This window comes from Chryseobacterium sp. MMS23-Vi53, from assembly GCF_047651245.1.
Taxonomy (GTDB): Bacteria; Bacteroidota; Bacteroidia; order Flavobacteriales; family Weeksellaceae; genus Chryseobacterium.
Genome location: NZ_CP180265.1, coordinates 1,670,686 through 1,786,028, shown reverse-complemented (window position 1 = coordinate 1,786,028; position 115,343 = coordinate 1,670,686). Strand labels below are relative to the sequence as shown.

The window sequence follows — 115,343 nt, the reverse complement described above, 5'->3', positions numbered from 1 at the left end:
GACAACAATTCTATTTTTCAGAGATTCTTTCTTTATAATATCTTCGACCTGTAATATATTTTGAGCATTGGCGACAGAAGTTCCGCCAAATTTTAAAACTTTCATTATGTTTTATTTTAAGTTATGAAAAAATGAAATTTTACTCTTCAGAAAAAAGAGTACACGATTGTGAATGATATGTGAAAATTTACCCCGTTATGGGGTAGTCGTAGTTGTTGTAGCAATGATAGAAACAAAATTTCCTTCCGAAATCGAGAAATTCGGGGTAGAAATATCAGATATGTTTCTTAAAAAATTCATTATTGCTGGGACAAATGTACAAATTATTTTGAAACCACAAAATTTTAGAAAAAATCTGAAAAAGAAAAAGCACTGCGAAAACAGTGCTTTTGGTTTATTTTATACTTTTTGAAAGATCAAGCATTGCCTCGATGGGCTTTAATGCTCTCAATCTTAAATCTTCATCGATAAGAATCTCAGGAAGTTCATATTTCATACATAAATATAACTTTTCCATGGTGTTACGCTTCATGTAGAAACATTCTGAACAATTGCAGCTTTCATCAAAAACCAAAGCCGGAATCAATTCTTTGTGAGGTGCACGTTTTTTCATTTCGTGCAAAATCCCTTCTTCCGTTGCAATAATAAATCTCTGACAATCATCTTTTTGAACATAATCCAATAATGCGGAAGTCGAACCGATAAAATGAGCCAATTTCAAAACAGATTCTTCACTTTCTGGGTGTGCGATTAATTTTGCATCCGGATTATCTGCCAATTGTTTCGCAATTCTCTCCATTGAAAATGCTTCATGAACAACACAGCTTCCGTCCCAAAGAATCATATCACGACCTGTTTTTTGAGAAAGATATCTTCCCAAGTTTTTATCTGGCGCGAAAATAATCGGTCTGTCTTTTGGTAAAGCTTCGATCACAGTTTCAGCATTTGAGCTTGTTACGATGATGTCACTTTCTGCTTTAGTTTCTGCATTACAGTTAATGTACGTTGCAACCAAAGCGTTCGGATGTTTCTCACGCATTTTTCTCAAACCTTCGCCTGAACAACCATCTGCCAAAGAGCATCCCGCCATTGTATCAGGAAGAACAACTTTTTTTGTCGGGTTCAGAATTTTCGCTGCTTCTGCCATGAAATGTACTCCGCAGAAAACAATCATGTCGGCATTCGTATCTTTTGCCTGTCTCGCCAATTGCAGGGAATCTCCCAGAAAATCGGCAATATCCTGAATTTCTCCAGGTTGGTAATAATGCGCTAAAATAACCGCATTTTTTTCTTCTTTCAATTTAAGAATTGCCTTTACAAGCTCTTCTCCTTGAGGAATTACCAAATCTTTAATATCCAAAAATCCTCTTACAGGAATCGCAGATTTAGCTTTTTCTAATGTTTCGGTACTCATATTAACCTCAATGTTTTAGAATTAGAAATTAGAAGTTAGAAATTAGAAATTAGAAATTTGACGTTATTTATTAGACCTCAAACTTCAATCATCCAGCTTCCATCCCTTTTAACTCCCAATAAAATTTTTTATTAAACTTTCTATTTCTTCTTTTGCAATATCTAAATCGGAATTAATCACGATTTTATCAAATTCATTCGCGTAAGACATTTCTTCTTCTGCCTTTGCTACGCGCGTTTTGATGGTTTCTGCATCATCTGTGTTTCTTGAAATCAATCTCCGTTCCAATTCTTCGATGGAAGGTGGTTCTATGAAAATTGATAAAGCCTGTTCTCCGAAATATTTTTTTAAGGAAATTCCGCCTTTTACATCAACATCAAAAATTACAACCTTTCCCTGGTTCCAGATTTTTTCTACTTCAGATTTCAACGTTCCGTAATACTTATCCGTATAAACCTCTTCAAATTCTACAAAAGCATCTTCCGAGATTTTCTGTCTGAATTCATCAGGTGTTAAAAAATGATAATCTACAGCATGAACTTCACTTCCCCTCGGCTGTCTCGTTGTACACGAAATAGAGAACTGCAATTCATTAAAAACTTCCAAAGAATGCTTTACTAACGTCGTTTTTCCGCTTCCAGACGGCGCTGAAAATATGATAACTTTATTCATTTTTTTTAGTTATGAATTATGAGTTATAAATTATGAGTTATTAAAATCGCGCAAAAAAGACAACTCATAACTCATCATTAATAACTTATAACTTTTACAAAACGTTTAACGTCTGTTCTTTAATTTTTTCCAAATCATCCTTCATCATTACGACCAGCTTCTGGATTTCTGCGTGGTTGGCTTTTGAACCTAAAGTATTGATTTCACGACCGATTTCCTGAGAAATAAACCCAAGTTTTTTTCCATTGAAATCTTCATTATCCATTACTTCTTTGTAATATTTTAAATGTTGTGCAAGTCTTACTTTTTCCTCAGAAATATCCAATTTCTCTGTGAAGTATGCCATTTCCTGATAAAAACGAGTTTCATCAACGTTTTCAAATTCTTTTAAAGATTTCTGGTAACGCTCTTTTACTGCAACAATTCTTTCTTCTTCAAAAGGAATAACCTCACCTAGATATTTATCAATATTCTGAATATTTCTTTCCAGTTCTTCGTGTAAAATTTTACCTTCCGTTTTTCTGAATTCTTTGAAACGATCAACCGCAGCATTTACGATTTTCGCCAAAGCTTCCCATTCACCTTCCGACAATTCGTCCGGTCTTGAAGTAATTGCATCCGGAAGTCTTACTGCCATTTTCAAATATTCGAAATCGGGACCGTCAGAAGCGATGTTTCGCAATTCATTGATGTAAGAATCAATTAAACTTTTATTAATTTTTACATCGTTCGTTTCCTCAAGATTCTCTATATTGATGTAGCAGTCTACTTTTCCACGGATGAGTCTATCGTTAAGAATTTTTCTTACTTCAAATTCTTTTTCTTTGTATCTCAAAGGAATTTTGATATTCAAATCAAAGCTCTTGCTGTTCAATGATTTAATATCTATAGTAATTTTTTTTCCTTCAAAAACGTCTTCGGCTCTACCAAAGCCTGTCATTGATAAAATCATAGTTTTTTATTGTCGTACAAAGATAAACATTTAAGTCTATGTATTAACTAAATTCCGTTTTTACCGTAAAAGAGACAAAAGATTTTCATTGTTTTTTTAGATACTCAAAAGTTAAAAAAAGTTTAATACTGCTTTTTTGAGCTTTTGAAAAACTAAATGTTTGCAAGATTTTCTTTTGTCTCTTTTGCGCTAAAAACAAAAAAATCAATTTTTCGTAAATTAGCGCTGTGAAAAAGAAAAACTTAATTTCTGTTGTAGGCCCTACCGGAATTGGAAAAACGAGATTGGCGATAGATTTGGCTAAATATTTCAATACGGAAATTATTTCCTGCGATTCTCGCCAGTTTTTTAATGAAATGAAAATTGGAACAGCTTCGCCTTCTGAAGAAGAATTGTCTGAAGCACCTCATCATTTTATCGGAAATCTTTCGGTTGAAGAATATTATTCCATTGGGCAATATGAAGAAGATGCTTTAAAAAAACTCAATGAACTTTTTGAAAATCATGATACCGTTATTTTGGTTGGTGGAAGTATGATGTATGAAAAAGCGGTAATTGAAGGTTTAAATGACTTACCGGAAGCTGATGAAGATAATCAGAAAAAATTAAATGAAATTTTCGAAAATGAAGGAATTAATAAACTTCAGGAAATTTTAAAAGAGCTCGACCCCGAATATTTTGCGGTGGTAGATTTTCACAATCACAGAAGGCTTTTGCGGGCGATTGATGTGATTTGGCAGACAAATAAAAAATATTCTGAATTAATTGCTGTTTCCCAAGATTCAAGAGATTTTAAAACCATTCGAATTGGAATTGAAGCGCCGAGAGAAGAGTTGTACGACCGAATCAATAGGAGAGTGGATATGATGATGGAGAAGGGTTTGTTGGAGGAAGCTAAAGGTTTAGAAAACTTTAAACATTTGACGGCTTTGAATACGGTCGGCTATGCCGAGTTATTCAAATATTTTGACGGTGAATGGGATTTGGATTTTGCTGTCTCTGAAATTAAGAAAAACAGCCGAAGATATGCAAAACGTCAATTAACCTGGTATCGAAAAGCGGATGATATTCATTATTTGCAATTGGGTTATTCGCAGGATGATTTTGATGGGTTGATTGGGTATATTAATGAACAGTTTCAAAAATAAATGTAACGCACACTTTGTCATTCCGTAGGAATCTCAACAATAATTTTAAAATTTTATAAATATTGCTTAGATTCCACGCTACACTGCGTTTCGCTCTGAATGACAAACTTTGTGGATAATTTTTTGTAGCATTTTTGTCATTCTGACGAAGGAAGAATCTCCACAAATAACTATAGATTCTTCACTCCATTTTGTTTCATTCAGAATGACAGAACGTAAAAGCATCGTTTAAAGATTTAATTCAAAAACAAAAAAAATGCGATCCCGAAAGACCGCATTCCATTAACAATATAATTTTAATTTACTACTTCCAACCGCCTCCTAACGCTCGGTACAAGTCTACAATACTGCTTAATCTCTGTCTTTTTACGGACGCCAAATTAAGCTCAGCCTGTAGAGAATTTCCCTGAGCTGTTATTACTTCTAAATAGTTTGCCATTCCGCCTTTGTAAAGCATTTCGGCACTTTTAATTCCGTCTTTTAAGGTTGCTACCTGTTCGGTTGCTTTTTGTTCCTGAACTTTTAAACTTTCGTTAGAAACCAAAGCATCAGAAACTTCACCCACAGCATTCAAAACAGATTGACGGAAAGCCAAAACGTTTTTCTCTCTTTGAATTTTAGCAACATTAAGATCCGTTTTCAATTGTCTTTTCTGGAAGATAGGTTGAGTCAAACCTCCTAAAACAGATCCGAACAACGAAGCCGGAATCTGAAACCAGTTATCAATTTTAAATGAATTTACTCCTCCGTTTGCCGTGATTTTCAATGAAGGATACATGTTTGCCTGAGCAATTCCCACCACTGAATTTGATTCCAATAAAACCAATTCCTGTTGACGAACATCCGGACGACGGCTCACCATCGCTGCTGGAAGTCCTGCGGAAATATCCTGTGGTAAAGATGTTTCAGACATTTCAATGGTTCTGGTGATTTTGCCTGGGTTTTCCCCAATCAAAATACTCAATGCATTTTCCTGAATGGCAATATTTTGTTCTAATTGAGTGATCAACAATTCTGTTGATTGCTTTTGAGCCGTCGCCTGCTGCACTCCCAAAGATGTTGTGTCACCGCTTTTCCATAATTTTTCTGTTAAAGAAAGAGTGTTTGTGCTTAATTCTAAATTGGAGTTGGCGATCTGCAATTGTTTGTCAAGCATCAATAAGTTGTAATACCCTTGAGCAATCGCTGCAACAACTTGTGTCTGAATCGCTTTTGTCGCTTCATAAGTCTGCAGATACTGCATTTTTGAAACTTCCTGCTGATTTTTAATTTTACCCCAAATATCGGCTTCCCAAGACAAATTAAACGCTGCATTGTAATCTTCTACATAGCTTTTTCCTAAAAACAGGTTCAAGCTTTGTCCGTTCATACTGTTTTTTGAAGGCTTTGAAATCTGTGCAGTCACTCCAAAACCAACATCAGGATATTGAAGATATTTTGCTTGTTTTAGTTTTTCCTGTGATGAAGCAACTTGTTTTAAAGCAATTTGTAAATCGTAGTTGTTTTTAATTCCTTTTTCAATCAATGTTTGTAACATCGGATCGCTGAAAAATTGTTTCCATTCCAAGTTTGCAACGCTTGCTGTATCAGCTGTTGCAGTATATTTAAACGTTTCGGGAAGATCAACTTCAGGTTCACTTAATGCCAGTTTGGGCACACAGGAAACCGAACCTATAGCGATTCCGAAAGCGATGATTATATTTTTTACTCTTTTCATAATTTAATTTTTAATTGAATACAAAACTTTGAGAGGTTTTGTTTGGGCAAAGTTGTCTTTAGTAGGAGAAATGCTTTGCTTTTTATATGATATAGTTTGAATAGTTTGCTTCTCTATTTTTTGTTTTGACCACAGATTTCACGGATTTTCACAGATGATTATTTTAAATCTTTGATTTGAAAAAACTTAAGTGTTCTTTTTATTTTCAAATCTTTAAACTTCAAATAACTTAAGTGTAAAGTCTTTTGTGACTTTTGTGGTTAAATAAAATCTCTCAAAGTTTGTAATTCATTTTTTATTAATGAGCCGCAGCTAAAAGTTCTTCTTCTAATTTTTGTCTTTGAAGTCTTTTCTTTCTTCTGCTTGGCATTTTTTCATGTAAATATTGGAAGATCACAAACATTACCGGAATAATGAAAATTCCAAATACAACTCCTGTCAACATTCCGCCAACAGTACTGAATCCGATGGAGTGGTTTCCTTTTGCAGAAGCTCCCTGCGTAAATACAAGCGGTAGCATACCGACAATAAACGCAAATGATGTCATTAAGATCGGTCTCAAACGTAATCTTGAAGCCTGAAGCGCAGATTCCAATAATGATCTCCCCGCATTTCTTCTTTGTACGGCAAATTCTACAATCAGAATCGCGTTTTTCGCTAGTAATCCGACGAGCATGATTAATCCAACCTGAACGTAAATATTATTATCAATTCCTGCCAATCCTGTGAAAGCAAACACCCCGAAAATACCTGTTGGAATCGTTAAAATAACTGCAAACGGAAGGATATAACTTTCATACTGAGCCGCCAACAAGAAGTATACAAACAAAATACTTAAACCAAAAATAAATGCTGTCTGTCCGCTTGTTTTGATCTCTTCACGAGTAATCCCCGTCCATTCGTATCCGAAACCTCTCGGTAATGATTTTTCTGCAACTTCTTCAACCGCTTTAATTGCGTCTCCGGTACTGTAACCAGGTTTTGGTGTTCCATTGATCGTAACGGCGTTGAATAGGTTATTTCTTGTCACTGTTTCAGGACCGAAAGCTCTTTTTAATGTTACTAATGTTTTTACAGGAACCATTTCGCCTGATTTATTTTTAACATAAATTCCTTCCAAAGAATTCGCGTCAGTTCTGTAAGGAATATCCGCTTGAGCCATTACTCTATAATATTTCCCGAACCTGTTGAAATCTGAAACGAAGCTACTTCCGTAATAAATCTGCATCGTCTGCATCAATTCTGTGATGGAAACTCCAAGCTGATTGGCTTTGTCATTATCGACTTCAATTGTAAATTGTGGGTTTCCGGCTGCATATGTTGTGAAAGCAAATGCAATTTCCGGACGTTTCATCAATTCCCCAATGAAGGCTTGAGTTGTTGTTCCTAAATTCTCCAAAGAACCGTTTGTTTTATCCTGAAGCATAAATTCAAACCCGGAAACGTTACCAAATCCCTGAACTGTCGGGAAGTTGAAGAAGAATGCGCTTGCATCTTTTACTTGTGAAACTTTACCTGTCAATCCTGCTGCAATTTGATCCGGATCGGTGATTTCACCACGTTGATCATGATCTTTTAATTTAATGAAGCCTGCAGAATACGGTGAAGCGTTTGCGTTACTAATGAAGTTCAAACCATCAGCAACCCACAGGTGATTTTTAGCTTTTTCACCGTTAATGATTTTATCAATTTGCTCAGTTGCTCTGTGTGTTCTATCTAATGAACTTCCCGGAGGAGTGTTCACTGCATACAAAATAAATCCTTGATCTTCTGTAGGAATAAATCCTGACGGTGCTTTTTTAATTAAGAAAACACTTGCAGCTGTAATTAATACTAATCCTCCGACTGCAACCCATTTATTTTTAATTAAAAATTTAAGACTGTAGATATATTTTTTAGTCATGTTATTAAAACTTGCATTGAAAGCATTGAAAAATCTTGCCCCAAAACCAGTTTTTTTACCATGTTCTCCGTGTTCACCCTGAGGATCATTTAAGAACATTGCACATAAAGCCGGACTTAATGTTAATGCATTAATCGCAGAAATCATAATTGCAATTGCCAATGTGAAGGCAAACTGTCTGTAGAAAACTCCCGCAGGACCTTGCATGAAACCTACCGGAATAAACACAGCGCACATCACCAATGTAATGGAAATAATTGCACCGGAAATTTCGCTCATTGAACTCATTGTTGCGTGTTCTACAGGCATTCCCGTATGTTCCATTTTGGAGTGAACGGCTTCTACTACAACGATTGCGTCATCCACAACAATACCAATAGCAAGTACCAAAGCGAACAATGTTAGCATGTTGATACTGAAGCCAAATAATTGTAAGAAGAAGAACGTACCAATAATAGCAACTGGAACTGCGATAGCAGGAATTAATGTAGATCTGAAATCCTGAAGGAAAATATATACTACAATAAATACCAGAATAAATGCAATGACTAATGTCTCAACAACCTGATGAATTGAAGCATCCAAAAAGTCTTTGGAATTATACATGATGATGGGTTCAACTCCTTTTGGAAGGGTAGTTTTAAATTGATCTACCTGTTTTTCAATCTCAGTTAAGATTTCGTTGGCATTAGATCCTGCGGTCTGCATAATCGCGAAACCAGAAACCGGTTTGCCGTCTACTCTGTTGGCTGCTGTATAAGTATACGAGCCGAATTCTACTCTAGCCACGTCTTTCAGTCTTAAGAAAGAACCGTCGCTATTGGCTTTAATGGCAATATTTTCGTAGTCTTCGTTTTTATTTAATTTACCTTTATACTTTAAAATATATTCGTAAGTTTCCTTACTTCCTTGTCCCAAACGTCCCGGAGCTGCCTCCAAGTTATGATCTTTTACGGCACTTAAAACTTCCTGTGGAGAAAGGTTGTTAGCTGCTAATCTGTCTGGTTTCAGCCAAAGTCTCATTGAATAATCTCTCGTTCCGAAAACCTGCGCCTGAGCAACCCCTGGAATACGCTGGATCTGTGGAATGATGTTGATCTTCAAATAGTTTTGTAAGAAAAGTTCGTCGTATTGCTTAGGATCATCACTTGTTAATCCCATGAACATAATCATACTGTTCTGAACTTTCTGCGTCGAAATTCCCGCCTGCACAACCTCCTGCGGAAGCTGGCTCATCGCTTTCGATACACGGTTCTGAACGTTTACGGCAGCATTATCAGGATCAGATCCCTGCTTGAAAAATACGCTCAGCGTCATAGTACCGTCATTACTTGAGTTGGAAGTCATGTAAGTCATGTTTTCCACACCATTCACCGCTTCTTCGATTGGGGTTGCAACCGAACGGGCTACAACTTCCGCATTCGCACCCGGATAGAAAGCCGTCACCTGAACGCTCGGTGGCGCAATATCCGGAAAGAGGGCGATTGGTAAATTAAAGAGGGACAATGCCCCCAATAATAAAAGTATTATGGATATGACCGTTGAAAGTACCGGTCTTTCTATAAATTGTTTTAACATAAGAAGTTTATTTTTTAATGTTGTTTAAACTTTTTAGCCTAAATTTTAAACAATTGACTCCCTGTTAGCTTTAATTAAAAAACTAATGATGAGGGTCACTTTAGATAAAAATCAAAAGATTTTCAAAAACTTATATGATCTTCATAAGAAGAATATCAGTTTAAATCTAATGTGACTATTGTGTTAAAAAAGATTGTGACTTTTGTTATTTTTAAAAAGTTTAAACAGTTCTTATAAAGGAGTTTACAAAGGTTTTGCTTTCAACAAACTATCAGAAGAAATAGCTTTTGGCTGAATAGCAACCCCGTCTTTCAACGCACCGATTCCTGTGAATACAATTTTATCTCCTACAGAAAGTCCTTCAGAAATGAAGTAATAGCTATCTGTTTTTCCAGAGATTTTTACAGGTTTTCCGGTTACTTTTTTGTCCTTTCCAACGACATAAACGTAAGTTTTATCCTGAATTTCGAAAGTAGATTCCTGTGGAATGACCAATGTTTTGTCGAATAACTGTGGCATACGAACTCTACCCGTATTTCCTGTTCTCAGAACTCCGTTTGCATTTGGGAATACCGCGCGAACACTGATTGCTCCGGTAGTTTTGTCGAATTGTCCGTCAACAATACTCATTTTTCCTTTTTCAGGATAAGTGCTGTTGTCTGCGATTACCAAATCTACCATAGGCATATTTTTCAGTTTTTCATTTAAAGTTGCTCCCGGATATTTATTTTGGAAGGCAATGAAATCCAATTCACTTAAAGAAAAGTATGCGTAAATTTCGCTGATATCAGATAATAAAGTCAATGGACTTGCATCTGTTCTTGAAATCAGGCTTCCTTTTTTGTAAGGAATTCTTCCGATGTATCCGCTTACAGGAGCTGTAATGGTTGTAAATCCTACATTTATTTTTGCGCTTCCAACCGATGCTTTTGCCTGTGAAGCGGCTGCCACTGCGGCTGCGTAATTTGCTTTTGCAGTTCTCAATTGTACGTCTGAAACTACTTTTGCTGCAACAAGAGGCTCTAATCTGTCTACCTCAACTTTTGCTTTTTGAATATTAGCGTTGGCAACCTGTAAATTGGCGCTTGCCATATTCATCTGCTCGCCGTAGCTTCTAGAATCTATTTTAAATAAAGGTTGTCCCGCTCTTACATAAGCGCCTTCTTCTACATAAATTTTATCTAAATATCCATCCACCTGAGATCTGATTTCTACATTGTTTTTTCCTTCCAAAGCTGTCGGAAATTCTTGGTAAACAGTAGCAGGAGAGGTGATTACGGTATAAACTGGTAACTCTGGAGCAGGTGGAGCAGCGTTTGATCCTTCTGCTGCTTTTGTGCAATTTTGTAAAAGGATAATACTTGCGATAAGTACGATGATCCTCGTTTTTCCAAATATTTTCATTTTGAGTTTAAATTTTTAATGAAGTGTTAAATTAAATAATGTCGTTTTTAAATTCGAATTCCGTTATATTTCCTAACAGTGTTAATGATTTGTTCAAAAAAAATTTCAGAATTCTTAATACTCGATTTTAGATCGGTGTTTTCATAATTGAAACTTGTTTTTTAATGTTGGTTTAAGTATGACTAAGATGAGATGTAAATTGTGTTATTTTTACTAACGGTGTTAATTGCTTTGGTAAAAAAAATTAATTTTTACGATTAACTTTCTAATCTTACATAAGATGATTTTTAATTTAAATTTTGTTTTAAGTGAATAATTTTCATTAATTCAGTGTTAATATTCCTAACGGTGTTAATTTTTAATTCAAAAAAAATTCTACAGAGACTTAATGAAAGCTGAAACAGTTTCGTCCAAAGTCGTTTTGTTCATTGTAGAAGGAATATCGTCATTACGCATCATCATGATCGAAATCAAGCCATGTACCGCTGAAAATAAGGCGTGAGACATGTGACAAGCATTTTCCGGTTTTGATCCGTTTTTCTTAATAATTTCATACGTGCAATCGTAAAGCATATCCTGAAACGACGAAAATTCTTCTTTCATCATCCCTTTTCCGCTACATTGCATTCCCAATCCGAACATCAATTGGTAATACTCTTTATTTTTGAATGCAAATTTCCAATAAGCATCCACAATAGCTTTCAATTGGTCTTCCGGATTGTCGTGTTCTCTCTGAGCTTTCAACAATTCGATATGTAAACAATGGAAACCATTCAACGAGATTTCGTATAAAATAGCTTCTTTGTTTTCAAAGTGATCGTAAACTACCGGTGCACTGTACTCAATAGCATCGGCAATTTTTCTCATGGAAAGTGAAGCCCACCCTTCGGTTTTTGCCAAAGAGAAAGCCGCGTCCAGAATGCTGGTGCGTATGTTTTCTTTTTCTCTTTGTCGACGTTCATGTAGACCCATGATTTTTAATTACTAACAGTGTTAGCAAAACTACAAACTTTTTAATATAACTTCCAAACAAATTTCAGAGTTTAACTTTTGGCGAAAGGTTTTTTGAAGACTTTTAAAATTTGCTGGATACTGAAATAATCGGGGATTGAAGACGTTTTATGTTATTGTTTTTTTAATTATTGTAAAAATTAATGAAGTTTATAGCCAAGCTCAATTAATAACTTCGATTCTCCTGTATCTATCTTCCTTGCTAGAATAATCAATAAAATATTTATCTTTGTGGCTAAAATAAAAAAGATATGAATACTCCCTCAAATATGATTGATTTGGGTACTAAAGCTCCTTTTTTTGAGCTTCCAAACCCATCAAAAAGCAATGAAATTCAGTCATTGGATGATCTGAAAGGAGAAAAAGGTACATTGGTGATCTTTATGTGCAACCATTGTCCGTTTGTTCTTCATGTAATTGATAAATTAAACGAATTATATGAAGATTATAATGAGAGAGGGATTGAATTTATTGCCATAAACTCAAATGACGTAGAAAAATATCCCGCAGATTCTCCGGAAAAAATGATCGAATTCCAAATTGAAAGGAAATTCGATTTTCCTTATTTATATGATGAAAGTCAGGCAATCGCTAAAGCGTATGATGCAGCCTGTACGCCGGATTTCTTTTTCTTTGATGAAAAATTAGACCTTATCTATAGAGGCCAAATGGACGACTCAAGACCTGGAAATCATAAAGATGTAACGGGTGAAGATTTAATTATAGCTTTTGAAAATCTTTTGTTGGGCGAGCCACAGGAGGAAATTCAGAGACCAAGTATGGGTTGCAATATTAAGTGGAAATAATTTGGTTGATTGTTGCTTGTCGTCCGTTGATGGCTTTGCAATTTGATAATATATAAAGCTGTTCTTTGGAGCGGCTTTTTTGTTTTCTCTCGCAGATTTAGCAGATTGCGCAGATTTTTATTCGCGATCATCTGTGAAATTTGTGTGATCTGCGGGAAATTTTAAACGTAAAGATTTATATAAATTTATGTTTGATTTTAGTAAAGCAAAGGCAAATAAATTTGCTACGCGAAGCGAACGTTTAGCTTCATCAAATCAACTTGTTGATTCAATCTTTGCTCCTTAGAATATATATAAAAAAGAGATAAATCTTTGCGTTTAAAAAAGATCTGCGTCATCTGCCAAATCCGCGAGAGGTTTAAAGCAATTAGTATTAGAGAAATGTCATGTTGAGCTTGTCGAAACATCTTACAAATATTTTAAAAACTCGCTTTCACTTTAACCTCATTCTCCACCTTCAGATCCACATTCACCTTATTCTGCGCAAAGTTCTTCATGAATTCCGAAGGTGTTTTCTCCGTATATTTTTTAAACATTCTGTTAAAATAAGTTACGTTATTAAAACCACAGCTATAACTGCATTCCGAAATACTTTTATCTTGCGCCATTAGCAAACAGGCCTTATTAATTCGGTATCGATTCACAAATTCTGTAAAGGTAATCTGAGTTGCTTTTTTGAAAAAATTGCAGAAAGCTGGTAGCGTTAAATTTGCCAGTTTTGCGACATCTTCAATATTAATTTCTTTATCATAATTGTGTTCAACGTAGGTAAAAATATTTTCTAAACGAGTTTTATTTTTTGAAATAATGGTGTAAGGCATGATTTCCTTATTCAGGAGCTCATAATCTTCACATTTTGAAAGTTCAAATAAAATTTCCAACAACAATAAATACCTTTTATAACCTTCAGATTCCAGCATCAATTTCAATTTCGGAAGCATGGCTTTCTTGATTTTATGATGAAAATGAATCCCATACTTTGATAATTCCAAGAGGTTTTTAATCGATCTGGCTTCCACTTCCTGTTGCGGAAATTGCAAAATTTCTTCTTTAAACTGAAGGACGATTTCTTCATGCGGATCAATAGAGTTCAACCCAAATCCGGAATGTGGAATGTTTGAACCGATCAACACCAAATCACCGTTCGTATAATTGCTTTTATGATAACCGACGTGTCGTGTTCCGCTCCCGGAAATCACACACACCAACTCAATTTCGGGATGGTAATGATATTCCCATTTGAATTCCGAAATAGGTGAATTGTTGTGAATCGTGCGAAAAGAGCTCTTTTCATCGGGGATTACTCTTTCAAATGTAACTTTCATTTAGTTAATCATATTTTGTTTCCTAAAATAATAATTATATTAATATAGTTCAAATATTCATTTATGATGTTAAATTAATGTTAAGTCAAATGCATTTATCTTAGCCCACAAGAAATTATATGAATGAAAAATTTCAACATTAAAGCAGTTTTATTTTTAAATTATTTTGTTTTTGCAATTCTTTTGAATTCTGTAGGAACAGTGATTTTACAAATGCAGCAAAACTTTGGGATCTCAAAACCTTCTGCAAGTGTTTTGGAAGGTTTTAAAGATCTTCCGATTGCCATTTGTTCATTCATTTTAGCATCATTTTTACCAAAGATCGGAATCAAAAATTCAATGTTGATCGCTTTGTTATTGGTAAGCTGTATGTGTTTTGTGATGCCTTTCGCTAATGATTTTTGGTTTTTTAAATTATTATTTACCATTGTCGGAATTTCTTTTGCTTTAATTAAAATTTCGGTCTTCACATCCATTGGATTGGTGACGAATACAGATAAAGAACATTCAAGTTTTATGGGTTATCTGGAAGGTTTTTTTATGATCGGCGTGTTAATGGGAAATGTTTTATTCAGCTTGTTCATAGACGACCACAATCCAAGATCGACCCATTGGCTGAATGTATACTGGGTTTTGGGAGGAATTTCAACCTTATCGTTTTTGTTCTTATTCTTCACAAAATTAGACGAACATGAAGCGAAAAGCGAGAAGACCGATTTGCTGGGTGATTTAAGAAACAGTGTAAGTTTGTTCGGTTACAGAAAGGTTTTATTCTTCTTATTATGCGCTTTCCTTTTTGTTTTGGTTGAACAAAGTTTTCAGACTTGGACACCCACTTTTTATAAAGAAATTTTAAAAGTTCCGACCTCGATGAGTATTCAGGCGGGAGCAGTTTTGGCGGGAGCTTTTGCGTTAGGAAGGTTTTTGTCGGGTTTTTTCTCGAAAAAATTCAGCTGGATTTATGTGGTTTCTTTTTGTGTGGTTGGTTTTGCCATAAGTATTTTATTGGTGCTTCCATTAACTCATGACATTAATATTGACGCCGGAACAACATGGTTGAATGCTCCATTGGTTGTGTATTTATTTCCATTGATGGGAGGTTTGTTAGCACCGATTTATCCAAGCATCAACTCGGTAATTTTAGCCTCAATTCCAAAATATTTGCATAGTGCGATGTCTGGTTTAATCGTGGTATTCTCTGCCATCGGAGGAACGATCGGATCGATTATTACAGGTTTTGTGTTTCAGGAATTTAGTGGACAACAGGCGTTTTACCTTTCATTAATTCCGCTTTCATTGTTGATTATTTCAGCAATTTTCATGAATAAATTAAAAATAAATCCTAAAAAATAAAAATGAACAAACAGCTATATATAAACGAAATTCAGATTCTTTTTGATGATGTTCAAAGATCAAAAGTTTTTGAGGATCAGAAGATGATGACAGATGCGGTTCCATTATTTCCAATTGCTGAAATTAATGCAAAATATGAAGCGGAAAAACAGTCGGAAAATTTTGATTTAAAGGAATTTGTGATGTCGAATTTTGACTTTTTAGGAGCAAAAGTTTCGATTCACAGGGAAGAACAATTGCCTATTGAAGAACATATCGAGAAACTTTGGGATGAATTGACAAGAACAGCTTATGAAGAAAAAGGGACATTGCTGAAACTTCCAAAACCTTACGTGGTTCCGGGAGGTCGTTTTAACGAATTTTTCTATTGGGACAGCTATTATATCATGCTTGGTTTGCAGGTTTCAGGAAGATTGGAAATGATGGAAAATATGATTGAAAACTGTTCTTATTTAATTCAGACAGTGGGATTTGTGCCGAACGCAAGTCGAACTCATTTTTTAAGCCGTTCGCAGCCTCCGTATTTTTCGTTGATGTTGGATTTGCTTTTTGAAGCCACGAAAGACGAAAATATCTACATCAAATATCATGATACTTTAGAAAAAGAATATGTTTTTTGGATGAATGGTGTTGAAAATTTGGAAATCGGGTCAAGCTCAGAAAGAGTGTTGAAAACCATTAACGGAGATCTATTAAACAGATATTACGATGCAGAAAACGAACCGCGTCCTGAAAGCTATTTGATTGATATTGAGGATGCAGAAAATGCTGGTGAAGAATTTTACAGAAACATAAGGGCTGCCTGCGAATCGGGTTGGGATTTTTCCAGCAGATGGTTTGCAGACGGTGAAAATATACAGACGATCGAAACTTTGAATTTGGCTGAAGTTGATCTGAACTGCCTTCTATGGCATTTGGAAAAAACACTGGCAAAATCTTCATCGCTTCAAAATATGTCTGAAAAAGAGAATTATTTCAAAGAAAGAGCAGCAGACCGAAGACAGATGATCGACAAATATTTCTGGGAAGAAAATTCCGGGATGTACAAAGATTATCACACACAAAAAAACACAACCACATCGTCTGAACATATTGCTGCTCTTTATCCTTTGTTTCTTGGATTGGCGAGTGAAGAACAGGCAAAATCCGTTGCGAAAAACATCGAAGAAAAATTCCTGTATCAAGGCGGATTGGTGACTACCACAAAGAAAACCGGACAACAATGGGATCTTCCGAATGCCTGGGCACCATATCAATGGCTTGGTTTTAAATCTATGAAAAATTACGGTTTTGATGATTTAGCGGAAAAAATTAAAAATAATTGGTGTGCGAATGTAGAAAGAGTTTACAAAAACACAGGAAAACTCATGGAAAAATACAACGCATTAGATATAGAAACTGTTGCCGGAGGTGGAGAATATCCAAATCAGGATGGTTTTGGTTGGACGAATGGCGTTTATCTTAAATTAAAAAAAGAATTAAAAAACAAAATTAAAACTAACTATAAAAAATTAAAGGCTATGAAAAAAAGATCGATTTTCTTACTTGCCGGAATTGCAACGCTTTATTTTAACAATACGTATGCACAGGAAACGACTCCGCAGGATTCCACAAGATCAGCATCTATCGAACAGGTCGTAATCACAGGGAACTCCAATCCTAAAAAGAAAATAGAATCCAGTACGGCGATTTCTACATTTACAGCAAAGGAAATTCAGAAGCAAAACCCGATCAGTGCGGCTGCTTTGTTGCAGAGAGTTCCCGGTTTTGCCGTAGAAACTTCGGGTGGTGAAGTGGGAAACAACCTTTTCGCAAGAGGTATTCCTTCTGCGGGAGCGTATGAATTTGTGCAGGTTCAGGAAGACGGACTTCCTGTTTTTGAAGACGGCGCTTTGCAGTTTGCGAATGCCGATAATTTCTTCCGTGTAGATAATTCTGTAAGCAGATTGGAGGCTTTGAGAGGAGGTTCGGGATCGATTTATGCCAACAATTCTCCGGGAGGTTTGATCAACTTTATTACTAAGGAAGGTGGAAATGATTTCCGTGGAACTGCAAAGCTGGAGACAAGTACTTATGGTTTAATGCGTACCGATGTCAACTTGGGTGGAGCTTTGGTTCAGGATAAATTATTCTTCAATGTCGGTGGTTTTTACAGAACGGATGACGGAATCAGAAAAACTGGTTTTAAAGCCAATAACGGTGGGCAAATCCGAATGAATCTGAAATATGTTTTCGACAAAGGTTATGCAAAAGTTTATTATAAAAAACTGGACGACAGAAACACGTTCTTCCTTCCGATTCCTTTGGTGCAAAATGGTAATGATTTGAAAGAATTTTCAGGATTTGATGCCAATTACGGAACATACAGCTACAGAACAATCAGTCAGTTGAATATTCCACAAGCTGGAGGAGGATTTTTTAATAGAAATTTAGAGGACGGAATTCATCCGAAAGTTGATGTTTTAGGTGCTGAATTCAAATATGATTTAGGAGGTAATTTCTCAGTTATTAATAAAATGAGATATACTAATATTAATATGAATTATACGGGAATTTTTCCGGCGGGAGGACCTCAAACGATGTCTGCTTTTGCACAGTCTGAAGGAATTGCAGGAAATACATATCAATATTCATTAGTGAGTAATGGAGCTATTGTGAATCCTGCTTATGTTCAGAAATTAGGGTTTTGGGCAATCGACAAGCAGATGAATAACTTTGTAAATGATCTACAATTCAATTATAAATTTGATAAAGGAAATGTAACGGCAGGTTTCTATAAATCTAATTGGAAGTCCCACCAATACTGGAACTGGAGCAATATTTTAACAACTGCAACAGACAGACCGGAACTTTTAAATTTGGTTGATACTTCATTAACGCCAACAAGTACAGGCTATTCTAAAACGTATAATGGGGTTACGGATATGTCTTTCCTAATTAGAGATTCCCAAGTCCAGGGTAGTTTGAATGATCTTTATTTGAATTTAGATTATAACATTACAGATAATTTAAGCTTCAATGGAGGAATTCGTTACAGTCGTGATTTTTACAAAGGGTATGGTGTAAATACTACAACTTCGAACCTTAATAATTCTGGATTAACGACAGATGGAACACATTCTTTCTTAACGACAACAGCAGATGACAATATGGCTGTGTTAGGAAATAAATACACTTACTGGAATTATAACGTAGACAGAGTTTCTTTTACAACGGCTTTGAATTATAAAATCAATAAAGAAAATGCGGTGTATGCCCGTTTTTCTAATGGTTTCAGATCGCCGAATGAGGAAGCGTATTACAATAATATGACGAATTTATCTGCAATAAAACCGGTGACAACAAATCAGTTGGAAGTTGGATATAAATATTATTCGAGAACGTTTGATGTAGCGGTAATTCCTTTCTATTCTACATTGAAAAACCTTTCATTTACAGACGTTTTCTCTGATGGAACTTCCGAAAATAAATTTGCCAACACGACAAACTTTGGGGTAGAATTGGAAGGATATGCAAGATTGTTCAATAATTTATTGGAAGTGACTTTCAACGGAACCATTCAAAATCCGAAGTATAAAGATTTCACAGGAAGAAATGCGGACGGAACAACATTTAATTATGATGACAATACGGTAAGAAGAATGCCAAAATTCTACTTTAATATTTCTCCAGCCGTGAATATCACGAAAGAATGGAGAGCTTATGTAAGCATGAATTATTACGGAAAACGTTTCCAGGATGAGAAAAATGCGCAGACTTTACCTTCGTTCTCAGAATTCGGAGCGGGAACTTCTTATCAGTTAGGAAAAATCCGTTTTGCAGTAGACGGTACGAATATTTTCAACACCATCGGAATTACAGAAGGCGATCCAAGAGCAGGATCTCCAACCGGAGACGGAATTATTATGGCAAGACCAATCATGGGTGCTGCTGTAAGAGCTTCGATTACATTAGACTTCTAATAGTAGTTTCTTCATAAATTGATAAAACCGTCAGAAAAAATTCTGACGGTTTTTTGTTTTAACAAATTATATCTTAGTTCTTCTCATTGCTTTCTTCAAATTTTCCAAATCATCATCTTCGAATTTTCTTGATCCAGATAAATTTAGTTCTTCTAGATTTTTAGGAAATAGGTTTGGATTCAAATCTGTTAAATCAGTATCACTAAGTCCTAAGCTTTTTAAGCTCTGCATTTGATTTAATGTTGAAGGTAATTTATTTAACTTACAATTTTCAACACGGAGTGTTTTTAAATTATCTAATTGACATATTGAATCTGGAATTGAATCTATATCATTTCCTCTAATCATCAAATATTTTAATGATTTTATATTTGTTATCCATTCCGGAAAAGTTTTGAATGGAAGATTTAAAAGCCAAATCTTATTTAATTTTTTTAAGCCTGCAATTTCTTTTGGAAGTTCAAAATCATCCAAATCATAAATGCTTGGATCGGCTTGAATTTCCAATACGTTTAAATTTATAAATTGTGAAAAGATGGCACCTTTATCCTTTAAATTATATTCAATAAATCTTAGGCTTAGTTTTTTACAATTCTTTGGATTTTGAATTGCTTCATTTAATGATGAAAATTTAGTTTTTTTAAAGAAATACATCTTTCTGGATAATTTTTTTACTTAAAAAACGGATTATACTCCCTCTCAAAACCGATTGTCGTTGGATTTCCATGACCAGAAAAAACCTGAGTTTTATCGTCAAGAATAAAAAGCTTGTTTTTAATTCCGTTGATTAATTGTTCATAATTTCCCTTGTAAAGATCGGTTCTCCCAATACTTCCTTCAAATAAAACATCACCCGAAATTATAAAATTTTGATTTTCATTATGATAAACCACACTTCCCGGAGAATGTCCCGGAACATGATAAATTTTAAATTTTTCTCCGTCAAGATCCAGTTCATCGCCTTCGGTGATGTAATTAATTTCAACATTAATATGATCTAGCTCGAAACCAAATCTCATTCCGCTTATTTGAAACATATCCAAAACTTCTTTGTCATCCTGATGCATCAAAACAGGGACTTTATACGTGTCAAAAGCCCACTGTAAGCCCAAAATGTGATCAATGTGAGCGTGTGTTAATAATATTTTCTGAATTTTTAATTCTTTTTCAGTAATGAAATTTTCAATAGCTTTGGTTTCCTGTGCGTTCATATTTCCAGGATCAATTAGCCATGCATTTTTATTTTCATTATAAAGGATATAAGTATTTTCGCTCGCAAAATTGAACACGAAACCTTGAATCTGAAGCATACTGAATATTTTTTATTGAAACAAAGGTAGGTACAAAAGTTTTAGTTTAAAACAGTTTAGTTTAATTTTCAGCGCAAAAGGATCAAAAGACATTTTAATTGTTAAAATAAAAATCTAAAGTCTTTCAAAAGCAAAAAGTCAAAGAATTTTTCAAAACTTATATGATCTTCATTTATAGTTTGATTATAGACTTAAAATAACTAAAGTGCTAATCTTTTGTAACTTTTATGGTTTAAAAACGATTTTTCTTTATCTTCGTCATAATGAAAACTTTGCGAATATTTTTACTTTCTTTGAGCGGTTTGGTTTTTGGACAGAACATCCAGAGTATCCAGCTGTTCAATCCTCAGACGAATGACGAAACTCCGGTTATTACTTTTAATCAACAATTGGTTTTAAGCTTTGATGACCTTACGAATTCAAGCGAGATTTACCGATATACTTTAAAACATTACAATAGAAACTGGGAAGACGATAATCTTTTCTTTACTGAATTTGCAAATGGAAGTTTGAATGGTTTGTTGGATAAATTTCAATATTCATTCAATACATTGCAACCTTATACACATTATACTTTAACGTTTCCGAACGAAAAAATTCAGCCGAAAATTTCAGGGAATTTTGAGCTGATTGTCTATAAAGATTCTGCTGAAAAACCACTTTTCAAAAGAAGATTTTATTTGGTGGAAGATGCGGCAACTTTGGCTGTTGGAGTTTCAAGATTTGCAGATGCAAGAAATCCGAATGCGAATCAAAGGATAGAAGTGAAAGCTGTTCCGAAAGGCGGTGATCTGTCATCAAACGTAAATTCCATGACGTTGAATGTGATGCAGAATAATAACCCGAATGTTACAGTTAATAATTTAAAACCAAGTACAACGCTTGGAAATCAATTGCTTTTCCAACAAATGTCTTTGGTTTTCCCTGGAAATAATGAGTTCTATTATTTCGATAATAAAAATATGAACATGGCTGCAGATATGGTTCGCGCGACCGAACAGATCGAAGGCGTGAATCAGACTTATCTTCATCCGGTTTGGGCATTTCCTCTGAATTATCAATATCAACCGGACGTAAACGGAGCTTGGTATTATAGAAGAAATGACTTAGGAAGAGAAAGAGATGCAACGAGGGAAGCAGATTATTCTTGGGTATATTTTTCCCTGGATTCTGAACCTGTGGATAAAGAAATTTATGTTTTAGGAGGTTTTAATAATTTTAAACCGAGCAAAGAAAATCAAATGCAATATGATGAGGCTTCTAAAAAATATGTTGCGAAAATTTTCCTTAAACAAGGTTTCTACAATTATATTTTAGCTACAAAAAATTCTGACGGTAGCCTGAATTTCGGTGAAGTAAACGGAAATTTCTGGCAGACAGATAATTTGTATCAGGCATTTTTATATTATGCTCCGTTCGGAAGAAATTATGATGGTTTGATGGGGTATGGCGAGTTTAGAACGCCGGTGAGATAGTTTTGGGTTTGAGGGTTTTAGTGTTGGAGAGTTTTTGTTTTATTTAAAAATTTCCATAAAGTTTGTCATTCAGTAGGAATCTAATCTTAGAATAAAAACAAGATAATTTTTTTTAATACACGATATCAAAGCTTCAAGCTTTTTAAAACCTTGAAGCTTTTAATTTTAGAAGTATTTTGATTTCTCCTGAGTTGAAGTTACAGCAACAAAAAACCTCACAGAAAAATCCGTAAGGTTCAATATAAAAATAGTCTGGAAGTGCTAAGTTATTTAATCTTAATCCATTAAATTTTAAAAATGGCTGTTACCAGCATATTCTCTTCATCCTCAAATATATAATGAATATTCACGGGAAAATTTTGCATAGCATTTACGGTAACTTCCTTATATTTTGTTTCATGGTTATGAGTATTTTGTAGGATTTCACCGATGGATTCTTTCAAATCCTCCAGAAAATCTATTCCTTTATTTTCTTGTTCCGCGTTGAATACCCGCATAAGAAGCCTTATGTCGTTTTTTGCAATGGAAGAGAGGAGAACGTTCATTTTATGCACAACTCTTTTTCAGCTCAGAAATATTTTCATAAAAATCTAGTTTTGTTGTCGGATTTTCTTCGTGAAACTGAATTCTGTACAAAATTTCATCCAGATGAAATTGTGAAATAACAGTTTCTTTTTTCACTTCAAAACTTTCTACCATTTTAGCAAATGCATCCAGAATTTCCGGACTGAAGTTTTCGATCTTTGTTTTTAAAATTTCGGCAGTTGCATTCATCATTTTAGATTTTAAGATTAATGATGTTCTTTTGATGGGGTAAAGGTAAGAAAAATATTTAAATTTTGTAATTTTATTTAAAAATAATAGGGGTGTATCTTAAAAAAACAATATTAAATCGATTTTTATTTGTTTTTAATGGGGGTAAATATAATTTTTTTAAAAATTAAAATAATTTATAAAAATTTTCAAAAACAATATAATTCAAATAGTTTTGAATTATATGTAGGACATAGTGAAAAATAATAATTCATAAAATGATGATTTAAATTAAATATTTTAATTTAAAATTAGTATTGATAGTATATTTTTCGTGATTAATCTTTTTTGTTTTAAAATTATTATTATGGTTTTTTTATTAATTTATAAATTCTATTAAATTTTTACTATTAAATTGTTTAATTTCATGTAAAATTTTAGTTAATTAATTTTAAAACCATTAAATATTTATTATGAAAAAGAGATTTATCCTAACATTAAGTGTTGCAGCGTGTTCTTTTGTTTTCGGACAAAATGCTCCATCGAAATTACTTCCGGCAAAAGACGGACTTCACAGTGAGTTTATGAGATTTGAAAAGGACAGACCCGCTTTTCAGGGAAATCCTGTTTTATTCGACGAGACTTCTCAAAGATTTTCGCAAGCACAAGGTCGCCAATTGGGAATTGAAAAAGATCAACTGGGCTTCGAAACGTATAGATTCCAACAGACGGTTAATAATATTCCTGTAGAATACGGTATGATGGCTGTCCAAACCAAAGATGGCAAAATTGTAGGACAATCTGGAAAATGGATTGTTAAAGTTCCAAAGAATATCGAAAAACAAGCTAATATCTCGGAAAGTATAGCTTTACAGAATGCTTTGGCTTTCATAGGTGCGCAAACTTACAAATGGCAAAATAAAGCAGAAGAAGATTTCATCAAAACTGAATCGAATGATTTCAGTGCAAGTTTTGCTCCGAAAGGTGAAGTTGTTTATTATTCAGATCCGACGGATGAGAAAATGAGTGATTTAAAATTAGCTTATAAATTTGATATTTATGCAGAACAACCTTTAAGCAGACAATACGTTTTCGTAGATGCCAAAGACGGGAAAATATTGGGAGTAGATGCAATCATTCATGATGTAAATGCTCCGGGAACGGCTGTCACAGGGTATAGCGGAACTAGAAGTATCGTTGCAGATTCTTATAACGGAAGCTACCGATTGAGAGAAACCGGAAGAAACGGAGGAACTGCCGTGCAGACATTTAACTTAAAAAAAGGAACCAATTATTCTTCAGCAGTAGATTTTACGGATACCGATAATACTTGGAACAACGTGAATACCAATAAAGATCAATACGCAACCGATGCACATTGGGGAGCAGAAATGACATTGGATTATTTATTTACAAAATTCGGAAGAAAGAGTATCGACAACAATCATTTTGCGATAAAGTCTTATGTGCATTATTCTACGAATTATTTTAATGCTTTCTGGGATGGTTCGAGAATGACGTACGGTGACGGAAGCGCATCGACAAATGGTGGAAAACCTTTAACAGCTCTTGATGTTTGCGGTCACGAAATCACTCACGGAATGACTTCCAAAACAGCAAATCTTGCTTACCAAAGAGAATCGGGTGCTTTAAATGAAGGTTTCTCCGATATTTTTGGAAACTCAATAGAAGTCTGGGCAAGACCAACACAGGCAAGCTGGAAACTGGGAGAAGATTTCAGCTACATCATCAGAGATATGGCTAATCCGAATGCATACGGTCAGCCTGATACTTACTTAGGAACATACTGGAAACCTACGACAACTTCCGGCTGTTCGAGCCCTACTCAATCCAACGATTATTGTGGCGTTCATACCAATTCGGGAGTTCTTAATTTCTGGTATTATTTATTAGTAACAGGAGGAACAGGAACGAATGATAAGGGATTTGCTTACAACGTTACAGGTATCGGTCTGGATAAAGCAGCGGCGATTGCTTACAGAACATTAACGACTTATCTTTCTTCTTCTTCAAATTACCTTAATGCAAGAACGTATTCGCTTCAAGCTGCTGCAGATCTTTACGGTTCAGGAAGCAACGAAGTTACTCAGGTTACCAACGCATGGAATGCTGTAGGAGTAGGAGGCGGAACTTCTGCTGCAGGAAAAGTAGATTCTGCTGCACTGTATACGATCAGTCCAAATCCGGCAACAGACAGATTTACAGTTTCATTCGACGGTAAAGCGGGTAATGGAGTAGTAGAATTGATGAGTTTAACGGGAAAAAGAGAAATTTCCGAGAAAATTAAAACAACAGACGGGGCAAACCGAGTGGAAATCCAATTACCATCCAACATGCTTCCGGGAATATATGTGGTTACTGTAAACGGACAAAAAGCAGGAAACTTAATCAAGAAATAATTCAAATTTAGAATAACCATTTAAAAAGCTAAGGCCACAGGAAATTTTCTTGTGGCCTTTTATTTTGTCTGAATTTTTTTCGGGAGCTATTTGATTACATCGAAAAGCAGTTTAATTTTCTATTTGAAGCTTTTTCCCGCTATCCACTATATCTTTTTTGTCACGGCTCCGCTTCGCTACGCCGCAACAAAAAAGGATGTCGTTTCTATCGGGGCTAGGAACTTGCGACTGTTTTAATAACACAGAATAATAATCAAAGTTTGTTATAAAAGTCGAAATGACAAGGGAGTATTAAAGAACTTAGCGGACTTAGTTAAGTGAAACACCTTTGTGAACTAAAAAAAGTATAGTGGTCAAAAAAAATCTTTGTGACCTTTGCGTTAAAATTCAAAAGTTTAAATAGTAGAAATAATTTAAAAAGATTCAAACGAAACATAGAATCAGAAGAAATAAAAGAGCAAACCATCCCAAAATACAAGTTCAAGCCGTCGGAACTTCCGACAGTGCAAACCCAAACCGATTCATACAATCGGAAGCTCCGACAAATAGAATTTAAATTGATTTTAGCTGTCGGAACTTCCGATGGAAAGAAATTAAATATGTTGAGACTTTCGGAATTTCCGACGATGCAAACCAATATTTAAGCAAAAAAAAACCTCCGTTTCCGAAGGTTACTATATTTTAAACTAAATAAAATTCATTGAGTTTTTCCTCACAAAGCGTTTTCACGACTTCGATCCATCGATCTTCATCATTAAGACAAGGAATATAATGGAAGTTTTCTCCACCGCCACTCATAAACTGATGCTTTCCTTCCACAGAAATTTCTTCCAATGTTTCCAGACAGTCTGAAACGAAGGCCGGACAAACAATCGCCAGATTTTTAATTCCTTTTTTACCGATACTTTCAAGAGTTTCGTCGGTATAAGGTTCCATCCATTTATCTTTTCCTAACCTAGATTGAAACGTAACCATCACTTTCTCTTTAGGTAATCCCAATTTTTTAATAACAGAATTGGTTACATCAAAACATTGATGGCGATAACAAAACTGATGACTCGGATTACTTTCTCTCGAACAGCAGTCGTTCAGATTACACGTATTGGTAGGATCGGTCTTGTAAATATGTCTTTCCGGAACTCCGTGATAAGAAAATTGTAGGGCATCAAAATTTTCAGGAAGTTTCTCTTTAATGCTTTCCGCCAAACAGTCAATATAAATATCTCTGTTGTAAAAAGGCTGTATATAATTGATTCTTACATCAGGAAATTTTTCTTTTCTTACTTCCTCCGCTTTTTCAATCACCGTTTCAGTTGTACTCATCGCATATTGCGGATACAATGGGAAAAGTACAATTTCCGAAACTCCTTTCTCAACCAGTTTTCTGATTCCTGTTTCAATGCTTGGTTCTGCATATCTCATCCCGATTTCTACCGGAACATCCACCAACTTCTGAAGTTTTTTCTGGATTTGTTCGGTAATAACAATTAATGGTGAACCTTGCTCCGTCCAAACCGTCTTGTAAGCTTCGGCAGACTTTGCAGGTCTTGTATTTAAAATAATTCCTCGAACCAATAATGCACGGAAGATCCATCGATAGTCGATCACCCTTTCATCCATCAGGAATTCATCCAAATATTCCTTTACATCTTTTACATCCGTAGATTTTGGCGAACCAAGGTTTACTAATAAAATTCCTTTCATAAAATATAAATAATGAGTAATTGTAATGAGTAATTTTTATTGCTTATTAATTATTACTAATTACTTATGTTTTTATCCGTTTACAGCTTCCACTCTTTCTACCAAATCCGGGACGAATTGTTTTAAGATATTTTCGATTCCGTTTTTCAAAGTAGCGGTAGAACTTGGGCAACCTGAACAAGCGCCCTGTAAAAGCATTCTTGCAGTTTTACTTTCCTGAACATATTCCATTAATGAAATTTTTCCGCCGTCGTTTTCCACTGCAGGAGCAACATATTCATTTAGGATATCAGAAATTTTCTGTTCATCGTCTGTGTAATCTCTGTTGATGATTTTTTCAACCGGATTTTCATGTTTCTGAGCTTCGATGTTTGAGATCTCACCTCCGTTTTGAAGATAATCTGCAATTAAAGCACGTACAGCAATCATTACCTCATGCCATTCTACAGAATTATCTCTGGTAACGGCAACAAAATTATCAGAAATAAAAACTTCCTTGGCAAAATCGAATTCCTTGAAAATAGCCTGAGCCATCGGAACACCTTCTGCTTCTTCTCTTGATTTTACTTCCACAAAACCTTCTATCAGCATTTTATTGGAAACAAACTTCATCACATTAGGATTAGGAGTCATTTCTGAATAAATCTGATACAGTTCTTTTTTCTTCTGAAGGTAAATTCTTGGGTTTGCCAATAGTTCGTCTTCAATTACATTTTTCAGGCTTTCAGCTACATGTTCCCACTCCATCGTATCTTGTTTGGCAACCGCCACAAAATTTGCAGTAATGAAAATTCTTTCCACAAAAGGATAATTGAAAAGTTCCTGTGCCAACGGAATTTCCGAAATATCTGAATCTCTATCCAACTCCAAAGATCCCGGAATAAGGTTGTAATCTGCAACAAATTTCATCACTTTCGGGTTTTCGGTTGGTTCTATAAGTATGGTACGCATTTTTTCGTTAAATTTGAGATACAAAAATACGTATTTAGAAATTAGAAGCTGGAAGTTAGAAGTTAGATTTTTGCTATCGGTATCATTTTAAAATTCTGAAGGATAAAATTTAATTTTCAAATCAGCTCATTATCAAAATATCAAATTAAAAATATGGCACTTATAAAAGAACTTTTAGGCAAAGCACCACAAATCGGGGAAAATACATTTCTTGCAGAAACAGCAACGATTATCGGAGATGTTACGATGGGAAAAGATTGCAGTATTTGGTACAATGCAGTGATTCGTGGAGATGTTCATTATATTAAAATGGGAGATAAAGTGAATGTTCAGGATAATGCAATGTTGCACTGTACTTACCAAAAACATCCTTTAAATATTGGGAATAATGTATCAATCGGTCACAATGCCATCGTTCACGGATGCACAATAAAAGATAACGTTTTGATCGGAATGGGATCTATCGTAATGGACGATTGCTTGGTTGAGGAAAATTCAATTGTAGGAGCAGGTTCTGTGGTAACGCAGGGAACTCACATAAAATCTGGGGAAGTATGGGGCGGAGTTCCGGCAAGAAAAATAAAAGATATCAATTCTCAATTATTAGAAGGCGAAGTGAACAGAATTGCAGATAATTATGTGAAATATTCTTCTTGGTATAAAGAAAATGTGAAGCATGTTGAAAGATAGTTTTTTAAGTTGATTTTATTAAATGAAATTTATATTAACGTTAATAGCATTTACACTGTTTAATTTTTTGAAATCTCAAGGTAATGATATTCGAGAATTTAATTTTAAGGAGTATGATTCTTTAATTAAGAAATCCTGTCCGATGGATTGTGAAATTAAAACTTATCATAACGCTGACTTTATATCATTTAAAAGAAAAGATTCTATCATTAATATGTCATATAATAAAGATGGCATTTCTAGAATGAATAAAACTTTTGGAAATTATCACGTTAATTATCAATTTTATCCGAATTTAAAAATTAAATCTAAGAACGAATATTTAATGGGAATTAGCCAAGTCGGTACAATGGAGGTTGGGGTTGAGAGAAATTATGATATAGAAGGAAAAATAATCAATGAAACTGATTGGGAAAAAGTTCCTTATGATACAGGTATTCCTGGACCTAAAATTAATGTCTGGAAAATTATAAAACAAGTAAAACAGGATTTTGATTTTGATATTCTGTTGGATGACTGTTTTTTTAGCATTCAGTATTATCAAGATGATTTAACAAAAAAAGTAAACTACAAAATCATTAAATTTATTAGTGATAATAATGAAAAATTAAAGTTGTTAGTTTACCATTATGATGGCGAATTTGGTAAATTTATTAATATTGAGAACTTAGAAAGTGAACTTCCTCCGGGTGGATTAGTTCATTATTAGAATTCACATTTCAATAATTCACAAAAAAATCTCTGTCCCAAAAGACAGAGATTTTTTAATAATCCTTAGTGAAAAAACTCCTGAGTGAGTTTTATATGTTTATGTTAATAATGTTTTTTATTTAAGAATTGACTAATTCTGCTTTTCCTTTCACACATTTAATGGAAGTTGGTGGATTGACCATCATACAATCCGACATGATGTTGTATTTTTGGTTGAAAGCCTTTACTTTTTCCGTATAATCATTGATTTTGGTTAAAATTGTTGCTTCCAATTTCTTTGGATAAGCAATATAAGATTGAGGCCCTCCACAAGCTTTTGCGCCCATTGGAGCAAACGCCCAGTCGTTGGCATTCTCACATTTTTCTTTGGAAATCTCTGTTTCTATTGATGCTTTTATTTTATCCAACTGAGCCTGATCGTATTTCTGACTGTTTTCATCTGCCGGTCTTTCTGAAATATCTATCGGTAAATTGGTATTGGCATTTTTTGTTGAGGAACAAGAAGCCATAAAAAGAACCGTGCATAAGGCTAAAACAGGGATTTTCATAAATAATTTTTCTCAAGTTATATTGTACTATTTTCAAAAGTTGTGCCAAGGTAAGGATTTTGAATTTCATTTTCCGTAATTTTGGCAACGATGAACAATCATTTTTTTGACTTAATAGAGCACACGAACCGAAGCGTATTTTTAACGGGAAAAGCAGGAACGGGAAAGACAACTTTTCTCAACGACTTTGTAAAACGCACCAGAAAAAAACACATTGTAGTCGCACCTACCGGGATTGCGGCGATCAATGCAGGTGGTGTTACCATTCACTCGATGTTTGGCCTTCCTTTGAGAACTTTTTTACCGACAACAGACAGAATCGACACCAGTCTGGCGAATAATATTGCCGACTTGATGCCTCATTTTAAATACAGAAAAGATAAGCTGAAGCTTCTTCGCGAAGTTGAAGTCATTATCATTGATGAGGTTTCTATGTTGAGATCTGATGTATTGGATATGATGGATTTTTCTTTGAGATTTATTCGAAGAAATAATCAACGTTTTGGAGGGGTGCAGATGTTGTTCATCGGAGATTTGTATCAGCTTCCGCCTGTGGTGAGAGATGAGCATATTTTAAGGATGTACTACGATTCTCCTTTCTTTTTTGACAGTCATGCGATCAAAGAAATTCCTTTAATTACAATTGAATTAACGAAAGTTTACCGTCAATCTGACGAAGAATTTTTAGCGATTTTAAATGCAATCCGTGACGGGGACGTTGCCAATATCGATTTTAATCATTTAAATGAAAGATTCGATCCTGATTTTAATGCAGGAGATGAGCCTTACGTTTATCTGTGTTCGCACAACAAAATGGCAGACGACATCAATCAGGAAAAGCTGGATGAAATAAAAGTTACGGCAACAACTTATGAAGCCAAACTTTTTGGAGAGTTTAAAGAAAATCAGTTTCCGAATGAGCAGTTTTTAGATTTAAAAATTGGAGCTCAGATTATGTTTATCCGAAACGATATTTCCGGAGAAAAGCGATATTTTAATGGAAAACTGGGCGAAATTTCTGCTTTAGACGAAAATGAAATTAAAGTCATTCTCGATGGAAGCGAAAGGGAAATCACTGTAAAAAGGGAAGTCTGGGAACAGAAAAAATATTTTCTCGATACCGAAAAAAATATTGCAGAAGAAGTTTTAGGAAGCTTTGAGCAGTTTCCAATTAAATTAGCTTGGGCGGTTACGATTCATAAAAGTCAGGGTTTGACGTTTGATAAAGTGATTATCGATGCAGGAAAGAGTTTCACGGCGGGGCAGGTTTATGTAGCGTTGTCACGCTGCCGAACGTTGGAAGGAATTGTTTTGAAATCGAAAATTACCCCTGATGTTATTTTTAAGGACAACAGAATTTTGAAATTTCAGGGAGATACTCATGCCAATGATAATGTTGAAGCGATTTTAAATAAAGAAAAATACGATTACAGCATCAGAAAAGTTCTTCGAACTGTTGATTCTCAATGGCTTTTGAAGGAAGTTGAAGACTGGAATAATCTTTCAATTGTTACGAAAAGTCTAGATCACCTTAAAACGAAACAATTATATAATCAGTTAAAACCTGAAATTGTAAACCTAGGAAAGATCTTCGAAAAATTAGAAAGGGTAATTTCTCAAAAGATTAATAATTTTATCGATCAGAAAGAAGAATGGTCGGAAATTGAAAGCAAAACGAAAGGAGCAGTTAATTTCTTTTTTACTGAAATCCGGGATAAAATTTTCAATCCACTGAAAGAATTTTATGCTGAAATAAAAGGTACAAAAGGTTTAAAACAATACAACGAAGATTTTCGTGTCTGGTTGGAAGACGTTGAAGAATATTTGAACAGTTTAAAGGAAATTCATTTATTGGAAACCAAACTTTTAGACGAAAAAAACGACAAGGAAATCACCATGAAAATTGCGAAAGTTCCGTCTCAGGTTCTGACTTTCCAATTATTCGAACAAGGAAAAACTATCGGTGAAATAGCCTTGGAAAGAGGTCTGGTAAAGGAAACGGTAATCGGACATTTGGCGAAATTTGCAGAACAGGGCTTACTGGATATCTCCAGAGTGGTAACTTCCGACAAAATAAAAGCTTTTGAAGATATTTTTTATAAAGATCCAAAAGAAACGCTTACGGAATGGAAAAATGTGTTGCCAAGTAATTTTGAATTTAATGAAATCAGGATTTTGATTAATCATTTTAATTATTTGAAGGAGAAAGCGAAATAAAAAATAGAAAAGGATTCAATTTAATTGAATCCTTTTTTTTTATGTTGAATGTTGCAATTTCAAGCTGAATAATGTCATTTCTTCAATTTTTCAAAGTCATACAGAGTAATTAGATCAATTTTATGACCCCAAATTTCGTTTGTTTTTGCATTGGGAAAAACTCCAGATATAGAAGTATTTTCAAATTCGTTTTTAAAATAATATTTTATATCTGCCTTATAATTTAATGGAACTTTTACATTACTTTTTAAAGATAAAAGAGATTTCCAATCTTTATCTTCTTTTCCTTCATTATAATAAGCTCCTGTAAAAAATATTTCAATAGTATTTTCTTTTATTTTCTTTGAAAAAAGATTTTTTTCTTTACTTAATGGATAATATTCTTTATATGGTTCTATATTTAAAACACGGTATTTGTATTTATTACCATTTTCTTTTAATTCTAAAGTTATTTTTGAGGCTAAAGGAAATGTGAAGATACCGTAATCTGTAGGGAATTTTGTGGGGATGTTAAGATTTTCCTGAGAAAATAATCTGCTCCAACAAAGTAGAATTGTAAATACAAACAGTATTTTTTTCATAGTTAATGTTTTAAATATAAAAAGTTGAATTAAATATACATAAAAAGTGGCAGTGGTAAAAGTAAAGTGAAATTCATGCAATTTCCAATAGTTTTTTTCTGAACTATACCATCAATCCTATCAATTACAAAAAGTAACTAATGCAATTTATTAGCCTTACATTTGTTTGGTTTTTTAAACCTAAAATTTAAAATATGAAAAATTTCGAAATATCGGTGTTGGATCTTGCGCCTGTAAAACAGGATAAGACCATTCACGATACATTTCAGGACAGTTTATCTTTAGCAAACCATACTGAAAATTTAGATTATAAAAGATTCTGGCTTGCCGAACATCACAATATGGAAAGCATTGCCAGTTCTGCAACATCGGTTCTGATCGGTTTTATCGCCAACGGAACAAAAAAAATCAGAGTAGGATCGGGCGGAATTATGCTTCCGAATCACAGCTCATTAGTCATTGCCGAACAATTCGGAACATTGGAATCTCTTTTCCCGGGAAGAATCGATCTTGGATTGGGAAGAGCTCCGGGAACAGATGGTTTAACAGCTCAGGCATTGGGTAGAAATCCGGCAATCATTAACGAACAATTTCCTAGACAAATCTTAGAATTGCAAAAATATTTCTCCAAAGAAAATTCAAATGCATTGGTTCGAGCAATTCCCGGAGAAGGATTGGATATTCCACTATATATTTTAGGTTCTAGTACAGACAGTGCTTGGTTGGCTGCGGAATTGGGACTTCCATATGCATTTGCAGGACATTTTGCTCCCGAACAAATGGAAATAGCATTCAATATTTACAGAGAACATTTTGAACCTTCAAAATATTTAGATAAACCTTATATTTTAGCTTGTGTCAACGGAATTGCTGCAGAAACTTCAGAAGAAGCTCACAAAATTTCTACGACTCTGTTTCAGGCTTTCATTAATATTGTTCGAAATGACAGAAAACCTTTTGCACCGCCGGTTGATGATATGGATACTATTTGGTCAGCAATGGAAAGATCGATGGTTTTACAGAAATTAAGATATACTTTTATCGGAGATCAAAGTGAAATTGCTGAAAAACTGAAAAGCTTTCAGGAGAAATTCAATGTGGACGAATTGATCATTAATTCTCATATCTACGACCATCAGAAAAGGCTGGAGTCTTACGAAATTATCAGAAAGGCAAAAGACTCTTTATTCACTGCTTAACAAACCATTTATATTAATTGGAAGATGCCTTTTTTTATGAGTATCTTTACGCAAATTTAAAAAGTAAAAATGTCTGATATTAAGTTAAATACTATTCCGGAGGCTATTGAAGACCTTAAAAATGGTAAAATAATCATAGTAGTAGATGATGAGGACAGAGAAAACGAAGGCGATTTTCTTTGTGCTGCCGAACTTACAACACCAGAAATCATCAATTTCATGGCGTATCACGGAAGAGGTCTTATTTGTATGCCACTTCCTGAAAAAAGATGCGACGAATTGGGGCTTGAAGTGATGGTGAGCCGAAGCAGCGATCCGAAAGAAACAGCTTTTACGGTATCGGTTGACCTTTTGGGGAACGGAACTTCTACTGGAATTTCTGCGAGTGACAGAGCGAAAACAATTTTAGCTTTGATGGATGAAAAATCTAAGCCTACAGATTTCATGAGACCAGGTCACATTTTCCCACTTCGTGCAAGAAAAGGTGGAGTTTTGAAAAGAGCAGGACATACGGAAGCTGCCATTGACTTGACTTGTTTAGCTGGTTTAAAAGAAGGTGGTGTAATCTGCGAAATTATGAATGAAGACGGATCGATGTCTCGTTTGCCGGATCTTTACGCTTTTGCTCAAAAACATGATATGAAAATTGTTTCTATCGAAGATCTGATTCATTATCAGCTTAAAAAAGGAAACCTAATCGAAAGAATAGAAGAGAGAAAAGTAAAAACAGCTTACGGAGAATTTGATTTCTTTGCTTTCAGAGAAACTTCTAATGATCAGATTCACTTTGCTTTAACGAAAGGATCTTGGACGGTTGACGAGCCTGTTTTAGTGAGAGTTCAGTCTTCTGATTCTTATTTTGATGTTTTAACAAGATTGAATAATGGTGAAAAACCTTTATTGGAGAAAGTGACAAGCATGGTAAATGAAGCTGGAAAAGGTGCAATTATTTTCATCAATAACGTTTCAAATTCTGAGAATACATTGAGAAAATTGCAGCAGTTCATTAATTATCAGGATGGGCAGCAACAGCATCCGACATTGGCATTCAACTACAGAGACTACGGAATCGGAACGCAGATTTTGAAAAATCTTGGAATTAATAAGTTTAAAGTAATCACTCAGAATCCAAACATTAAACCTCAAGTTGGTGGATACGATGTCGAGGTGACGGAGATGGTGCAACTATAAAATGTGAATGGTCAATTGTGAATTAACTTTGTTGTCAATTTTTTTTTGATACGTTTTTAAATTTATTTGCGAAGCAAAATTGACAATTCACAATTCAAATAAAAAAATGGCTTGATTTCTCAGGCCATTTTTATTTCGTCAAAATTTCTAAAACCATTTAGAAAATCTTTAATATTCATTCTTTTTTTTCCTTCCAATTGTAATTCTAAAGGAAAATATACACCGTCTTGTGTGTGGATCTTAAATTCATTTTTTGAAATCTCTAAGCTTCCTGCAGTTTTTCCGTGGCTTAAAATTTCAAATTTTCCACTGAATATTTTTAATCCTTTTTCGTCTTCTCCAATTTTTAAAGTGGTAAAAGCAGCCGGATAAGGTGACATTCCCAAAATAAACTGGTGAACTTCTTTTGAATTTTTTGTCCAGTCGATTCTTGTATCTTCTTTGAAAATTTTAAAAGCATTTTTTGGATGCTCAACGTGCGGTTGAGGTCTTTCAATAATTGAATTTTCTGCCAATCCATCTAATGTTTTTACGACTAATTTAGAACCCATTTCCATTAATCTGTCGTGAAGACTTCCTGCATTTTCATCTTCCAAAACGGGGATTTCTTCCTGAAGTAAAATATTTCCTTCATCAATTTTTTCATTGATAAAGAATGTTGTCGCACCCGATTTTTGTTCACCGTTAATCACTGCATAATTGATCGGAGCCGCACCTCTGTAATCAGGAAGCAGGGAAGCGTGAAGGTTGAAAGTTCCCATTTTTGGCATTTCAAACAAAACTTTTGGCATCATTCTGAAAGCTACAACAACAAAAACATCGGCATCGAGTTTTCTAAGCTCTTCTAAAAATTCAGGATTTCTCAATTTTTCAGGTTGAAAAACAGGAATATTATTTTCTACTGCAAAAACTTTTACAGGCGATTGATTGATTTTTTGTCCGCGTCCGCTCGCTTTATCCGCAACCGTTACAACGCCTACAACTTCGTGATGAGATTGATGAATGGCTTCCAAAGAAGTTTTTGCAAACTCCGGAGTTCCTAAAAATACAACTTTCAATGATTTCATGGTACAAAGATAAGGTCTTTGATTTATAAGTTATAAATTATGAGTTATGAATTATTTGCTTAAGCCAACATATAAGTCCTAAAATTCAACATTTTCACAGTTCCCGAATCAAGCAGGAAAATAAGATTTTCCAAAATATTTTCTTTTGAATGATAACTCAACTGAATGGAAAGTTCTTCGATTGTCGCAGGTCTTTTGCTTAATAAATTAATGATTTGATTTGAAATGTTTTTTCCGAAAATCGATTGTTTATTTCTTTCACAAACAGAACATTCTCCGCAGTTTTTAGAATTTTTTTCTCCAAAATAAGCGAGAATTAATTTCATTTTACAATATTGATTGTCTTCCACGAAAAATTTCATCTCTTCCCATTTTTGCATTTTATTTTTCTGAATATGCTCAAAAAGCTTCCAGTAAATGGAGCCATTCATTCTCTCGTCTCGTGGTTTTAGAAATTTAATGCTCGATAAAGCACCGTCAATATATTCAACATAGCCTTTTTGCTGAAGCTCTTTTAATCTTTCTTTTATTAATTCTATACTCACATTGATTTTAGAACTGATTTGTTGCTCACTAAACATCACTTTATGCGTTGTAATTCCAGAAATCGAACGAAGCATTAATTCTAAAAAGTAAGCATCTTTTTGAGGTAATTGATCGATTTCATCAGCTTCCATTAATAGTTGTAAAGATGAAAGACTTTTATATTCATTCAAATAAATAATTTCCTGATTGTGGAGAAAATTCAAAACATTTTTAATCTTTGCGTTCGACAGCTTTGTGAAATTCTGGATTCCGGTTGTATTTAATTGAAAAACTTTTTCAGGCAATTCAAATTCTGCAACTTGAAAAATAGAGTAGAGGTAGGAGATAATTTTTAAAAATTCGGCTTTATTCGGAATTTGATTCTTTAAAATTTGATCGAAATTTAAAATTTCCTGTTTATTCCAAAGTAAAAATGCAAAACTTTCATTTCCGTCTCTTCCCGACCTTCCGATTTCCTGATAATAATTTTCAATCGACGGAGCGGGCGAATAGTGGATCACAAAACGAACGTTGTCTTTGTCTATTCCCATTCCAAAAGCATTGGTTGAAATCAGGACGTTATTATTGCTTTTATTCCAAATGTTTTGTTTGGTGTTTTTTTCTTTTGTGGATAAACCAGCATGGAAAAAATCTACATTTTTCAATTGGTTTTTCTGTAAAAATTCGTTGAGTTGTTCGGCTTCTTTTCTAGTTCTTACATAAACAATTCCCGATTCATTAGTGAATTTTAAAATGTCAAAAACCTTTTGAAATTTATCAGAAACTTCTTCCGTGAAGATTTTAATATTGTCTCTTTTAAAACTTTTTTGAAAAACTTTTGGATCTTTTAATTCAAGCTTTAATTTAATTTCATCTAAAACTTTTGGAGTCGCCGTCGCCGTTAAAGCCAAGCATGGAATCTTTGGGTTATTTTTTCTGAAATCTTTGATATTTTGATAGCTTGGACGAAAATCCTGTCCCCATTCCGAAATACAATGCGCTTCGTCGACTGCAATAAAAGACAATGCAATTTCTTCTATATTCTGGATAAATTGTTTATTAGTCAATCTTTCCGGAGAGATATAAAGCATTTTGGTTAAACCTTCCTTACAACGATCATAAATGGTTTCTGCATCATATTCATCCAATTCAGAAGACAAATATTCAGCTTCGATTCCCCTTGATTTTAATTGATTTACCTGATCTTTCATTAAAGCTAAAAGTGGTGAAATAATAAGACAGGTTCCCTCCTTCAATAAAGCCGGAAGCTGGTAACAAAGTGATTTTCCTGCTCCCGTTGGGAGAAGAACAAGCGTGTCTTTTTCATTGATCACCGAATCGATAATTGCTTCCTGAGAATCTCTAAATTGATCATACCCCCAAAAATATTTCAGGGTGTTAAACTTTAGCTCTTGAAAATCTTGTTGAGAAATCATAGGGTAAAAGTAATGAAAGTATCAAAACAAAAAAAGTCACGCACTGCGTGACTTTAATATTATTAACAAATTAGTTTATTTTGCTTCAAAATATACTCTTCTGTTTGCTCTGTTTTTCCATTCCGGACACTTAGTAGCAGGGTCACACTCAGGATATTTAAGATCTTTTTCACCTCTACCTTCTGAGTTTAATTTACCAGACTGAACACCGTTTTTAATTAGATAATTTTTAACGTTGTTTGCTCTTCTTTCAGAAAGCTTTTGGTTGTAAGCATCAGATGCTCTTGTATCCGTAGCTCCGATTACAGTATATGTACCGTTTGAAGAGTTGATGTAATTTACAGCGTTGTTCAGGATTGGTGTATTAGAAGGTAAAATTCTGTCTGAGTTCAAATCGAATTCAATTCCTTCCAATTTCGTTTCAGTTTCTACTACCGGTCCAACAGGAGTCGTTGAAGTTGTAGGACAACCTTGGTTTTCTACCGGTCCTGGAACCGTTACACACTTATCGTAAAGATCGATAACTCCGTCAAGGTCAGTATCAAGAGCAACACCAGCACCGTCAACTCTTGCACCAGCAGGAGTATCAAGCTGTCTGTCCCAATCGTCACAAACACCATCGTTATCAAGGTCACCTTTTTTACAAACTTCAATATCTTGGTTTTTATTAGCCAATACATCTAGCTTGTAATAGATTTCTTGAAGTGGATCATGCCACATTAAGTGAGATTCGTGTTTTCCTAATTTCAAAGATACCCCTAAAGTAGCATTGAAGAAGTTATCAGAAACCTGCTCTTCTCTTTGGTTGATCGCACTATATTTTTGTCCTCCACCATCAAATTCATCATCGCCAGTTACAACGTACATCAATCTACCTTCGATGTCAATTCTTCGGTTTACTTTAAATTTAACACCGGCACCTGCCTGAGCAAACATAGATCCAAGTTGGAATGGCTTAATTTCAGTTACCATTCTTTGCCCCATTTCGTCTTTTTGATAAGCTCTGTACGCAATTGTACCGATACCAGCATATCCGTGCAATGCCCATCTGTAAGGAGAATGGTTATCAACTCTTCTTAGTAAGTTTGAGAAGTTGATGTCTCCTAATAATGAAATTGCATCATATTGAGTTCTAGCTCCTACTTGCTGATACGCTGAAGCATTTGTAGGCGCAGCATTTTTAGTATTAAACCAACCTTGTCTAGTTTCCCCTCTGTCATATTGTAAGTTAATACCAAAAGCATGAGTAATCGCTTTATCGATACTTACATATGCGGAATATCCGAAAAGGTTTTTACCGTTACCGTTCTTTATAGAAGTTAAATCTGCAGATTGAATCAATGGTACACCTGCACCAAAAGAGATTGCCCAATCATTGAATCTTTTCGATTTATTTGTAAACGGGGAAACATTTGCAGAGCCTGAAGAGAATGTATTTGGATATTCTCCATTTGAAACTACTGCAGTTGAGTCTTGCGCAAAAGCAACCGTAGGAACAGTAAGTGCTAATGCAACAATTGCTAAACTTAATTTCATAGTGTATTTTTTATTTAGTTAATTAAATGATTTATTTATTAGTCGGACAACCTTGATTTTCAACAGGTCCCGGAACAGTTACACACTTATCGTATAAGTCAATAACTCCGTCAAGATCCATATCTAATGCTACACCGGCACCGTCAACTCTTGCTCCTGCTGGAGTATCAAGCTGTCTGTCCCAATCATCGCAAACACCATCGTTATCATTATCTCCTTTTTCGCAAACAACAAGCTCTGTTGATGCATTTTCAAGAACGTTTGCTCTGTAATAAGCTTCTTGTAAAGGATCATGCCAAGCAAGGTGAGACATATGCTTACCTAGTTTGAACGATACTCCAAGGTTTACTGTCCATGCATTGTCAGATCTTCTTTTATCCAGCATATTGTATTTTGCATTTGCTGAACTTGGATTATAATCTGCAGGATCGGCCCAACCGCCACCGTCAAATTCATCATCCCCACTGATAATGTACATTGTTCTAAGCTCAAGATCTACAAGTCTTGAAACATTATATTTTAGACCCACACCAAACTGGTAATAAACAGAGTTGATGTCTAATTTTTGGTCAATAAATAAAGGAGCTCTCGCCGGAACGGTACTCCATCTGAATTGATCGTTGTCGTGTAATGAAGTGTTATAGTTCATTAAACCAATACCTCCATAACCATGCAATGCCCATCTATATGGAGAATGATTATCAACTCTTCTCATTAAATTTGAAAAGTTAATATCCCCCATCAAAGCAATTTGGTTATACTTTGTCTTAGCTTCTGCTACACCTGCAGCAACACCGGCTGCACCCTCTAGCTGAGCTTTTTGCGTTGTTTCACCTCTCTGATAAATAAGGCTGATTCCTACAGTGTGTGTGATTTGTTTATCCAAACTCACATATGAGTTGTACCCCCAGTTTACTTTTTTGTCTGTAATAGACTTAAGATCTGAATGTACCATAAACGCAGCACCACCACCAACTGAAATAGACCAGTCGTTGAATCTCCTAGCTTTGTTATTGAAAGGCTGAACATTGGCAGAACCCGATGAGAACGTATTCGGATATTGATTGTTAGAACTAACAGCAATACTGTCCTGTGCGTAAGTCGCAATAGGCAGAGTGGCCAATAATAATAAACCTAATTTCATACAATATGTTTTATGTTTTATTTTAATAGTTTATTTAATAATATTTGCGAAAACTCTCTTTCAAAAAGATGTTTTTTGTGAGGGATTTCTAATCTTTCTGAGACAAATTTTAATTCATTATACTTCACGATATCTATATCAATTATTCTATCTGAATAGCCTCCAGAAGCCTTAGAATCGCAAATTCTTCCCATTTCTATTTCAATACTTTTAACAAAATCAAGCAGTTGAATAGGTGAAAGATCTGTACATATTATCATTGCAATATTACAAAAAATATTGGAACTGGCAAATTCTACGGGGTCAGATGTCAAAAATTCACTTATTTGTAATATTTCTATTTTGCCTTCTTTTAACTTGTCTAAAGCGTTCTCTAAATTTTTTTTTGATCTCCAAGGTTACTTCCCAGTAACAAAACTACCTTATGCTGCGACATATTGGAAAAATGATTGATTTATGAAAAGTTTTTTTAAAAATGTACTGGCAAATATAGTGGCTATTGTCCTATTATGTGTCGTGTTTTTCTTCTTTTTTATCATAATGCTTGTGTTCAGCGCAATGGGCAGCGACAAGTCTGTGGTGGTAAAAAAGAATTCTATACTTACCATTAATTTAAAAACAAATATAATAGACAGCCCTACAGAAGAGCAGGGAAGTATCTTTAATATCAATGACCAAAATAAAAGTGTTTTAATTTATGATGCAATCGAAGCTATTAATAAAGCTAAAACAGATGATAATATTAAAGGTATAAGCATTGAAGCGGATGAGTTATCTGCGGGAATTACTCAGATCGATGATCTTAGAAATGCGATTCAGGATTTTAAGAAGAGTGGAAAATTTGTTTACGCTTATGGAAATACGGTTTCTCAGTCTTCTTATTATTTAGGATCAGTTGCAGATCAATATTATTTGAATCCGGCGGGAATGATCGAGCTGAAAGGTTTAGCAACGGAAGTCGCTTTCTTCAAAGATTTTGCAGATAAATACGGAATCGGAATTCAGGTGATTCGTCATGGGAAATTCAAATCTGCGGTTGAACCGTTTTTAAGAAACGATATTTCTCCGGAAAATAAAGAGCAGTTAAGCACATTATTAAATGACATCTGGAAAAATACTTCCAGTAGAATTGCAGTTTCAAGAAAAATGGATACTGCACAATTCAGAACGGTTGTTGATAGTTTATATGGAATGATTCCTGAGTTAGGATTAAAATATAAATTAGCAGATAAATTGATTCAGAAAACTGAATACGATCAATTAATCAAAACAAAATTAAGTTTAAAAGAAAACGAAAAAATCAATAAGATTTCTTTAGGAAAATATATCGATTCTTATTCTGACGATGATAAATCCGGAGATAAAGTTGCTGTTTTGTATGCATCAGGATCTATCAATGGAGGCGATAAATACAATGACATTCATTCTGAAAAATATATTAAATATATCAAAGATCTTCAGGAAAATGATAAAGTAAAAGCTGTTGTTTTTAGAATTAATTCTCCAGGAGGAAGTGCAAACGCGTCTGATGAGATCTTATTTGAACTTCAACAATTAAAAAAGAAAAAACCATTGATCGTTTCCTTCGGAGATTACGCCGCATCAGGAGGCTACTACATTGCGATGGCTGCGGATAAAATTTATTCAGAACCCAATACACTTACAGGATCGATCGGAGTTTTCGGAGTGATTCCTTATTATAAGGATATTGCAAATAAAAATGGAGTTCGTTCAGATATTGTTTCTACGAATGCGAATTCTCAGTATTATTCTGCTTTAAATGGCGTTACACCATACGGAGTAAGTTTAATTACAAGAAGTGTAGAAGGAACTTATAAAAGATTCGTACATTTCGTGACTCAAAACAGAAAACAGACTTTTGACCAGATCGATAACGTTGGTGGCGGAAGAGTCTGGAGCGGAACCAGAGCAAAACAAATCGGTTTGGTAGATGATTTGGGAACTTTGAATGATGCAGTGAAATTTGCAGCACAGAAAGCTGGTTTAAAATCTTACTCAGTTTCATCTTATCCAAAAAGAATGACTCCGTTTGAGCAGATTTTCCAAGATCTTAATGAAGATGATATCTCTGCGAGAGTCATTAAAAATAAAATTGGAAAGGCAAACTATGAAATCCTTGAGCAGGTTGTAGAAGAAAGAAAGCTACAGTCTGAAGTGAAAATGGAAATGCCATATCAGATAAAAATCAACTAAATTATATATTGTACAACGAAACGGCGGATTTGAATTTCAAATCCGCCGTTTTATTTTTATTTAAATTAAATTTTTTAGCTGCTCTTCTTAGTAGCCATTCCATAAATCCAGAGGATAATAAGTGCTCCTCCGATTGCTAAAATCCAGCTTCTTGGGTTCCAGAAAGAAGTTACATCACCCCAGTGTAGAATATAAACTCCGATAGCTCCTCCAACGAAAGCGCCTACAATTCCAAGGATAATGGTGATCAACCATCCACCTCCCTGAGTTCCAGGCATAATTAATTTTGCGATTGCTCCGGCAATAAGTCCGAATAAAATCCATGTTAAAATTCCCATAGTTTGCAAATTTTTTAAATTGTTAATATTTAATGAGTTTGTTTTTACTAATTTAGGGAAAACATGATTAAAATCATCTTTTCTTGAAGAACGAATCTACAAATTCCGTACCATTGAAAAGTTGCAGATCCTGCATTTTTTCTCCGACACCAATGTATTTTACCGGAATTTGGAACTGATCGGAAATACCAATTACAACACCCCCTTTCGCTGTTCCGTCAAGTTTTGTTACAGCCAAAGCGTTCACTTCCGTAGCTGCTGTAAATTGTTTTGCCTGTTCGAAAGCATTCTGACCTGTAGAACCATCAAGAACCAACAAAATCTCGTGAGGAGCATCAGGAATCACCTTTTGCATTACTCTTTTGATTTTCGAAAGCTCATTCATCAAATTAATTTTATTGTGAAGTCTTCCCGCTGTATCGATAATCACAACATCTGCATTTTGAGCAACCGCACTTTGTACCGTATCAAAAGCAACAGAAGCCGGATCAGAACCCATATCTTGTCTTACAATCGGAACTCCGACTCTTTCACTCCAAATTACTAATTGATCAACAGCAGCGGCTCTAAATGTATCTGCAGCACCCAAAACAACTTTCTTACCTTCAGATTTGAACTGATGAGCCAATTTTCCGATAGTAGTGGTTTTTCCGACTCCGTTTACCCCTACAACCATGATGACATAAGGTTTTTTAGAAGTGTCGATATTTCCTGTTCCTGCATGAGGATTTTCAAGTAAAAGACTTGAAATTTCTTCACGAAGAATTTTATCCAATTCATTTACACCGACAAATTTATCTCTTGCTACACGCTCTTCAATTTTTTCGATGATTTTAATGGTTGTGGATGCACCAACGTCGGAAGCAATAAGAATCTCCTCCAGATCATCCAGAACTTCATCATCTACTTTGCTTTTGCCGACTACGGCTTTCGTCATTTTTTCAAAGAAACCCTGACTGGATTTTTCCAATCCTTTATCTAAAGTTTCTTTTTCTTCTTTTTTAAAAATATTTTTAAACCAACTCATCTTATGAATTACGGAATTTTAATGTTTAAAATGATGGAAGCTGTAAGACGGAGGCGTGAAGTTTACAAACCTAGCTTCTAAGTCTGCTATGAACTTCCAGCATCCAGCTTCTGACTTCCAGCTAGATTAAAAGCAAAGATAACAAAAAAACTACCCAAAATCTGAGTAGTTTTTTTATATTGTAAATAAAGTAGGGATTATTTCTTCAAAAATCCGTCTACTTCGTCTGCATTCATTACTTTTTCTTCGAAAACGTAAGCTCCTGATTTAGAAGACTTCACCATTTTCACAACTTTGGTCATTTTTTTAGACCCGGTTTGTAGGGTTGCTACTACTTTCTTTGCCATGGTAAATTATATTTTATAAATTACTTGATTTCTTTGTGAAGGGTAGATCTCTTAAGAACTGGATTATACTTTTTAAGCTCTAATCTTTCTGTAGTGTTCTTTTTATTTTTAGTAGAAATGTATCTAGACATTCCTGGCATACCGCTTTCTTTGTGCTCTGTACATTCAAGGATTACTTGAACTCTATTTCCTTTTTTTGCCATGATTTAGTTCTTTTTAATCAATCCGTTTCTTGTAGCTCTTTCAATAGCTTCCTCGATTCCAATCTTGTTAATTACTCTCAATCCATGAGCTGATACTTTCAGTGTTACGTGCTTATCTTGCTCTGGAAGGTAAAATTTCTTCTCCAATAAGTTAATTTCAAAACGACGCTTCGTTTTGTTATTAGCGTGAGAAACGTTGTTACCAACCATTGCACGCTTTCCTGTTATTTGGCAAATTCTTGACATATCTCGATGTTCTTTATTTGTATAATATTTGAGGTTGCAAAATAACGAAGAATTTTTTAGATAGGCAAATCTTTTACAAAATTATTTATAAATAAATTAGTAATTATTGATCTTCATTTTTAGATAAAGGGTTTGAAAATGAAACTAGAAAAGAGGTGTAGGCTGTTTTGCTGATGCAAGTTTTATTTTACAAACGAAATCTATTTACAATTCTATTTAGGCTTTGATCTTATGTCTTCTTGATATCTCAAAAATTTAAATGCTACTCTTTCTTCATTTTATTTTGAACTCTTTTGATCAAAAAATAAAACAACAAAAACCCCAACGCAAAAATCGAAAATCTCGAAAGCAAATCTCCAGCTCTTGTATAAAAAGTCTGCTGATCGTAAAGATTTACTTTCGCAAATAATGTGGTTTTATCTCCATAAAAAGTATCTTCCAAAATCTCACCTTTTGCGTTAATGTGCGCGGAAATTCCACTATTTGCGGCACGAGCGATTTCTCTTCTGGTTTCAATAGCTCTTAATTTTGCGTACGATAAAAGCTGCTTATGCCCTTCCGTTACCCCCCACCAGGAATCGTTCGTCATGATGGCCAGGAAATTCGCTCCTTTTTTCACATAATCTCCTGTAAATTCACCATAAATACTTTCATAACAGATAATTGGAGCAATTTTTCCTTTATTGAAGGGATTCGAAAAAGCAACTCTTTCTTTATCAGTTCCCAAAGAAGCAACCGTTCCTCCCAAATTTAGCATGGCATCTCCTAAAAGAGGCTTTAAATAACTCATATAAGGGAAAATTTCGACACCGGGAACCAGCTTTCCTTTGTGATAAACTTCCACTTTCTGATTTGGAATAACCTGAACAGCCGAATTGAAATTTTCAACCCAAAGTTCTTGATTTAGCTGATAGGCTTCTTTGGGTAAATCTGTGTTATTTGTATAGAATTTATGCGAAGAAATTCCTGTTGTGAAAACAGAACCTGGATGTTTAGATAGAAATCCTTTAAGATTGTTTAAAATTAAACTCTTCTCAAAAGCCCTCTCCGAAATAGATCCTCTTCCCGGAAGTGCGGTTTCAGGAGCAATGTAATAATCTATTTTTCCTTTCGAATTTCTTTCTGCTAAACTTAAAAGATCATTCTCAATCGTCAAGCTGTCCTGTGAATATTTTTCAGCGTAAGGATCAAGATCGGGTTGAAGCATCAAGACATTTACCTGTCCGATTGGTTTTTCATTAAAATTATTAAACTTAACAAAAGAAATAACCATTGGTATCGCAATTAATCCTATTACAATAGAAGAATTTCTGATCAAATCGTTTCTTTTTCTTCCTGCTTCCCAAGTTCTTACGGTATAAAAAATCAAGATATTAATTACTAAAATCCAAAAACTTCCGCCTGTCGCTCCTAGTGTGTCATACCATTGAATAAGTTTCGGATATTCTGAAAAAGCGTTTCCAAGATTCAGCCACGGCCATGTGAATTCCCAATTCAAATGAAATTTCTCAAAACTCATCCAGATTGCAATGAAAAATCCAAGTCCCCAATACGTTCCCTGTGCATTTTTGTACCAGTGGTAAAATTGAAAAACCAAGGAATATAAAAGAGAATTAACCAAAACCGGAAAAGCAACTGCAAGTACAGAATTGCTTCCGTCGGGATTTTTAGCGCCGTATAACCAACCTGTCGTTACGATATTCCAAATGACAAAACATAAGTAGGAAAGTCCGAAAACCACCCAGCTTTTTCTTTTATAATTTGAAAATTTCGAAACACCATGCTCCATCATCAAAAGTGGAACTAGCGCAAAAAATATAAAAAACGGAACCCCGTAAGTTGGCCACGAAATGGACAATAGCATCGCTGAAATGAGCGTAAGTAAAACGTATTTCATTAAATTTATTTAACACACAAATTTAATGTTTTTGAAATGAATAAATTTGCAATTGATGTTAAAGAAATTTTATAAAATTATTATCGTTCCCTATACTTTATTTTTGCTGTATCTCATGTTCTTTGGGATGGGCAGAATTCAGTATGATGATAATTTACTGACGATTGAGCCCATTATTTCTACGATTAATTTTATCAAAGGAGCCGTTTCGATGCGGGATATCATAGTAATTGTTGTAGGAAATGTGGTGATGTTCATTCCATTCGGTTTTCTGGGTTGGATTTTTCCTAAATTTAATGATCTTAAAACCTTACTTTTTGCCTTTGTTTCTACAATTACGATCGTTGAAGCACTACAATATTTTACAAGAATGGGAATTTTTGAGTTGGATGATATTTTGATGAATACTTTGGGAGTGTTTCTTGGGTTTTTGCTTAGGAAATTTGCAGAGAAGCAGCTGGTAAATTGGGTTTAGGACTAATGTTTTAATGAGAGATGCTGAGCTTGTCGATGCATCTAATATAATTTTACCCGTTTAATTCCTTTGCACGTTTCTCTGCATTCAGAATTCCGTCTTTTAAAATATCTTTAAAATTATTTTCGTTAAAAGTTTTCAAAGCGGCTTCTGTTGTTCCGCCTTTTGAGGCAACGTCTTTAATTAATTCTTCTAAGCTTTTATCAGAATTATTAATCAAATGATAAGCTCCCAACATCGTTTGCTGAACGAAAAGTTTAGATAAGTTTTCATCAATTCCCATTTCCACTCCGGCTTTTATCATCGCGTCTACGATGTAATAAAAATAGGCTGGTCCGCTTCCGGAAAGTGCTGTTACGCCATCCAACAACTCTTCATTTTCCAAATAAACCGATCTTCCGGTGGAGTTTAATAATCTTTCAATATTAATTAGCTGACTGAAAGAAATTCCAGCTGCAGAAGTATATCCTGTGATTCCCATTCCGAGAAGAGTAGGAGAATTTGGCATAGCTCTTACAACCCAAGGATGATTTAATAATTTTTGAATTTTCTCGATTTTAATTCCCGCCATGATGGATAGAACCATTTGATTTTCCTGTAATTGAAATTTGAAATTTTCCGCAACGTGTTGGAAATCCTGTGGTTTTACGGCGATGATAATTAAATCTGCCTCCAATTGTTTTACATCATCAAAAGTTGAGATTTTCGACTTTGGAAATTCTTCTGAAATTTTGGAGAATTTGGATTCGTTTCTTGTAATTAAATGTAAATTTTCCGGTTTTATCAGATCATATTTTAAAAATGATTTTGAAAAAGATAAACCCATATTTCCGGCTCCGAGAATTGCGATTTTCATGTTTGTGTTGCTTTATATTATGAACCTTGTCAAAGTTCAAAACTTTGACAAGGTTAGGTTAAAGTACCTAAATTTATTAAAATTTTAAATAATATTCACTTCTCTCTCCAATTCAATCCCGAATTTTTCTTTTACGGAATTAATAATCTCCGTCGAAAAATCAAAAATTTCCTTTCCTGTAGCTTCTCCGGTTGCATTTATAATAACCAAAGACTGTAATTTATGGGAAGCGACATCTCCAATTTGTTTTCCTTTCCAGCCACATTGTTCGATCAGCCAACCAGCGGGAACTTTTACAAAATCTCCGTTTGGGTAACCCTGAATATTTTCAAATTTTTGTTGTAATTCTTCAAATTGAGTTAAAAGGATTGTTGGGTTTTTAAAGAAACTTCCTGCATTTCCAATCTGCTTTGGATCGGGTAGTTTGCTTTGTCTAATATTGATTACGGCTTTTGAAACATCCTGAATAGTCGGGTTTTCAATGCCTAAATTTTCCAATTCAGATTTTATCGCGCCATATTCTGTTTTGATGTGGTGATTTTGTCTTGTTAATTTAAAAATGACTTCTAGAATTACATATTTTCCTTTTCCTTCTTGTTTAAAAACAGAATCTCTGTAACCAAATTTACATTGTTCCAGATCGAAAGTTTCCAATTGAAGATTTTCCAGATTCAGAACGGTGCAATTCACAAAAATGTCTTTGATCTCTGTGCCGTAAGCTCCAATATTTTGCATTGGTGAAGTTCCCACATTTCCAGGAATTAATGATAGATTTTCCAATCCACCGTAATTTTTATCTAAGCAAAATTGTACAAATTCATGCCAGTTTTCTCCCGCTTTTGCAGTAACTAAAACATGATTTTCGCTAATAAGATCTTCATGAATTCCTTTTAGATTTAATTTAACAGCCAACCCATCGAAATCTTTTGTCAATAAAATATTGCTTCCGCCTCCCAAAAAAAGAAGTGGGAGATTGTGATCGGTTGAAAAGTTTAAAGCTTTTTTTAATTCTTCAATAGAATTTATTTCAGCAAAATATTTTGCTTTTGCTTCTACACCAAATGTATTATATGGTTTTAATGAAAAATTTTCGTGCATTGGTTTAATTGTATTCTGTTGGAAGAATGGCTTGAATTTGATCTTTTAATTTTTGGAGTTGCTTATAATAAACGGTATCAACGTATGAATTTACATAAGCGTGGTACTTTTTCTGAGTTCTGATCTGGAAGGTTTCGTCGAAACCATCTACAGATTGTTTGCTGGGCGAACTTTTAATTTTATCTAAAGTTTTTACATCGATTGTTGATGTCAATTTTTTCCAGACTTGAGGTTGGATTGCCGATTTCCATTCTTTGTGAGCTTTATTATTGGTAGCTCCCATTTCAAGATGAATAGAATCTTTTGTGACTTTTACAATTTTATAGTTTCCGAGTTCTCCACCAATATCAGAATAACTTATAGAAATAATGTCATTTGGATTTGAAGAAATATTTTCGGGTTTTTTGCTGTCACAGGAAAAAAATATCAGCAATAAAACGGATAGAGAGAAAATTTTCAAACTAAAATATTTTATTGCTGACATGTCTGTTTTTAATTTAAATTAAAGATTGAATTCTAATTTATATTTTTCAAGTGCATCTTTCAAAATTACGGCACTTCTTTTTAAATCCTCTTCTTTTAAAACGTAAGCGATTCTTACTTGTTTTTTACCCAGTTCAGGATTGCTGTAGAAACCTCCCGCTGGCGCAACCATAATGGTTTCATTATTGTTGGTATAGCTTTCAAGCAACCATTGTGCGAATTTTTCTGTATCGTCAACAGGAAGTTCCGCAACACAGTAGAAAGCTCCTTTTGGCTTCGGGCAGATAACACCCGGAATTGCATTTAAAGCATCAACCAAAACATTTCTTCTGTGTGTATATTCTTCTCTTACCGCTCTTATGTAAGCTCCGTCGTTTTGATGAGCAGCCGTTGCAGCGATTTGTCCCAACAAAACAGGGCTCAATCTTGCCTGTGCAAAAAGCATAGCTGCATCGTGGATTTTTTTAGAACGGGTAATCATACAACCGATTCTTACCCCACACATTGAGTAACGTTTTGATTCTGAATCAATGATGATGCAGTTTTCTGCCAATTCAGGAAAAGCAAGCATTGAAACTTGTTGCTTTCCATCGTAAACATATTCTCTGTAAACTTCGTCTGAAATAACAACGATATCATGTTTTAATGCAATTTCTGCAAGTTGTTGAAGTTCTTCACGAGTGTAAAGGTAACCAGTTGGATTTCCAGGGTTGCAAATAACAATTGCTCTGGTTTTTTCTGTAATTTTTTTCTCAAATTCTTCGATTGGAGGAAGGGCAAAACCAGTATCAATCGTCGATGGAACGGCAACAACATTTACATTGAAAGTGCTTGTAAATCCGTTGTAGTTTGCATAATATGGTTCAGGAATAATTACTTCATCGCCATCATCGCATAAAGTTGAGATGGCAAAATTTAGAGCTTCAGATCCTCCGTTTGTTACAATAAAGTTATCAGGCGTAAGATCTGTAAAATCTAAAGAATGATAATATTCTGTAAGTGCTTTTCTGTATTCGATATTGCCTTCAGAAAGAGCATATTCCAATACTTTTAAATCAATATTTTTTAAAGCATTAAGAGCCGTTTCCGGAGTTTCAATATCCGGTTGCCCGATATTTAGGTGATATACTTTTGTACCTTTTTGTTTTGCTTTAAGGGCAAAAGGAACTAGTTTTCTTACCGGCGATGGCGGCATGTGTTGTGCTCTGTTTGAAATATTCGGCATTGTATCAAAAATTTGTAGCACAAAAATAAGATTTAATTTCTCAATATTAAAATAAAGGTTGTATAGAACGGTTTTTTAATAGGATTTGATAATTCGTAATAATATTTTTTATATGTTATTGATTTTGTAGTTTTAAATTAATTATAGCTTTAATTATTTATTTCATTTTAATGTGAATAAATGTAAATATTTTTATAAATTTTAAAAATATTTTGAAATAATTTTATTAAAATGTTTTTTATATTGTTTTTTTTATAAATTTACAGCGACAATAACTAGTAAATATGAATTTAAAACTACTTTTTGGAGCTTGCAATGTTGCAGCTCTATTTTGTGCATCTACAATGATGGCGCAAAACTACCAACCAATTCCAATTTCATCGGGTTTTACAGCAGACGTAGTTGCTAATGGTGTTGGTTCTTCAGCGATTACAACCAGTTCTGATGTTGACGGAGTATCTTTCGCTTTCGTATCAAGGGATTTTCAGCTAAACTCTTCAAGTACGGCACTTACATACGGTTTACCTATTGATGGAACTGTGAATAGTGTAGTAACTTCTACGCCTGGACTTACGTATAAGCTGGCGAATTATAACTCCAACAACTCCCTAAAGCTGGCTAGCCAAAATGATACAGGAACGCTGGTGTTTGCAACGCCTACTCCTGCTTTTAAATTGTATATGCTTGCTACAAGTGGAAGTGGGGCTTCAACGGTTTCTGTGGTTGTGAATTTTACGGATAATACTTCTCAGACTTTTACCGGAGTAACTATTGCAGATTGGTATAATGCAACAGGTTTTGCAATCCAGGGATTCGGAAGAATCAACAGAACGAATGATACTTTAGAATCCGGAAGTGGAACAAATCCTAGGCTTTATCAAACTTTGCTGACGATTGATCCTGCAAATCAAACTAAGCCAATTCAGAGTGTAACTATTACAAAAACTTCTACAGCACAAGGTTACAGCAATATCTTCGCCATGTCTGCAGATGTGTATTCAGATTGTGCACCTCCTGTATTGAACGCGGTTGGAACGCTTACTGCAAATTCAGCAGCAGTTTCATGGACGGCGGCGGCGGGAACTTCGCCTTCAAGCTATGATATCTACTATAGCACTACAAACACAGCTCCTACGAGTGGATCTACTCCGAATATTACGGGACTTGCGGCAACTTCTACAACGATTCCGGGTTTAAATTCAAATACGACCTATTATTATTGGGTAAGATCTCATTGTAGTACGGCAACAAGCCAGAGTGCTTGGTCATTCTCAGGAACATTTAAAACTTTGTGTGGACCTATGACCACGATGTTTGAAGATTTCGAATCTTATGCATCAGGAAGCATTGTTCCGGATTGCTGGGCAAGAATTATCGATACAAACGGTTCTCAGACAATTTCTACAGCTACACCTGTGGCTTCAGGAACAAAACATATTTATCAATATAGTTCAACTACACAAAATCCTACCACGGTTGTTCTTCCGCAATTCAGTAATATTAATGCTGGAACGCATTGGTTGAGATTTAAAGCAAGAGTAAGCTCTGCAACAGGAACTTTAAATGTAGGATATGTAACAGATGCTGCAAACAGCTCAACTTTTGTTCCGTTACAAGCATTAAGTATTGCAAATACAGTGTATGCAACGGCGGGTAACGAATATTCTGTTATCGTTCCATCTTCTGTTCCTGCGAATGCAAGATTGGCTATCAGAAATACAGCGGATGCAAAATCTTACTACTATGATGATGTGTATTGGGAGCCAAAACCAACTTGTTTTGCACCATCTGCATTAACGTCATCAAATGTATTGGCAAATTCTGTGGATATTTCCTGGACTGCTCCATCTTCCACACCCGGAAATGGATACGAATATTATTATTCAACAACCAATACAGCTCCTACAGCAGCAACTGCAGCTTCAGGAACAAGCACTTCTACATCAACTACAGTAACTGGACTTGCTCCGGCAACTACTTATTATATGTGGATAAGATCTGCATGTAGCAGTTCTGATAAGAGTTCTTGGTGGGGATCTGTAACGTTCACAACAGCTTGTGCTACTTTAGCGGCTCCTTTTGCTCAGACATTTGATAATGGAACAGCACCTAACTGTTGGACAAATGTAAATCCTACAGCGACTACTACAAATGCAAACCTTCTGTGGAAATTCGCAGGAAATGCAGATTATGGTGCAAACCTGGCAAATAACGGAAGACCTGCAGGAAGTTATGCTTGGGTAGATGCAAGTTCTCCTTACAGTGGAGCAGGAGCAAATACAGTACAGTTGGTTACTCCATATGTAAATTTAGCAGGATTAACAGCGCCTTATATTTCATTCGATTGGTATAAAAATCATTCTACATCAACTTCAACAACAGTAAGTCCTACTACGTACGATAACAATAAACTTACAGTAGAAGTAAATGACGGTTCCGGTTGGGTAAATGTATGGTCGGATACTTCAAACTTGAATCAGTGGAGAACAGTAGGTGTTCCTTTGGCGGCTTCTTATGTAGGGGCAACCATTCAGGTGAGATTTACAGTTGATAAAAATGTAAATGGGAATGGTTATTTCTACGACGATTTATTATTAGATAATGTAGAAATTAAACAAAACCCAACAATCTTGGCGGCAAACGAAGTTTCAGCAACTAAAAATGCTATTAAGATCTATCCGAATCCATTCAGAGATGTATTGAATATTTCTGATGTTGAAAAAGTAAAATCAGTTGTAGTAAATGATATTTCTGGAAGAGTAGTGAAAACTATTGAAAATCCTGGTAAAGAATTGAATTTATCTGAACTGAATTCCGGAATGTATTTAGTAACAATTATCTTCAAAGATGGTTCAAGATCAACAATGAAGGCAATTAAAAAGTAAATAATTTTTAGATTTATAATTTCCAAAGACAGCTATACAATGTGTGGCTGTCTTTTTTGTTTAAAAATTAATAGTGTGGTACTTAGGCTTTCAATTAAAAAAAGAAAATATTAATAAAATATCATACTTTTGCTCAAAATTAATAGCCAATGAAAAAAATAACTCTACTTTTTACTATTTCTATATTTTGTTCTCAATTTTCTTTTGCTCAACGAATTGATAAAGAAACAATCAGTTTTCAATTATTAAAAGAACCGGTTTTTGCGACGGATATTCCGAACAGAAACTATACTTTGGTTGTAAATTCTCCTTACAACATTACAAAAGATGATGTTTTGAAACAATCAAAAGAAGATTATCAAAGACAGGTTGATAATTATCAGACTAATGTTGAAACTGCAAAAATCGAACATCAGGAAAGATTAAAAGATTACGAAGCAGAAGTAAAAAAGCTTCAGGAAAAATATAAACTGGAATCTGCAGAATACAGTAAGTTATCCGCAGTGGAAAAAATTGCAGCAACCAATGGAGCTCCTGTTTTAAGGCTGCCTTCAAGACCTGTTTTGAATATTCCTCCAATGCCGATTTACAGACAACCGGATTTAAGAGACGCTTTAATCGTAGATAACAAAATCCTTGCTTCACAAATGGATGTTGCCGGTTTTTCGAAAGGTGGAAATTATCTTGATCTTGTCGTTGAAATGGAAAGAACCAATTTTCAGGACAATCAGGGGAAAACATTTGCCAATCAGCCTGTAAGAATTATTGGAAAACAAAATGGGATTGTAAAGTTGGATAAAACTTATTTTTCAGACTTTTCTGAAGTTGCGAGTGTTCCAACGAATGAAATTAACCTAAGTTTCCAGGAAAAATTGTATTTACAAAGAACAATGGATCGTACAAGAAATATTATTAATGATAACTTCGGTTATCGTACAATAAATTCTACGGTTGCATTAGAAACTGTAAAAAATAAAGGAGATTACGATGATTTAGAAAAAGCGTACATCTACGTTACAACCAATCTAAAGAAACTTCAGGCAAAATCCGATTACGCTCCTAATAAAGTAGCGATGGAAAATATGCAGAAAGGAGTTGATATTTGGAAAAATGCTTTAACGAAGATAAATTACAACGACAAAAAAGCTCTTTACAACCAAAAAATCGGAGAATATCTTTATTTCAATTTAATAAGATTAAATATTGCACTGGGAAATTATTCTGAAGCAGAAAAATATTTAAATGAATTACAAGAGCATCTGGTAGATATTAAATTATCTTACGATGCCAATTTGGAATTAAAAAAACTAGAAGAAAAAATTTATAATAACTAAGAAAATATGATTAAACAAATTATTACTTCGGTACTCATTACGGCTTCGGTTTGTGCTTTTGCGCAGACAAAAGTTGTTGAAGGAACAAAATTTACGATCGATGATAATCTTGAAACTGATGAAAAACTGGTTTTAGCAGACGATTACAATTCTTATATGTTTAGCGCAATCAACATCGATGGATTGATGAGAAATGTTTTTCCTCACAAGAAATTATTGATGAGAAAGCTCGATCAGAATGGAAGTCTTCTCGATACGTATGTTCAGGATTATGCGAATAAAACGAATGGTGTTCTACATAATTATCTGGGGTCTCAGCAAATAGATGATGATAAATTAGTCGCTTTTACGGAAGAATACTTCGGAAAAGAAAACAGAAAAGAAGTTTTTCAACATGTTTTCAGCAAAAAAACTGGAGCTTTTGAAAAGAAAAGTATTGCAAAATATACAATAGAATCTACCAACAAATCTGGAACAACCTACGTTCTTTTCTCTGAAAATGGGAAATATGCAGCAGTTTTCAATGACAGATATGCGAGTAAAAAGACAGACAATATCAATGATGTATTGGTTTTAGATCTTAGAACTCTTACTCCGGTTTGGAATAAAGAAATTTCATTGAGCAGCGATTATGTTGAAAAATCTTTAACATTAACAAATTCTGGAAAGATTATTTTACTTCGTAAAGCAGCAGGTTGGAAAGAATCTTACAAATTGGAAATGGTTTCCAACACAGAAGATAAAGACCTTCCTTTTGACGACAAATATATTCCTGAAAAACTTTACGCAATCAGTAAAAATGATAATGATTATTTAGTGTCTTTCGGAAGAAAAAACCAGGCGGTTACTCTGGGCGGAAGTACTTTTGGAACAGTAATGTTTTATGATATTAAAACAGGAAAAGCTGTGATCAGCAATACAAATTTAGCCGGAGCAAAAGATATGAGCGACGTAAAAGTGATTAAAACAATAGTGAAAGGCGATGAGGTTTTAATGGCAATTCAGCAGGAAACTGTTTCAAGACCTTTACCGACTGCGATGAACCGTTTTCCGGATCCTGTTTACAAACTGGATGTTGGCGTTTTAATGAAATTCAATAAAGAAGGTGAGGTGAAGCAATTCGTTCCGCTTGGAAGCAATCCGATGGGAAGAAGAATCCAAGTGATCGAGTCGGGAGATAATTTGTATGTTTCGTCGTTCTATCCGAAAGGAGCGTTCGGAAATACAGGTTTTTCGATGAAAGCATTCGATTTCAGCGGATTGGCTGGAAGAGAATTGACAATGGATTATAAAGGAAGAAATTTCTTTCAGAATTATGGATTTACAGACGGGAATTTAATTCAGTTTGTTCCTGCAACCAACAAAATTTTATTCCTTCAAAAGAATGGAAAAGACTTACAAATGTTCAATGTGTACAATTTTGTAAAATAATTTTCATTGCATAATAACTAAAATCAGCTTTGCAACTTGTAAGGCTGATTTTTTTATGTGACAGGTTTAAATTGAATATTTCAATCAATTTTTGTTAATTTGAATAATTATTAAAGCTGACTAAAATGCAAATTCCATCAACTTCCGTAGTAGATTATATCTCCAAAATTCCTGAAGAAAGACAGGAGATTTTCAAAAAAATGTTTGATACGATTAATGACAACTTACCCACAGGCTTTTCACAGGGCACAAGCTACGGAATGATCGGTTGGGCGGTTCCTCTGGAGACTTACCCTGCAGGATATCACTGCACACCTGGCTCTCCGCTACCCTTTATTAGCATTGCTTCACAGAAAAATTTTATTGCGCTGTATCACATGGGAATGTATGCAAAACCGGAATTGCTGAACTGGTTTGTGGAAGAGTTTCCAAAATATTCCAAACGAAAGCTGGATATGGGAAAATCTTGCGTTCGATTCAAAAAAGTGGATGATATTCCGTTTGAATTATTGGCTGAATTGAGTAAAAAAATGAACGTTGAAGAATGGATTGATATTTATGAAACCAATTTTAAAAAGAAATAATTTTTTATTGAAATCTTTTGCGATCATTTTTCTCTTGAATCTGATTTTAAGTTGTAAAAATTCACATTTTTCAGGATTAGAGAATGGAGATCTGCTTTTCGTAACGGCAAAAGAAACCGGACTTTCGGGAGCTATCAATAATGTTACCCAGAAACAGAAAAATGCCTCTTTCGATCATATCGGGATTTTAGAAAAAGATAAGAATGGTCTTTTTGTGCTTCATGCTGCACCAAAAGGAGGTTCCCAAAAGCAAGGTTTAAAAGATTTTTTGAAAGATCAGGCAAATGATGGACAAAGAGTAATCGTTTATCGCTTGAAACCACAATATCAAAACACCATTCAAGGCGCAATTGAAAATGCAAATTCTATGTTAGGAAAACCTTACAATTTTAATTATATTTTGGATGAAAACTCATATTATTGTTCAGATTTTATAGAGAGAGCTTTCAGAAGTGACCATATTTTCAAACTAGAACCCATGACTTTCATCGATCCGAAAACGGGAAAGACAAATACTTTTTGGGAAGAATTTTATCAAAAGAAAAATTTAAAAGTTCCGGAAGGTGAGTTAGGTTGTAATCCAAATGGGTTGGCGGCTTCTGACAAATTAGAAAGAATAAAGGAGCTGAAATAATTTAACGAAAATATTCACATCAATAGAAGCGGGCTTTAGTCCGCTTTTTTATGTAATAATCAAATGGTTTTAACCAAAATTTAAACTTCAAAGAAAATATTTAGTTAAAATTAAAAATTATTACCCTACTAATTTGGTAGACTAATATTTTTTTATATTTTTGTCAAAGATTTAACGCAAAGAGCAATGAATATTAGTATTTAACCAAAAAAAGTTTTGTTATGATTACACCAAATCCAAACCTGCAGGTTTTACAAAGCAAAATAAACCTGCCAAAAAAAGAATTGATATTGGAAATAGAATTGAATGGGAAAATGAAATTCGAGCATTTGATGAATGCCATTTACAATCAGTTTGGAATATGTCATAAGGTGTTGTCGGCAAACGTTGAATACGTGGACGGAAGAAGTTTTGGCCCCGTTCAGCTATATATAAATGTAAATTCAGAGGATTTCGAACAACTGGAATTTTATCTGAATAAAAATAAACTTTTGAGTACCACTGTGGAATATACCTGCAGAAAATACTCTTAGGCGAGATTCATATAGTTTTAATTACAACAAACGACCGTTACATTTTTGTGACGGTCGTTTTTATTTATTTTTCGTTTAAAATTAAAATTAGAAGTCCTGAAGAGATGACTTAAAAAAGGGCAGGATATAATTCTGTCTAAATGTAATAAATGATTTTACATCATAAAAAACCACCCAAAAGGTGGTTTCAATATTTTAAAATAAGAATTAAATTCTTTCAATATCCGCTCCGATTGCCTTCAATCTTCCATCGATATTTTCATATCCTCTGTCGATTTGTTCGATATTGTGGATAATCGATTTTCCTTCTGCAGAAAGTGCTGCAATCAAAAGTGCATTTCCGGCTCTGATATCTGGGGAAACCATTGTTGTTCCTCTCAACGGTGCTTCCTGATTCAATCCGATAACTGTTGCTCTATGCGGATCACAAAGGATAATTTGAGCCCCCATGTCGATCAATTTATCTACGAAGAATAATCGTGATTCAAACATTTTTTGGTGAACTAATAAACTTCCTTTCGCCTGAGTTGCCACTACTAAAATAATAGATAATAAATCCGGTGTAAATCCTGGCCAAGGTGCATCAGAAATTGTCAGGATCGAACCATCAATAAACTTCTGAATTTTATAATTTTCCTGAGCCGGGATGAAAATATCATCATTACTCTGCTCAAGTTCAATACCTAATTTTCTGAATGTATTTGGAATAACTCCTAATTGATTCCAGTTTACATTTTTAATCGTAATTTCAGATTTTGTCATGGCAGCAAGACCAATCCAAGATCCGATTTCTACCATGTCCGGAAGCATTGTGTGCTCAGTTCCGTGAAGATGAGAAACACCTTCAATCGTCAATAAATTTGAACCGATCCCTGAAATATTGGCTCCCATTCTGTTCAACATCTTACAAAGTTGTTGAAGATATGGTTCACAAGCTGCGTTGTAAATTCTTGTTTTTCCTTTTGCTAAAGCTGCAGCCATTACGATGTTTGCTGTTCCGGTTACAGAAGCTTCTTCAAGTAAAATAAATTTACCGTTAAGCTCTTTGGCTTTTAAAGAATAGAAGAATTCTTCCTCATCATAATGAAATTCTGCACCCAATTCTACAAGCCCCTGAAAGTGAGTGTCTAATCTTCTTCTTCCGATTTTGTCACCTCCCGGAGTTGGCATGTATGCTTCACCGTATCTTGCCAACATGGGTCCCATCAACATGATAGAGCCTCTTAGTTTTGCTCCGTCTTTTTTAAACTCGTTAGATTTTATGTAATCAAAATTTACCTTGTCTGCTTTGAAAGTATAATCTCCATGTCCGTTCTTGGTTACTTTTACACCGAAGTCTCCAAGTATTTCAATTAATCGATTAACGTCGTGGATATCAGGAATATTTTTAATTCTAATTTCCTCATCAGTTAACAAAACGGCACAAAGAATTTGTAGAGCTTCATTTTTTGCTCCTTGTGGAGTGATTTCACCTTGCAGTCTTTTTCCTCCTCTTATTTGAAATGTTCCACTCATGTCTACTTTCTTTTATTATTATGATTGTTGTTGTTATTATTGTTGTGTCGTCTTTTGTTATTTTGGTTGTTTCGGTTGTTGTTCCTGTTGTTATTGTTATTATTTCGGTTGTTATTATTGGTGTTGTAATAGATCTTGCTTTTCTCAAGAGAATCTATTCCGGTAAGATCCAATCTGTTTTCCGAAAGTTCTTTCAGGTGACGGAAAATTACATCATCCGTTACGTGTTCCTTATTATATACATTGTAGGATTTCTTCATATTGTTGGCAATCACTTCGATCAAAGCTTCTTTTTCGTCGCCTTGTTCCAATTCAATTGCTTTTTCAATAAGCTGAAGAATACTTTTTCCGTAAAATTTAAAATCACCTTGAAGTTTAGGATATTCCATCCTTTTTGGTTTTTCTTCAAGTTCTTCTTTTGTAGGGAAAGGGTAGGGAGAGTCTACATCCAATTCATGATTGGCTAAAATATATAGATGATCCCAAAGTTTATGTTTATAATTTTCTTCGTCGCGTAGTTGTGGGTTTCTTTGACCCATAAAATCAATGATTGCCATTGCCATTTCGTTTCTTTCTTCTTTTGTAGAAAGCTCTTTGCAACGTTCAACCAACTGTTGTATTATTCTGCCATATTCCGGCAAATGAAGCTGAGTTTTTTGGGTATTGTATTCCATAGTCTGCAAATATATGCAATAATGGAAAAATTGTACCGAAAATCTTAAAAGTTTATAAATTTTTAATAGAAAATTTAATGATGAATTTTGAATGATTATTGTTAAAAGTGAAAATTATTTCACCTCGATTAGAATTTATTTCAATAAAAGTGTAATTTAGTTAATAGTTTAATAATTAAAACTTTCGATATGAAAAAAACACACTTCTTACTTTCTCTATTGGCTTTAGGGGTAATTAATTCCTGTCAGAACAATGATGAGATGATGACGGAAACATCAAAACAGCTAGAGATTCATAACAAAATAGTGAATGTTACCAACCACGACGGCCGACCTTTCAGCACAGGAACGTCTTCGAATATTAATTCTAAATTTGTTGCCGGACCTGGAGGAAGCGTTTTAATGCAAGGATTCTACTGGGATGTTCCTGACGGAGGAAATTGGTGGAATACGGTAAAAGGAAAAGTTACCGACTGGTCAAACGCGGGGATCGGCGCAATTTGGTTACCTCCGGCTTCAAAAGCTCAGAACGGAGCCTATTCAATGGGATATGACCCAACGGATTATTATGATTTTGGAAATTTTAATCAAAATGGAAGTGTTGAAACACGTTTTGGCTCAAGAGCAGAATTAGAAGCATTAATTACAAAGGCTCATACCGAAAATATGCAGGTTTACGCCGATATTGTTATCAATCACAACAGTGGTGGTCAATCGGAGGCAAATCCTTACACGGGAACCAATACCTGGACGAATTTCTCGGGGGTTGCTTCTGGAAAATTTCCGAGAAACTATAATGATTTTTACAAAAATGCTTACGGGAACAATGATGAAGGTGCCTTTGGAGGTTTTCCGGATCTATGTCATGCGAATCCCTACGTTCAGGACTGGCTTTGGGGAAGAGATGATTCTGTCGCAAAATATTATAAAAACGTCATGAAATTTGATGGTTGGAGGTTCGATTATGTAAAAGGTTTTGGACCGTGGGTTGTAAATACGTGGAATGCCAATGTTGGCGGATTTTCTGTTGGCGAATTGTGGGATTCTAATGTCAATACCTTAGAATGGTGGGCAAATAATGCAAACAGTTCCGTATTCGATTTTGCAGCGTATTATAAAATGGATGAAGCATTTGATAATGGAAATTTAAATGCACTAAATGACGACATGATGTGGAAAAGAAATCCTTACAAAGCCGTAACTTTTGTAGCCAATCATGACACCGACATCATTTATAATAAAATGTTGGCATACGCTTATATTTTAACGCATGAAGGTTATCCGACAATTTTTTACAGAGATTACGAAGAATGGCTGAACAAAGAAAGACTAAACAATTTGATTTGGATTCACAACAATAAAGCAACCGGCACAACTTCGATTTTGTACACTGATAATGATGAATATATCGCGAGAAGAAACGGCTACAACGGAAATCCAGGGTTGGTGGTTTATATCAATAATTCTTCAAGTTGGCAGGAAAGATGGATTCAGACGAATTGGGCAAATCAGCAGATTAAAGATTTTACAGGAAGCTCAAGTTGGTATCCGACAACTCAGGGAGATAAATGGGTGAAAATCCAATGCGCTCCGAATTCTTATTCTGTTTGGTCTTTGAATCAATAAATTAAACATATTTAAAAATATCAGCGCAATCAGCTTGATCAGCGAAAATAAAAAGACTGTTTCTTAATTGAAGCAGTCTTTTTATTTTTATAATATGTCATTTAGACGAAGGAGAATTTATTTAAGGCAAAATTAAAAGTAGATTGTTCACTCCACTTTGTTCCGTTCTGAATCACAAACGTTGACTATTTTCATTTAGTTATTCGTGAAAAAAATTAAACCTCAATAAATTTCTTTCTTTGATGAGGTGTTGGCAAATAACACTTTTGATTCGCCAGTTTCATTCTGTTTCTGGAAATCAAATCATACACTTTATTACTTACCGCAGGAAACATCAGTTTGCCAAACAGACTTCCCACTTTATAAATTCCGCCTAAAATATTTGCAATTTTAAGAACTGCCTGAGATTTTATCAAATAATATTGATGCGGTTTCCAAAGATACATTGTGTTAAAAACATTCGTTTCCAAACCTCTTTCGGATAAAAATTTTTGTCCGAAATCTGATTGAAGAGAAGCAAACATAAACTGATCTTTTTTGTCTCTTTCCAAAATCCATTGCACCCAGAAATTGCAGACCCCACAATCTCCGTCAAAGAATACAATATGTTTTTCCTGCCAATTCTCCTGCATGATTTTTTTGCTTTAAAATACCATTTTTCGTTCCGTTTCTTCTTTCTCTTTTTTGAAATAATCGATTAAAATTTTTCTTTGCTCTTCCGTCAGTTTTGCATCCTGATGTCCTACAAAATAAGATTCCAAAGGCATTTCTTTTTTTTCTAGCATTTCAGCACATTCGTCAAGTTTATGAACCTGTTGTTTCGGTAGATATGTTGCAAATGTAGAGAAATTTAAATGCTTTCTTCCTTCATTAATATGATTTTTTAGAAACCACGATGCCGGAGCAAAATTAGAATACCAAGGATATTTTGTTTCGTTGGAATGGCAATCATAGCAGGAAGTATTGATTAATTGGGCAACTTCAGGTTTTACATTTTTTATTTTCAGAAAATCCATTCCGGGAGTCGGCGCGGGGTTGGTTTTATCAATAGGAAAGAACTGAAGTATAATAAAGGCAACGAGAAGTACTACTAAGATTTTTTTCATATTTTAAATTTGATGTTTTCTGAATAGATAAAGTTAATTAAATTTTTGATAATTAAAAACTTTAAAATTTATGAAAATCTTAACACTGTGTTGAATTATTCTAAATATGTTTGTTGCAGTTTGATTTTCATTTAAATAAATGTAAAATTTTACTAACTTAATTGCATTATTGTGTTTTTTAACCATATGCTGTCAGTAAATCAACGATTTAAGATGTGTTATTGTTTTTAGCTATTGTAAAAATAATTTTGATAGATTGTATTTATTTTATAACTGTTGTAAGTTTGCCTTGTCCATGAACAGATGGAATTTTTGACTTTTAAAAAACGAACATAAAAAATTTAAACGATATGGAAAATAATTCAGGAGACATCAGTAAATGCCCGTTCCACAACGGAACATTGAAAAAAGAAAATGTTGCAGGTGGCGGAACTAAAAATCTAGATTGGTGGCCGGATCAGCTCAGGGTAGATATTCTTCGTCAGCACTCAAACCTTTCAAATCCGATGGATCAGGATTTCGATTACGCAGAAGCTTTCAAAAGTCTCGATATTGAAGCGGTAAAACAAGATCTTCATGCATTGATGACGGATTCTCAGGATTGGTGGCCTGCTGATTTTGGACATTATGGTCCGTTGTTTATTCGTATGGCTTGGCACAGCGCAGGAACGTATCGTGTAGGTGATGGTAGAGGAGGAGCAGGAGCGGGACAACAGCGTTTTGCACCATTAAACAGTTGGCCGGATAACGTAAGTTTGGATAAAGCAAGAAGATTGCTGTGGCCAATCAAACAAAAATATGGAAAGAAGATTTCTTGGGCAGATTTATTGATTTTGACTGGAAATATCGCCTTAGAATCAATGGGTTTCAAAACTTTTGGATTTGCAGGAGGAAGAGAAGATGTTTGGGAACCGGATCAGGATGTGTATTGGGGAACGGAAAAAACATGGTTAGGTGGAGATCTTCGTTACGCCCACGGTTCGGAGGGGGTTGTTGAAAACAGAGGTGTACTTCCTACAGATGATGATGCGGATGGAGACATCCACTCAAGAAATTTGGAAAAACCTTTGGCCGCGGTACAGATGGGATTAATTTACGTAAACCCTGAAGGACCGGACGGAAATCCCGACCCGATTGCAGCAGCAAAAGATATTCGTGACACGTTCGGAAGAATGGCTATGAATGATGAAGAAACCGTTGCTTTGATCGCGGGAGGTCATACTTTCGGTAAAACTCACGGTGCAGGACCTGCAGATCATGTAGGAAAAGAGCCTGAAGCAGCAGGAATTGAAGCGCAAGGTTTTGGATGGAACAGTACTTACAAATCAGGAAAAGGAGCTGATGCAATTTCTAGTGGTTTGGAAGTTACCTGGACAGAAACTCCAACAGAATGGAGTAATTATTTCTTTAAAAATTTATTTGAAAACGAATGGGAATTAACGAAAAGTCCTGCCGGAGCTCATCAATGGGTGGCTAAAAATGGACAAGAAATTATTCCTGACGCCTTTGATTCTACTAAAAAGCACAGACCGACCATGTTGACAACGGATTTGTCATTAAGATTTGATCCGATTTATGAAAAAATTTCAAGAAGATTTTACGAAAATCCTGAAGAATTTGCAGATGCATTTGCAAGAGCTTGGTACAAACTGACGCACAGAGATATGGGACCAAAAGCCCGTTATTTAGGGAATGATGTACCTTCTGAAGAATTAATTTGGCAAGATCCAATCCCTGAAGTAAATCACGAATTGATTGATAATAATGATATTGAATCTTTAAAATCTAAAATTTTAAATTCAGGATTAAATGTTTCTGAATTGGTTTCAACAGCTTGGGCATCGGCTTCAACGTTTAGAGGAAGTGATAAAAGAGGGGGTGCCAATGGATCGAGAATTCGTTTAGCTCCTCAAAGATATTGGGCTGTGAATAACCCTACTCAGTTACAAAAAGTATTATCTGTTCTGGAAAATATTCAGAATGATTTTAATAATTCTCAATCTGGAAATAAAAAAGTTTCATTGGCAGATTTAATTGTTTTGGCAGGAAGTGCAGGGGTTGAAAAAGCAGCAAAAGATGCCGGTCATGAAGTGAAAGTTGGTTTTGCACCAGGAAGAATGGATGCTTCACAAGAACAGACCGACGTAGAATCCATGGGATATTTGGAACCGGCAGCAGATGGATTTAGAAATTATTTAAAGAAAAAATATTCAGTTTCTACAGAATCTTTATTGATTGATAAAGCGCAATTATTAAATCTTACAGCTCCTGAATTAACAGTTTTAATTGGTGGAATGAGAGCTTTAAATACAAATTTCGACGGTTCAAATCATGGAATTTTCACGCAACGTCCGGGAGTTTTAACAAATGATTTCTTTGTTAATTTATTGGATATGAGTACTCAATGGAAGTCTATTTCTGAAAATAATGAATTGTACGAAGGAACAGACAGAAAAACGGGTGAGAAAAGATGGACGGCAACGCGTGCTGATCTTGTTTTCGGCTCAAATTCTGAATTGAGATCCATTGCTGAGGTTTATGCAAGTTCGGATGCTCAGGAAAAATTTGTAAAGGATTTTGTTTCTGCTTGGGTAAAAATAATGAATACAGACAGATTTGATTTGAAATAATTTAACATAATTTTAAATATTTAACATAAAAATTAAAGGCAACATTATAGTTGTCTTTTTTTTTATGCGATGTTTTGATTTTTTATCGTAAAAATTTGTGATTAATTAAAATTAAAATATACATTTGTCTCGAAAAAACAACAAACTTCAAAAAATGATTAAAAAATTATTTCCTGCCTTTTTATTGGTAGGCACTTTTACTTTTGCCCAAGTCGGCATTAATACAGCTAGTGCAAACGCTTCTTTACACGTAGTCGGAAATCCTACAGATACTACAAAGTATGATGGTATTATCGCTCCAAGAATTACAGGTGAGCAATTGAGAGCAAAAATTTATACTTCTGCACAAGATGGGGCATTAGTTTATGCTACTCTCGCAGATACAGCTCCGGCAGGACAAACAATCGACGTTGTTTCACCGGGATATTACTACTATAGTGGAAGTCTCGAAAAATGGGTAAAACTTATCACTTCAACAGATAAAAAAATCAGAACATTGAATAATGGAATTATTGCTAATGATGATTTTACGCTCCTTTTAAATGGTGATGTTTCTCTTCCTACTGCTACTATTTCAAATCAGGGTAAGATTTATAATTTAATTAATGACACAACAGGAACTGTAACGATCAATGGAACTTTCAGAATCAATGGAGGTAATTTCTCTAATTATGGACTAAATAACAGTAATATGGGAAGAGGAATTGTGGTGCAAAGTACAGGAACGGCTTGGTCTGTGATTTCGAGGTATTAAAATTTAAAATATTAATAAATAAAAAACCATCCTGAAAAAAGGATGGTTTTTTAGACCATGTTCCTAAAATCTTTTTTATAGCTACATCTGTCTTATTTACATATTTTAGTTATAAGATTATCTGAAAAGTCATCATTTTAAATCGAGTAAATATTATCTTATTTTTTTTCCATCATAGATAAGAACATTTGTCTGTGTTACTGTGGTAGTTGAATTTACACTGATAACACCTCCTGAATAAGAGAAAATTAAATCTGGTTGTGTTGGTGCATCAAAAGTAAGTGTATTTGTTCCTTCTCCATTAAGAGTAAAAGGCTCTGTAAGAGTGTCTCCAGAAGAGTTCCAATCTTGAGATACACGGAATCCATTTCTTGCAGTGAAACTTATTTGACCGTATAACATTGCCCTACTTCCGTTTCCAAAAGCTAAGTTTGTAGCAAATCTAAAAGAGACTACTGTATTATCATTAATTCCTGTAAAAATAGGAACCGAACCTCCTCCGATAGTTATAGGAAAACTTCCATCTAAATAATAGCTGTTTCCTAAACTTACTGGTGTAAATTGTTTTATCATTACTCCATTACTGTCTGCAAGGATAGGAGATAACGTTTGTTTATTTGCAAGAACAGTTGCATTAGATGTTTCCATATTTCTTGCTATAATAGGTGCAGTAGATGCATTGCCTATAATATCAATTTTTCCTGCAGGAACAGTTGTTCCAATTCCAACATTTCCTGTCGATAATATGGCAACATCATTATCTTGTTGTATTACTGTAGGAGTTCCTGTCAAAGGATTATCCTTAGCTCCATCTACGTTAAATACTCCTTGGGGGGTTGTTGTGTTAATTCCTACTTGTGCGTTATAGTATACACATGAAATTAGAGATAATAAGGTAATTTTCCTTTTCATTTTTATTAATTTATGTTATTTCCATAAAAAATCAATAATTTTATATGATTAGTAAATTTTCATATATTTATGACTTTTGCACGTGACAAGACAGATTTCTCTCTGTCAACAAGTTTTTTTTCGGAGTACTTAATTCTCAGATTTTGTTTTTCTCAGACTGGTTTTGTTTTCCTGCACTCTTAGTGGATAAAAAGTTTTTAAGACCGGTTGATATTTGGACGAGAAGTGCTGTAAACCTATATTTATGAGCTTTTATCGTATATCTATAATGCTAATAAAAATAGATGGCAGAAAAAAACTTGTTCCTACGAACGAAAGGCTTGGAAATTTTAATTCTGAAAAGCAAAACATATCATATAGTGGTGATTAATTTGTAAATAAGAGCAGAAACGAGCTAAAAAGTTCTTTAAGATTATTTTCAAGTAATTATTTTCTGTTTAAGATATAATTGTGTAAAAGTCTTTTTATTTGTGGAGTGCGACTATAAAATTGCAGAGAATCGTTAAAAGGATAATTATGTTCTTATATCAAAAGTAAAGAGGATATTGAAAGAAAAGTCTTCATTTATGGATAGTTTTATGAACCTTCCAAACTTTGAAATTATGTTCGGCAGACCATTTTACGGTATGGAAGAACTTAGAAAATACACTAAAAACAAATTTTTAGCGAACTAGTTGCGGGAAATAAAAACAGTAAATCATCTACTAAGAAAGTATAACCTAAATACCATAAAATTAGAGCTACGGGATTTGCTTGTGAGGAAGTTTCAAACTTTGATAGGGTGTGATAGGTAGGTTTGGGTTGGAAGTTTAGGGGGGATAAAAGGACAAAATCGGACTATATAAAAATCAAAATGATTGGCTTTACCTGGTTGCGGTAGAGCCAATCATTATATAATATATTTTAAAATAGTAAATTATTTCTTTTTATTTTTTTTCTTAAGTTCTAATTCAAGTCTTTCAATTTTTTGATTCAAGGCTCTTATAGCTTCTACCAGTATTGCATCATAATCTCCATATGCTGTTTGTAAATAACCTTTAGAATCTGTAGTTACCTTATCTGGAAAGATTTCTTTGATATTCTGAGCTATAAAGCCTATTTGTTTTTCTTTAGGTCGATTAATTCCTGTTTTATTATCATTCCAATAATAATAAACGCCTTTCATTCTTAAGAGTTTATCTAGAGCTTCATTACTTGGGATTTCTTGAATATCTTTTTTAAGTCTTGCATCAGAATTTGCTATCCATGAACCAGCAGTTGTTTTAGAAGCATTTCCTTCAATTTCTAAAATGTTTGTAGTTGGCACTCTGCCAATTCCAACTTTACCATCATTACTAATAGTCATTCTCTTAGCGTTAGATGTCATTCCATTACGTACAGTAAAAAATGCAAGTTCTGAGCCTTGTCCACTATTTGAAAAATTCTCTGTTGCTATGCTTGCTATTGTTGTATTTGTTTGAATAGTATTATCCTTAAATTTACTACCTGCTACACTTCCTGCAAAGGTAATAGCTCCTAAATATTCATCTTTTGTAACACCATAAATAGTTTCTCCTATTGCTGGAACTCTTATCTTTCTTAACGCAAGTGAAGGTGCGGATAATGTATTGCTAGATTCTCGTTCATTTACAATTCCATTATCATCTGTTGTGTGAATGTGAAGCTGAGCGTCTATAGATGATGTTCCTATACCAACTTTACCTTTATCAGTAATAGTCATTCTTCGATATGCAGTAGCTGTTCCAGCACTAACAGTATTGAAAGTTAATATAGTCCCTTTAGCTGTTGGAGAAAAGTTCTCTATAGCATATGCTGCAACAGCAGCCTTGGAATTAATTCCAGTTCCTGTATAACCATTTCCTGTATTCCCATCAAAAGTTATAGCACCAAGAGATGCGCCTGCTGGTATTGCTCCATTTGTCAATGGATTATCTGAATAATTTCTTTTTAAAGCCAAATATGGACCTCCTAAATTTATCGTTGAATTTGCTAATTCAATTACTGCCGCATCTAAGTTTTTATCTTTAGCTACAACATGAAATGGCCATAAAGGAGTTTTAGTACCAATACCTAGTCTGTTATTAAATGCGTCAACATTGAAAGTGTCATCATCTATTGTAAAATGACTTGTTCCAGAAGTTGCTCCCGTAGTATTAAATGCCAAAGTGTTATTTCCTTGTGTAACAATACGGTTTGCAGTAAGAGTACCATTATTAGTATAAATATTAGTATTATTATCTGTTGGAAGGTCTTTCCAACTTCCTACGCCATTTGCATCGGATGTTAAAACTTTATTATTTCCCTGTGTTCCATCAGTAATCTTTACAGCTCCTGCTGAAGAAGAATTAACATGTAATAAATTTGTTGGAGATGAAGTTCCAATACCTATTTTACCATTTTCATCAATTTTTAACCTGTCTGTATTAGAAGTACTAAAGGTAAGGTCGGTAAGATTATTTAAACCATTTCCTTTGTAAGTTGCTTTAATAGATGAACCTACAGCACTAGAATTGTTTGCCTGAGCATTGAACTGCATTATACCGATAATGTCATTGTTTGCAAGGTTGGAGGGTGCAGATGCAGTACCATTAGCAGAGCTTAGAAAAATACCAGGAGTTTTTGATGTTCCAAAACCTCGTATATTAATGTCATTTGCTACTGTTCCTCCTTCATTATCCGAAACTATTTCAAGCTTACTTGTAGGAGTTGGTGTTCCCAATCCCAAATAACCAGCTCTTGTTAAGGCCATTGCTGGTGCTGCATCTGGCGCTGAGCCTGCATGCATTTGTAGAGTATTTGAGCTAATTCCAAGACCATAAAAAGAGGTGCCTGCAGAATTATTATATACGGCTAATTTTTTTCCTCCGACATCTGTAACTGTTGCTGGTGCATCCTCTCCTAAATGGAGTCTATTTTGAGGAACATCAGTTCCCATTCCTATTCTATTATTAACTGCATCAACACTTAGCGTTTTCCCGTCTACTGTAAAATGACTTGTCCCACTAGTAGCTGTACTTGTAAAAGCTAATGTCTTATCAGCCTGCGCAACAGTCCTATTTGCAGAAAGAGTTCCATTATTTTTATAAATACTGGTATCTGAAAATAATGTAGGGTCAGTAACAATCTTTGTCCAAACACTTCCGTTAAAATAATAATATCCTATTACATCTATTTGGGATGCCGTTCCAGATTGTGTCCCTGTTGCCACACTATTTACATAAATTAATGTTGAAGTTTCAACACCTGTCATCGACTGAGCTCTTTGTCTGTCTACTCGAGGTACCAAAAGTCCTTCTGCAGTTCTAGCAGTGCCTGTAGGATTTTTTGCAGTAATATCAAAAGTTGATTTTGGATTTGGTGTATTGATTCCTACTTGTGCAATAGCTAATCCAGAAAATGTTATCATAGATAACAATAAAATGTTTTTTTTCATTTTTTAATTAGTGTTTAAATGAATTTTAATGTGTTTTTAGAATCTAAATTTTTGTGATTCGATATATACAAAAATGATTTTCATTCACTGGGAAATTGTCCGCAGCAAAACTACATCCAAAATAATTTCATTGATATACTGTATTTATACTTTATGAATTTAAAATATTATATATCAGTGTATTGAAAAAATAAATAAGTATGAATGCAGTATGTTTTTTTAAGGGGATTTAGTTTAAGAAATAGTAATAAGAAAAATAACTCTAATTTTTGATATTAGAAATTATAAAAGCAGAGTAATTTTTTATTCAAATTTTGAAATAAAACATTTTAATATATGTAGATTAAATTATCTTGAAGTATTTCTCTTTATAATTTAAAAGAGAGCAATTTACAGATATCAGTAGAAATGCAGTAATAGGTGTGAAAATAAATTGTTATTATTTTGTATAAGGATATTTTTTTTCATCCTTAGTGTTTGTGAGGAGGTTACATTGTATAGTAATCTCCTTTTTATGATAGAAAGTTTTTAGTATCATTAGAAGTAATATAAACCTCAACCCATAAGGTTACAATACATTTCTTACCGCTTGAATCTACGCAATAATAATCCTGTACGCAAACTATCATCAATATATTGTGTTGGTTTGAAATCAAGGATTCTTTATGTTTCCTGCGGACTTGGATGTACTATTATTATTTGTTCATCAGCATTTATGGTTACTGTAACGGTTGTTTTCTTTAATCCGCTCCACTCAGTCCAATATCCTCCTTTGTTCTGCCTATATTTGACGTACTCTGTCTTCATTTGTGATTTTTGCCCGACACAGATTGCAGATACTATGAATAATACAGCTACTAATAGATTTTTCATAGTTAATTACTTTTTGAAAGTATTATTTCCTTCTCTCATAAAAACTGTACCGATCTTTTGGTATTGGATTGGCTGACCTTTTACGCAGGCTGTATAAATACCACTTGTTTTTATCGCATATTTATACTGCTTTATAAGCAACTTTCTACTAAAATATATCTCAATATATACATAAAAAAGCCTTGAAGCATTGCAATGCGACAATGCGAAACAATAAATTTTAAATGCAACTTAAAATTTGATTGGGAAAGTACAGCACGGAGCATAATGTTTGATTATTTTGAGAGCAACGGTCATTATTTCCGTAGGTAAAAATGCAATCAGATTCTAATAGATTCAATCAGGTTCACTTCAAGCAATTTTTTAGAAAAACAGTGACCAAAATCGTGACCAAGTGACTAAAAAGATGACCAAAATAAAAAGCAACTTACAGTAATTTAGTAAATTGCTTTTGTTTTGTTGTAGACCCACAGGGATTCGAACCCCAGATGACTGAACCAAAATCAGTAGTGTTACCGCTACACCATGGGTCTGTATTTCTGTTCCGCGAAATTAGAAAAATTATTTTAATAATAAAAATAAAAAATTAAGAAAAGTGTCTACTGATGGGGTTATGAATTGATTTACAAAGATTTATTTTAGCTAAAATTTTCATTGGAAGCTGGGAGAATGGATGCTGGAAGTTTTAATTTAAGCAACAGTTTTACACAATTGGCGATTTTGCACTTTAGCTATTTTCAAATAGCAAGTAAAATAAAAACCTTATCTTTGCAAAAAATTGGGCTCCAAAAGTTGGAGAAACCCATTAATAATTAAATTATTAAACATTTTTATGTCGAATATTGTCGCAATCGTTGGGCGCCCCAACGTAGGAAAATCCACGTTATTTAATCGTTTATTAGAAAGAAGAGAGGCTATCGTAGACTCTACTGCAGGTGTTACCAGAGACCGTCACTACGGAAAATCTGATTGGAACGGTGTAGATTTTACCGTAATCGATACAGGTGGTTATGATGTGAATAATGACGATGTTTTCCAAGGAGAAATTTCTAAGCAGGTACAGTTGGCAATTGATGAAGCTACGTCTATCATTTTTATGCTGAATGTAGAAGAAGGTCTTACGGATACAGATCATGAGATTCATGAAATGTTGAGAAGATCCAACAAGCCTACATACATTGTCATTAATAAAGTTGATTCTGCTAAAGAAGAATTGGATGCTACAGAATTCTATCAGTTAGGAATTGAAAAATATTATACTATTTCTTCTGCAACTGGTTCTGGAACAGGTGAAATTTTGGATGATATTGTAAAGGATTTTCCCACTACAGATTATAAAGATCCTTTTGAAGGATTGCCTAAAATTACAATTGCAGGTCGTCCAAACGTAGGGAAATCTACTTTAACAAACGCTTTGCTTGATGCGGAAAGAAACATTGTAACCGATGTTGCAGGTACAACAAGAGACAGTATTCAGACGCTTTACAATAAATTTGGTCACGAGTTTGTGTTGGTAGACACTGCCGGAATGAGAAGAAAATCTAAAGTGAATGAAGATTTGGAATTCTATTCCGTAATGCGTTCTATCCGTTCTATCGAATATTCTGATGTTGTAATTATCATGGTAGATGCAACTCTTGGGTGGGAATCTCAGGATATGAACATCTTCGGTTTGGCTCAGAAAAATAGAAAAGGTATCGTGATTGTTGTAAACAAATGGGATCTTATCGAAGATAAGCATACCAATACGGTAAGAGATTTTGAAAAATCGATTAGAGATAAAATCGGTCAGTTCAGCGATATTCCAATTCTTTTTGTTTCTGCTCTAACGAAACAGAGAATTTTGAAAGCAGTTGACATGGCGATGACGGTGTATGAAGATCGTAAGAAGAAAATCAAAACTTCAAAATTAAATGAAGTAATGCTTCCGATTTTCGAAGCAACACCACCTCCTGCAAACAAAGGAAAATATATTAAGATCAAATATTGTGTACAGCTTCCAACGCCTTCGCCACAATTTGTGTTCTTCTGTAACTTACCACAATACGTAAAAGAACCCTACAAGAGATTTACTGAAAATCAGCTAAGAAAAGAATTCGGATTTACCGGAGTTCCTATCGAAGTGTATTTCAGACAAAAATAAAATTACAATCCCTTTTAGATTTTTCTAAGAGGGATTTTATTCTTATAAATATTAATAATTTTGATTAATTAAAAGCTTTGCGAACTTATTTAAGTGAAACGCCTTTGCGAACTTAAAAACGAATAGTAGTCAAAAAAAATCTTAGCGACCTTTGCGTTAAAAAATAGTTCTTCAAAAAATTAAAATTAAACCTAAAAAGTTATTTCAAAATAATGAACACAATCGTTTTATCAGAACAATTTTCTTTAGTAAACTCCTGGATCAACGAATTGAGGAATGTAGAAATTCAGCATGACAGAATGAGATTCCGCAGAAATATGGAGAGAATCGGAGAAATTGCAGCTTTCGAGATCAGTAAAAGTTTAGAACAAAAAGATATTGAAATTCAGACCCCTTTAGATACAATCAAAGCAAAGGAAATTGCAGTTCAACCCGTTATTACAACTATATTGAGAGCAGGAGTTCCATTATTTCAAGGGATTTTAAATTATTTTGACAGAGCAGATTGTGGTTTCGTAGCAGCTTATAGAAAACATGATGCGAACGATTATTTTTCGATCAAACAAGATTATTTAACTTGCCCAAATATCGACGGAAGACCTTTAATCGTCGCGGATCCAATGTTAGCAACTGGCGCTTCTTTAATTGAAGCCATCAAAGATTTATTAACCAACGGAAACCCAACTCAACTTCATATCGTTGCAGCCATCGCTTCAAAACAAGGTGTCGAAACCATCGAAAAAGCATATCCAAATGCGAAAATTTGGGTAGGAGCGATCGACGAACAACTTACTTCAAAAGGTTACATCACACCAGGATTGGGAGATGCCGGAGATTTGAGTTACGGCGAAAAACTTCAGAGATAATTTAAAGCAAATTTAAAATAATCTTCGTGTTCTTTGTTAAGTGAAACGCCTTTGCGAAATTAAAACAAATAGTAGTTGAAAAAATCTTTGCGCTCTTTGCGTTAAAAAATATAATCTAAGAAAGACTCCAAAAATCTTTCATCAAATTCAACAATAAACTTTGTCGTACTTTATCCAAAGGATGTTTTGTCTCGGGGAGTACGGCCAATTTTGCATTTGGAAGACTTCTGTAAACTTCAATGCTTTGCTCAAGCGTCACCATATTATCCTGATCTCCAACCATAATTTGCACTGGAGTATTGATTGTTGATAAATTTCCTTTCAAGGGTGGATTTTTACCCAAAGAAATCATCATTTCTGCAATTTCGGGTAATAATTTTCTCCATTTAGAACCGTGTTGGGCTTCCAATAATTCAGCATATTTTGGAATTTTTTCTGCAATCACATCTGGATTCAGCATTTTACTTTCCTTTGAAGCCTGATCTTCCGTCCAATCGAATTTTGTTCCCAAAGTCATGATTGAATTTAGCTTTGAAGAATCCTGCAAAGCATAACAAAGCGCAACATAACCACCCATGCTGTGACCGAAAATATAGATATCATTTAAGTTTTCTTTTTCAATGAATTCTTTTAATTCCTGTGTATATTTTTCTATCGTAATTCCATTTGAAGGAATTTCCAAATTTCCATGCCCTGAAAATAAGGGCGTGTGAATGGTAAAATATTTTGAAAGTTCTTCTTTAAAAGGTTTAAAAATATCATTGTGACCTAAAGCTCCATGCAATAAAATGAGATTCAGCATAATTATTTGTTTGACGGAAAATTAAAGAAAAGATTTGAATGCTGAAAGATAAGCGCTTTGTAATTAAGACTCATAATTCATAACTTAAAAATCATAACTAACTATACGTCAACCGCCATTACAAGAACGCTCACTTTATTGTCTCCTGATTTCAAAATTTCCCATGCGATCGAGGCGAGTGTATTTCCGGTTGTAAAAACATCATCAATCAAAAGAATATGTTTTCCTGAAATATTTTTGGTAATAGAAAACGTGTTTTCGGTTTCCAGACGATGTTGCTTATCTTTCAAAGCCTGAGCTTTAGAATAATGATTTCTTTTTATTAAATCATGATCAAAAGGAATTGTATAAAATTCCGACAAGGTTTCAGCGAATAAATGCAACTGATTATAACCTCTTTCCTTTAATTTTTTCGGATGTAGCGGAACAGTTACAAGCAAATCTGGTTTTGCTTCCTGAAAATTCAGCCTTTCTGCTGTCCATTCGGCAATAACTTTCCCAACTTTTTCTCTGTTTTTATATTTTAATGTATGGATGATTTTCCGGCTTAAATTTTCCTTAGAAAACTGCATCAATGCAAAAGTATTTTCAATTGGAAACAACAATTTGCATTTTTCTTTAATGAAACTGTCATCAAAATAATGGTCGTGTGTAAAATGAATTTGTTTAAAACAGAGATTACAGACAATCAGGTTGCCATCAATAATCTGGTTGCAGTTAAGGCAACGATTCGGGAAAAGTAAGTCTAAAATCATTTGTGTGTTGTGTAGAGCGAAGATAAGTATTTTGGCTGGAAGTTGGAAGCTTGAAAATAGAAGTTTTAAACATTACGTTTTTAAATTCAACATATTCAAACGTCTCTGTGTAAAAATATTCTTAAAGCATTAAACTTTCATCTTCCATCTTCCAACCTCAAAGCGAGAAATCAAAAACCCTTCCGAATCCTTTCAATCGCATTTTTCATATTTGAATTAAAATACTCCTTTTCCAGACGGATCGGCGGAGCCTGTCTCACTTCGCAATCCGCAATACTGCAGGATTCGCATGTTACACCAACGTTTATTGTTTTTAAAGTTGGAGATTTAATGAAATTAATTTTTTTAATTGTTTGGGAATTCAATAAAATCCCTAAACAGTAACTTCGGTTACTTCCGTCGGAAAACGGATTTTTTTGCGAAGTTGAAATCACAAGATAACTGAATCCCTGATCTTTATAATGTGAAATCTGTGCATCTGTCAGGGTTTCATTTTCTTTTAAATGATGAAGGTTTTTTACGGCAATCCATCTCCTGCAATAGTGTTCGTTGGTTGCATTTGCATGTGGAGCTTGTTGGTGATTTAAATGTAATTCCTTTAAAATCTGTATTTTATCTGAGTTTTTCTTTTTAACTAAACATAAATAAAACAAATCCTTAATCCCTAATTCCGAAGAAAGTACATTCGTCAAACGATAGTAAAATGTTTCAGGCGAATGGGTAAAACTTTCAATTAGATTTTCGAAATTACTTGGTTGCCAGTCGTTTTGAAGGAAAAATTCTGAAGTTTTTTCAATCGTTTTTTCTTTGGAAATTAGAAGTGCCCCGGCGAAATATGAAGCGTAAAAATTATTTAAAATTTCTTCAAAACTTCCAAAATCCAGCCATGAATAGGTGTTTGGACGTACTTTTAGTTCCAGAACATTAAAGCCTATTTCTTTAGACAGGATAAAAGTCTTTTGATCTTGTTCCAATTTTCTGTTTAAAAGCAATAATTTCTTTTCGGGAATAAACAATGAACGAAGATTATCCAATGTTCCATATAGCTCAAAATCTTCAGATTGAATTTTATAATTAAATTTTTCAGTCAAAATCTTTTCTAAAATATCGGATCGTAGATTTTTACCGATTTTTAATTGATTCTTGTCGGCAAACTGTAAAACTTTATCTTCAATCTCCGGAAAATAATTATCATACAATTCCTGAAACGAACGCAAAACAGCAAAATAGAATCTCTCTTTTCCTAAATTATAATTTTGCGAAATTTCAATCAGAGCGTTGATAAATGCCGTCACCTTTTTTGGTGCATCACTAATGATGCTGATGAGGTTATTTTTATTAATTCCGAAAAGTTCTAGAGGGATTTCTTTAAAAAAATCAGATTGCAAAATTTCATTGAAAGGAGCCAAACTTTTATCCAGTTTTGTTGAAACCAAATCATCAAAGGTGCAGTTCAAAGCATCTGAAAGCTGAATGATTTTATCATGTTTAGGATATTTTTTCCCGTTTTCAATTTCATTCAGGTAAGATTTTGATAAACCTGTTTTCACAGCAAGGTCTTGCAAAGACCAATTTTTCTTTTGTCTTTGTTGTTTTAGTTTCAATCCGAAAACCGTTTTGATAAAGTCACTGTCAGAATTCATAATTCAAATATAATATTTAGAAGCGATTTTTCGCATAATAATTTTAAAAATAAATTTAGCGAACGTTCGCTATATGTGAAAATTTTTATTTAGGTTTGTAATGTTGAATTACAAAATCAAAATGATATGGAAACCAAAACTCAATTGAAAATCAAAGCTCAACAACAGTTTGAGGGAGTTTTTACCAATGATTTAATCGATTTTTTGGTAGAGCTTCATCAAAATTTTAATTTAAAAAGACTAGAGCTCTTAGAAGAAAGAAAAAACACTCAACAGGAATTTGATAAAGGTATTTTGCCAAAATTTTTTCCTGAAACTGAAGAAATTAGAACGGGAAATTGGGTTTGCGGTCCTCTTCCCGAAGATTTGTTGGATAGGAGAGTAGAAATTACCGGTCCTGTTGACCGAAAAATGATTATTAATGCTTTAAATTCCGGTGCTTCAACTTTCATGGCAGATTTTGAAGACAGCAATTCTCCAACCTGGAAAAACTGCATAGAAGGGCAAATCAATCTTTCGGATGCCATCAACAGAAAGATAGATTTTACGAATGAGCAGGGAAAATCATATCAATTGAATGACAAAACTGCTGTTCTGCTGGTTCGTCCGCGAGGTCTGCACTTAAATGAAAAGCATATTGAAATTAATGATGAACAGACTTCGGCTTCACTGATTGATTTTGGAATTTACTTTTTTAGAAATATAAAACAGTTGATGGAAAATGGAAGCGGGACATACTTTTATCTACCAAAATTAGAACATTACAAAGAAGCCCGTTGGTGGAATGACGTTTTTGTTTTTTCGCAAAATTATCTTGGAATTCCTCAAGGAACCATCAAAGCAACGGTTTTGGTCGAAACAATTACAGCTTCTTTTCAAATCGATGAAATTTTATTTGAATTAAAAGAACACAGCTCCGGTCTGAATTGCGGACGTTGGGATTATATTTTTTCATTTATTAAAAAATTCAGAAACCTGCCAGAATTTATAGTTCCCGACCGCGATCAGGTGACGATGACTTCACCGTTTATGAGTGCCTATTCAAAACGTGTAATTGAAGTTTGCCATAAAAGAAATGTTCATGCAATTGGTGGAATGGCGGCACAAATTCCGATTAAAAATGATTATGAAGCGAACAGTCAGGCTTTCGGAAAGGTGAGAAACGATAAAGAACGAGAAGTGAAAAACGGTCACGACGGAACTTGGGTGGCGCATCCGGCTTTGGTTTCGGTGGCAAAAGATATTTTCGATCAGTTTATGCCTGAGAAAAATCAGATTAATAAAAAGTTTGAATATCAAATTACAGAAAAAGATTTATTGGAAATTCCAAAAGGTGAAATTACTGAACAAGGTGTCCGAAAAAACATCAATGTTGGAATTCTTTACATTGAATCTTGGTTAATGGGAATTGGAGCGGCAGCGATTTATAATTTAATGGAAGACGCAGCCACAGCCGAAATTTCAAGAACACAAATTTGGCAATGGCTGAAAAATGAAGCGGTTTTAGGTGATGATCGTACGTTAACTCGTGAAATGATCCTTCAATGGGAATTCGAAGAAATGGAACGTATCGAAAAATATGTAGGTGCAGAAAGATTCAAAAATGGAAAATTTAATCTTTCAAAAGAACTTTTCAATGAACTGATTTTCTGTGAAAATTTTGCTGAATTTTTAACCTTAAAAGCTTATCCTTTTATTTGAGTGGAAGTGTTTTAGTGTTTTAGGATGAGAGCGTTGTAGTGTCTACGGATTTTAAAAACGATCAACTAAAAACTAACAACAAGAAACTATCAACCAACAATAAATATCAATTAACTAAACCAAAAATAGTATGAAAACAAAACAAGAACAAATCCGGGAAATAGAAAAAGACTGGCTGGAAAATCCACGTTGGAAAGGGGTGAAAAGACCTTACACAGCCGAAGAAGTATTGAAGCTTCGTGGTTCATATCAATTAGATTACACTATTGCGACTGAAATGTCGAAAAAATTCTGGAACAAATTAAATACTCAGGATTTCGTTGCAGGATTGGGTGCTTTAACGGGAAATCAGGCTGTACAGGAAGTTGATGCAGGTCTGGAAGCAATTTATCTTTCAGGATGGCAGGTTGCTGCAGATGCGAATTTGTCCGGTGAAATGTATCCCGATCAATCGCTGTATCCTGCGAATTCGGTGCCTTCTGTTGTCAAAAAAATAAATAACGCTTTATTGAGAGCAGACCAGATTCAATCTGTAAATGGAGGTGGAGAAAAAGAATATTTAGTACCCATCATTGCCGATGCGGAAGCCGGTTTTGGCGGAAATTTAAACGCTTATGAATTAATGAAACAAATGATTGAAGCCGGAGCTGCGGCGGTACATTTTGAAGATCAGTTGTCTTCTGCAAAAAAATGCGGTCATTTGGGTGGGAAAGTTTTGGTTCCTACTCAGGAAGCGATTAATAAACTGATTTCAGCCCGTTTGGCAGCAGATGTTTTGGGAGTTCCGACTTTAATTATTGCAAGAACAGACGCAGATGCAGCAGATTTACTGACTTCAGACATAGATGACAGAGATAAAAAATTTGTTACCGGCGAAAGAACTTCCGAAGGTTTTTATGTGGTGAAAAACGGAGTGGAGCAGGGAATTGATCGCGGTTTGTCTTACGCACCTTACGCAGATTTGATTTGGATGGAAACTTCAAATCCCGATTTGGAACAGGCAAGAAAATTTGCCGAAGGAATTCATGCGAAATTTCCGGATAAAATGTTGGCTTACAATTGTTCGCCTTCTTTCAACTGGGCTGCCAAGCTTTCTGTTGACGAGATGTTGAATTTCCGTGAAGAGTTGGCAAAAATGGGGTACAAATTCCAGTTCATCACATTGGCAGGTTTCCACGCTTTGAATACGGCGATGTTCGAATTGGCTTTAGCTTACAAAGAAAAAGGAATGGCAGGTTATTCCGAATTGCAGGAACGTGAATTTGCTTTACAGAAGCGTGGTTTCAGAGCGGTGAAACATCAGTCTTTTGTCGGAACGGGATATTTTGATGAGGTTCAGAATATTGTGACAGGTGGTTCTTCAGCAACAGTTGCGATGAAAGATTCTACGGAGACAGCGCAATTTCATTAAAATAATTAATTAAAAAATAATCTGTTGGAATTTCACAAAGGCACAAAGTTTTATGAAATTCATTTTGTTTTTAAGTCGCAATAAAATCAAAGATTTTAATTATTTACAGTTAAATTTCATCGAAGATAACATCTTTGCGTCTTAAAACATAAAGTTTAAATATCCTTGTGCCTTTGCATTTTCCAACAAATCAAACAAGAAAACACCAAAAAGTTCCATTTTAAATAAATTTAATTGTTAAGACCTTCTCGATTTTGAGGAGGTTTTATTTTTTAAGTCCTATTTTTGAGTAAATATTTGAAGAAGATGAGTTTGATTTTTGAAAAGCAAATACAGGTTAAGGAGCAGCATATTGATGGAAATAATCACGTAAATAATGTTCAATACGTTCATTGGGTTGAAGAAATTGCAGGTGAACATTGGGATTTTGTAAAACATAAAACCGATTTTCCAAACGATATCTGGATGCTTCTCGATCATCATATTCAATATAAAAAGCAGGTATATTTAGGAGATATTATTACCATTAAAACGTATCCGAAAGCTCCGGAAGGCATTCGTCAGCCCCGAAAAGTTGAATTTTATTGCAATGATATATTGGTAGTGGATTCTTTAACGCTTTGGGTTTTTGTGGATAAAGAAACGCAAAGAATTAAACGATTGGAAAGTGATTGGCTAGATAAATTGTAATTAATTATTCACTTAAAATTTTTGCAATCGTGTCAAATTTAGTTTCATCAATAACATCTGTTATTTCCTTGATATTTCCGTTTTTATCAACAATAAAGGTCATTGGATTTCTTAAAACAGGAAAATAAGATTTCAATTCCGAAATAGAATTTGTAATGTGTTGAAAATTAAACGTATGGTTTGTTAAAAACTTTTTTACCTTTTCATTGCTATCTTGAGTAATGGCAATAAAATTGGCTTTTTCGTTTAAAGTTTCTTTCAATTTATTTAAGTACGGAAGCTCTTTAATACAAGGTTCACAAGTCGTTGACCAAAAATTAATTAAAGTCATTTTTCCTCTTAATTCATCAGACTTAAAATTTTCACCTTTCTGATTTTTATAATTCTCTATGGGAAAATGTTGTCCGATTTTCTTTTCAAGATCAGGATAAGTCCAGAATTGTCTTTTTTGAGCAGTGAACAAAGAGTAAATTAATATTGAGAACAGGATTATAGTTTTTTTCATGATTGAATAACGTTAAACAAAAAGATATATTTTAACCCAATCTTTGATTTTTACTTTCAAATAGGACAATATTAAACTCAAACCAAATTCCTTATCTTTGCACTATGATACGTATTACAAAAATTTTTACATTCGAAACCGCTCACGTTTTGTACAACTATGATGGAAAATGTAAAAATATGCATGGACATTCCTATAAGCTGTTTGTAACAGTGAAAGGGAAACCGATAAATGATTTGGAAAACCCTAAAAATGGGATGGTGGTTGATTTTGGAGATATCAAAAGTATCGTAAAATCCGAGATTGTGGATGTTTGGGATCATGCAGTTTTGGTCAACGGACTTTCACCTCATAAAGAGTTGGGAGATTCTCTTGAAGAGCAGGGGCATAAAGTGATTTATTGCACTTTTCAGCCAACTTGCGAAAATATGTTGTACGCCATCGCAGCCAAAATAAAATCGAAGCTTCCGGAAGGAATTTCTTTGGCCTATCTTAAACTTCACGAAACGGAAAACTCTTACGGAGAGTGGTTTGCGGAAGATAATCAGTAATTTACTCAATAAAACTTAGAACGGTGCTTAAAACAACCATCAATTTAGAACCTGGAAAAAAAGTATATTTCGCTTCAGATCAGCATTTTGGTGCGCCCAATCCAAAGGAAAGTAAGGTGCGCGAAGAGCGATTTATCCGTTGGATGGACGAGATCAAGCATGATGCTCAGGTTTTGTTTTTGATGGGTGATTTGTTTGATTTCTGGCACGAATGGAAACACGTAATTCCCAAAGGATATGTTCGTGTTCTAGGAAAAATTGCTGAATTGAAAGACCGTGGAATTCATATTTATTTTTTTGTCGGAAACCATGATCTTTGGATGAAAGATTATTTGGAAGAAGAAATAGGATGTACGGTTTTCTACAAAAAACAATATTTCGAAATGGGCGGGAAGCAGTTTCTACTGGCTCACGGAGATGGTTTGGGACCAGGTGACAAAGGGTATAAAAGAATGAAGAAAGTCTTTACCAATCCTGTTGCTCAATGGCTTTTCAAATGGCTGCATCCGGATATTGCGATGAAAATTGCATTGTATATGTCTCAGAAAAATAAAATGATTTCCGGAGATGAAGACAAAGAATTTTTGGGTGAAGACAAAGAATTTTTAATTATTTATTCTAAAGAAAAGCTGAAAACGCAGAATATCGATTATTTTATTTACGGTCACAGACATCTTCCAATGGTTTTGGATCTAGAAGGAAAGGCGAAATATATCAATTTGGGAGACTGGATTTCGTATTTCACATACGGAGTTTTTGAACATGATTTTGAATTGAAAACGTTTGGAGAAAGCACAAAAAAAATTACCCCATAAGAGGTAATTCTCCGAATGAACCGAAGTTCACTCTTGTTTTTAATCCATATTCCGCATATTTCATTGCAATAACCTGACCAAAATTTTAATTTTAATATTAAAAAAAACTTAAAAACGATTCTTGTTTTATTAACTTACTTAAAATGAGATAATAAGAGTTTAAAATATTTTAGAAGTGGAAAATATATTCGACATACAAACTGAGCAGGACTTTTTGACTGCATCATTGAAAACCTTTCGTTATCAATATGAAAATGTTGAGATATACAGGCGTTTTGTGGATTATCTGAACATTAATCTTGATGAAATTGACAGTCTAACAAAAATTCCTTTTCTGCCCATTGAGATGTTTAAGAACCACCAGATTCTAGACAAAAATGTTACAACCGATCTATTTTTTCAAAGCTCGGGAACGACACAGATGAATTTGTCTAAACATTTCATAGCAGATGTAAATATCTATGAAAAGAGTATTTGTAAAAGTTTTGAACAGTTTATTGGTAAGCCGGAAGACTTTATTTTTTTAGGTCTTTTGCCAAGTTATCTTGAAAAACAAAACTCGTCTTTAATCTATATGGTAGATTATTTAATGAAAAAATCTGCTAAGCCGGAAAACGGATATTTTCTTTACAATCATGAAGATTTATTTGAATTATTAAATACTTTAAAAGATAAAAAAGTCATTCTTTTCGGAGTCTCATTTGCACTTTTAGATTTCCTGGATTTTTGCGACTTGAACTCTAAAACTCTCAAATTTTCCGACTCTCTAACAATAATTGAAACCGGCGGAATGAAAGGCAGAAAAGAAGAAATGACAAAAGATGAGTTACTGAAAATTTTACAGGAAGGTTTTAAAACGCATAAAATTTATTCAGAATATTCGATGACCGAGCTTCTTTCACAGGCCTATTCTTTGGGTGAAAATATTTATGAATGCCCAAATTGGATGAAAATTATGGTAAGAAATGCCGAAGATCCGTTCAATTATGAAAAAGAGGGAAGAACCGGAGCGATAAACATTATAGATTTGGCTAATGTTCATTCTTGCTCGTTCATTGCAACGCAGGATTTAGGAAAAACAATTGGAAATAAATTTCAGGTTTTAGGAAGAATCGATCATTCGGATATCCGAGGTTGCAGTCTACTTGTAAGTTGATTTGTTTGTTTGGGAGGGTTTTGGAATTGTAGAGTTTGAGTGTTTTGGAATTTAAAATTCAGCTATCATTTGCTAAGTGAACGCCATTGCGATCAAAAAGTATCTACAAAATTTTCAAAAAAAACTTAGCGATCTTTGCGTCAAAAATCAATTAAAAAATTAAGATAAATCAAAAAAATCAAAGTGTTAAAAATCGAAGAATTAGTTCATGCATTCATCCATTCTCAATGCGATTTTGAGAAGCAAATTGTGTTGACTAATCATTTTCAAGCGGATTGGGAAGCTGATATTTTGATCGTTGATTCAGAAGGTTTCAGTCATGAAATTGAAATCAAGCTATCAAAAAGTGATTTTAAAAATGACTTTAAAAAATCTTACACCAATTCAAATACAGGCGAAAAATTTTTAAAGCACGACAAAATTTCCTGTGGCGATTATGTCTGTAATGCATTCAGCTTTTTGCTTCCGATGGGAATGGTCGATCATGAGCTGATTCCCGACCATTGCGGCATCATAGAGTTCTACCACAATGTTGATTCTTGGGATACAGAGTTTTATCTGATCCGAAAACCACGGAAAGTACATGAAGATTCTTACTGGAAGCTTAATGACAAAGATCTCTTCATCCGAAAAATGGCTCTGAATTTATTACAGCGAAAACTGGAAATCAAAGGAAAACATGAAGAGCTGATTTTTAAAAATCCTTTTGATATAAAAAAATAAAACCTGTCTTTCCGACAGGTTTATTTTTATATTTTCTATTTTTTTTAGTCTCCCAAAGGAGTTTCAACAGCATTTTGAAGTAAATATTTGTAGATTAATCCTCCGACAATACCTCCTAAAATTGGTGCTGCCCAGAACAACCAAAGTTGGGAAATTGCATTTCCTCCAACAAAAACTGCCTGAGAAAGTGATCTTGCCGGATTTACCGATGTATTAGTGATTGGAATTGAAATTAAGTGAATTAACGTTAATGCTAATCCAATTGCTATTCCTGCAAATTTTTTGTGAGCGTAATAGTCTGTCGCTCCCATGATGATGATCAGGAAAAAAGCTGTTAATAAAAATTCCGCTAAAAATGCTGCTCCCATAGAATATCCTTTACCAAAATAAACGGCATCGCCGTAAAAATTGGTAGCAAAAGCGCCCGGACCTGTAAAATCCGGAGTTCCGGAGCCGGAAAGAATTACGTACAAAGCTCCTGCTGCAACAATTGCTCCGACACATTGTGCTACAATGTAAGGAACAAGATCTTTTGCAGGAAATCTGCCTCCGGCAAGCAACCCGAAGGAAACAGCAGGATTGAAATGTCCTCCTGAAATATGACCAACAGCATACGCCATAGTAAGAACGGTAAGTCCAAAAGCCAGGGCAACGCCAACTAATAGAATCCCTACTTGTCCAGTAGATGCGGGGGCAATTTGCGAAGCGAAGATAGCGCTACCGCAACCGCCGAAAACAAGCCAAAATGTGCCGAAAAATTCAGCGAATAGTTTTTTTATCATATTGTTTATTTTTAAAATGTATTTCAAATTTATAATTAAAATATTAAATTAATAAGGATTTGGTTAAAAATATTTTATGATTATGCATTTTAAGATTGTGAATTTAATAATTTTACAATTTTATTTTTTTAGTAAAATATTTGTTCAAGTTGGCATTGTAGTTGATTTTGATAACATAAATGTTTATTTTTCGTTTATAAATTTTAAAGCATCTTTAATGAAAAAGTTTCTGTGTGTGATTTTTGCGTCTTTTATGTATGGTTCTCATTATTCTCAAACCGCAAAAAAAATGCTTCCATGTTATGATCTTACAGACGTTTTAAAAGTCGAACCGACATCGCTTTACAAACCGCACTTAGATGCTTCCAAAAGTTTTGGAGTTCAATTGCTTAAAGATTCAAAAACGGTTTCAAAATATATTAACAACGGTAAATTTCACAAAATAAAAAAATCAGGAAAAGGCTACAAAGTTCAAAAACTCGATTATAGCAGAGCCTGGATGGTTTCCAAAGGTAAATTGATGTTGGAAAGGATGGGGGCACGTTTCAGCAAGGAAACCAAAGGTCATACTTTTACAGTTTCTTCAATTACAAGAACGTTGGAAGATCAATGCAGGTTGCGAAGAGTAAATTCGAATGCTTCATTGGGTATCAGCTCGCATAATTATGGTAATTCTTTCGATATTTCTTATATCCGCTTCAATGATGTAGTAAAATATAATCCTAAAATGGAGGCCGCGCTGGAGAAAGTTTTAAAGTATTATTATGATGCAGGAAGAATTTATTACATCAAAGAAAAGCAGCAAAGCTGTTACCATATTACGGTTAGGAATTATTAATTAATATTCAATTATACGTGAGATACTTGCACAGGTAGTTTAGTTTATATAATTTTATCCAACTAAAATTACCGTGAATTTATGAGAGCAACATTTAGCAGAGAAGAGTACGACATAGCAATCCAAGGATGGTCTATGAACTGCGGAAACTATTCAACAATCCAAAATCTTATCCCTACCAATTATGTTTTCTACCTAGGACATGAAGAAATCGAATGGCTGAACGCAAGAAATGAGAACCCAAAATTCTGTGTAGAAATGGGACTTTACGAAAATCAGGTTATTATTATTCTGGCTCCATTAGACGCTGCAGGTCAAAAAATTCCTATGGATGACTACTGTTATGCTCCTCTTCAGGAATTGGAAAGTGATTTAACACTTACAGAGACAGAAGAGTATGTTTTGGTAAAAAACGCAGTTCTTTCGAAAGAGCTTACACAAGTTGATAACAGTTCGAATATGTCTTATCCAATCGCTAATCAGCCAATGTTGGAACAGGATAAAGCTCTGGACGCAATAGAATCCTGGAGAACTGAAGCCATGAGCTGGTTTTACAGAGAATGTGACGAATTTAAAGGGGCTAGAATATTTAAGAAGTTCTTTGTGCCTGCGCAGGATCTTCTCCCTTCAAAACCTGGATTTACACATGCTGTATGTTCTTTTGGACTAAAATTTTCTGACGTTTATCAGAGAATGTTGCCAACGCTTATTTTCATTTCTTTTTACGAAGATATTGAAAATACAGGAAGCATTCAGGCAACATCGAATACATACGACTGGTCACAGGCTTGTCCGCCATTATGTGGATAGATGAAATTTTTTAACTAGATATATTGTGGATATTTACAACGTAATACTTTATCTCAATAACAGTTTACTTACGATTTGTGCTATTATTGGAATTTTGAAGTACAAATCTTTTAAAAATACAGAAAAATGGTATGTATATTATATCATTTTTCTTTTTTTGATAGAAGCTAATGTTAAAATTGCCCTTCATCATTTTAAGATGAAAGAGCTGAATTTTATTTTTCCTTATTACGTTTCCGGAGAGCTTCTGCTTTTGGGAATTTTATTTATAAGGAAATTAAAGATATCGTATTATTGGTATATTCCACTTGTCATTTTGGCAGGTTATCTTTTCTTTGATACTCATACTTTAACGAATGAAATCAAAAAAGTAATCTCAAATATTGTAGTGATATGTTTTGCAGGTTATGCCTTGCTGATGGAAATTAAAAGCAGCAAAATCAATGACAGATTTATGCTCGCAGACAGCTTTATTTTTCTTTATTATGCATTATCTGTTTTTTTATTTTTCCTTCTCCGTCAGTTGGCTAATTTAGGAACAGAAGAAGCGAAAATTATTTGGAACGTCAATAATCTTTTGTGTTCCTTCCTTTATTTATCAATTATTTATACCTTTTTAAGATTAAAGAAATAACTTTAAATATCACCTTTTTCATTACGCTGATCGTCGTTCTGGCAATCGTCGTAGCTTTCATTTTGCTTGCTTACAGGAGTTTTATTCAAAGAATTGTAAAAGAAAAAAATGCTCAGTTCGAAGCGGAAGTTTTACATCAAAAAAGGCTTGTTCTAGAAAATATTAAAGCTCAGGAGTCGGAAAGGAAAAGAATTGCCGTAATGATTCATGATGACATCGGTAATCGTCTGAACATCCTTTCATTATGGCTGAACAATCTCGATACAAAAGGAGATGAGATCATCAAAAAAAATATTTCTACACAAATGTCTTCTTTGATTGATTCTGCGAGAAGCATTTCGCATTCATTGTATCCGGTGAATCTGGAGACGGTGGGATTGGTTCTTTATATTGAAGAATTGATTGCAAATTTATCAGGTAGAATAAATATTTCATTAAATGTAAGTCCGAAATTTCAGAAGAAAGATATTTTTATTGAAGTTCAGCTTTACAGAATTATTCAGGAATTTACGACCAATGTTCTCAAACATTCGGAGGCATCAAGAGTCTGGATCTATATTAAAGACAATCATACCAATTTGGCAGTTGTAATCTCGGACAACGGAGAAAGTTTCGATTACGAAGCCGTAAAAAAAGGAATGGGAATCAAAAACATCGAATCCAGAATAAAATCTATGAACGCGGCACACAAGTGGAAAAATATTTTACATCATGGCAGCCGTTTAATTATAAAAATTCCATATCACAATGAATTCCAAGATCAAAATAGCATTAATTGATGATGAGCAATTAATTCTTGAAGGTGTAAAAATGTTATTATCCTCCGAACAGAACATTTCGGTAGGTCTTACGTCCAACAATGGACCGGATTTCTTAGAAAGTTTAAAAAGTGTTTCGCCGGAAGAATTTCCAGATATCGCTTTGGTAGACGTACAAATGCAACCTATGAATGGTTTTGAACTGGTTGAAATTTTAAAGGAAAAATATCCCGATCTTAAAATTATCATCCTTTCTTCGCATTACAAAACAACGATTTTAGGGTATATGGTAAAGCTGGGAGTTGCGGCTTTCTTGCCCAAAAATTCTAATAGAAATGCTTTTATAGAAGCCATTACGATGGTGTACAAGAATGGGATTTTTTTTACTGCTGAAGACCACCAGATGATTTTTTCTTACATGAACAGTCCGACAAAAAAACGCACGCTTTTCGAAATGGACGACGAACTTTCCGACCGCGAGAAAGATGTTGTAAAGCTGATTTGTCAGGAATGTACCAATAACGAAATTGCTGAGAAATTATTCATCAGTCCGAGGACGGTGGAAAGCCACAGACAGCGAATAGTCGAGAAAATCGGTGCTAAAAATACTGTTGGAATTGTAATATATGCCATCATCAACAATATTTATCCGCTAGAAAGAATATGATTCCGTAGAAATACGGAATTTTTTATTTAGTACTTTCTACTCTAACCTCACTTTTTTTTTCATCGTTACTTTGAGGAGTTCATTAAAATCATGCTTCAATTAAATAGTTGAAGATCAAAATAAAACCACAAAGTGACATGAAAAGCAACATAATCTCTGTCGGAATTTTCTTCGACGGAACCGGAAACAACGGGAAGAACGCAACTTCCTCCCAACGACCTCCGAAAAACAATGAAAGCTATTACGGTAATATTACCAATATCTATAAACTGTTTGATCTATTCAATGGTGATAAAAAAATTTATGTAGAAGGAATCGGGACTGTCACTGGAAAAGAGGACAGCGATTTCGCAATGGCTACTTGCCAGAATCCGGTGGGATACGAAGGATATTCGTCCAATGACAAATTGGAAACGGCATTTTCTTTCACGAAAGGAATTGTAAAGGATCACACAAAAGAATATCATTTTTATGTTTACGGATTTAGCAGAGGTTCTATGTTGGCGAGAAATTTCTGCTATGAATTATTAAAAACTGAATCAAAATTTTCAGGAAATATTAAGGTAAAATTTCTAGGTGTTTTCGATACTGTTGAATCTTCTCCTTTCAACGATTATAATGTTACGGTTTTGCCCGGCACGGAAAGAGCTTTGCATCTTTGTGCAATTAACGAATGTCGATATTTTTTCCCACTAACAGGCTTTTTTGAAGACTCCAAAACCATGGAAGACACAAAATCCGAAATGGTAAATTCGGTTTGGAAAGAAATTTTCGTTCCCGGTGCTCATGCCGACGTTGGCGGTGGATATTTGGAAAGCTCACAATCTGTGTACGTTTCGCCAAATATTATGAGAACAAACGATCTTAATGCCTATATGGAAAATGTAAAATCTAAAGCAAAAGATTCGGAGGGAAACCAGATTTGGAAAGCGCTTTTACAGAATTTTAAAATAGAATCAGGAAAAATATTTTCTCAGGTTTACGTTTCAAGAGATTTGGTTTACAACGAACTTTCAAAAGTTTACGGAAAACTGATGCTGACGGAAACCAATGCGCAGGATAAAGTTTTCAACACAGATTTTACAGATAACAATTTCAAGATTAATCTAGAAGAACATCCTTATTTAATCGAGCTTTCAGACGCGTTGGAATATTACATCAAAAATCTTTCTCCGAATCTGAAACCCACATATAACTATGAAAAACTGGCAGATTATACTCATATTTCAGCCAATTTTGGATTGTATCATTCAGGATTGATGCTGAACTCAAAGAGAGGAATCCATGCAGAACTAATTAACAATGGCTTGAACGTACCGAGCAATGCGGACGATCAATACAATGTCAACGAATCAAAATTACAATCAGAAATACATCATATAGAAGATTCTATTGTGGATTATGCTTACGGAACAAACATTCCGAACAACGATAATTGGAACCGTACAATATTAATAAAAGAGAATTTTTATAATAAATGTTAGTACTTTTTCAGTTTTAAATTTAGGTGTAGAGCTGTCCTGGTTAGACAGCTCTTTTTTTGTGCCTTGTTTTAATTTTATCAAAAAAACTAAAAACCAAATTCCAAAAACAATCAACAAACAACAGTTAAACCCTCAAACTCAATAAGGAGCTATTTCCCGCTTTCTGCTATATCTTTTTGGTTACGGGCTCCGCTTTGCTCCGCCCGCAACCAAAAAGGATGCCGCGTCAATCGGGCTAGGTTGTAGATGTTTAAATCAACATTAGAAAAAATATCCGAAAGGATCAAGACTCGAATCTTTCCATTATTTTTTCTAATACGAGGTTTAGATCCTTTGAGGATGACAAACTTTACAAAAAAAATAAAATTCAGTTATTTGATAGTTAGTAAGTAACGTAAAAATACTTAAGTCTAAAATTAGTGATTTATACTGTTTCTTTTCTCTCTCTTTCGTCGTTACTTTGAATTGTTCTTTAACATGAAGCTTCAAAAGAATAAAAAAACAAAATCATTAACACCATGTCTGGAAACAGACTCACAAAAACATAGAAATCATGGAATATAGAGACAACGAAGTGTATTTCGATACTGCTTCAAACAATTTAGTAAAAGGATCATTCACCGTAAACGAATTTTCGATCACAGAAGGACAGGATCCAAAAGGACACATTTACGTAGGCTTCACTGCAAGCTGCGGAAGCGACGGAAAATTTATTTTTTCCATTGGTAGAAAAGGATCTTCAACGGTTGCAAAATGGTTCTCACAAAGAGTTCCGGCAAACAGAACAACCTTCAACCACGATCCCGGAGAACTGAATTTCGCCATGATCGGAACATTAGTCCTTGAATTTAAAGGAGGAAAAGTCTGTACTTTTTACAATGTAGCTTTGGCACAAGGACATAGCGGCGCAAGCAACAACTGGTGGTTTGGCGGAAAACAGGGAATGTACAACGGAAGCGACACCGCAATTTACGGAGCATCAAGCAACGGAATTGTAGAATTGGCATCATTCCTACGAGGGGGAAATTCGGTAGATCATGTAAAAGTAACTCCAAAAACTTTTTAAAAGGCTCATACTTTAGCTTAATTCATATCCAACTCATGTAAGGCTGCTCATCTTTTTGAGCAGCTTTTTTATTCCAAAAGAGCAAGATCCATTTTGAATTCTTTTTCGAGGTCAAGTAGAAATTTATCAATCATATTTTTTGTAATCCCAGGCTTTATAATGATATGGCTTAGCTCACCATGGGTTGCCACTTGCCATTTGTTTTGAAGCTTTTTGCTGACTCGGGGAATTAATATGGTTAAGGCATTTGGATTTCTCCAGGCTTTTACTTCTAAATTTAATATTTTTTCAAAAGTATAGCTGGTCAATTTTAAGCATTTTAATAATTTGCTTTTTAGACCTTCTTTTCCAATTGTTTTTATAGCATACCACATGAAGAGTGCTGAAATAGCATTGCGCGAACCTGTAATTGTATCATCAAGACTATCAATAATATTCACATAGTTTGAAACTTTTTCTTTATTACTTTTTCGGACAATGATGATTCCGCATGGAATAGGAGAGCCAATAAATTTATGTCCGCTGATAATAATAGAATCTGCACCTTCACTGAAATCAAAGCTTGGTTTCGGGGTGAGAAATTGTGCAAAGCTTCCACAAAAAGCAGCATCACAATGGATGTAATGATCTTTTATTTTATGGATTTTAAGTATTTTCTGTATTTTTTTAATATCGTCTTTGGCTTCTTTTACAGTTGTTCCAATATTTGCAATAAGAATGGCGGGAAGTGTTTTATTCTCTTTAATTTTTTTCTCTAAATCTGAATAATCAATTTCTCCATTTTCTAAAGCTTTAATTTTTTCTGATCTCAAGCTTAAAAGATCAATATTTTTCTCAATACTGTAATGACATTCTTCAGAAAAATAAACAACGCCGGAAGGATATAATCTTTTCGTTAAATACAAGGCATAAAGATTCCCTTCGGTACTTCCGTTAGTAATATAGCCCCAGTAATCATTTTCAGGAGCATTAAATAATTGTGCATAAAAATCAATGACTTCACGTTCAAAATCATGGGTGTTAATTTGGTAAGAACCTCCCTCATAATAAGAATCACCAATATTATTCATCGGATATTTCAGGAATTTGTAAAGACAGGAATAATCAAAATCAAAAGTAACGGGATAGCCAAAAAAATGATTGGTTTTCTTAATTAAATAGTTCTCTAGCTGGTCAATCTTCGCTAGTTCATCTGTTGTTAAATTGTTTTTCATAGTTTCAAGTTTTTTTGCAAAGTAAAGTTACATCTTATAAATGAAAATACGAACGTTATTTTCACACTAAAGAGAATAAATTTCACACATGTTAATAATGTGATGTAAAATTTTCAAGAAATAAAGAGAGAAATGAAATTTAAATAAACAATGAGGATACAGTAAAATGAAATTCTGCTATTCATTTCTTTTTCCGTATTTTTGCACCCTGAAAATTCATTATTCACTATTAATCATTATTTAAAATGCTTTCGGTTCAAGGTTTAGGATTACATCATTCGGGAACATATTTGTTTCAAAACGTGAATTTCACGATAAAAAAGGATGATAAAATTGGTTTGGTCGGTAAAAATGGAGCGGGGAAATCCACTTTATTAAAAATGCTTTCCGGAGAAATTACTTTCTACGAAGGAAACGTTGTTCCGGAAGGAAATATCACCATCGGTTTCTTAAAGCAGGATTTGGATTTCGTAAAGGGAAGAACGGTTTGGGCAGAAACAATGCAGGCTTTTGAGCAAATTAATGCATGGAAGAATGAATTGGAAGATGTCAACCATCAGATGGCGACAAGAACCGACTACGAAAGCGATTCTTACACAGATTTGATTAATAAGATGACTGAACTGAATGATCTTTTAATGAACCACGACGCTTACAATCTGGAAGGCGACATGGAAAAAGTATTGTTTGGTCTTGGTTTCAAAGCAGATGATTTTCAAAAAATCACCGATGAATTTTCCGGAGGATGGAGAATGAGAATCGAATTGGCAAAATTGCTTCTTCAAAAGAACGACATTATGCTTCTCGATGAGCCGACCAACCACCTGGATATGGAATCGATCATGTGGCTGGAAAATTTCCTGAAAGACTATCCGGGCGCAATCGTTTTGGTAAGTCACGATAAGCAGTTCATGACGGCAGTTTGTAACCGTACTTTTGATGTGAATAACAGAAAAGTAGACGATTACAAAGCCAATTATTCCAAATATTTGGTGATGCGTGAAGACCGTCGCGAGAAGCTGATTCAGGCTAAAAAGAATCAGGATGCGGAAATCAAGCAAATGGAAGATAATATTAATAAGTTCCGTGCAAGTGCTACCAAAGCTTCTTTTGCGCAGTCGCTTATTAAAAAACTAGATAAAATCGAGCGTATTGAAGTTGATAATGAAGACGTTTCAAAATTCAATATTCGTTTCGTTCAGTCACAAGTTCCTGGAAAAGTTATTTTCGAAGCGGAAAATCTTGGGAAATCTTACGGTGAAAAACAGATTTTTGATGATGTAGATTTCATCGTTCAGAGAGGTGACAGAATCGCGCTTCTTGGACAAAATGGACAGGGAAAAACGACATTGGCGAAAATTCTTGCGGGAGATATCAAAGATTATTCAGGTTCTTGGAATCTCGGACATAATGTAAATATCGGTTACTTCGCTCAGAATCAGGAGGAAGTTTTAACACCGAATAAAACGGTTCAGGAAGAAGCCGAAGATGCTGCAACAGAAGAAACAAGACCGAGAGTTCGTGATTTGTTAGGATCTTTCCTTTTCCAAGGTGAAGCCGTGAACAAAAAAACAAAGGTGCTTTCCGGAGGGGAAAGAAACCGTCTGGCGCTTTGTAAATTGTTGCTTCGTCCGTTCAACACGTTGATTATGGACGAACCTACGAACCACTTGGATATCCAGTCTAAGGAAATTATCAAATTAGCTCTTCAAAAATTTGAAGGTACTTTAATCGTAATTTCGCACGACAGAGAATTCTTACAAGGTCTTTGTGATAAAATCTACGAATTCCGTGATGGTAAAATGAAAGAATTCTTGGGAGATATCAACGAATATCTTGAATTCAGACAAAAAGAATCTATCAGAGAAATTTCTGCAGAAAAGGCAAAACTTCACAACGAAGTTCCAAAAGTTGAGGAAAAAAAGGTTGAAGAAAAACCGGCAACCAACAATCAATCATCAACCATTGTAAGTAAGGAGCAGAAAAATATTCAGAATAAATTAAAAAAAGTAGAAGAAAAAATTTCTGAGCTTGAAACAAAAGTTGAGGAGTTTGAAGCTTCTTTTACAAAAGAAAATCCTTCTGAAGAAACGTTGGAAAAATACAACAAAACCAAAGAAGAACTGGATCTTGCTTTGCAGGAATGGGAGTATTTGGGAACTCAGCTGGATTAATTTAAAAAATAACCTTCCAGTTTGTTATTCCGCAGGAATCTATACAATTTAAGATTAAATACTTTGCTTAGATTCCTGCAGAGTGACAAACTCGGTGTAAAACAAATTCTTATTGATTGTTTTGATTTTTATAATTAAAAAAGTTGTAACAAAATCTCAATACCTTCTACATATCAATTAAAGTATTTTAATAAAACTTTAATCTAAAAACTTAAATTATTTTTATAATTTTGACGGATGATTTTTAAAGAAAGCAGAAATCTGAAGAATTTTATTTCCAAATTATTGTTTGGAATATACTTCATTGCGCTTTTTTTTCAAAATTTTCACAACCACAGCTCTGAAGAAGTTTTTAAAAATTTTAGTTTAAAAAAATCAGAAAATACAATCTCAAAAAATTTGGTAAAAGAAAAGGCAGCCGACTGTTTGGCTTGTCATTTCTTAGCTACGGGACATACTTTGGTTCCTGAAGAATTCAGTTTTTCTTTTGAAAATTATACGCAAGAGGTAAAACAAACGATTGCCATTCAGGAGAAAATCTGGTCACAAACCAAGTTTACTTTTCAGCTTCGCGGTCCTCCCGCAATTTCATAATTCATAGATTTCTTTGGCTTTAATTGGGTTTAGAGTTCAATGTTTTTGACTTAATGCTTGAAATTTTATGTTCAATTAGGAACGTTTACATTTTGATATTAATTCATTTCGTTGATTATTAATTCAAATTAATTAGCCAATATTTTTCACAAATTTTTTCGAAAAAAAGTACTGTTAAACGGTACACAATCAATCTATTTAACAATGAAATTGATATATAGCTTTATGCTGATCCTTTGTGGATTTGCATTAACAAACGCACAGCAGACTTACGCGGTGGAAGGAACTGTTCAGGATTTTCATGATAAAACGATGCTGGAAAATGCAGTCGTGAAAATTGGAGATTTTTCTACAAAAACCGATAAAAACGGTAAGTTTTCATTCAATAAAATTCCTTCAGGGAAATATATACTCATTGCTAAACATCCTGATTGTAATGATTATACTGAAAATGTAGGAGTTACCCAGGATTTGCATTTGAAAATTATCCTTGAACATCACGTTCAGGATATCGAAACAGTGACGGTTCACGGAAGTCACAAGAATAACGGAAGTATGGTGGTAAAGACCCTTGATAAATCGGATATTGAGAAAAATTCTACCGAAAATCTAGGAAATTTACTGACTAAAATTTCGGGCGTTTCTGCTTTAAAAACGGGGAATAATATTTCAAAACCCATCATTCATGGACTGTTTGGAAGCAGAGTAAATATTATGGCAAATGGGGTAAGGCTTGCCGAACAGGAATGGGGAGTAGAGCATGCGCCGAATGTTGATATTAATAACTTTCAACACATCGATGTCATCAAAGGAGCTTCTGCATTACGATACGGAAGTGATGCTGTTGGTGGCGTTGTGGTAATGGATCCGGAAGTTTTTCCTAAAAAAGATACCATTATGGGATCTGTAAATCTTGCCGGAATTTCAAACGGAAGAGGTTTGATGCTGGATGCCAATATTGCAAAAGCATGGAAAAACGGATGGGCTGTAAAGTCGGGAGGAAGTATCAAAAAATTAGGCGATCAGAAAGCTTCTGGATACTATTTGAAGAATACCGGAATGGATTTTTCGTCCTTTAATTTTACGGTACAAAATAACAACTACGAAAGAGGAATTTCTTTTGATTATTATCTGACCGACCAAAATATCGGAATTTTAAGAGACTCGCACGTTTCTTCTAATGAAGATTTTTACAGAGCCATGACGACTAAAGTTCCTTATTATTCGGGAGATTTTAGTTATGATATTAATAATCCGAAACAGGTAATTCAACATCACATTGCAAAAGTTTCTGCTTTCAAAAGATTTGAAAATATTGGAAAAGTTTCTGCGACTTATAGCTTTCAGTACAATCACAGACAGGAATATGATATCAGGAGAGGAGATCTTAATGATATTCCGTCTTTGGATTTGTCTTTAATGACACATCAGTTTAACCTTAATGATTTACTGGAAAGAGGAAAATGGTCGTTGGAAACAGGGATCGATGCAGGATTTCAAAATAATTATTCGGATCCGGCAACAAAAGCGAGACGTTTGATTCCGAATTACGATAAATATTCTGCGGGTATTTATTCTATTTTTAAATATAAAATTTCTCCGGATTTAAATGCAGAAGCAGGGGCGAGGTATGATTTTGCCCGTTATGATGTTACGAAATGGTACGACAAAAGCGACTGGGAAAAATTGTATGCAGATGCATACCCGGAGTTTTATGTGAAAACCAATCAGAACAGAGTTTTAACGCGTCCTCAACTGAATTATAATAATGTTTCATTCAATGCAGGTTTGGAATATCATCCAAACGGTAGTTTTAATTTGAAATTTAATTATGCCAAAGTTGGAAGAACACCGAATGCAGCAGAACTATTTTCAGATGGATTGCATCATTCTGCAGCAATTATTGAATTGGGAGATTTGTCGCTTAAAAACGAGCAGGGACACCAGTTTAATTTAATTGCAGATGCAAAATTTAATGTATTAAAAGGGCTGAATGTTTCCGTAAATCCATATTTCTATATTACCAAAAACTTTATCAATGAAGTTCCTACAGGAATCCAAAATACCATCAGAGGAATATTTCCGGTTTGGTCGTATCAGCAGATTGATGCCAAAATGTATGGGATAGATTTGGATATCAATTGGAAACTTGCTGATAATTTATCATATGTAGGAAAAGCAGGATATGTTTATGGGCAGGATGATACGCATAATGAACCATTAATTCTAATGATGCCTCCGAATTTTTCCAATGCTTTAAGATTCAATAAAGATGATTGGAATAAATTTTATTTAAATATTGAAAATCAGACTTTTTTAACGCAGAAAAGATTTCCGATTCGTAATGCATCCATTACAATTTATGACAATGGAGAAGAAGTCGAGAAAACCGTTGACTTCAGTACACCTCCAAAAGGCTATTCGCTCTGGAATATACAAACAGGAGTCGATATCAGCAAAAATCTTTCTGCAGGTCTTATCGTAAATAATATTTTTAATATTTCTTACAGAGATTATCTCAATCGTTTGAGATTTTTTGCAGACGAAGCAGGAAGATACTTTATTTTAAACTTTAGATACAAATTCTAAAGATTTTTCAAAAATTATTAAAACAAATTTTACAACCTTAAAATTTTAAAAATGAAATTATTTAATACTAAAAATATAATCAAATTATTAGCTGTTTTATTCATCGCAATTACTGTCGTTTCTTGCCAGAGAGACGGTTCTTCAGAAGAAGACGATATTCCCCAGGAAGATCTTACCAATATTCTTTTAAATATTAAAGATAAAACTACAGGGGAAGTAAAAACGTATAATTACAGCATGGGAGCAGGAGGTGCACAGGCAATCCAGCTTACTGACGGGAAAACTTATGAGGTAACTGCACAATTCAAAAATGGAAATGAAGATGCAACACAGGAAATAAAAGATGCGAAAGACGAACACTTTTTAGTCTTTAATTTCCCGAATTCAGATATTACTTTAACCCGTACAGATGACGCTTCTTCTACAAGAGCAGACGGAAAACGTGTCGGGTTGAGAACTGAATGGGTTGTAAACAAGGCTGTGAAAAACGCATCTGCAACAAGCCAGTTAATTTTCACCTTATACCATGAGCCGGCAAGTGTTTCTGAAGATTCTCAGGCAAGCGGAAACGGAATTGTTTACGGAACGCAGGTTGGAGGTGAAACAGATGCTCAGGCAAACTATACTATTACGAATTAAAATTAAATTTTAATATATCTTTAATCTTGTTAGCAAACCATCGAATTTTTCGGTGGTTTTTTGTTTGATGGAATTAATTCGTAGGGAGGCTGGAAGTAATAGGATGGAAGTTTAATCATCATCGAAAAATTACGGTCGAATATAAACTTTCGGCATCCATCTTCCAACCTCCAACCAACAGATTCTTACATTTAACAATATTTAGCTTTTAAGTTGATTTTAAATGAGTGATTTTCATAAAATTTTCATATTTTTGCAACCTAAAATTTTAATCAATAATGAAGGTTACTGCAAAAAACCATGATGATGTAAGTGCATTGCTTACAGTGACATTGGAAAAATCTGACTATAAGGAAAAAGTTGAGAAACAATTGATTAATTATGCTAAAAATGCACAAGTTCCTGGTTTCAGAAAAGGGAAAGTGCCTTTGAGTATGGTTAGAAAACAATATGAAGCAGGTATCGCTTTTGAAGAAATCAACAAGCAGGTTTCTGATGCTTTGAACGGGTATGTGAACGACAACAAACTAAGATTAGTTGGTCAGCCGGTTCCTCAGCCAGTAAACGAATTCGATTACAATGCTGATCAGTTAGAAGTTGCTTTTGAAGTAGGATATGAGCCTGCATTCACTATAGATTTAGCTAAATATGAAGCGCCTCACTACAAAGTAGAAGCTTCTGAAAAAGAAATCAACAAGAGTATTGAAAACATGCAGAAGCGTTTTGCAGAGCAGGTTCCTCAAGATAAAATCACTAAAGATTCTTACATCGCATTAGAGGTTTCTCAAGTTGTAGAAGAAGATGCTGAAGGAGAACACCACCACCATCCAAAGAATGTTACCATTACAGCTGAAAACAAAGAAGCTTTCAAATTGGTAAAGGCTTTGAAAATGGACGGTTCTGTAAAAGTAACTAAAGAAACTCTTGCCGGTGACGAAGAATTGGCTAAAGAATTAGGTTTCTCTAAAGAAGAAGTTGAGCACCTACACCACAACGAAGTTGAAGTAAAAGTAAAAGATTTCTATTCTTTGAATCTTGCTGAGCTAAACCAAGACCTTTTCGATAAAGTTTATGGTGAAGGAAACATCAAGTCTGAGGAAGAGCTGAAAGAAAAAGTAAAATCTGAATTAGACGAATACTTCCAGCAAAATGCTGATGTTCACTTTGTGAATAAAGTATTGGAGCAGGTTTCTGAAAAAGAAGAAGTAAAACTTCCTGAAACTTTCTTGGTAAAATGGTTACAGTTCTCTAACCAGAACATCCAGTCTGAAGAGCAAGCTAAAGAAATCCTAGAAGCAGAGAAAAATCAATTGAAATATCAAATCATCGAAGGTAAATTGATGACTGATAACGAAATTCAATTAGACTATGCTGATGTTTTAGGACAAGCTGAGCAATTGGTAAGAAACCAGTTAGCAATCTATGGAATCCACCATTTAGGTGATGAGGAAATCCAGAAATATGCTGTTGAAATGTTGAAAGACCAAGAGCAGGTAAGACAAATTTCTTCTGAAGTTGCGATGACGAAGCTGAAGGATGTTATCTTGGAAAAAGCGACTAAAAAAGAAACTGCAATCTCTCACGACGAGTTTTTGGAAGAGCTTAAGAAATAATCGAGTTCGATATAAATATTATAAAAACCACCAAGAAATTGGTGGTTTTTTTATTTGACTCGTCATAAAATTATTCCCACAATATTCATATATTTACGCTCAATAAACTTAGTATATGAAAAAAATTATCATTCCGTTTTTCTGTGCCGTACTTTTCTCTACTTCGGTAGCTGCACAAAAGACTACTGCCGCTGCTCCCGCAAAGACGGAAGCTGTGAAATCTAAACTGACTTCTAAAGAGGTAATCGACAATTATCTGAAAGCTCTTGGAGGAAAAGATAAATTGGAGAGTATAAAAACTACTCTTATTGATAACACAATTTCTGTTCAGGGAATGGAAGTTTCTATGACTACAAAGAAAATGGGTAACAAATTCAAGTCTGAGCAGTCTGTAATGGGACAAAAAATGGTTCAGTTTTTTGACGGTGAGAAAGGATATTTTGAGCAAGGTGGTCAGAAAATGGATATTCCAGCTGATAAAATCGCAGATTTGAAAAACGCTAAAGTAATGGATGCTTTAAGCTACGATCCTGCGAAATTTACAACAGTTACTGTAGAGAAAGTTGACGGTAAAGATTATAATGTTTTAAGCTCAGAAAAAGGCAAACATTATTTTGATGCCACTACAGGATTATTATATAAATCTACTGCTGCTGAAGGAAATGCAACAGTAAAAAGCTATATGACTGTTGATGGAATTAAATTCCCGCAGGAAATTGAAGCAGAAGGGAACGGACAGAAAGTTACGATCAAAACTACGAAAGTAACCATCAATTCAGGAGTTTCTGATGCTGATTTTAAATAAAAAAATCTTATTTAAGATAATAAAAACCAGGCTTTTGTCTGGTTTTTTTATTTAACTAAAGTTTAACTAGATATCATATAGTACATTTCTTAATAATTAATATTTTTGCTTCCGAAACAACACAAACAATAAATAGATGAATAAAAAATCATTACTCTTTAATGAAATCTTTCTTGATTTCAAAAATGAAAATTCTATTATTTTTTTTGAACAAATTTTTAAAGTAAATCTTTTTTAAACCCTATTTTTTCGTGATTTAAAATGCTTTTGAGAGCAGATCATTATTTACATCGAAAAATTAACTTTATTTAACTGAGTTTAACTTTAAATAATATTCTAAACATTTCCTCGTTCTGTGAATAAGTGATATTTTTATCACCGAAAAAATTAATAATCAAACCATATGAAAAAAATGTTATCGTCGTTTGCGGTAGTCTTTTTGATGTCCGCAAATGCTTTCGCACAAAACATTCCTACAGATCCTTCTGTAAGAATTGGTACTCTTTCAAACGGAATGAAGTACTACATCAAGAAAAACAATTTACCTGAAAAAAAAGTAGATTTTCGATTGGCAATCAATGCCGGATCTATTCTTGAGGATGAAAACCAAAGAGGTTTAGCCCACTTCATGGAGCACATGAACTTTAACGGAACAAAGAATTTTCCGGATAATAAACTTGTAGATTTCCTACAGTCAATCGGGGTGAAATTCGGGCAGCATTTGAATGCTTACACAAGTTTTGATGAAACAGTTTACATGCTTCCCGTTCCTTTAGATAAGCCCGGAAATCTTGATGCAGGTCTGAAAGTAATGGAAGACTGGGCTTTCAACGCAACACTTTCTGATGAGCAAATCAACAAAGAAAGAGGGGTAGTTTTAGAAGAGTTAAGACTAGGTTTGGGAGCTGACAAAAGAATGTCGGACAAATATCTTCCTAAATTATTGTACAAATCTCAGTATGCCAACAGACTACCTATCGGGAAAAAAGAAGTATTGGAAAATTTTAAGCCAGAGGTAATTAGACAGTTCCACAAAGATTGGTACAGACCGGATCTGATGGCAATTGTTGTGGTTGGAGACATCAATGTAGATGAGGTTGAAAAGAAAATTAAGACCAATTTCAGTTCATATAAAAACCCTGCAAAACCAAGAGAGAGAAAGGTTTTTGATATGCCGAATCATAAGGAAACTTTAGTTGCAATTGAAACAGATCCGGATGCAACAAGATCGATGGTACAGTTCACGATGAAGGATTCTGAGGCTTACCAGCCGGATGTGACTGTTGAACAGTACAACCAAAGTCTTATTGAGCAAATCACCACAACAATGTTGAATAACAGATTGGGTGAATTGGTAAATTCTACAAATCCTCCTTTCACATACGGATCGGTTTATCACGGTGGAACGTATGCAAGAACCAAAGAGGCTTTCCAAGGCTTTGCGATGGTAAAAGACGGAAATCAGTTAAGCGCTTTGAAAGTTCTTTTAGAAGAGGTTGAAAGAGCAAAAAAATTCGGATTTACACAAAGTGAGCTAGACAGAGCAAAGGCTCAGGTAATATCGAATGTAGAAAGGTCTTACAACAACCGCGACAAAACAGAAAGCGACATGTTGGTAGATGAGTATGTAAGAAATTTCTTAGAGCAAGAACCAATTCCAGGAATTGCTTGGGAATATGAAGATACAAAGAAATTCTTACCTTCTGTAACGTTGGCTCAGACGAATGATGTTATCAAAAAAATGGTAAAAGATGACAGCAGAGTAGTGGTAATTACAGGTCCTAAAAAAGATAACGTTCAGATGCCGACAGAAGCAATGGTACTGAATACTTTTGAAAGTGTGAAAATGGCTGATCTTAAACCTTATCAGGAAAAAGCAACCATCAAAAATTTAGTAAAACCATTTAAATCTGAAGCTAAAATCGCTAAAACTGAAACCGATGCTAAATTAGGTACAACAACCTGGACTTTAAGCAACGGCGCAAAAGTGACTTTCAAAAAAACTGATTTTAAAGATGACGAAATTGTTTTTGCAGCGAGAAGTTTAGGGGGAAGTTCATTAATTAATGATGCAGATTTCAACAAAACACAGTTCGCATTTTCTGCTTTATCTGAAGCGGGTGTAAATGGATTCTCAAAAGCTGATCTTACGAATTATTTAGCTGGAAAACAGGTAAGTGTAAATCCTTCAATCGGAACAGTAACGGAAGGTGTTTCTGGAAGAACAAACCAAAAAGATCTAAGCACTGCAATGGAATTGATGTACGCTTATTTCACAGGATTAAATTATAACCCGGACGCATTTAATGCTTATAAAACAAAGCAGTCTGCAATGTTGGATAATTTATTGTCTAATCCTCAGTTCTATTTCTCTAGTGAGCATGCAAAATTTATGAATCAGAAAAACCCAAGATTCATCGGAATTATTCCAATGGAGAAAGATTGGGCGAATACGGATTACAAAAAGGCATACGATATTTACAAGGAAAAATTTGCAAATGCAGGAAACTTCCAGTTCTATTTTGTAGGAAACATAGATGAAGCAACATTCAAAAATGAAGTTTTGCAATACATCGGAAGCCTTCCTACAAGTGGAAAAACTACAACTTTCAAAGATACTGGCTACAGACCGATGACTGGAGATTATTCTAAAGTTTACAAAAAAGGAAAAGATCCGAAAAGTATGGTAACGATCGCTTACAGTTGTGAAGCACCTTACAATGAAAAAGATGCATTGGCTTTGGAAGCGCTTGGTGAAGTAGCGACGATTAAAGTAATCGAAAAATTAAGAGAAGACGAAAGCGGAATCTACGGAGGTGGAGCAAGAGGTGGAATGAATAAAGTTCCTTACAACACGTACAACTTCAGCATCCAATTCCCTTGTGGTCCTGAAAATGCAGATAAATTAACGAAAAGTGCAATCGCAGAACTTCAAAAATTAATCGACAAAGGCCCTGAGCAAAAAGACCTTGATAAATACAAAGAAGGCGAATACAACGATTATAAAACGAGTATGAAAGACAATATGTTCTGGATGAATTCTCTTACTAAAAATCAGTTGGATGGAAGCGACAAATACGAAATCCTGAATTATCAGGACAAAGTAAAAGCCTTAACGGTAAAAGATCTTCAGGACGTTGCTAAAAAATACCTTACAAAAGGAAGAATTGTAGCGACTTTGATGCCGGAAGATGGTTGGGAAAAAGCTAAAAAAGATGAAGCAAAAGTAGAAGCAGCAGTAATAAAAACTGGAGCATCAAACTAATATTCATTATCATTTCTAAATAAAAAGCGTCTCGTAAATTTTAGGAGACGCTTTTGTTTATGTTTATAGCAATTTTAAAATGAAAAATTTACATCAAGTTGAATCTTAGCAAAGAAGATTTAAATAAAGTTTTTAAAGAAAAAACTCTCATACACTAAAACCCTCAAATCCAACTAAGAACCATACTCACTTTTCCACTCATCCGCAACCTCGCTCAATACATCATAAAACTCTTCACCATACTTTCTGATCAACGGTGTTTTAAGGAATTTATAAATAGGAACCTGCAGTTCTTTTCCTAATGCGCAAGCGTCGTTACAAACATTCCATTCATGATAATTTAAAGCTGTGAAAGTAGAATAGTTGTTCACACGAATCGGGTAAAGATGACAGGAAATAGGCTTTTGCCAGTCAACAGCACCGTCTTCATACGCTTTTTCTATTCCACATTTTGTAATTCCTTTTTCGTCGAATGTTACGTAAGCACATTCACGATTTTCAACCATCGGTGTTACATACATTCCGTCCATTGGATCGGTTGTCCACGTTCCAATTTCTTCGATGGATTTTATACCTTCCGGAGTAAGATATGGTTTAATTTTGTCAAAAATATTATCTAAAATTTCCAGTTCGTCCTTATCCAACGGGGCACCTACGTCTCCTTCCACACAACATGCACCTTTACATTTTGAAAGGTTGCAAACAAACTCTTCAGAAAAAATATCTTCGGAGATCAATTTATCGTCAATCTGAATCATAATCTTTTTTTAAAAAAACTTAATATAAGTTCCGGCTTTAAAACCGATTAAACTTAAAATAATTAACCAAAAGCAAACTTCCTGCATCCAGTATTTAGGCAAAAACTTCAACATTCTGCTAATGATAATGGTTGAAGGAAAAGCAAGAAGAAGCAAATATTCATAACTTTTATTCATATAAAGAATAATAGTAACCAGCTGTGCCACGGAAAAAACCAATAAAAAAGTGTATTTATATCGGCTTATCGGGCTCTTTTTATTATAATTTTGAAAATGGTCGTAAACTGCATAAATCAGCATCAAAGCAATCGGAATCAAAGGTAATAAACCATTGTAATCTGTCATTGGTTTCATCTTTCCAAAAGGGAAATAATCGATGTTCCAAGTTCTAAAATCCATGAAAAACATGATGGAAAAGTAAGCGAATACAATTAAAATAATTCCAAGCAAAAACCTGAAAATATTCAATCCAATTCTTTCCGAAGTTGCAATTACGTGAATGATCACAAAAACAGCCATTGGCCATGTTGTAGGAAGGAAAATAAAATTCAAAGCTACAATCGAACCTACCAAAACGTAAGATTTTTTTCGGATATCTTCATTGGTACTTGTCAAAAGCAACAAAAGAAATGAATTGGTCAACAGGGAAACCGCAATTCCGAGATCTAAATTTCCCGGATACAATCCAAAAATGAAGATCGTATACAGGAATAATGGCAAATGCGTTTGATAATTAAGCGCAATACTGTGAAAACAGAAATATCCTAAAGCAATTCCCAGGAAAGTAATTCCTGCGATGATTGCTTCATAAGTGTTGAAATTCAGTATGTTAAAAAATATTACTATTAAAAGAAGAAAACCAATATACACAGGAATTGAAAAAATATTGCTTTCTTTTGAAAGTAATTTAAACATTTTTTATAAATTTGTACAAAGTTAATTTAAAAAAGGAAAATAATGACGTCTTTCTTTCTATTCTTGAGCAAAGTTTTCAAATGGTCTTTCGGTTTTTTTGATACTTTCGGTAATGTTTTAAACTGGATTCTATTTATCGTTTGCTGCGTATTGTTCACTTATTGGTGCTACGTATTAGTTGTTACATTAGGTGGCGATAAAGATAAAGACTACTATTCTCCAACGGAAGGTAAGCATCCTTACTACGATCCGAATATCTACAAAAAAGAAGGTTAATTAATTGGTTATATAGTAAAAAGCCGATCAAATTTTATTTGGTCGGCTTTTTTATTAACGATTAAAATTTAATTTTTATCTATATTCTAGTCATGAATTGGAAGTACCAAAACCGGAACACTCGAATCTTTCGTGATTCCTTTCGTTAGGCTACCCACAAAAACATCGTAGATTCCGCTTCTTCCGTGCGAACCCATCACAATGAAATCTGCATTGTTTGTCTTTGCATAATCTAAAATAATATCTTTGGCAAGACCTTGTTTCAAAAGGTGTTCGCATTGAACATCATGAGCAAGAATTATTTGCTCAATTTTATTCAACTGAATAAGTTCTTCTTTTATCTCATTCTCTTCAACTTCCGGAAAATATTGAAATCCCATATCACCAATGGCAAAACCAATATCCGAAGGCGCAACATGGATCAGGAAAATTTTACCATTTACTTGTTTCGCGAATTTTACCGCTCCTTCTACAAGCTGTTCTGTTTTGTCCCCAAAATCTACGGGTAATACAATATTTATCATAACCTTTAATTTTGTTTATTAAAGATAGGAAAATTATGCCAAAATTTATATTAAATTACCTATAATATTCGAATATCAAGAATTTTTTCATCTTCCAGATAAGCCTCCAAAATATCATTCTCTTCTACCTTTCCGACACCTTTCGGAGTTCCCGTGAAAATAAGATCACCGACTCTCAACGTAAAATATTGCGATACAAAAGCAATAATATCATCAATTGTGAAGATCATGTCTTTCGTATTTCCGTCCTGAACCTTTTCTTTGTTTTTTAATAACGAAAAATTCAGAGATTCCAGATTAAAATTTTCTTTCTTAAAGAAATTTCCAACCACTGCAGAACCATCAAAACCTTTTGCCAGTTCCCACGGAAGACCTTTAGATTTCAACTCGCTTTGAAGATCTCTCGCTGTAAAATCAATCCCCAAACCGATTTCTTCATAATGTTTCTGCGCCGTTTCTTTCTGGATGTATTTTCCACCTTTCGAAATTTTCACTACAACCTCCAATTCATAATGAACGTCGTTTGAAAACTCAGGAATATAAAAATCATTTCCTTTCAAAACCGCCGTATCGGGTTTCATAAAAATTACCGGTTTCTCAGGGATTTCATTTCCCAATTCTTTCGCATGTTCGCTGTAATTTCTTCCTATGCAGATTATTTTCATAATTTTTTTATTTTGTCATTGCGAGAAGCGAAGCGCCGAAACAATCTCATCTCACAATTATTTTATTTATTTTTTAGGAGCTTTTCCCGCTTTCCGTTGCAATCTTTTTTTTCAAAAAAGGATTTCCACTGCAATCGGGGCTAGGAGATTCATGCTGTTGAAAACCACCCCGTCAAAAATTCTTTGAATTTTCGCCACCTCTCCAAAGGAGGGGAATTTCACTCGTTAATTCAAAATCTCAGAAAAACATAAAGTTTGTCATTCCCTAGGAATCAAGGCTGAATCTTTTTTTAATTATTCTTTAATAGCTTTGTCTAGATTCCTACGGAATGACAAACACCGTGGAAATTTAGATAAAATAGATTCTTCACTCCACGTTGTTCCGTTCAGAATGACAAGATAGCAGTTATTATTAGCGATGTCATGCTGAGCTTACCGAAGCATCTATTTAACGTGTAAACTCATTTCCACAATAATAACAAACAAACTTATGGCTCGTTAAAATTGAAATTCCAAAAAAACTTGTCGCACTATCATCCCTGTAAATATGATTCGAACCACATTTAGGACAAACAAAATCGAACTCCGGATTTTCAATCGTATGCTCTACTTCTAAAGAAAATTCTTCATGTTCTTTGTAATCTTGCAAAACCTGATTCGCTTTTTCAAGGTCTTCCTCAAAAACCTGCAACTGAATTCCGCCAACTGCCTGAGAAAGCAGCCAATCCGACTGAATCAACAATTCATTGGCAATAAAACTATTAATTCCGTTTTCTGCCAGAATTTGTTTATCACGATTCGCTTGAAGCGCTGTTTCGTAGAACTTGAATTTTACCAGCTCGCTCATTTCTAAAACTTACCTGTAAGTTGAATTTTTGTAAAAACCTTCTTCGTATACAAAGGGAAATCTGCATTTTGCAGCCATCCGTAATAACCAAGATCTTTTTGGAAAACAGCTTTTACACCCTGTCCTTTATATTTTCCGAAGTTGAAAACCGCTTCGTTTTTATCATTAAATCCGATGAAACCAGCCAAATCCGCATTCTTATTATGGAAAGTATACTCGCTCAACTGAGCAATTTCATTCGGAATATCATCATATTTTCCGACCTGAGCATCCAAAACCTCGAAAGTTGCCATTACATCGGCTTCTGCGGAGTGTGCATTTTCCAATACTTTTCCACAATAAAATTGGTAAGCAGCACCTAAATTTCTAGGTTCTTTTTTATGAAAAATCGTTTGTGCATCCACCAATTTGAATTTGCTTAAATCGAAATCCATTTCTACTCTCAACAATTCTTCAGCCAACAACGGAACATCAAATCTGTTTGAATTAAAACCTCCTAAATCGGCTCCTGTAATCATTTCCATCACTTTTGAAGCGATTTCTTTGAAAGTAGGTGCATCTTTTACATCTTCATCATAAATTCCGTGGATCTCGCTCGATTCCACAGGAATTGGCATTTCAGGATTTACTTTCCAAGTTTTACTTTCTCTCGAAGCATCCGGATTTACTTTTAAAATACAGATTTCAACAATTCTATCTTTTCCGATGTTCGTTCCTGTTGTTTCTAGATCAAAAATACAAAGAGGTTTATGTAGTTTTAAATTCATTTTTTGTAAGTTATGAGTTGAAAGTTATGAATTATGAGTTAAAAGAAAGTCGCATATTTTTCAACTTATCACTAATAACTCAAAACTTACAACTTAGTTAAGCTGTTTTTGAAAAATAATTGATATTAAAATATAATAAATAATCACTATCGGAATTCCGACAGTTTTAAAGATAATCAAAATAATAATCGAACCAACCAGTAAAGCAACTTTCGGATAATTGTCCTGCAATTTCATCGACTTGAATTTCATCGCGATCATTTTTATGGATGAAATTAAAAGCCATGAACAAACTGCTGTTAACAAAACCAAAAACAATGAATTTTCAAACAAAAACGAAAAAGCTCCGACTTCTTTAAAAGCATAATACAATCCGAAAATTAAAATCGTATTCGATGGTGTATTCAATCCTTTAAAGTAGTATTTTTGATCTTCATCAAGATTAAAAATTGCTAATCTTAAACAAGAAAAAAGGGTTACAAATAATCCTAAATATTTGATTTCAAAAGGTAATTCGGTTCCTAAAAATAATCTTCCAAAAGGTTCTAAAGCTGCATACATCGTCAACCCTGGAAGTAAACCGAAACTCACCATATCCGCCAAAGAATCTAGCTGAACTCCTAAATTGGAATTTGCCTCCAGTGCTCTCGCCACAAAACCATCAAAAAAATCTAAGATCAAAGAAAGAATAATGCAGATCGCAGTCGTTTGATAATCACCCAAAACAAGATGGATTGCGCCTACACATCCCGAAAATAGATTTCCCAATGTGATCGCGTTGGCAAGATTATTTTTAATAAAATTCATAGCCACAAAATTAAAATAATAAATCAGTTTAGCAATGTAACAATTTAACAATGTACCGACAATTGTTACATGGTTGCATTGGTAAATTGTTACATTTATTTGGTAAATTTGCGGCATGAAATTGTTTAAAGAATTTAGAAAACAGGAAGTTCTGGTGCTGTTGTACCGAATTTTTTTAGCATATTTTTTCTATCAGATCGCAAGACTTTTGTTTTGGTTTTTTAATAAAGATTTAATTAAGATCGATTCGGTGTCGGATTATTTCAATCTTTCCTATCATGGAATTGCCTTTGATACAACGGCAATTTTGTATGTGAATGCCTTATTTATTCTTTTAAGCATTATTCCAATCATTATCAATACGAAAAAGGGATATCAAAAATTCCTTTTCTGGCTGTATTTTATCACCAATGGAATTGCGTATGCGATGAATTTTGGAGACATGGTGTATTTCAAATTTTCTCAGACAAGATTGACAACGGCAGCATTTCAGGTGGCTCAACATGAAACGAATATTTTTAAGGTTTTTACGGCTTCTGTAGTACAAAATCCTTTGGTTTTAATTGGGTTTTTGGTGTCAATGGTACTTTGGGTTTTCCTTTACAAAAGAGTGAAAATTCAGGAAAATAGGCCTGTGAAATTAATTCCTTATTTTATTTGGTCGATCGTTACGATTTGCATTGTCACGGTTTTGGCGGTTGGTGGAATTCGTGGAGATTTCAAGCACAGTACAAGACCGATTAATTTGGTGGATGCCAATCGTTTTGTAAAATTACCATCTCAAGGAAATATTGTTTTGAATAGTACGTTTTCATTTTTCAGAACCATAAATACTAATAGTTTTAAGGAAGTTCATTTTGTTGATGAAAAATTTATTAATGACAATATTCAACCTTATAAAGAATACGACAGACAGGTTACGAACAAGCCAAACATCGTTATTTTCATTGTTGAATCTTTTAGCAGAGAATATTCCGGGGCTTTTAATAAAGATAAAAATATTAAGGATTATGTTTCCTACACGCCATTCGTCGATAGTTTGGCAAATGAAAGTTTAATTTTTCCTAATACTTTCGCCAACGGAAGACAATCAATCCACGGGATGAGCTCTGTTTTGGCAGGAATTCCGAGTTTGACGGACGCTTTTACAAGTTCACCGTATTCCAACCAAAAAATTCAGTCAATTGTTTCGATTTGTAATGAAATGGGCTACGATACTTCGTTCTATCACGGAGCGCCGAATGGTTCTATGGGCTTTTTAGGTTTTGGAAATATTTTAGGTTTTAAACATTATTTCGGAAAAACAGAGTATAATAATGATGCCGATTTCGACGGAATCTGGGCAATTTGGGACGAACCGTTTTTACAGTATTTTGCCAAAAATGTAGGAAAAAAGCAACCTTTTATGGCAACGGTTTTTACGGCTTCTTCTCATCATCCTTTTAAAATTCCTGAAAAATATAACGGGAAATTTAAAAAAGGAAAAAATCAAATGCATGAACCTATTCAGTATACCGATTATTCCATTAAAAAGTATTTTGAAACAGCAAAAAAACAACCTTGGTTCAACAATACAATTTTTGTTTTCACAGGAGATCATACGAATGAAATTTATTATTCTGAATATGAAAAAGCAATGAACCGTTTCGCTGTTCCGTTGATTTTTTATTCTCCAAATCCGGAATATAACTTAAAAGGTGTAAATCCGGAATTTGCTCAGCAGATCGATATTTATCCAACTTTGGCCGATTTAATTGGTTATCATAAAAAGATCAGAAGTTGGGGTAGAAGTTTGGTAAGTGAAAAGAAGTATTCTCCGATTATAGCGAATTCTGATGGGGGAGTTGAACAATTTATTATTGGAAATTATATTTATCGTTTTGATGGAAAAGATATAGTTGGAATTTTTGATAAGACAGATCTAGGTTTAGAAAAAAATATTAAGGATCAAGTGAAAAATAATCCCGATGTACAAAAAGGAATGCAGATTGCAAAAGCTTGGTATCAGGATTATATGGATCGGGTGATTAATAGAAAAATGTATTGATAATTAAGTTTTTAATAAATAAATATTGTACCGAATAATTTTGATTTTAATTGAATTTTTTCGGTATAATTTTTTTAATGAAGTAAAGTCAAATTCAATAGGCTTTTGCGGCAATTAGTTCTTTCGCATTCTTAACCATTTAGGATTTTGGTACATCACTTGTAATATAATATGTGTAGTATAATAAAAGTCTTTGTTGGTTTGAAATTAATTTATACTTTTAACAGTAAATAGACAACGAAATTCTTTTATTGAAATTAAAACTATAAAAAATATGAGAAAATTATTATTAACATTCGTTCTTTCACTATTTGGAGTGATGTCATTCGCGCAAATTGAAGGAAAATGGAAAACAATAGATGATGAAACAAAACAGGCAAAATCTATTGTAGAAATCTATAAAAAAGGAGATCAGTATTTTGGGAAGGTTACTCAATTGTTAGCAAAACCAGACAATCCGAATTGTGTGAACTGTAAAGACGACAGAAAAAACAAACCCATTTTAGGATTAGAAATTATCAGAGGTCTTAAAAAAGACGGGGAGGAGTTTAGTGGAGGAACTATTACAGATCCGAAAACAGGTAAGACATACAAGTGTACAATTAAAAGAGAAGGCGACAAGCTGAATGTAAGAGGATACATCGGTTTATCTTTAATCGGAAGAACGCAGACTTGGCAAAAAGTTAATTAATTACATTAAATAAAAATTAATAAACGGCATTTCATTAAATGAGATGTCGTTTTTGTTATTAGAATAATAAAAAAACACTATTTTTGTAGTCTAAATTTTTCAAATAAATATGGCAGAATATACTTTTCGTGAGGTAATTGCACAGGCAATGAGCGAGGAAATGCGTAAAGACGAATCCATCTTTTTAATGGGGGAGGAAGTTGCAGAATACAATGGTGCATACAAGGCTTCAAAAGGAATGCTGGATGAATTTGGTCCTAAGAGAGTAATCGATACACCAATCGCTGAGCTAGGTTTTACAGGTATTGCTGTAGGAGCTGCGATGAATGGTAACAGACCAATTGTAGAGTATATGACGTTCAATTTCTCATTGGTGGGGATTGATCAAATTATTAATAACGCGGCGAAGATCCGTCAAATGAGTGGTGGCCAGTGGAACTGTCCTATCGTTTTCAGAGGACCTACTGCTTCTGCAGGACAATTGGGAGCAACGCACTCTCAGGCTTTCGAAAACTGGTTTGCAAATGTTCCAGGACTAAAAGTTGTGGTTCCTTCAAACCCTTACGATGCGAAAGGATTATTGAAATCTGCGATTCAGGATAATGATCCGGTAATTTTCATGGAATCTGAGCAAATGTATGGTGATAAGATGGAAATTCCTGAAGAAGAGTACTACTTACCAATCGGAAAAGCAGATATCAAGAGAGAAGGAACAGATGTAACTTTGGTTTCTTTCGGAAAAATCATGAAGTTGGCGATTCAGGCAGCTGAGGATATGGAGAAAGAAGGTATTTCTGTAGAAGTTATCGACCTTAGAACTGTTCGTCCGTTGGATTTCGATACAATCTTGACATCAGTTAAAAAAACAAATAGATTGGTTATTTTAGAAGAAGCTTGGCCATTTGCTTCAATTTCTTCTGAAATTACATATATGGTGCAACAGAAAGCATTCGATTATTTGGATGCTCCAATCAAGAGAATTACTACTCCTGATGCACCTGCTCCTTACTCTGCAGCTTTATTTGCAGAATGGTTTCCAAAACTTGAAAAAGTTAAAGAAGAGATCAAAAAAGCGATGTACGTTAAATAATTTAATGATTATAGAAAAAAACTTCCGAAAGGAAGTTTTTTCATTTATTATATTCATGGATAAAAATTCATGGGGTTGTAAATTTGATTTAAATTTGCGCTTTTAAAAATAAAATTAGCTGATATGGCAGAAGTTACAGAAGGCGGTCATCATTTTGACATTAAGAAGCTTTCTTTCATTGGTGTTTTAGTTTCTCTTGGGATCGTTTTTGGTGATATTGGTACATC

At 34.2% G+C, this 115,343-nt stretch carries 103 protein-coding genes and 1 tRNA gene (2 of these 104 only partly in view); 51 read left to right on the top strand and 53 right to left on the bottom strand.

Going from position 1 to position 115,343, the window contains the following annotated elements; translation table 11 throughout:
• The 4 genes from thrA to ACKX2A_RS07935 form a co-directional block, all read right to left on the bottom strand.
• Positions 1–105, bottom strand: partial view of a bifunctional aspartate kinase/homoserine dehydrogenase I gene (gene thrA, locus ACKX2A_RS07950; RefSeq protein ID WP_415328838.1) — the 5' portion only. Its footprint begins 2,346 nt before the window's first position; only the first 105 of its 2,451 coding nucleotides appear in the window; it begins with the start codon at positions 103–105; its stop codon lies off the left edge, out of view.
• Between the two features lie 289 nt (positions 106–394).
• Entirely contained in the window at positions 395–1,414 is a 1,020-nt protein-coding gene (nadA, locus tag ACKX2A_RS07945) for a quinolinate synthase NadA (RefSeq protein WP_415328837.1), read from the bottom strand.
• Between the two features lie 108 nt (positions 1,415–1,522).
• Positions 1,523–2,086, bottom strand: coding sequence for a guanylate kinase (gene gmk, locus ACKX2A_RS07940; protein ID WP_415328836.1), 564 nt, complete (start codon positions 2,084–2,086; stop codon positions 1,523–1,525).
• Between the two features lie 94 nt (positions 2,087–2,180).
• Positions 2,181–3,038, bottom strand: coding sequence for a YicC family protein (locus ACKX2A_RS07935; RefSeq protein ID WP_415328835.1), 858 nt, complete (start codon positions 3,036–3,038; stop codon positions 2,181–2,183).
• A 227-nt stretch (positions 3,039–3,265) separates the two neighbouring features.
• On the opposite strand from ACKX2A_RS07935, the gene miaA reads away from it, so the two are divergent.
• Positions 3,266–4,186: a tRNA (adenosine(37)-N6)-dimethylallyltransferase MiaA gene (gene miaA, locus ACKX2A_RS07930; RefSeq protein ID WP_415328834.1), complete on the top strand. Its 921-nt coding sequence runs from the start codon at positions 3,266–3,268 to the stop codon at positions 4,184–4,186.
• A 304-nt stretch (positions 4,187–4,490) separates the two neighbouring features.
• On the opposite strand, the gene ACKX2A_RS07925 is transcribed toward miaA, so the two are convergent.
• The 4 genes from ACKX2A_RS07925 to ACKX2A_RS07910 form a co-directional block, all read right to left on the bottom strand.
• Positions 4,491–5,903 (bottom strand): efflux transporter outer membrane subunit, encoded by a 1,413-nt coding sequence (locus ACKX2A_RS07925; RefSeq protein ID WP_415328833.1) that lies wholly within the window; start codon positions 5,901–5,903, stop codon positions 4,491–4,493.
• Positions 5,904–6,201: 298 nt separating this feature from the next.
• A complete protein-coding gene (locus ACKX2A_RS07920) occupies positions 6,202–9,384 on the bottom strand; it encodes an efflux RND transporter permease subunit (protein ID WP_415328832.1) in 3,183 nt (1,060 codons plus the stop codon).
• 243 nt (positions 9,385–9,627) lie between these two features.
• Positions 9,628–10,788, bottom strand: a complete 1,161-nt coding sequence (locus tag ACKX2A_RS07915) for an efflux RND transporter periplasmic adaptor subunit (RefSeq protein ID WP_415328831.1) — start codon at positions 10,786–10,788, stop codon at positions 9,628–9,630.
• Between the two features lie 375 nt (positions 10,789–11,163).
• Positions 11,164–11,760, bottom strand: a complete 597-nt coding sequence (locus tag ACKX2A_RS07910; protein ID WP_076444829.1) for a TetR/AcrR family transcriptional regulator — start codon at positions 11,758–11,760, stop codon at positions 11,164–11,166.
• Between the two features lie 290 nt (positions 11,761–12,050).
• On the opposite strand from ACKX2A_RS07910, the gene ACKX2A_RS07905 reads away from it, so the two are divergent.
• Positions 12,051–12,605, top strand: a complete 555-nt coding sequence (locus ACKX2A_RS07905) for a thioredoxin family protein (protein WP_076444831.1) — start codon at positions 12,051–12,053, stop codon at positions 12,603–12,605.
• A 419-nt stretch (positions 12,606–13,024) separates the two neighbouring features.
• On the opposite strand, the gene ACKX2A_RS07900 is transcribed toward ACKX2A_RS07905, so the two are convergent.
• A complete protein-coding gene (locus ACKX2A_RS07900) occupies positions 13,025–13,930 on the bottom strand; it encodes an AraC family transcriptional regulator (RefSeq protein ID WP_415328830.1) in 906 nt (301 codons plus the stop codon).
• 123 nt (positions 13,931–14,053) lie between these two features.
• Here ACKX2A_RS07900 and ACKX2A_RS07895 point away from each other — a divergent pair, with 123 nt between their 5' ends.
• Complete coding sequence (locus ACKX2A_RS07895) at positions 14,054–15,283, top strand: MFS transporter (RefSeq protein ID WP_415328829.1); 1,230 nt, start codon at positions 14,054–14,056, stop codon at positions 15,281–15,283.
• 2 nt (positions 15,284–15,285) lie between these two features.
• Positions 15,286–19,245 carry a TonB-dependent receptor domain-containing protein gene (locus ACKX2A_RS07890; RefSeq protein ID WP_415328828.1) on the top strand — a complete coding sequence of 1,320 codons (3,960 nt, stop codon included), beginning with the start codon at positions 15,286–15,288 and terminating at the stop codon, positions 19,243–19,245.
• A gap of 66 nt (positions 19,246–19,311) precedes the next feature.
• Here ACKX2A_RS07890 and ACKX2A_RS07885 read toward each other — a convergent pair whose 3' ends face one another.
• Both ACKX2A_RS07885 and ACKX2A_RS07880 read right to left on the bottom strand, forming a co-directional pair.
• The gene (locus tag ACKX2A_RS07885; RefSeq protein ID WP_415328827.1) at positions 19,312–19,899 is read right to left on the bottom strand and encodes a leucine-rich repeat domain-containing protein; all 588 of its coding nucleotides are present in this window, start codon (positions 19,897–19,899) and stop codon (positions 19,312–19,314) included.
• 17 nt (positions 19,900–19,916) lie between these two features.
• Positions 19,917–20,555 carry an MBL fold metallo-hydrolase gene (locus tag ACKX2A_RS07880; RefSeq protein ID WP_415328826.1) on the bottom strand — a complete coding sequence of 213 codons (639 nt, stop codon included), beginning with the start codon at positions 20,553–20,555 and terminating at the stop codon, positions 19,917–19,919.
• A gap of 263 nt (positions 20,556–20,818) precedes the next feature.
• On the opposite strand from ACKX2A_RS07880, the gene ACKX2A_RS07875 reads away from it, so the two are divergent.
• A complete protein-coding gene (locus ACKX2A_RS07875; protein ID WP_415328825.1) occupies positions 20,819–22,030 on the top strand; it encodes a type IX secretion system plug protein domain-containing protein in 1,212 nt (403 codons plus the stop codon).
• Positions 22,031–22,314: 284 nt separating this feature from the next.
• Here the strand turns inward: ACKX2A_RS07875 and ACKX2A_RS07870 are convergent, their stop codons facing one another.
• A complete protein-coding gene (locus ACKX2A_RS07870) occupies positions 22,315–22,575 on the bottom strand; it encodes a hypothetical protein (RefSeq protein WP_415328824.1) in 261 nt (86 codons plus the stop codon).
• 1 nt (position 22,576) lies between these two features.
• On the bottom strand, positions 22,577–22,807 hold the full coding sequence (locus ACKX2A_RS07865; protein ID WP_415328823.1) for a hypothetical protein: 231 nt from the start codon (positions 22,805–22,807) through the stop codon (positions 22,577–22,579).
• 449 nt (positions 22,808–23,256) lie between these two features.
• Between ACKX2A_RS07865 and ACKX2A_RS07860 the strand changes: the two genes are divergently transcribed.
• A complete protein-coding gene (locus tag ACKX2A_RS07860; RefSeq protein ID WP_415328822.1) occupies positions 23,257–25,203 on the top strand; it encodes a M4 family metallopeptidase in 1,947 nt (648 codons plus the stop codon).
• A gap of 368 nt (positions 25,204–25,571) precedes the next feature.
• Positions 25,572–25,847 carry a hypothetical protein gene (locus ACKX2A_RS07855; RefSeq protein ID WP_415328821.1) on the top strand — a complete coding sequence of 92 codons (276 nt, stop codon included), beginning with the start codon at positions 25,572–25,574 and terminating at the stop codon, positions 25,845–25,847.
• Positions 25,848–25,884: 37 nt separating this feature from the next.
• Here the strand turns inward: ACKX2A_RS07855 and hemH are convergent, their stop codons facing one another.
• Positions 25,885–26,907: a ferrochelatase gene (gene hemH, locus ACKX2A_RS07850; RefSeq protein WP_415328820.1), complete on the bottom strand. Its 1,023-nt coding sequence runs from the start codon at positions 26,905–26,907 to the stop codon at positions 25,885–25,887.
• Between the two features lie 72 nt (positions 26,908–26,979).
• Positions 26,980–27,858, bottom strand: a complete 879-nt coding sequence (locus ACKX2A_RS07845; protein ID WP_415328819.1) for a NifU family protein — start codon at positions 27,856–27,858, stop codon at positions 26,980–26,982.
• 153 nt (positions 27,859–28,011) lie between these two features.
• Here ACKX2A_RS07845 and ACKX2A_RS07840 point away from each other — a divergent pair, with 153 nt between their 5' ends.
• Together ACKX2A_RS07840 and ACKX2A_RS07835 are read left to right on the top strand one after the other, a co-directional pair.
• On the top strand, positions 28,012–28,548 hold the full coding sequence (locus ACKX2A_RS07840; protein ID WP_415328818.1) for a gamma carbonic anhydrase family protein: 537 nt from the start codon (positions 28,012–28,014) through the stop codon (positions 28,546–28,548).
• A gap of 22 nt (positions 28,549–28,570) precedes the next feature.
• Positions 28,571–29,257 carry a hypothetical protein gene (locus ACKX2A_RS07835; RefSeq protein ID WP_415328817.1) on the top strand — a complete coding sequence of 229 codons (687 nt, stop codon included), beginning with the start codon at positions 28,571–28,573 and terminating at the stop codon, positions 29,255–29,257.
• Positions 29,258–29,378: 121 nt separating this feature from the next.
• Here ACKX2A_RS07835 and ACKX2A_RS07830 read toward each other — a convergent pair whose 3' ends face one another.
• Complete coding sequence (locus ACKX2A_RS07830) at positions 29,379–29,807, bottom strand: hypothetical protein (protein WP_415328816.1); 429 nt, start codon at positions 29,805–29,807, stop codon at positions 29,379–29,381.
• A 90-nt stretch (positions 29,808–29,897) separates the two neighbouring features.
• On the opposite strand from ACKX2A_RS07830, the gene ACKX2A_RS07825 reads away from it, so the two are divergent.
• Entirely contained in the window at positions 29,898–32,024 is a 2,127-nt protein-coding gene (locus ACKX2A_RS07825; RefSeq protein ID WP_415328815.1) for a helix-turn-helix domain-containing protein, read from the top strand.
• Positions 32,025–32,098: 74 nt separating this feature from the next.
• Here the strand turns inward: ACKX2A_RS07825 and ACKX2A_RS07820 are convergent, their stop codons facing one another.
• Entirely contained in the window at positions 32,099–32,605 is a 507-nt protein-coding gene (locus ACKX2A_RS07820; protein ID WP_415328814.1) for a hypothetical protein, read from the bottom strand.
• 194 nt (positions 32,606–32,799) lie between these two features.
• On the opposite strand from ACKX2A_RS07820, the gene ACKX2A_RS07815 reads away from it, so the two are divergent.
• The gene (locus ACKX2A_RS07815) at positions 32,800–33,804 is read left to right on the top strand and encodes an LLM class flavin-dependent oxidoreductase (protein ID WP_415328813.1); all 1,005 of its coding nucleotides are present in this window, start codon (positions 32,800–32,802) and stop codon (positions 33,802–33,804) included.
• Positions 33,805–33,873: 69 nt separating this feature from the next.
• Complete coding sequence (ribB, locus tag ACKX2A_RS07810) at positions 33,874–34,995, top strand: 3,4-dihydroxy-2-butanone-4-phosphate synthase (protein ID WP_415328812.1); 1,122 nt, start codon at positions 33,874–33,876, stop codon at positions 34,993–34,995.
• A 119-nt stretch (positions 34,996–35,114) separates the two neighbouring features.
• On the opposite strand, the gene fmt is transcribed toward ribB, so the two are convergent.
• The 5 genes from fmt to folK all read right to left on the bottom strand — a co-directional run bounded on the left by fmt (position 35,115) and on the right by folK (position 41,038).
• Entirely contained in the window at positions 35,115–36,062 is a 948-nt protein-coding gene (gene fmt, locus ACKX2A_RS07805; RefSeq protein ID WP_415328811.1) for a methionyl-tRNA formyltransferase, read from the bottom strand.
• A gap of 59 nt (positions 36,063–36,121) precedes the next feature.
• Positions 36,122–38,023 (bottom strand): ATP-dependent DNA helicase RecQ, encoded by a 1,902-nt coding sequence (locus ACKX2A_RS07800; RefSeq protein WP_415328810.1) that lies wholly within the window; start codon positions 38,021–38,023, stop codon positions 36,122–36,124.
• 75 nt (positions 38,024–38,098) lie between these two features.
• Positions 38,099–39,559: an OmpA family protein gene (locus ACKX2A_RS07795; protein WP_415328809.1), complete on the bottom strand. Its 1,461-nt coding sequence runs from the start codon at positions 39,557–39,559 to the stop codon at positions 38,099–38,101.
• 31 nt (positions 39,560–39,590) lie between these two features.
• Positions 39,591–40,703 carry an OmpA family protein gene (locus tag ACKX2A_RS07790; protein WP_415328808.1) on the bottom strand — a complete coding sequence of 371 codons (1,113 nt, stop codon included), beginning with the start codon at positions 40,701–40,703 and terminating at the stop codon, positions 39,591–39,593.
• Between the two features lie 17 nt (positions 40,704–40,720).
• Positions 40,721–41,038: a 2-amino-4-hydroxy-6-hydroxymethyldihydropteridine diphosphokinase gene (gene folK, locus ACKX2A_RS07785; RefSeq protein ID WP_415329431.1), complete on the bottom strand. Its 318-nt coding sequence runs from the start codon at positions 41,036–41,038 to the stop codon at positions 40,721–40,723.
• A 121-nt stretch (positions 41,039–41,159) separates the two neighbouring features.
• On the opposite strand from folK, the gene sppA reads away from it, so the two are divergent.
• A complete protein-coding gene (sppA, locus tag ACKX2A_RS07780) occupies positions 41,160–42,917 on the top strand; it encodes a signal peptide peptidase SppA (RefSeq protein WP_415328807.1) in 1,758 nt (585 codons plus the stop codon).
• Positions 42,918–42,991: 74 nt separating this feature from the next.
• On the opposite strand, the gene ACKX2A_RS07775 is transcribed toward sppA, so the two are convergent.
• The 6 genes from ACKX2A_RS07775 to lnt form a co-directional block, all read right to left on the bottom strand.
• Positions 42,992–43,255, bottom strand: a complete 264-nt coding sequence (locus ACKX2A_RS07775) for a GlsB/YeaQ/YmgE family stress response membrane protein (protein ID WP_415328806.1) — start codon at positions 43,253–43,255, stop codon at positions 42,992–42,994.
• Between the two features lie 73 nt (positions 43,256–43,328).
• The gene (gene ftsY, locus ACKX2A_RS07770; RefSeq protein ID WP_415328805.1) at positions 43,329–44,282 is read right to left on the bottom strand and encodes a signal recognition particle-docking protein FtsY; all 954 of its coding nucleotides are present in this window, start codon (positions 44,280–44,282) and stop codon (positions 43,329–43,331) included.
• Between the two features lie 197 nt (positions 44,283–44,479).
• Positions 44,480–44,629, bottom strand: a complete 150-nt coding sequence (locus ACKX2A_RS07765; protein ID WP_065395045.1) for a DUF4295 family protein — start codon at positions 44,627–44,629, stop codon at positions 44,480–44,482.
• A gap of 20 nt (positions 44,630–44,649) precedes the next feature.
• On the bottom strand, positions 44,650–44,832 hold the full coding sequence (gene rpmG / locus ACKX2A_RS07760; protein WP_027373683.1) for a 50S ribosomal protein L33: 183 nt from the start codon (positions 44,830–44,832) through the stop codon (positions 44,650–44,652).
• Between the two features lie 3 nt (positions 44,833–44,835).
• The gene (gene rpmB, locus ACKX2A_RS07755) at positions 44,836–45,078 is read right to left on the bottom strand and encodes a 50S ribosomal protein L28 (protein ID WP_002976757.1); all 243 of its coding nucleotides are present in this window, start codon (positions 45,076–45,078) and stop codon (positions 44,836–44,838) included.
• A 262-nt stretch (positions 45,079–45,340) separates the two neighbouring features.
• Entirely contained in the window at positions 45,341–46,975 is a 1,635-nt protein-coding gene (gene lnt, locus ACKX2A_RS07750; protein ID WP_415328804.1) for an apolipoprotein N-acyltransferase, read from the bottom strand.
• Positions 46,976–47,030: 55 nt separating this feature from the next.
• Here lnt and ACKX2A_RS07745 point away from each other — a divergent pair, with 55 nt between their 5' ends.
• Entirely contained in the window at positions 47,031–47,450 is a 420-nt protein-coding gene (locus ACKX2A_RS07745) for a VanZ family protein (protein ID WP_415328803.1), read from the top strand.
• Positions 47,451–47,502: 52 nt separating this feature from the next.
• Here ACKX2A_RS07745 and proC read toward each other — a convergent pair whose 3' ends face one another.
• From proC to ACKX2A_RS07725, 4 genes are all read right to left on the bottom strand, one after another.
• Complete coding sequence (gene proC, locus ACKX2A_RS07740; protein ID WP_415328802.1) at positions 47,503–48,306, bottom strand: pyrroline-5-carboxylate reductase; 804 nt, start codon at positions 48,304–48,306, stop codon at positions 47,503–47,505.
• An 84-nt stretch (positions 48,307–48,390) separates the two neighbouring features.
• Entirely contained in the window at positions 48,391–49,404 is a 1,014-nt protein-coding gene (murB, locus tag ACKX2A_RS07735) for a UDP-N-acetylmuramate dehydrogenase (RefSeq protein ID WP_415328801.1), read from the bottom strand.
• 4 nt (positions 49,405–49,408) lie between these two features.
• Positions 49,409–49,888 (bottom strand): hypothetical protein, encoded by a 480-nt coding sequence (locus tag ACKX2A_RS07730; RefSeq protein ID WP_415328800.1) that lies wholly within the window; start codon positions 49,886–49,888, stop codon positions 49,409–49,411.
• A gap of 18 nt (positions 49,889–49,906) precedes the next feature.
• Positions 49,907–51,112: a pyridoxal phosphate-dependent aminotransferase gene (locus tag ACKX2A_RS07725; RefSeq protein ID WP_415329430.1), complete on the bottom strand. Its 1,206-nt coding sequence runs from the start codon at positions 51,110–51,112 to the stop codon at positions 49,907–49,909.
• Between the two features lie 284 nt (positions 51,113–51,396).
• On the opposite strand from ACKX2A_RS07725, the gene ACKX2A_RS07720 reads away from it, so the two are divergent.
• The 6 genes from ACKX2A_RS07720 (at position 51,397) to ACKX2A_RS07695 (ending at position 58,513) form a co-directional block, all read left to right on the top strand.
• The gene (locus tag ACKX2A_RS07720) at positions 51,397–53,997 is read left to right on the top strand and encodes a fibronectin type III domain-containing protein (protein WP_415328799.1); all 2,601 of its coding nucleotides are present in this window, start codon (positions 51,397–51,399) and stop codon (positions 53,995–53,997) included.
• A 149-nt stretch (positions 53,998–54,146) separates the two neighbouring features.
• Complete coding sequence (locus tag ACKX2A_RS07715; protein ID WP_415328798.1) at positions 54,147–55,331, top strand: hypothetical protein; 1,185 nt, start codon at positions 54,147–54,149, stop codon at positions 55,329–55,331.
• A 6-nt stretch (positions 55,332–55,337) separates the two neighbouring features.
• Positions 55,338–56,762 (top strand): hypothetical protein, encoded by a 1,425-nt coding sequence (locus tag ACKX2A_RS07710; protein WP_415328797.1) that lies wholly within the window; start codon positions 55,338–55,340, stop codon positions 56,760–56,762.
• Positions 56,763–56,887: 125 nt separating this feature from the next.
• The gene (locus ACKX2A_RS07705; protein ID WP_415328796.1) at positions 56,888–57,346 is read left to right on the top strand and encodes a DUF1801 domain-containing protein; all 459 of its coding nucleotides are present in this window, start codon (positions 56,888–56,890) and stop codon (positions 57,344–57,346) included.
• Positions 57,321–57,980, top strand: coding sequence for a YiiX/YebB-like N1pC/P60 family cysteine hydrolase (locus ACKX2A_RS07700; protein WP_415328795.1), 660 nt, complete (start codon positions 57,321–57,323; stop codon positions 57,978–57,980). The genes ACKX2A_RS07705 and ACKX2A_RS07700 overlap by 26 nt, the downstream gene beginning before the upstream one ends.
• 221 nt (positions 57,981–58,201) lie before the next feature.
• Positions 58,202–58,513 carry an NIL domain-containing protein gene (locus ACKX2A_RS07695; protein ID WP_415328794.1) on the top strand — a complete coding sequence of 104 codons (312 nt, stop codon included), beginning with the start codon at positions 58,202–58,204 and terminating at the stop codon, positions 58,511–58,513.
• 207 nt (positions 58,514–58,720) lie between these two features.
• On the opposite strand, the gene murA is transcribed toward ACKX2A_RS07695, so the two are convergent.
• Both murA and ACKX2A_RS07685 read right to left on the bottom strand, forming a co-directional pair.
• Entirely contained in the window at positions 58,721–60,028 is a 1,308-nt protein-coding gene (gene murA, locus ACKX2A_RS07690; protein ID WP_415328793.1) for a UDP-N-acetylglucosamine 1-carboxyvinyltransferase, read from the bottom strand.
• Between the two features lie 2 nt (positions 60,029–60,030).
• Complete coding sequence (locus tag ACKX2A_RS07685; protein ID WP_415328792.1) at positions 60,031–60,702, bottom strand: DUF4290 domain-containing protein; 672 nt, start codon at positions 60,700–60,702, stop codon at positions 60,031–60,033.
• A gap of 189 nt (positions 60,703–60,891) precedes the next feature.
• On the opposite strand from ACKX2A_RS07685, the gene ACKX2A_RS07680 reads away from it, so the two are divergent.
• Entirely contained in the window at positions 60,892–62,328 is a 1,437-nt protein-coding gene (locus tag ACKX2A_RS07680; RefSeq protein WP_415328791.1) for an alpha-amylase, read from the top strand.
• 215 nt (positions 62,329–62,543) lie between these two features.
• On the opposite strand, the gene ACKX2A_RS07675 is transcribed toward ACKX2A_RS07680, so the two are convergent.
• The gene (locus tag ACKX2A_RS07675) at positions 62,544–62,960 is read right to left on the bottom strand and encodes a thiol-disulfide oxidoreductase DCC family protein (protein ID WP_415328790.1); all 417 of its coding nucleotides are present in this window, start codon (positions 62,958–62,960) and stop codon (positions 62,544–62,546) included.
• A 12-nt stretch (positions 62,961–62,972) separates the two neighbouring features.
• Positions 62,973–63,434 carry a heme-binding domain-containing protein gene (locus ACKX2A_RS07670; RefSeq protein WP_415328789.1) on the bottom strand — a complete coding sequence of 154 codons (462 nt, stop codon included), beginning with the start codon at positions 63,432–63,434 and terminating at the stop codon, positions 62,973–62,975.
• 350 nt (positions 63,435–63,784) lie between these two features.
• On the opposite strand from ACKX2A_RS07670, the gene katG reads away from it, so the two are divergent.
• The gene (gene katG / locus ACKX2A_RS07665; protein WP_415328788.1) at positions 63,785–66,064 is read left to right on the top strand and encodes a catalase/peroxidase HPI; all 2,280 of its coding nucleotides are present in this window, start codon (positions 63,785–63,787) and stop codon (positions 66,062–66,064) included.
• A gap of 154 nt (positions 66,065–66,218) precedes the next feature.
• Positions 66,219–66,818, top strand: a complete 600-nt coding sequence (locus ACKX2A_RS07660) for a hypothetical protein (RefSeq protein WP_415328787.1) — start codon at positions 66,219–66,221, stop codon at positions 66,816–66,818.
• 153 nt (positions 66,819–66,971) lie between these two features.
• Here ACKX2A_RS07660 and ACKX2A_RS07655 read toward each other — a convergent pair whose 3' ends face one another.
• The 4 genes from ACKX2A_RS07655 to ACKX2A_RS07640 all read right to left on the bottom strand — a co-directional run bounded on the left by ACKX2A_RS07655 (position 66,972) and on the right by ACKX2A_RS07640 (position 72,569).
• On the bottom strand, positions 66,972–67,610 hold the full coding sequence (locus ACKX2A_RS07655; RefSeq protein ID WP_415328786.1) for a hypothetical protein: 639 nt from the start codon (positions 67,608–67,610) through the stop codon (positions 66,972–66,974).
• A 1,036-nt stretch (positions 67,611–68,646) separates the two neighbouring features.
• Positions 68,647–71,163, bottom strand: a complete 2,517-nt coding sequence (locus ACKX2A_RS07650; RefSeq protein WP_415328785.1) for a tail fiber domain-containing protein — start codon at positions 71,161–71,163, stop codon at positions 68,647–68,649.
• Positions 71,164–71,826: 663 nt separating this feature from the next.
• Positions 71,827–71,970 carry a hypothetical protein gene (locus tag ACKX2A_RS07645; protein ID WP_415328784.1) on the bottom strand — a complete coding sequence of 48 codons (144 nt, stop codon included), beginning with the start codon at positions 71,968–71,970 and terminating at the stop codon, positions 71,827–71,829.
• Positions 71,971–72,498: 528 nt separating this feature from the next.
• Positions 72,499–72,569, bottom strand: a tRNA-Gln gene (locus ACKX2A_RS07640).
• Between the two features lie 299 nt (positions 72,570–72,868).
• Between ACKX2A_RS07640 and der the strand changes: the two genes are divergently transcribed.
• A complete protein-coding gene (der, locus tag ACKX2A_RS07635) occupies positions 72,869–74,179 on the top strand; it encodes a ribosome biogenesis GTPase Der (protein WP_415328783.1) in 1,311 nt (436 codons plus the stop codon).
• A 212-nt stretch (positions 74,180–74,391) separates the two neighbouring features.
• Positions 74,392–75,045 carry a uracil phosphoribosyltransferase gene (gene upp / locus ACKX2A_RS07630; protein WP_415328782.1) on the top strand — a complete coding sequence of 218 codons (654 nt, stop codon included), beginning with the start codon at positions 74,392–74,394 and terminating at the stop codon, positions 75,043–75,045.
• Between the two features lie 115 nt (positions 75,046–75,160).
• On the opposite strand, the gene ACKX2A_RS07625 is transcribed toward upp, so the two are convergent.
• The 3 genes from ACKX2A_RS07625 to ACKX2A_RS07615 form a co-directional block, all read right to left on the bottom strand.
• Positions 75,161–75,847, bottom strand: a complete 687-nt coding sequence (locus ACKX2A_RS07625; protein WP_415328781.1) for an alpha/beta fold hydrolase — start codon at positions 75,845–75,847, stop codon at positions 75,161–75,163.
• Between the two features lie 101 nt (positions 75,848–75,948).
• Entirely contained in the window at positions 75,949–76,602 is a 654-nt protein-coding gene (locus ACKX2A_RS07620; RefSeq protein WP_415328780.1) for a ComF family protein, read from the bottom strand.
• Between the two features lie 170 nt (positions 76,603–76,772).
• A complete protein-coding gene (locus ACKX2A_RS07615) occupies positions 76,773–78,245 on the bottom strand; it encodes a helix-turn-helix domain-containing protein (RefSeq protein WP_415328779.1) in 1,473 nt (490 codons plus the stop codon).
• A gap of 126 nt (positions 78,246–78,371) precedes the next feature.
• Here ACKX2A_RS07615 and aceB point away from each other — a divergent pair, with 126 nt between their 5' ends.
• The 3 genes from aceB to ACKX2A_RS07600 all read left to right on the top strand — a co-directional run bounded on the left by aceB (position 78,372) and on the right by ACKX2A_RS07600 (position 82,047).
• The gene (aceB, locus tag ACKX2A_RS07610; RefSeq protein ID WP_415328778.1) at positions 78,372–79,946 is read left to right on the top strand and encodes a malate synthase A; all 1,575 of its coding nucleotides are present in this window, start codon (positions 78,372–78,374) and stop codon (positions 79,944–79,946) included.
• A 130-nt stretch (positions 79,947–80,076) separates the two neighbouring features.
• Positions 80,077–81,357 carry an isocitrate lyase gene (gene aceA, locus ACKX2A_RS07605; protein WP_415328777.1) on the top strand — a complete coding sequence of 427 codons (1,281 nt, stop codon included), beginning with the start codon at positions 80,077–80,079 and terminating at the stop codon, positions 81,355–81,357.
• A gap of 306 nt (positions 81,358–81,663) precedes the next feature.
• Positions 81,664–82,047, top strand: a complete 384-nt coding sequence (locus tag ACKX2A_RS07600) for an acyl-CoA thioesterase (protein ID WP_415328776.1) — start codon at positions 81,664–81,666, stop codon at positions 82,045–82,047.
• A 4-nt stretch (positions 82,048–82,051) separates the two neighbouring features.
• Here ACKX2A_RS07600 and ACKX2A_RS07595 read toward each other — a convergent pair whose 3' ends face one another.
• Positions 82,052–82,552, bottom strand: coding sequence for a TlpA family protein disulfide reductase (locus tag ACKX2A_RS07595; RefSeq protein WP_415328775.1), 501 nt, complete (start codon positions 82,550–82,552; stop codon positions 82,052–82,054).
• 104 nt (positions 82,553–82,656) lie between these two features.
• On the opposite strand from ACKX2A_RS07595, the gene ACKX2A_RS07590 reads away from it, so the two are divergent.
• The 4 genes from ACKX2A_RS07590 (at position 82,657) to ACKX2A_RS07575 (ending at position 85,797) form a co-directional block, all read left to right on the top strand.
• Positions 82,657–83,103 (top strand): 6-pyruvoyl trahydropterin synthase family protein, encoded by a 447-nt coding sequence (locus ACKX2A_RS07590; protein WP_415328774.1) that lies wholly within the window; start codon positions 82,657–82,659, stop codon positions 83,101–83,103.
• Positions 83,104–83,126: 23 nt separating this feature from the next.
• Positions 83,127–83,918: a UDP-2,3-diacylglucosamine diphosphatase gene (locus ACKX2A_RS07585; protein WP_415328773.1), complete on the top strand. Its 792-nt coding sequence runs from the start codon at positions 83,127–83,129 to the stop codon at positions 83,916–83,918.
• A 175-nt stretch (positions 83,919–84,093) separates the two neighbouring features.
• Positions 84,094–85,074, top strand: a complete 981-nt coding sequence (locus ACKX2A_RS07580) for an acyl transferase (protein WP_415328772.1) — start codon at positions 84,094–84,096, stop codon at positions 85,072–85,074.
• A gap of 183 nt (positions 85,075–85,257) precedes the next feature.
• Entirely contained in the window at positions 85,258–85,797 is a 540-nt protein-coding gene (locus ACKX2A_RS07575; protein ID WP_415328771.1) for a hypothetical protein, read from the top strand.
• Positions 85,798–85,841: 44 nt separating this feature from the next.
• On the opposite strand, the gene aqpZ is transcribed toward ACKX2A_RS07575, so the two are convergent.
• Entirely contained in the window at positions 85,842–86,576 is a 735-nt protein-coding gene (gene aqpZ, locus ACKX2A_RS07570; protein WP_415329428.1) for an aquaporin Z, read from the bottom strand.
• A gap of 220 nt (positions 86,577–86,796) precedes the next feature.
• Here aqpZ and ACKX2A_RS07565 point away from each other — a divergent pair, with 220 nt between their 5' ends.
• The 7 genes from ACKX2A_RS07565 to ACKX2A_RS07535 all read left to right on the top strand — a co-directional run bounded on the left by ACKX2A_RS07565 (position 86,797) and on the right by ACKX2A_RS07535 (position 92,836).
• Complete coding sequence (locus ACKX2A_RS07565) at positions 86,797–87,417, top strand: DUF5715 family protein (RefSeq protein WP_415328770.1); 621 nt, start codon at positions 86,797–86,799, stop codon at positions 87,415–87,417.
• 81 nt (positions 87,418–87,498) lie between these two features.
• The gene (locus tag ACKX2A_RS07560; protein WP_415328769.1) at positions 87,499–88,227 is read left to right on the top strand and encodes a hypothetical protein; all 729 of its coding nucleotides are present in this window, start codon (positions 87,499–87,501) and stop codon (positions 88,225–88,227) included.
• A 25-nt stretch (positions 88,228–88,252) separates the two neighbouring features.
• Entirely contained in the window at positions 88,253–88,861 is a 609-nt protein-coding gene (locus tag ACKX2A_RS07555; protein ID WP_415328768.1) for a hypothetical protein, read from the top strand.
• On the top strand, positions 88,807–89,640 hold the full coding sequence (locus tag ACKX2A_RS07550) for a sensor histidine kinase (protein WP_415328767.1): 834 nt from the start codon (positions 88,807–88,809) through the stop codon (positions 89,638–89,640). Before ACKX2A_RS07555 ends, ACKX2A_RS07550 begins: the two co-directional genes overlap by 55 nt.
• Complete coding sequence (locus ACKX2A_RS07545) at positions 89,609–90,286, top strand: response regulator (protein WP_415328766.1); 678 nt, start codon at positions 89,609–89,611, stop codon at positions 90,284–90,286. Before ACKX2A_RS07550 ends, ACKX2A_RS07545 begins: the two co-directional genes overlap by 32 nt.
• A gap of 137 nt (positions 90,287–90,423) precedes the next feature.
• A complete protein-coding gene (locus ACKX2A_RS07540; protein ID WP_415328765.1) occupies positions 90,424–91,770 on the top strand; it encodes a T6SS phospholipase effector Tle1-like catalytic domain-containing protein in 1,347 nt (448 codons plus the stop codon).
• A gap of 553 nt (positions 91,771–92,323) precedes the next feature.
• The gene (locus ACKX2A_RS07535; RefSeq protein WP_415328764.1) at positions 92,324–92,836 is read left to right on the top strand and encodes a hypothetical protein; all 513 of its coding nucleotides are present in this window, start codon (positions 92,324–92,326) and stop codon (positions 92,834–92,836) included.
• Between the two features lie 68 nt (positions 92,837–92,904).
• Here the strand turns inward: ACKX2A_RS07535 and ACKX2A_RS07530 are convergent, their stop codons facing one another.
• A complete protein-coding gene (locus ACKX2A_RS07530; protein ID WP_415328763.1) occupies positions 92,905–94,050 on the bottom strand; it encodes a histidine decarboxylase in 1,146 nt (381 codons plus the stop codon).
• Between the two features lie 245 nt (positions 94,051–94,295).
• On the opposite strand from ACKX2A_RS07530, the gene ACKX2A_RS07525 reads away from it, so the two are divergent.
• The 7 genes from ACKX2A_RS07525 to ACKX2A_RS07495 all read left to right on the top strand — a co-directional run bounded on the left by ACKX2A_RS07525 (position 94,296) and on the right by ACKX2A_RS07495 (position 105,729).
• The gene (locus tag ACKX2A_RS07525) at positions 94,296–96,224 is read left to right on the top strand and encodes an ABC-F family ATP-binding cassette domain-containing protein (RefSeq protein ID WP_415328762.1); all 1,929 of its coding nucleotides are present in this window, start codon (positions 94,296–94,298) and stop codon (positions 96,222–96,224) included.
• Positions 96,225–96,623: 399 nt separating this feature from the next.
• Complete coding sequence (locus tag ACKX2A_RS07520; RefSeq protein ID WP_415328761.1) at positions 96,624–96,818, top strand: hypothetical protein; 195 nt, start codon at positions 96,624–96,626, stop codon at positions 96,816–96,818.
• Positions 96,819–97,022: 204 nt separating this feature from the next.
• The gene (locus ACKX2A_RS07515) at positions 97,023–99,407 is read left to right on the top strand and encodes a TonB-dependent receptor (protein ID WP_415328760.1); all 2,385 of its coding nucleotides are present in this window, start codon (positions 97,023–97,025) and stop codon (positions 99,405–99,407) included.
• 51 nt (positions 99,408–99,458) lie between these two features.
• Complete coding sequence (locus tag ACKX2A_RS07510; protein ID WP_415328759.1) at positions 99,459–100,046, top strand: hypothetical protein; 588 nt, start codon at positions 99,459–99,461, stop codon at positions 100,044–100,046.
• A gap of 278 nt (positions 100,047–100,324) precedes the next feature.
• Positions 100,325–101,659, top strand: coding sequence for a trigger factor (locus ACKX2A_RS07505; protein ID WP_415328758.1), 1,335 nt, complete (start codon positions 100,325–100,327; stop codon positions 101,657–101,659).
• Between the two features lie 115 nt (positions 101,660–101,774).
• The gene (locus tag ACKX2A_RS07500; RefSeq protein ID WP_415328757.1) at positions 101,775–102,464 is read left to right on the top strand and encodes a hypothetical protein; all 690 of its coding nucleotides are present in this window, start codon (positions 101,775–101,777) and stop codon (positions 102,462–102,464) included.
• 403 nt (positions 102,465–102,867) lie between these two features.
• Positions 102,868–105,729: a M16 family metallopeptidase gene (locus ACKX2A_RS07495; RefSeq protein ID WP_415328756.1), complete on the top strand. Its 2,862-nt coding sequence runs from the start codon at positions 102,868–102,870 to the stop codon at positions 105,727–105,729.
• A gap of 173 nt (positions 105,730–105,902) precedes the next feature.
• Here ACKX2A_RS07495 and ACKX2A_RS07490 read toward each other — a convergent pair whose 3' ends face one another.
• Entirely contained in the window at positions 105,903–106,487 is a 585-nt protein-coding gene (locus ACKX2A_RS07490; RefSeq protein WP_415328755.1) for a DUF3109 family protein, read from the bottom strand.
• A 9-nt stretch (positions 106,488–106,496) separates the two neighbouring features.
• On the bottom strand, positions 106,497–107,402 hold the full coding sequence (locus ACKX2A_RS07485; protein ID WP_415328754.1) for a DUF6427 family protein: 906 nt from the start codon (positions 107,400–107,402) through the stop codon (positions 106,497–106,499).
• Positions 107,403–107,444: 42 nt separating this feature from the next.
• Here ACKX2A_RS07485 and ACKX2A_RS07480 point away from each other — a divergent pair, with 42 nt between their 5' ends.
• A complete protein-coding gene (locus tag ACKX2A_RS07480; RefSeq protein ID WP_415328753.1) occupies positions 107,445–107,678 on the top strand; it encodes a DUF6341 family protein in 234 nt (77 codons plus the stop codon).
• Positions 107,679–107,764: 86 nt separating this feature from the next.
• Here ACKX2A_RS07480 and ACKX2A_RS07475 read toward each other — a convergent pair whose 3' ends face one another.
• From ACKX2A_RS07475 to ACKX2A_RS07455, 5 genes are all read right to left on the bottom strand, one after another.
• Entirely contained in the window at positions 107,765–108,202 is a 438-nt protein-coding gene (locus tag ACKX2A_RS07475; protein WP_415328752.1) for a universal stress protein, read from the bottom strand.
• Between the two features lie 59 nt (positions 108,203–108,261).
• The gene (locus tag ACKX2A_RS07470) at positions 108,262–108,867 is read right to left on the bottom strand and encodes a fumarylacetoacetate hydrolase family protein (protein ID WP_415328751.1); all 606 of its coding nucleotides are present in this window, start codon (positions 108,865–108,867) and stop codon (positions 108,262–108,264) included.
• Between the two features lie 448 nt (positions 108,868–109,315).
• Positions 109,316–109,714, bottom strand: coding sequence for a putative signal transducing protein (locus tag ACKX2A_RS07465; protein WP_415328750.1), 399 nt, complete (start codon positions 109,712–109,714; stop codon positions 109,316–109,318).
• A gap of 2 nt (positions 109,715–109,716) precedes the next feature.
• Positions 109,717–110,481, bottom strand: a complete 765-nt coding sequence (locus tag ACKX2A_RS07460; protein WP_415328749.1) for an exonuclease domain-containing protein — start codon at positions 110,479–110,481, stop codon at positions 109,717–109,719.
• 93 nt (positions 110,482–110,574) lie between these two features.
• Positions 110,575–111,288, bottom strand: a complete 714-nt coding sequence (locus ACKX2A_RS07455) for a CDP-alcohol phosphatidyltransferase family protein (RefSeq protein WP_415328748.1) — start codon at positions 111,286–111,288, stop codon at positions 110,575–110,577.
• Positions 111,289–111,403: 115 nt separating this feature from the next.
• On the opposite strand from ACKX2A_RS07455, the gene ACKX2A_RS07450 reads away from it, so the two are divergent.
• The 4 genes from ACKX2A_RS07450 to ACKX2A_RS07435 all read left to right on the top strand — a co-directional run.
• Entirely contained in the window at positions 111,404–113,335 is a 1,932-nt protein-coding gene (locus ACKX2A_RS07450; protein WP_415328747.1) for an LTA synthase family protein, read from the top strand.
• Between the two features lie 274 nt (positions 113,336–113,609).
• Positions 113,610–114,026, top strand: a complete 417-nt coding sequence (locus ACKX2A_RS07445) for a DUF2147 domain-containing protein (protein ID WP_415328746.1) — start codon at positions 113,610–113,612, stop codon at positions 114,024–114,026.
• 109 nt (positions 114,027–114,135) lie between these two features.
• Complete coding sequence (locus ACKX2A_RS07440; protein ID WP_415328745.1) at positions 114,136–115,116, top strand: pyruvate dehydrogenase complex E1 component subunit beta; 981 nt, start codon at positions 114,136–114,138, stop codon at positions 115,114–115,116.
• A 123-nt stretch (positions 115,117–115,239) separates the two neighbouring features.
• Positions 115,240–115,343, top strand: partial view of a KUP/HAK/KT family potassium transporter gene (locus ACKX2A_RS07435; protein ID WP_415328744.1) — the start only. It continues 1,891 nt past the right edge of the window; the window shows 104 of its 1,995 coding nt (coding positions 1–104); the start codon lies at positions 115,240–115,242; its stop codon lies off the right edge, out of view.

Excerpts from the sequence above, each read along its gene's own strand:
- nadA (WP_415328837.1), bottom strand. The coding sequence starts at position 1,414 with ATGAGTACCGAAACATTAGAAAAAGCTAAATCTGCGATTCCTGTAAGA.
- gmk (WP_415328836.1), bottom strand. The coding sequence starts at position 2,086 with ATGAATAAAGTTATCATATTTTCAGCGCCGTCTGGAAGCGGAAAAACG.
- ACKX2A_RS07935 (WP_415328835.1), bottom strand. The coding sequence starts at position 3,038 with ATGATTTTATCAATGACAGGCTTTGGTAGAGCCGAAGACGTTTTTGAA.
- ACKX2A_RS07925 (WP_415328833.1), bottom strand. The coding sequence starts at position 5,903 with ATGAAAAGAGTAAAAAATATAATCATCGCTTTCGGAATCGCTATAGGT.
- ACKX2A_RS07920 (WP_415328832.1), bottom strand. The coding sequence starts at position 9,384 with ATGTTAAAACAATTTATAGAAAGACCGGTACTTTCAACGGTCATATCC.
- ACKX2A_RS07915 (WP_415328831.1), bottom strand. The coding sequence starts at position 10,788 with ATGAAAATATTTGGAAAAACGAGGATCATCGTACTTATCGCAAGTATT.
- ACKX2A_RS07910 (WP_076444829.1), bottom strand. The coding sequence starts at position 11,760 with ATGGGTCTACATGAACGTCGACAAAGAGAAAAAGAAAACATACGCACC.
- ACKX2A_RS07905 (WP_076444831.1), top strand. The coding sequence starts at position 12,051 with ATGAATACTCCCTCAAATATGATTGATTTGGGTACTAAAGCTCCTTTT.
- ACKX2A_RS07900 (WP_415328830.1), bottom strand. The coding sequence starts at position 13,930 with ATGAAAGTTACATTTGAAAGAGTAATCCCCGATGAAAAGAGCTCTTTT.
- ACKX2A_RS07895 (WP_415328829.1), top strand. The coding sequence starts at position 14,054 with ATGAAAAATTTCAACATTAAAGCAGTTTTATTTTTAAATTATTTTGTT.
- ACKX2A_RS07890 (WP_415328828.1), top strand. The coding sequence starts at position 15,286 with ATGAACAAACAGCTATATATAAACGAAATTCAGATTCTTTTTGATGAT.
- ACKX2A_RS07885 (WP_415328827.1), bottom strand. The coding sequence starts at position 19,899 with ATGTATTTCTTTAAAAAAACTAAATTTTCATCATTAAATGAAGCAATT.
- ACKX2A_RS07880 (WP_415328826.1), bottom strand. The coding sequence starts at position 20,555 with ATGCTTCAGATTCAAGGTTTCGTGTTCAATTTTGCGAGCGAAAATACT.
- ACKX2A_RS07875 (WP_415328825.1), top strand. The coding sequence starts at position 20,819 with ATGAAAACTTTGCGAATATTTTTACTTTCTTTGAGCGGTTTGGTTTTT.
- ACKX2A_RS07870 (WP_415328824.1), bottom strand. The coding sequence starts at position 22,575 with ATGAACGTTCTCCTCTCTTCCATTGCAAAAAACGACATAAGGCTTCTT.
- ACKX2A_RS07865 (WP_415328823.1), bottom strand. The coding sequence starts at position 22,807 with ATGATGAATGCAACTGCCGAAATTTTAAAAACAAAGATCGAAAACTTC.
- ACKX2A_RS07860 (WP_415328822.1), top strand. The coding sequence starts at position 23,257 with ATGAAAAAGAGATTTATCCTAACATTAAGTGTTGCAGCGTGTTCTTTT.
- hemH (WP_415328820.1), bottom strand. The coding sequence starts at position 26,907 with ATGAAAGGAATTTTATTAGTAAACCTTGGTTCGCCAAAATCTACGGAT.
- ACKX2A_RS07845 (WP_415328819.1), bottom strand. The coding sequence starts at position 27,858 with ATGCGTACCATACTTATAGAACCAACCGAAAACCCGAAAGTGATGAAA.
- ACKX2A_RS07840 (WP_415328818.1), top strand. The coding sequence starts at position 28,012 with ATGGCACTTATAAAAGAACTTTTAGGCAAAGCACCACAAATCGGGGAA.
- ACKX2A_RS07835 (WP_415328817.1), top strand. The coding sequence starts at position 28,571 with ATGAAATTTATATTAACGTTAATAGCATTTACACTGTTTAATTTTTTG.
- ACKX2A_RS07830 (WP_415328816.1), bottom strand. The coding sequence starts at position 29,807 with ATGAAAATCCCTGTTTTAGCCTTATGCACGGTTCTTTTTATGGCTTCT.
- ACKX2A_RS07825 (WP_415328815.1), top strand. The coding sequence starts at position 29,898 with ATGAACAATCATTTTTTTGACTTAATAGAGCACACGAACCGAAGCGTA.
- ACKX2A_RS07820 (WP_415328814.1), bottom strand. The coding sequence starts at position 32,605 with ATGAAAAAAATACTGTTTGTATTTACAATTCTACTTTGTTGGAGCAGA.
- ACKX2A_RS07815 (WP_415328813.1), top strand. The coding sequence starts at position 32,800 with ATGAAAAATTTCGAAATATCGGTGTTGGATCTTGCGCCTGTAAAACAG.
- ribB (WP_415328812.1), top strand. The coding sequence starts at position 33,874 with ATGTCTGATATTAAGTTAAATACTATTCCGGAGGCTATTGAAGACCTT.
- fmt (WP_415328811.1), bottom strand. The coding sequence starts at position 36,062 with ATGAAATCATTGAAAGTTGTATTTTTAGGAACTCCGGAGTTTGCAAAA.
- ACKX2A_RS07800 (WP_415328810.1), bottom strand. The coding sequence starts at position 38,023 with ATGATTTCTCAACAAGATTTTCAAGAGCTAAAGTTTAACACCCTGAAA.
- ACKX2A_RS07795 (WP_415328809.1), bottom strand. The coding sequence starts at position 39,559 with ATGAAATTAAGTTTAGCAATTGTTGCATTAGCACTTACTGTTCCTACG.
- ACKX2A_RS07790 (WP_415328808.1), bottom strand. The coding sequence starts at position 40,703 with ATGAAATTAGGTTTATTATTATTGGCCACTCTGCCTATTGCGACTTAC.
- sppA (WP_415328807.1), top strand. The coding sequence starts at position 41,160 with ATGAAAAGTTTTTTTAAAAATGTACTGGCAAATATAGTGGCTATTGTC.
- ACKX2A_RS07775 (WP_415328806.1), bottom strand. The coding sequence starts at position 43,255 with ATGGGAATTTTAACATGGATTTTATTCGGACTTATTGCCGGAGCAATC.
- ftsY (WP_415328805.1), bottom strand. The coding sequence starts at position 44,282 with ATGAGTTGGTTTAAAAATATTTTTAAAAAAGAAGAAAAAGAAACTTTA.
- ACKX2A_RS07765 (WP_065395045.1), bottom strand. The coding sequence starts at position 44,629 with ATGGCAAAGAAAGTAGTAGCAACCCTACAAACCGGGTCTAAAAAAATG.
- rpmG (WP_027373683.1), bottom strand. The coding sequence starts at position 44,832 with ATGGCAAAAAAAGGAAATAGAGTTCAAGTAATCCTTGAATGTACAGAG.
- rpmB (WP_002976757.1), bottom strand. The coding sequence starts at position 45,078 with ATGTCAAGAATTTGCCAAATAACAGGAAAGCGTGCAATGGTTGGTAAC.
- lnt (WP_415328804.1), bottom strand. The coding sequence starts at position 46,975 with ATGAAATACGTTTTACTTACGCTCATTTCAGCGATGCTATTGTCCATT.
- ACKX2A_RS07745 (WP_415328803.1), top strand. The coding sequence starts at position 47,031 with ATGTTAAAGAAATTTTATAAAATTATTATCGTTCCCTATACTTTATTT.
- proC (WP_415328802.1), bottom strand. The coding sequence starts at position 48,306 with ATGAAAATCGCAATTCTCGGAGCCGGAAATATGGGTTTATCTTTTTCA.
- murB (WP_415328801.1), bottom strand. The coding sequence starts at position 49,404 with ATGCACGAAAATTTTTCATTAAAACCATATAATACATTTGGTGTAGAA.
- ACKX2A_RS07730 (WP_415328800.1), bottom strand. The coding sequence starts at position 49,888 with ATGTCAGCAATAAAATATTTTAGTTTGAAAATTTTCTCTCTATCCGTT.
- ACKX2A_RS07725 (WP_415329430.1), bottom strand. The coding sequence starts at position 51,112 with ATGCCGAATATTTCAAACAGAGCACAACACATGCCGCCATCGCCGGTA.
- ACKX2A_RS07720 (WP_415328799.1), top strand. The coding sequence starts at position 51,397 with ATGAATTTAAAACTACTTTTTGGAGCTTGCAATGTTGCAGCTCTATTT.
- ACKX2A_RS07715 (WP_415328798.1), top strand. The coding sequence starts at position 54,147 with ATGAAAAAAATAACTCTACTTTTTACTATTTCTATATTTTGTTCTCAA.
- ACKX2A_RS07710 (WP_415328797.1), top strand. The coding sequence starts at position 55,338 with ATGATTAAACAAATTATTACTTCGGTACTCATTACGGCTTCGGTTTGT.
- ACKX2A_RS07705 (WP_415328796.1), top strand. The coding sequence starts at position 56,888 with ATGCAAATTCCATCAACTTCCGTAGTAGATTATATCTCCAAAATTCCT.
- ACKX2A_RS07700 (WP_415328795.1), top strand. The coding sequence starts at position 57,321 with ATGAAACCAATTTTAAAAAGAAATAATTTTTTATTGAAATCTTTTGCG.
- ACKX2A_RS07695 (WP_415328794.1), top strand. The coding sequence starts at position 58,202 with ATGATTACACCAAATCCAAACCTGCAGGTTTTACAAAGCAAAATAAAC.
- murA (WP_415328793.1), bottom strand. The coding sequence starts at position 60,028 with ATGAGTGGAACATTTCAAATAAGAGGAGGAAAAAGACTGCAAGGTGAA.
- ACKX2A_RS07685 (WP_415328792.1), bottom strand. The coding sequence starts at position 60,702 with ATGGAATACAATACCCAAAAAACTCAGCTTCATTTGCCGGAATATGGC.
- ACKX2A_RS07680 (WP_415328791.1), top strand. The coding sequence starts at position 60,892 with ATGAAAAAAACACACTTCTTACTTTCTCTATTGGCTTTAGGGGTAATT.
- ACKX2A_RS07675 (WP_415328790.1), bottom strand. The coding sequence starts at position 62,960 with ATGCAGGAGAATTGGCAGGAAAAACATATTGTATTCTTTGACGGAGAT.
- ACKX2A_RS07670 (WP_415328789.1), bottom strand. The coding sequence starts at position 63,434 with ATGAAAAAAATCTTAGTAGTACTTCTCGTTGCCTTTATTATACTTCAG.
- katG (WP_415328788.1), top strand. The coding sequence starts at position 63,785 with ATGGAAAATAATTCAGGAGACATCAGTAAATGCCCGTTCCACAACGGA.
- ACKX2A_RS07660 (WP_415328787.1), top strand. The coding sequence starts at position 66,219 with ATGATTAAAAAATTATTTCCTGCCTTTTTATTGGTAGGCACTTTTACT.
- ACKX2A_RS07650 (WP_415328785.1), bottom strand. The coding sequence starts at position 71,163 with ATGAAAAAAAACATTTTATTGTTATCTATGATAACATTTTCTGGATTA.
- ACKX2A_RS07645 (WP_415328784.1), bottom strand. The coding sequence starts at position 71,970 with ATGAAGACAGAGTACGTCAAATATAGGCAGAACAAAGGAGGATATTGG.
- der (WP_415328783.1), top strand. The coding sequence starts at position 72,869 with ATGTCGAATATTGTCGCAATCGTTGGGCGCCCCAACGTAGGAAAATCC.
- upp (WP_415328782.1), top strand. The coding sequence starts at position 74,392 with ATGAACACAATCGTTTTATCAGAACAATTTTCTTTAGTAAACTCCTGG.
- ACKX2A_RS07625 (WP_415328781.1), bottom strand. The coding sequence starts at position 75,847 with ATGCTGAATCTCATTTTATTGCATGGAGCTTTAGGTCACAATGATATT.
- ACKX2A_RS07620 (WP_415328780.1), bottom strand. The coding sequence starts at position 76,602 with ATGATTTTAGACTTACTTTTCCCGAATCGTTGCCTTAACTGCAACCAG.
- ACKX2A_RS07615 (WP_415328779.1), bottom strand. The coding sequence starts at position 78,245 with ATGAATTCTGACAGTGACTTTATCAAAACGGTTTTCGGATTGAAACTA.
- aceB (WP_415328778.1), top strand. The coding sequence starts at position 78,372 with ATGGAAACCAAAACTCAATTGAAAATCAAAGCTCAACAACAGTTTGAG.
- aceA (WP_415328777.1), top strand. The coding sequence starts at position 80,077 with ATGAAAACAAAACAAGAACAAATCCGGGAAATAGAAAAAGACTGGCTG.
- ACKX2A_RS07600 (WP_415328776.1), top strand. The coding sequence starts at position 81,664 with ATGAGTTTGATTTTTGAAAAGCAAATACAGGTTAAGGAGCAGCATATT.
- ACKX2A_RS07595 (WP_415328775.1), bottom strand. The coding sequence starts at position 82,552 with ATGAAAAAAACTATAATCCTGTTCTCAATATTAATTTACTCTTTGTTC.
- ACKX2A_RS07590 (WP_415328774.1), top strand. The coding sequence starts at position 82,657 with ATGATACGTATTACAAAAATTTTTACATTCGAAACCGCTCACGTTTTG.
- ACKX2A_RS07565 (WP_415328770.1), top strand. The coding sequence starts at position 86,797 with ATGAAAAAGTTTCTGTGTGTGATTTTTGCGTCTTTTATGTATGGTTCT.
- ACKX2A_RS07560 (WP_415328769.1), top strand. The coding sequence starts at position 87,499 with ATGAGAGCAACATTTAGCAGAGAAGAGTACGACATAGCAATCCAAGGA.
- ACKX2A_RS07545 (WP_415328766.1), top strand. The coding sequence starts at position 89,609 with ATGAATTCCAAGATCAAAATAGCATTAATTGATGATGAGCAATTAATT.
- ACKX2A_RS07540 (WP_415328765.1), top strand. The coding sequence starts at position 90,424 with ATGAAAAGCAACATAATCTCTGTCGGAATTTTCTTCGACGGAACCGGA.
- ACKX2A_RS07535 (WP_415328764.1), top strand. The coding sequence starts at position 92,324 with ATGGAATATAGAGACAACGAAGTGTATTTCGATACTGCTTCAAACAAT.
- ACKX2A_RS07530 (WP_415328763.1), bottom strand. The coding sequence starts at position 94,050 with ATGAAAAACAATTTAACAACAGATGAACTAGCGAAGATTGACCAGCTA.
- ACKX2A_RS07525 (WP_415328762.1), top strand. The coding sequence starts at position 94,296 with ATGCTTTCGGTTCAAGGTTTAGGATTACATCATTCGGGAACATATTTG.
- ACKX2A_RS07515 (WP_415328760.1), top strand. The coding sequence starts at position 97,023 with ATGAAATTGATATATAGCTTTATGCTGATCCTTTGTGGATTTGCATTA.
- ACKX2A_RS07510 (WP_415328759.1), top strand. The coding sequence starts at position 99,459 with ATGAAATTATTTAATACTAAAAATATAATCAAATTATTAGCTGTTTTA.
- ACKX2A_RS07505 (WP_415328758.1), top strand. The coding sequence starts at position 100,325 with ATGAAGGTTACTGCAAAAAACCATGATGATGTAAGTGCATTGCTTACA.
- ACKX2A_RS07500 (WP_415328757.1), top strand. The coding sequence starts at position 101,775 with ATGAAAAAAATTATCATTCCGTTTTTCTGTGCCGTACTTTTCTCTACT.
- ACKX2A_RS07495 (WP_415328756.1), top strand. The coding sequence starts at position 102,868 with ATGAAAAAAATGTTATCGTCGTTTGCGGTAGTCTTTTTGATGTCCGCA.
- ACKX2A_RS07490 (WP_415328755.1), bottom strand. The coding sequence starts at position 106,487 with ATGATTCAGATTGACGATAAATTGATCTCCGAAGATATTTTTTCTGAA.
- ACKX2A_RS07485 (WP_415328754.1), bottom strand. The coding sequence starts at position 107,402 with ATGTTTAAATTACTTTCAAAAGAAAGCAATATTTTTTCAATTCCTGTG.
- ACKX2A_RS07480 (WP_415328753.1), top strand. The coding sequence starts at position 107,445 with ATGACGTCTTTCTTTCTATTCTTGAGCAAAGTTTTCAAATGGTCTTTC.
- ACKX2A_RS07475 (WP_415328752.1), bottom strand. The coding sequence starts at position 108,202 with ATGATAAATATTGTATTACCCGTAGATTTTGGGGACAAAACAGAACAG.
- ACKX2A_RS07470 (WP_415328751.1), bottom strand. The coding sequence starts at position 108,867 with ATGAAAATAATCTGCATAGGAAGAAATTACAGCGAACATGCGAAAGAA.
- ACKX2A_RS07465 (WP_415328750.1), bottom strand. The coding sequence starts at position 109,714 with ATGAGCGAGCTGGTAAAATTCAAGTTCTACGAAACAGCGCTTCAAGCG.
- ACKX2A_RS07460 (WP_415328749.1), bottom strand. The coding sequence starts at position 110,481 with ATGAATTTAAAACTACATAAACCTCTTTGTATTTTTGATCTAGAAACA.
- ACKX2A_RS07455 (WP_415328748.1), bottom strand. The coding sequence starts at position 111,288 with ATGAATTTTATTAAAAATAATCTTGCCAACGCGATCACATTGGGAAAT.
- ACKX2A_RS07450 (WP_415328747.1), top strand. The coding sequence starts at position 111,404 with ATGAAATTGTTTAAAGAATTTAGAAAACAGGAAGTTCTGGTGCTGTTG.
- ACKX2A_RS07445 (WP_415328746.1), top strand. The coding sequence starts at position 113,610 with ATGAGAAAATTATTATTAACATTCGTTCTTTCACTATTTGGAGTGATG.
- ACKX2A_RS07440 (WP_415328745.1), top strand. The coding sequence starts at position 114,136 with ATGGCAGAATATACTTTTCGTGAGGTAATTGCACAGGCAATGAGCGAG.